Annotated in this window: 115 protein-coding genes and 2 tRNA genes (2 of these 117 only partly in view); 62 read left to right on the top strand and 55 right to left on the bottom strand. The window is 67.8% G+C overall.

Translation table 11 applies throughout. The features are described from left to right. Together ACO05L_RS02765 and ACO05L_RS02760 are read right to left on the bottom strand one after the other, a co-directional pair. Window positions 1–66, bottom strand: the start of a protein-coding gene (locus ACO05L_RS02765; protein WP_421730650.1) for a hypothetical protein. It extends 417 nt beyond the left edge of the window; 66 of the gene's 483 nt are visible here — the first part of the coding sequence; its start codon is at window positions 64–66; the stop codon falls past the left edge of the window. A 237-nt stretch (window positions 67–303) separates the two neighbouring features. Then, complete coding sequence (locus ACO05L_RS02760) at window positions 304–1998, bottom strand: thiamine pyrophosphate-binding protein (protein WP_421730649.1); 1695 nt, start codon at window positions 1996–1998, stop codon at window positions 304–306. Window positions 1999–2091: 93 nt separating this feature from the next. Here ACO05L_RS02760 and ACO05L_RS02755 point away from each other — a divergent pair, with 93 nt between their 5' ends. Then, entirely contained in the window at window positions 2092–2229 is a 138-nt protein-coding gene (locus tag ACO05L_RS02755; RefSeq protein ID WP_421730648.1) for an entericidin EcnA/B family protein, read from the top strand. A 124-nt stretch (window positions 2230–2353) separates the two neighbouring features. Then, window positions 2354–2746: a YidB family protein gene (locus tag ACO05L_RS02750; protein WP_421730647.1), complete on the top strand. Its 393-nt coding sequence runs from the start codon at window positions 2354–2356 to the stop codon at window positions 2744–2746. A gap of 179 nt (window positions 2747–2925) precedes the next feature. Here ACO05L_RS02750 and truA read toward each other — a convergent pair whose 3' ends face one another. Further along, window positions 2926–3666, bottom strand: coding sequence for a tRNA pseudouridine(38-40) synthase TruA (gene truA, locus ACO05L_RS02745; protein ID WP_421730646.1), 741 nt, complete (start codon window positions 3664–3666; stop codon window positions 2926–2928). A gap of 11 nt (window positions 3667–3677) precedes the next feature. On the opposite strand from truA, the gene ACO05L_RS02740 reads away from it, so the two are divergent. Then, on the top strand, window positions 3678–3917 hold the full coding sequence (locus ACO05L_RS02740) for a hypothetical protein (protein WP_421730645.1): 240 nt from the start codon (window positions 3678–3680) through the stop codon (window positions 3915–3917). Here ACO05L_RS02740 and fmt read toward each other — a convergent pair. From fmt to ccmA, 6 genes are all read right to left on the bottom strand, one after another. After that, on the bottom strand, window positions 3910–4824 hold the full coding sequence (gene fmt, locus ACO05L_RS02735) for a methionyl-tRNA formyltransferase (RefSeq protein WP_421730644.1): 915 nt from the start codon (window positions 4822–4824) through the stop codon (window positions 3910–3912). The genes ACO05L_RS02740 and fmt overlap by 8 nt on opposite strands. Window positions 4825–4967: 143 nt before the next feature. Continuing rightward, entirely contained in the window at window positions 4968–5195 is a 228-nt protein-coding gene (locus tag ACO05L_RS02730) for a hypothetical protein (RefSeq protein WP_421730643.1), read from the bottom strand. Further along, entirely contained in the window at window positions 5195–5779 is a 585-nt protein-coding gene (gene def / locus ACO05L_RS02725; RefSeq protein WP_421730642.1) for a peptide deformylase, read from the bottom strand. Before def ends, ACO05L_RS02730 begins: the two co-directional genes overlap by 1 nt. A gap of 66 nt (window positions 5780–5845) precedes the next feature. Next, complete coding sequence (locus ACO05L_RS02720) at window positions 5846–6253, bottom strand: acyl-CoA thioesterase (protein WP_421730641.1); 408 nt, start codon at window positions 6251–6253, stop codon at window positions 5846–5848. 2 nt (window positions 6254–6255) lie between these two features. After that, on the bottom strand, window positions 6256–6924 hold the full coding sequence (gene ccmB, locus ACO05L_RS02715; RefSeq protein WP_421731728.1) for a heme exporter protein CcmB: 669 nt from the start codon (window positions 6922–6924) through the stop codon (window positions 6256–6258). An 83-nt stretch (window positions 6925–7007) separates the two neighbouring features. Further along, window positions 7008–7631 (bottom strand): heme ABC exporter ATP-binding protein CcmA, encoded by a 624-nt coding sequence (gene ccmA, locus ACO05L_RS02710; protein WP_421730640.1) that lies wholly within the window; start codon window positions 7629–7631, stop codon window positions 7008–7010. Between the two features lie 222 nt (window positions 7632–7853). On the opposite strand from ccmA, the gene acnA reads away from it, so the two are divergent. Next, window positions 7854–10592 carry an aconitate hydratase AcnA gene (gene acnA / locus ACO05L_RS02705; RefSeq protein ID WP_421730639.1) on the top strand — a complete coding sequence of 913 codons (2739 nt, stop codon included), beginning with the start codon at window positions 7854–7856 and terminating at the stop codon, window positions 10590–10592. Between the two features lie 287 nt (window positions 10593–10879). Here acnA and polA read toward each other — a convergent pair whose 3' ends face one another. The 3 genes from polA to ACO05L_RS02690 form a co-directional block, all read right to left on the bottom strand. Next, window positions 10880–13804, bottom strand: a complete 2925-nt coding sequence (gene polA / locus ACO05L_RS02700; RefSeq protein ID WP_421730638.1) for a DNA polymerase I — start codon at window positions 13802–13804, stop codon at window positions 10880–10882. A 63-nt stretch (window positions 13805–13867) separates the two neighbouring features. Next, a complete protein-coding gene (locus tag ACO05L_RS02695; protein WP_421730637.1) occupies window positions 13868–14482 on the bottom strand; it encodes a DUF6655 family protein in 615 nt (204 codons plus the stop codon). After that, window positions 14482–14922, bottom strand: a complete 441-nt coding sequence (locus ACO05L_RS02690) for a VOC family protein (protein ID WP_421730636.1) — start codon at window positions 14920–14922, stop codon at window positions 14482–14484. Before ACO05L_RS02690 ends, ACO05L_RS02695 begins: the two co-directional genes overlap by 1 nt. Window positions 14923–15104: 182 nt before the next feature. Between ACO05L_RS02690 and ACO05L_RS02685 the strand changes: the two genes are divergently transcribed. Next, window positions 15105–17096: a CASTOR/POLLUX-related putative ion channel gene (locus tag ACO05L_RS02685; protein ID WP_421730635.1), complete on the top strand. Its 1992-nt coding sequence runs from the start codon at window positions 15105–15107 to the stop codon at window positions 17094–17096. 40 nt (window positions 17097–17136) lie between these two features. On the opposite strand, the gene ACO05L_RS02680 is transcribed toward ACO05L_RS02685, so the two are convergent. Continuing rightward, entirely contained in the window at window positions 17137–17373 is a 237-nt protein-coding gene (locus ACO05L_RS02680) for a zinc-finger domain-containing protein (RefSeq protein WP_421730634.1), read from the bottom strand. Window positions 17374–17478: 105 nt separating this feature from the next. Here ACO05L_RS02680 and ACO05L_RS02675 point away from each other — a divergent pair, with 105 nt between their 5' ends. Continuing rightward, window positions 17479–18453 carry an ABC transporter ATP-binding protein gene (locus ACO05L_RS02675; protein ID WP_421730633.1) on the top strand — a complete coding sequence of 325 codons (975 nt, stop codon included), beginning with the start codon at window positions 17479–17481 and terminating at the stop codon, window positions 18451–18453. Between the two features lie 14 nt (window positions 18454–18467). On the opposite strand, the gene ACO05L_RS02670 is transcribed toward ACO05L_RS02675, so the two are convergent. Then, a complete protein-coding gene (locus ACO05L_RS02670; RefSeq protein ID WP_421730632.1) occupies window positions 18468–18944 on the bottom strand; it encodes an Lrp/AsnC family transcriptional regulator in 477 nt (158 codons plus the stop codon). A 154-nt stretch (window positions 18945–19098) separates the two neighbouring features. Between ACO05L_RS02670 and ald the strand changes: the two genes are divergently transcribed. Next, the gene (gene ald / locus ACO05L_RS02665; RefSeq protein WP_421730631.1) at window positions 19099–20217 is read left to right on the top strand and encodes an alanine dehydrogenase; all 1119 of its coding nucleotides are present in this window, start codon (window positions 19099–19101) and stop codon (window positions 20215–20217) included. Window positions 20218–20224: 7 nt separating this feature from the next. On the opposite strand, the gene ACO05L_RS02660 is transcribed toward ald, so the two are convergent. Beyond that, complete coding sequence (locus ACO05L_RS02660) at window positions 20225–20995, bottom strand: hypothetical protein (RefSeq protein WP_421730630.1); 771 nt, start codon at window positions 20993–20995, stop codon at window positions 20225–20227. A gap of 83 nt (window positions 20996–21078) precedes the next feature. After that, window positions 21079–21867, bottom strand: a complete 789-nt coding sequence (locus ACO05L_RS02655) for a hypothetical protein (protein WP_421730629.1) — start codon at window positions 21865–21867, stop codon at window positions 21079–21081. A gap of 110 nt (window positions 21868–21977) precedes the next feature. Here ACO05L_RS02655 and obgE point away from each other — a divergent pair, with 110 nt between their 5' ends. Continuing rightward, window positions 21978–23030, top strand: coding sequence for a GTPase ObgE (obgE, locus tag ACO05L_RS02650; protein WP_421730628.1), 1053 nt, complete (start codon window positions 21978–21980; stop codon window positions 23028–23030). A 50-nt stretch (window positions 23031–23080) separates the two neighbouring features. Here obgE and ACO05L_RS02645 read toward each other — a convergent pair whose 3' ends face one another. After that, entirely contained in the window at window positions 23081–23341 is a 261-nt protein-coding gene (locus ACO05L_RS02645) for a hypothetical protein (protein ID WP_421730627.1), read from the bottom strand. A 656-nt stretch (window positions 23342–23997) separates the two neighbouring features. Between ACO05L_RS02645 and ACO05L_RS02640 the strand changes: the two genes are divergently transcribed. The 5 genes from ACO05L_RS02640 to ACO05L_RS02620 all read left to right on the top strand — a co-directional run bounded on the left by ACO05L_RS02640 (window position 23998) and on the right by ACO05L_RS02620 (window position 27242). Then, on the top strand, window positions 23998–24216 hold the full coding sequence (locus ACO05L_RS02640; protein ID WP_421730626.1) for a hypothetical protein: 219 nt from the start codon (window positions 23998–24000) through the stop codon (window positions 24214–24216). A gap of 160 nt (window positions 24217–24376) precedes the next feature. Continuing rightward, a complete protein-coding gene (locus ACO05L_RS02635) occupies window positions 24377–24952 on the top strand; it encodes a nicotinate-nucleotide adenylyltransferase (RefSeq protein ID WP_421731727.1) in 576 nt (191 codons plus the stop codon). A gap of 142 nt (window positions 24953–25094) precedes the next feature. After that, the gene (gene rsfS / locus ACO05L_RS02630) at window positions 25095–25523 is read left to right on the top strand and encodes a ribosome silencing factor (RefSeq protein ID WP_421730625.1); all 429 of its coding nucleotides are present in this window, start codon (window positions 25095–25097) and stop codon (window positions 25521–25523) included. A 148-nt stretch (window positions 25524–25671) separates the two neighbouring features. Next, window positions 25672–26136: a 23S rRNA (pseudouridine(1915)-N(3))-methyltransferase RlmH gene (gene rlmH, locus ACO05L_RS02625; RefSeq protein ID WP_421730624.1), complete on the top strand. Its 465-nt coding sequence runs from the start codon at window positions 25672–25674 to the stop codon at window positions 26134–26136. Continuing rightward, window positions 26136–27242 carry a murein hydrolase activator EnvC family protein gene (locus ACO05L_RS02620; protein WP_421730623.1) on the top strand — a complete coding sequence of 369 codons (1107 nt, stop codon included), beginning with the start codon at window positions 26136–26138 and terminating at the stop codon, window positions 27240–27242. The genes rlmH and ACO05L_RS02620 overlap by 1 nt, the downstream gene beginning before the upstream one ends. A 56-nt stretch (window positions 27243–27298) precedes the next feature. Here the strand turns inward: ACO05L_RS02620 and pgsA are convergent, their stop codons facing one another. From pgsA to ACO05L_RS02595, 5 genes are all read right to left on the bottom strand, one after another. After that, on the bottom strand, window positions 27299–27925 hold the full coding sequence (gene pgsA, locus ACO05L_RS02615) for a CDP-diacylglycerol--glycerol-3-phosphate 3-phosphatidyltransferase (RefSeq protein WP_421730622.1): 627 nt from the start codon (window positions 27923–27925) through the stop codon (window positions 27299–27301). Window positions 27926–28008: 83 nt separating this feature from the next. Continuing rightward, a complete protein-coding gene (locus ACO05L_RS02610) occupies window positions 28009–28629 on the bottom strand; it encodes a carbonic anhydrase (protein WP_421730621.1) in 621 nt (206 codons plus the stop codon). A 20-nt stretch (window positions 28630–28649) separates the two neighbouring features. Then, window positions 28650–30554, bottom strand: a complete 1905-nt coding sequence (uvrC, locus tag ACO05L_RS02605; RefSeq protein WP_421730620.1) for an excinuclease ABC subunit UvrC — start codon at window positions 30552–30554, stop codon at window positions 28650–28652. A gap of 16 nt (window positions 30555–30570) precedes the next feature. Continuing rightward, window positions 30571–31017: a DMT family transporter gene (locus ACO05L_RS02600; RefSeq protein ID WP_421730619.1), complete on the bottom strand. Its 447-nt coding sequence runs from the start codon at window positions 31015–31017 to the stop codon at window positions 30571–30573. A gap of 9 nt (window positions 31018–31026) precedes the next feature. Continuing rightward, entirely contained in the window at window positions 31027–31527 is a 501-nt protein-coding gene (locus tag ACO05L_RS02595) for an NUDIX domain-containing protein (protein ID WP_421731726.1), read from the bottom strand. Window positions 31528–31685: 158 nt separating this feature from the next. On the opposite strand from ACO05L_RS02595, the gene ACO05L_RS02590 reads away from it, so the two are divergent. Both ACO05L_RS02590 and folB read left to right on the top strand, forming a co-directional pair. After that, window positions 31686–32468, top strand: a complete 783-nt coding sequence (locus ACO05L_RS02590; protein ID WP_421730618.1) for an SDR family oxidoreductase — start codon at window positions 31686–31688, stop codon at window positions 32466–32468. Between the two features lie 4 nt (window positions 32469–32472). Then, entirely contained in the window at window positions 32473–32868 is a 396-nt protein-coding gene (gene folB, locus ACO05L_RS02585; protein ID WP_421730617.1) for a dihydroneopterin aldolase, read from the top strand. A gap of 46 nt (window positions 32869–32914) precedes the next feature. Here the strand turns inward: folB and ACO05L_RS02580 are convergent, their stop codons facing one another. Both ACO05L_RS02580 and ACO05L_RS02575 read right to left on the bottom strand, forming a co-directional pair. Then, window positions 32915–35770, bottom strand: a complete 2856-nt coding sequence (locus ACO05L_RS02580) for a M16 family metallopeptidase (RefSeq protein ID WP_421730616.1) — start codon at window positions 35768–35770, stop codon at window positions 32915–32917. Window positions 35771–35915: 145 nt separating this feature from the next. Then, window positions 35916–36377: an Lrp/AsnC family transcriptional regulator gene (locus ACO05L_RS02575; RefSeq protein ID WP_421730615.1), complete on the bottom strand. Its 462-nt coding sequence runs from the start codon at window positions 36375–36377 to the stop codon at window positions 35916–35918. A gap of 103 nt (window positions 36378–36480) precedes the next feature. On the opposite strand from ACO05L_RS02575, the gene phhA reads away from it, so the two are divergent. Genes phhA through hppD form a run of 3 tightly spaced genes read left to right on the top strand, consistent with a single transcriptional unit; the run spans window position 36481 to window position 39619 of the window. Continuing rightward, window positions 36481–37359: a phenylalanine 4-monooxygenase gene (gene phhA / locus ACO05L_RS02570; protein ID WP_421730614.1), complete on the top strand. Its 879-nt coding sequence runs from the start codon at window positions 36481–36483 to the stop codon at window positions 37357–37359. Then, window positions 37356–38558, top strand: coding sequence for an amino acid aminotransferase (locus ACO05L_RS02565; protein WP_421730613.1), 1203 nt, complete (start codon window positions 37356–37358; stop codon window positions 38556–38558). Before phhA ends, ACO05L_RS02565 begins: the two co-directional genes overlap by 4 nt. Then, window positions 38555–39619: a 4-hydroxyphenylpyruvate dioxygenase gene (gene hppD, locus ACO05L_RS02560; RefSeq protein ID WP_421730612.1), complete on the top strand. Its 1065-nt coding sequence runs from the start codon at window positions 38555–38557 to the stop codon at window positions 39617–39619. The genes ACO05L_RS02565 and hppD overlap by 4 nt, the downstream gene beginning before the upstream one ends. A 204-nt stretch (window positions 39620–39823) precedes the next feature. Here the strand turns inward: hppD and ACO05L_RS02555 are convergent, their stop codons facing one another. After that, entirely contained in the window at window positions 39824–39946 is a 123-nt protein-coding gene (locus ACO05L_RS02555) for a hypothetical protein (protein ID WP_421731730.1), read from the bottom strand. On the opposite strand from ACO05L_RS02555, the gene ACO05L_RS02550 reads away from it, so the two are divergent. The 4 genes from ACO05L_RS02550 (at window position 39912) to ACO05L_RS02535 (ending at window position 42355) form a co-directional block, all read left to right on the top strand. Continuing rightward, window positions 39912–40208, top strand: a complete 297-nt coding sequence (locus ACO05L_RS02550; RefSeq protein ID WP_421731725.1) for a hypothetical protein — start codon at window positions 39912–39914, stop codon at window positions 40206–40208. The two genes, ACO05L_RS02555 and ACO05L_RS02550, sit on opposite strands and share 35 nt — an antisense overlap. Before the next feature lie 70 nt (window positions 40209–40278). Further along, complete coding sequence (locus ACO05L_RS02545) at window positions 40279–40524, top strand: hypothetical protein (RefSeq protein WP_421730611.1); 246 nt, start codon at window positions 40279–40281, stop codon at window positions 40522–40524. After that, window positions 40521–40967: a GNAT family N-acetyltransferase gene (locus ACO05L_RS02540; RefSeq protein ID WP_421730610.1), complete on the top strand. Its 447-nt coding sequence runs from the start codon at window positions 40521–40523 to the stop codon at window positions 40965–40967. Before ACO05L_RS02545 ends, ACO05L_RS02540 begins: the two co-directional genes overlap by 4 nt. Next, entirely contained in the window at window positions 40967–42355 is a 1389-nt protein-coding gene (locus tag ACO05L_RS02535) for a PepSY-associated TM helix domain-containing protein (protein ID WP_421730609.1), read from the top strand. Before ACO05L_RS02540 ends, ACO05L_RS02535 begins: the two co-directional genes overlap by 1 nt. Before the next feature lie 79 nt (window positions 42356–42434). On the opposite strand, the gene ACO05L_RS02530 is transcribed toward ACO05L_RS02535, so the two are convergent. Both ACO05L_RS02530 and ACO05L_RS02525 read right to left on the bottom strand, forming a co-directional pair. Beyond that, window positions 42435–43649, bottom strand: a complete 1215-nt coding sequence (locus ACO05L_RS02530) for a DUF2254 domain-containing protein (RefSeq protein ID WP_421730608.1) — start codon at window positions 43647–43649, stop codon at window positions 42435–42437. A 79-nt stretch (window positions 43650–43728) separates the two neighbouring features. After that, complete coding sequence (locus tag ACO05L_RS02525; RefSeq protein ID WP_421730607.1) at window positions 43729–44430, bottom strand: hypothetical protein; 702 nt, start codon at window positions 44428–44430, stop codon at window positions 43729–43731. Window positions 44431–44664: 234 nt separating this feature from the next. Between ACO05L_RS02525 and ACO05L_RS02520 the strand changes: the two genes are divergently transcribed. The 3 genes from ACO05L_RS02520 to ACO05L_RS02510 all read left to right on the top strand — a co-directional run bounded on the left by ACO05L_RS02520 (window position 44665) and on the right by ACO05L_RS02510 (window position 48240). Then, the gene (locus tag ACO05L_RS02520; RefSeq protein ID WP_421730606.1) at window positions 44665–46074 is read left to right on the top strand and encodes an SLC13 family permease; all 1410 of its coding nucleotides are present in this window, start codon (window positions 44665–44667) and stop codon (window positions 46072–46074) included. A gap of 252 nt (window positions 46075–46326) precedes the next feature. After that, window positions 46327–47358 (top strand): tRNA dihydrouridine(20/20a) synthase DusA, encoded by a 1032-nt coding sequence (dusA, locus tag ACO05L_RS02515; protein ID WP_421730605.1) that lies wholly within the window; start codon window positions 46327–46329, stop codon window positions 47356–47358. A gap of 57 nt (window positions 47359–47415) precedes the next feature. Beyond that, window positions 47416–48240, top strand: coding sequence for a sulfite exporter TauE/SafE family protein (locus ACO05L_RS02510; protein ID WP_421730604.1), 825 nt, complete (start codon window positions 47416–47418; stop codon window positions 48238–48240). A gap of 10 nt (window positions 48241–48250) precedes the next feature. Here ACO05L_RS02510 and ACO05L_RS02505 read toward each other — a convergent pair whose 3' ends face one another. Together ACO05L_RS02505 and ACO05L_RS02500 are read right to left on the bottom strand one after the other, a co-directional pair. Then, the gene (locus ACO05L_RS02505) at window positions 48251–48793 is read right to left on the bottom strand and encodes a TIGR02281 family clan AA aspartic protease (RefSeq protein WP_421730603.1); all 543 of its coding nucleotides are present in this window, start codon (window positions 48791–48793) and stop codon (window positions 48251–48253) included. A gap of 114 nt (window positions 48794–48907) precedes the next feature. Further along, complete coding sequence (locus ACO05L_RS02500; RefSeq protein WP_421730602.1) at window positions 48908–49126, bottom strand: DUF1289 domain-containing protein; 219 nt, start codon at window positions 49124–49126, stop codon at window positions 48908–48910. Between the two features lie 71 nt (window positions 49127–49197). Here ACO05L_RS02500 and ACO05L_RS02495 point away from each other — a divergent pair, with 71 nt between their 5' ends. Next, on the top strand, window positions 49198–50013 hold the full coding sequence (locus ACO05L_RS02495) for a crotonase/enoyl-CoA hydratase family protein (protein WP_421730601.1): 816 nt from the start codon (window positions 49198–49200) through the stop codon (window positions 50011–50013). On the opposite strand, the gene ACO05L_RS02490 is transcribed toward ACO05L_RS02495, so the two are convergent. Together ACO05L_RS02490 and ACO05L_RS02485 are read right to left on the bottom strand one after the other, a co-directional pair. Next, window positions 50014–50898, bottom strand: coding sequence for an alpha/beta fold hydrolase (locus ACO05L_RS02490; RefSeq protein ID WP_421730600.1), 885 nt, complete (start codon window positions 50896–50898; stop codon window positions 50014–50016). It abuts the gene before it with no gap. Between the two features lie 11 nt (window positions 50899–50909). After that, the gene (locus ACO05L_RS02485) at window positions 50910–51443 is read right to left on the bottom strand and encodes a D-glycero-alpha-D-manno-heptose-1,7-bisphosphate 7-phosphatase (protein WP_421730599.1); all 534 of its coding nucleotides are present in this window, start codon (window positions 51441–51443) and stop codon (window positions 50910–50912) included. Between the two features lie 223 nt (window positions 51444–51666). On the opposite strand from ACO05L_RS02485, the gene ACO05L_RS02480 reads away from it, so the two are divergent. Continuing rightward, window positions 51667–52827 (top strand): DegT/DnrJ/EryC1/StrS family aminotransferase, encoded by a 1161-nt coding sequence (locus ACO05L_RS02480; RefSeq protein ID WP_421730598.1) that lies wholly within the window; start codon window positions 51667–51669, stop codon window positions 52825–52827. A gap of 4 nt (window positions 52828–52831) precedes the next feature. Beyond that, a complete protein-coding gene (locus ACO05L_RS02475) occupies window positions 52832–53773 on the top strand; it encodes a Gfo/Idh/MocA family protein (protein WP_421730597.1) in 942 nt (313 codons plus the stop codon). A gap of 151 nt (window positions 53774–53924) precedes the next feature. Here the strand turns inward: ACO05L_RS02475 and ACO05L_RS02470 are convergent, their stop codons facing one another. Then, window positions 53925–54824, bottom strand: coding sequence for a hydrogen peroxide-inducible genes activator (locus tag ACO05L_RS02470; RefSeq protein ID WP_421731724.1), 900 nt, complete (start codon window positions 54822–54824; stop codon window positions 53925–53927). Between the two features lie 104 nt (window positions 54825–54928). Next, window positions 54929–57139 (bottom strand): catalase/peroxidase HPI, encoded by a 2211-nt coding sequence (gene katG, locus ACO05L_RS02465; RefSeq protein ID WP_421730596.1) that lies wholly within the window; start codon window positions 57137–57139, stop codon window positions 54929–54931. Window positions 57140–57416: 277 nt separating this feature from the next. On the opposite strand from katG, the gene ACO05L_RS02460 reads away from it, so the two are divergent. Then, window positions 57417–57971 carry a peroxiredoxin gene (locus ACO05L_RS02460; protein ID WP_421730595.1) on the top strand — a complete coding sequence of 185 codons (555 nt, stop codon included), beginning with the start codon at window positions 57417–57419 and terminating at the stop codon, window positions 57969–57971. Between the two features lie 212 nt (window positions 57972–58183). Continuing rightward, window positions 58184–58717: a carboxymuconolactone decarboxylase family protein gene (locus ACO05L_RS02455; RefSeq protein WP_421730594.1), complete on the top strand. Its 534-nt coding sequence runs from the start codon at window positions 58184–58186 to the stop codon at window positions 58715–58717. A 65-nt stretch (window positions 58718–58782) separates the two neighbouring features. Here the strand turns inward: ACO05L_RS02455 and ACO05L_RS02450 are convergent, their stop codons facing one another. Both ACO05L_RS02450 and ACO05L_RS02445 read right to left on the bottom strand, forming a co-directional pair. Beyond that, window positions 58783–59343 (bottom strand): phosphoribosyltransferase, encoded by a 561-nt coding sequence (locus tag ACO05L_RS02450; protein ID WP_421730593.1) that lies wholly within the window; start codon window positions 59341–59343, stop codon window positions 58783–58785. Then, window positions 59336–60301 (bottom strand): MJ0042-type zinc finger domain-containing protein, encoded by a 966-nt coding sequence (locus ACO05L_RS02445; RefSeq protein WP_421730592.1) that lies wholly within the window; start codon window positions 60299–60301, stop codon window positions 59336–59338. The genes ACO05L_RS02450 and ACO05L_RS02445 overlap by 8 nt, the downstream gene beginning before the upstream one ends. Window positions 60302–60391: 90 nt before the next feature. Here ACO05L_RS02445 and ACO05L_RS02440 point away from each other — a divergent pair, with 90 nt between their 5' ends. From ACO05L_RS02440 to ACO05L_RS02425, 4 genes are read left to right on the top strand one after another with little or no spacing between them, the layout of a single operon-like run. Then, a complete protein-coding gene (locus tag ACO05L_RS02440) occupies window positions 60392–61099 on the top strand; it encodes a cell division ATP-binding protein FtsE (RefSeq protein ID WP_421730591.1) in 708 nt (235 codons plus the stop codon). Next, the gene (locus ACO05L_RS02435) at window positions 61096–62019 is read left to right on the top strand and encodes a cell division protein FtsX (RefSeq protein ID WP_421730590.1); all 924 of its coding nucleotides are present in this window, start codon (window positions 61096–61098) and stop codon (window positions 62017–62019) included. Before ACO05L_RS02440 ends, ACO05L_RS02435 begins: the two co-directional genes overlap by 4 nt. A 9-nt stretch (window positions 62020–62028) precedes the next feature. Further along, complete coding sequence (locus ACO05L_RS02430) at window positions 62029–62676, top strand: YdcF family protein (protein WP_421730589.1); 648 nt, start codon at window positions 62029–62031, stop codon at window positions 62674–62676. Next, window positions 62673–63380 carry a lysophospholipid acyltransferase family protein gene (locus ACO05L_RS02425; RefSeq protein WP_421730588.1) on the top strand — a complete coding sequence of 236 codons (708 nt, stop codon included), beginning with the start codon at window positions 62673–62675 and terminating at the stop codon, window positions 63378–63380. Before ACO05L_RS02430 ends, ACO05L_RS02425 begins: the two co-directional genes overlap by 4 nt. 102 nt (window positions 63381–63482) lie before the next feature. Here the strand turns inward: ACO05L_RS02425 and ACO05L_RS02420 are convergent. Both ACO05L_RS02420 and ACO05L_RS02415 read right to left on the bottom strand, forming a co-directional pair. Beyond that, window positions 63483–63567 (bottom strand) — tRNA-Leu (locus tag ACO05L_RS02420). A 238-nt stretch (window positions 63568–63805) separates the two neighbouring features. Continuing rightward, window positions 63806–64351: a GcrA family cell cycle regulator gene (locus ACO05L_RS02415; protein ID WP_421730587.1), complete on the bottom strand. Its 546-nt coding sequence runs from the start codon at window positions 64349–64351 to the stop codon at window positions 63806–63808. A 218-nt stretch (window positions 64352–64569) separates the two neighbouring features. On the opposite strand from ACO05L_RS02415, the gene ACO05L_RS02410 reads away from it, so the two are divergent. From ACO05L_RS02410 to argF, 3 genes are all read left to right on the top strand, one after another. Then, entirely contained in the window at window positions 64570–65391 is an 822-nt protein-coding gene (locus ACO05L_RS02410) for an ABC transporter permease (protein ID WP_421730586.1), read from the top strand. A gap of 112 nt (window positions 65392–65503) precedes the next feature. After that, window positions 65504–66697, top strand: a complete 1194-nt coding sequence (locus ACO05L_RS02405) for an aspartate aminotransferase family protein (RefSeq protein ID WP_421730585.1) — start codon at window positions 65504–65506, stop codon at window positions 66695–66697. A 5-nt stretch (window positions 66698–66702) separates the two neighbouring features. Further along, entirely contained in the window at window positions 66703–67617 is a 915-nt protein-coding gene (gene argF / locus ACO05L_RS02400) for an ornithine carbamoyltransferase (RefSeq protein ID WP_421730584.1), read from the top strand. Window positions 67618–67680: 63 nt separating this feature from the next. On the opposite strand, the gene ACO05L_RS02395 is transcribed toward argF, so the two are convergent. Beyond that, the gene (locus tag ACO05L_RS02395) at window positions 67681–68199 is read right to left on the bottom strand and encodes a pyridoxamine 5'-phosphate oxidase family protein (protein WP_421730583.1); all 519 of its coding nucleotides are present in this window, start codon (window positions 68197–68199) and stop codon (window positions 67681–67683) included. A 75-nt stretch (window positions 68200–68274) separates the two neighbouring features. Further along, window positions 68275–68478, bottom strand: a complete 204-nt coding sequence (locus ACO05L_RS02390; RefSeq protein WP_421730582.1) for a hypothetical protein — start codon at window positions 68476–68478, stop codon at window positions 68275–68277. Between the two features lie 298 nt (window positions 68479–68776). Between ACO05L_RS02390 and ACO05L_RS02385 the strand changes: the two genes are divergently transcribed. From ACO05L_RS02385 to ACO05L_RS02375, 3 genes are all read left to right on the top strand, one after another. Beyond that, on the top strand, window positions 68777–71860 hold the full coding sequence (locus ACO05L_RS02385; RefSeq protein ID WP_421730581.1) for a hypothetical protein: 3084 nt from the start codon (window positions 68777–68779) through the stop codon (window positions 71858–71860). A 128-nt stretch (window positions 71861–71988) separates the two neighbouring features. Further along, complete coding sequence (locus ACO05L_RS02380; protein WP_421730580.1) at window positions 71989–72915, top strand: sulfite exporter TauE/SafE family protein; 927 nt, start codon at window positions 71989–71991, stop codon at window positions 72913–72915. After that, a complete protein-coding gene (locus tag ACO05L_RS02375) occupies window positions 72912–73745 on the top strand; it encodes a TIGR02186 family protein (RefSeq protein ID WP_421730579.1) in 834 nt (277 codons plus the stop codon). Before ACO05L_RS02380 ends, ACO05L_RS02375 begins: the two co-directional genes overlap by 4 nt. Before the next feature lie 7 nt (window positions 73746–73752). Here the strand turns inward: ACO05L_RS02375 and ACO05L_RS02370 are convergent, their stop codons facing one another. Further along, on the bottom strand, window positions 73753–74985 hold the full coding sequence (locus tag ACO05L_RS02370; RefSeq protein ID WP_421730578.1) for a PQQ-dependent sugar dehydrogenase: 1233 nt from the start codon (window positions 74983–74985) through the stop codon (window positions 73753–73755). A 220-nt stretch (window positions 74986–75205) separates the two neighbouring features. Between ACO05L_RS02370 and ACO05L_RS02365 the strand changes: the two genes are divergently transcribed. Next, a tRNA-Met gene (locus ACO05L_RS02365) sits at window positions 75206–75282 on the top strand. Window positions 75283–75379: 97 nt separating this feature from the next. Further along, complete coding sequence (locus ACO05L_RS02360) at window positions 75380–75709, top strand: hypothetical protein (protein ID WP_421730577.1); 330 nt, start codon at window positions 75380–75382, stop codon at window positions 75707–75709. A 15-nt stretch (window positions 75710–75724) separates the two neighbouring features. Here the strand turns inward: ACO05L_RS02360 and ACO05L_RS02355 are convergent, their stop codons facing one another. After that, window positions 75725–76348, bottom strand: a complete 624-nt coding sequence (locus tag ACO05L_RS02355; RefSeq protein ID WP_421730576.1) for a redoxin domain-containing protein — start codon at window positions 76346–76348, stop codon at window positions 75725–75727. Between the two features lie 79 nt (window positions 76349–76427). Between ACO05L_RS02355 and argH the strand changes: the two genes are divergently transcribed. The 3 genes from argH to lysA are packed head-to-tail and all read left to right on the top strand — an operon-like array spanning window position 76428 to window position 79365. After that, window positions 76428–77792: an argininosuccinate lyase gene (gene argH, locus ACO05L_RS02350; protein WP_421731723.1), complete on the top strand. Its 1365-nt coding sequence runs from the start codon at window positions 76428–76430 to the stop codon at window positions 77790–77792. Further along, window positions 77789–78034, top strand: coding sequence for a hypothetical protein (locus tag ACO05L_RS02345; protein ID WP_421730575.1), 246 nt, complete (start codon window positions 77789–77791; stop codon window positions 78032–78034). Before argH ends, ACO05L_RS02345 begins: the two co-directional genes overlap by 4 nt. A 29-nt stretch (window positions 78035–78063) precedes the next feature. Further along, window positions 78064–79365: a diaminopimelate decarboxylase gene (gene lysA, locus ACO05L_RS02340; protein WP_421730574.1), complete on the top strand. Its 1302-nt coding sequence runs from the start codon at window positions 78064–78066 to the stop codon at window positions 79363–79365. A 24-nt stretch (window positions 79366–79389) separates the two neighbouring features. Here the strand turns inward: lysA and ACO05L_RS02335 are convergent, their stop codons facing one another. From ACO05L_RS02335 to ACO05L_RS02325, 3 genes are all read right to left on the bottom strand, one after another. After that, on the bottom strand, window positions 79390–80412 hold the full coding sequence (locus ACO05L_RS02335) for an alpha/beta fold hydrolase (RefSeq protein WP_421730573.1): 1023 nt from the start codon (window positions 80410–80412) through the stop codon (window positions 79390–79392). Then, the gene (locus tag ACO05L_RS02330) at window positions 80409–81302 is read right to left on the bottom strand and encodes a class I SAM-dependent methyltransferase (RefSeq protein WP_421731722.1); all 894 of its coding nucleotides are present in this window, start codon (window positions 81300–81302) and stop codon (window positions 80409–80411) included. The genes ACO05L_RS02335 and ACO05L_RS02330 overlap by 4 nt, the downstream gene beginning before the upstream one ends. A gap of 177 nt (window positions 81303–81479) precedes the next feature. Next, window positions 81480–82301, bottom strand: a complete 822-nt coding sequence (locus ACO05L_RS02325) for a class I SAM-dependent methyltransferase (protein ID WP_421730572.1) — start codon at window positions 82299–82301, stop codon at window positions 81480–81482. A 256-nt stretch (window positions 82302–82557) separates the two neighbouring features. On the opposite strand from ACO05L_RS02325, the gene ACO05L_RS02320 reads away from it, so the two are divergent. Beyond that, window positions 82558–83025 carry an Hsp20 family protein gene (locus tag ACO05L_RS02320; protein ID WP_421730571.1) on the top strand — a complete coding sequence of 156 codons (468 nt, stop codon included), beginning with the start codon at window positions 82558–82560 and terminating at the stop codon, window positions 83023–83025. Window positions 83026–83094: 69 nt separating this feature from the next. Here ACO05L_RS02320 and ACO05L_RS02315 read toward each other — a convergent pair whose 3' ends face one another. The 4 genes from ACO05L_RS02315 to gpmA all read right to left on the bottom strand — a co-directional run bounded on the left by ACO05L_RS02315 (window position 83095) and on the right by gpmA (window position 87045). Beyond that, window positions 83095–84351, bottom strand: a complete 1257-nt coding sequence (locus tag ACO05L_RS02315; RefSeq protein WP_421730570.1) for a pentapeptide repeat-containing protein — start codon at window positions 84349–84351, stop codon at window positions 83095–83097. Further along, the gene (locus ACO05L_RS02310) at window positions 84348–85631 is read right to left on the bottom strand and encodes a pentapeptide repeat-containing protein (protein ID WP_421730569.1); all 1284 of its coding nucleotides are present in this window, start codon (window positions 85629–85631) and stop codon (window positions 84348–84350) included. The genes ACO05L_RS02315 and ACO05L_RS02310 overlap by 4 nt, the downstream gene beginning before the upstream one ends. A 71-nt stretch (window positions 85632–85702) precedes the next feature. Next, a complete protein-coding gene (locus ACO05L_RS02305) occupies window positions 85703–86335 on the bottom strand; it encodes a bifunctional diaminohydroxyphosphoribosylaminopyrimidine deaminase/5-amino-6-(5-phosphoribosylamino)uracil reductase RibD (protein WP_421730568.1) in 633 nt (210 codons plus the stop codon). Then, on the bottom strand, window positions 86332–87045 hold the full coding sequence (gene gpmA, locus ACO05L_RS02300) for a 2,3-diphosphoglycerate-dependent phosphoglycerate mutase (RefSeq protein WP_421730567.1): 714 nt from the start codon (window positions 87043–87045) through the stop codon (window positions 86332–86334). Before gpmA ends, ACO05L_RS02305 begins: the two co-directional genes overlap by 4 nt. A 294-nt stretch (window positions 87046–87339) precedes the next feature. Here gpmA and ACO05L_RS02295 point away from each other — a divergent pair, with 294 nt between their 5' ends. Then, window positions 87340–88839 (top strand): phosphomannomutase/phosphoglucomutase, encoded by a 1500-nt coding sequence (locus tag ACO05L_RS02295; protein ID WP_421730566.1) that lies wholly within the window; start codon window positions 87340–87342, stop codon window positions 88837–88839. Between the two features lie 3 nt (window positions 88840–88842). After that, window positions 88843–90159 carry an FAD/NAD(P)-binding protein gene (locus ACO05L_RS02290; RefSeq protein ID WP_421730565.1) on the top strand — a complete coding sequence of 439 codons (1317 nt, stop codon included), beginning with the start codon at window positions 88843–88845 and terminating at the stop codon, window positions 90157–90159. On the opposite strand, the gene ACO05L_RS02285 is transcribed toward ACO05L_RS02290, so the two are convergent. Further along, window positions 90156–90341 carry a hypothetical protein gene (locus tag ACO05L_RS02285; RefSeq protein WP_421730564.1) on the bottom strand — a complete coding sequence of 62 codons (186 nt, stop codon included), beginning with the start codon at window positions 90339–90341 and terminating at the stop codon, window positions 90156–90158. The two genes, ACO05L_RS02290 and ACO05L_RS02285, sit on opposite strands and share 4 nt — an antisense overlap. Further along, window positions 90338–90634: an SRPBCC domain-containing protein gene (locus ACO05L_RS02280; RefSeq protein WP_421730563.1), complete on the bottom strand. Its 297-nt coding sequence runs from the start codon at window positions 90632–90634 to the stop codon at window positions 90338–90340. Before ACO05L_RS02280 ends, ACO05L_RS02285 begins: the two co-directional genes overlap by 4 nt. A gap of 48 nt (window positions 90635–90682) precedes the next feature. Here ACO05L_RS02280 and ACO05L_RS02275 point away from each other — a divergent pair, with 48 nt between their 5' ends. Beyond that, window positions 90683–91006 (top strand): ArsR/SmtB family transcription factor, encoded by a 324-nt coding sequence (locus ACO05L_RS02275; protein ID WP_421730562.1) that lies wholly within the window; start codon window positions 90683–90685, stop codon window positions 91004–91006. 4 nt (window positions 91007–91010) lie between these two features. After that, window positions 91011–91655, top strand: a complete 645-nt coding sequence (locus ACO05L_RS02270) for a DUF805 domain-containing protein (protein ID WP_421730561.1) — start codon at window positions 91011–91013, stop codon at window positions 91653–91655. Here ACO05L_RS02270 and glmM read toward each other — a convergent pair. After that, the gene (glmM, locus tag ACO05L_RS02265) at window positions 91652–93001 is read right to left on the bottom strand and encodes a phosphoglucosamine mutase (RefSeq protein ID WP_421730560.1); all 1350 of its coding nucleotides are present in this window, start codon (window positions 92999–93001) and stop codon (window positions 91652–91654) included. The two genes, ACO05L_RS02270 and glmM, sit on opposite strands and share 4 nt — an antisense overlap. A 151-nt stretch (window positions 93002–93152) precedes the next feature. On the opposite strand from glmM, the gene glmS reads away from it, so the two are divergent. The 6 genes from glmS (at window position 93153) to ACO05L_RS02235 (ending at window position 99228) form a co-directional block, all read left to right on the top strand. Beyond that, window positions 93153–94970, top strand: a complete 1818-nt coding sequence (gene glmS / locus ACO05L_RS02260) for a glutamine--fructose-6-phosphate transaminase (isomerizing) (RefSeq protein ID WP_421730559.1) — start codon at window positions 93153–93155, stop codon at window positions 94968–94970. Window positions 94971–95019: 49 nt separating this feature from the next. Then, window positions 95020–95898, top strand: coding sequence for a UTP--glucose-1-phosphate uridylyltransferase GalU (galU, locus tag ACO05L_RS02255; RefSeq protein WP_421730558.1), 879 nt, complete (start codon window positions 95020–95022; stop codon window positions 95896–95898). 91 nt (window positions 95899–95989) lie between these two features. Continuing rightward, window positions 95990–97231, top strand: coding sequence for an argininosuccinate synthase (locus ACO05L_RS02250; protein ID WP_421730557.1), 1242 nt, complete (start codon window positions 95990–95992; stop codon window positions 97229–97231). A 102-nt stretch (window positions 97232–97333) separates the two neighbouring features. Continuing rightward, a complete protein-coding gene (locus ACO05L_RS02245) occupies window positions 97334–97861 on the top strand; it encodes a hypothetical protein (RefSeq protein ID WP_421730556.1) in 528 nt (175 codons plus the stop codon). 68 nt (window positions 97862–97929) lie between these two features. Next, entirely contained in the window at window positions 97930–98577 is a 648-nt protein-coding gene (locus tag ACO05L_RS02240) for a LysE family translocator (RefSeq protein ID WP_421730555.1), read from the top strand. An 84-nt stretch (window positions 98578–98661) separates the two neighbouring features. Then, window positions 98662–99228, top strand: coding sequence for a CC0125/CC1285 family lipoprotein (locus ACO05L_RS02235; RefSeq protein WP_421730554.1), 567 nt, complete (start codon window positions 98662–98664; stop codon window positions 99226–99228). 70 nt (window positions 99229–99298) lie between these two features. Here ACO05L_RS02235 and ACO05L_RS02230 read toward each other — a convergent pair whose 3' ends face one another. Then, the gene (locus ACO05L_RS02230; RefSeq protein ID WP_421731721.1) at window positions 99299–100039 is read right to left on the bottom strand and encodes a DUF6065 family protein; all 741 of its coding nucleotides are present in this window, start codon (window positions 100037–100039) and stop codon (window positions 99299–99301) included. Between the two features lie 118 nt (window positions 100040–100157). Between ACO05L_RS02230 and ACO05L_RS02225 the strand changes: the two genes are divergently transcribed. Beyond that, entirely contained in the window at window positions 100158–100634 is a 477-nt protein-coding gene (locus ACO05L_RS02225; RefSeq protein ID WP_421731720.1) for a prolyl-tRNA synthetase associated domain-containing protein, read from the top strand. Between the two features lie 61 nt (window positions 100635–100695). On the opposite strand, the gene ACO05L_RS02220 is transcribed toward ACO05L_RS02225, so the two are convergent. The 3 genes from ACO05L_RS02220 to ACO05L_RS02210 form a co-directional block, all read right to left on the bottom strand. Continuing rightward, complete coding sequence (locus ACO05L_RS02220; protein WP_421730553.1) at window positions 100696–102744, bottom strand: OPT family oligopeptide transporter; 2049 nt, start codon at window positions 102742–102744, stop codon at window positions 100696–100698. A 76-nt stretch (window positions 102745–102820) separates the two neighbouring features. Continuing rightward, the gene (locus tag ACO05L_RS02215) at window positions 102821–103759 is read right to left on the bottom strand and encodes a lipid A-modifier LpxR family protein (RefSeq protein ID WP_421730552.1); all 939 of its coding nucleotides are present in this window, start codon (window positions 103757–103759) and stop codon (window positions 102821–102823) included. Between the two features lie 141 nt (window positions 103760–103900). Beyond that, window positions 103901–105796: a ribonucleoside-diphosphate reductase subunit alpha gene (locus ACO05L_RS02210; protein WP_421730551.1), complete on the bottom strand. Its 1896-nt coding sequence runs from the start codon at window positions 105794–105796 to the stop codon at window positions 103901–103903. Between the two features lie 308 nt (window positions 105797–106104). On the opposite strand from ACO05L_RS02210, the gene ACO05L_RS02205 reads away from it, so the two are divergent. The 5 genes from ACO05L_RS02205 to hisC all read left to right on the top strand — a co-directional run. Then, window positions 106105–106905, top strand: coding sequence for a phosphatase PAP2 family protein (locus tag ACO05L_RS02205; protein ID WP_421730550.1), 801 nt, complete (start codon window positions 106105–106107; stop codon window positions 106903–106905). Continuing rightward, complete coding sequence (locus ACO05L_RS02200; RefSeq protein WP_421730549.1) at window positions 106898–107320, top strand: NUDIX domain-containing protein; 423 nt, start codon at window positions 106898–106900, stop codon at window positions 107318–107320. Before ACO05L_RS02205 ends, ACO05L_RS02200 begins: the two co-directional genes overlap by 8 nt. A gap of 70 nt (window positions 107321–107390) precedes the next feature. Then, window positions 107391–108467 carry a DUF2125 domain-containing protein gene (locus ACO05L_RS02195; protein ID WP_421730548.1) on the top strand — a complete coding sequence of 359 codons (1077 nt, stop codon included), beginning with the start codon at window positions 107391–107393 and terminating at the stop codon, window positions 108465–108467. Beyond that, window positions 108467–109153 (top strand): hypothetical protein, encoded by a 687-nt coding sequence (locus ACO05L_RS02190; RefSeq protein WP_421730547.1) that lies wholly within the window; start codon window positions 108467–108469, stop codon window positions 109151–109153. The genes ACO05L_RS02195 and ACO05L_RS02190 overlap by 1 nt, the downstream gene beginning before the upstream one ends. A gap of 9 nt (window positions 109154–109162) precedes the next feature. Further along, window positions 109163–109692, top strand: partial view of a histidinol-phosphate transaminase gene (gene hisC, locus ACO05L_RS02185; protein WP_421730546.1) — the start only. 562 nt of this gene lie beyond the right edge of the window; 530 of the gene's 1092 nt are visible here — the first part of the coding sequence; its start codon is at window positions 109163–109165; the stop codon falls past the right edge of the window.

Genomic DNA, 109692 nt, shown 5'->3' with positions numbered 1-109692 from the left:
TCCGAGCATCGCCGCCGCAATGATCACAGTCGTTGCAAGCAGTGCGCGCCAAGTCACGAAATCCATATTCCCTTGCACTGGCCCAACGTCCAGCCGGCCGCCCAAGATGACGCGGCGCCCGCTGCACTGAGCCTAAGCCTTCATGGAGATGCTGCAATCCTCCCCATTCCTCCCCCGATGGGGGAGGTGGCGCGGCGCGGCTTCGCGGCGTGACGGAGGGGGCTCGACCCGGACGCCGAGCATGAGGTTAGCCCCCTCCACCGCTTCGCGGTCCCCCTCCCCCGATGGGGGAGGACTAAAGACCTATTTCGCGCGCATGGCGGTGATGGTGCGGCCGGGGGCGATGTCCTCGGACGAGGTGATCAGGTGCAGGATGGACGGCCTTGCGTCCTTGCCCGACGCGGCCTTGCGAACGGCGTCGAGGGCGGCGGGGAAGTCGGCGGTCGTCTCGCAGCGCACGGCGAAGGCGCCGAAGGCCTCGGCGTATTTGACGAAGTCGGGGTTCTTCAGGTCCGTGGCGATGACCCGGCCGGGGAAATGCCCCTCCTGGTGCATGCGGATGGTGCCATAGGTGCCGTTGTCGACGATGATGGTCACGGTGTTGATGCCGTACTGGACCGCTGTCGCCAGTTCCTGGCCCGTCATCAGATAGTCTCCGTCGCCGGCGACGCAGATGACCTCGCGGTCGGGATGGACGCTCTTGGCGGCGACGGCGGCGGGATAGCCATAACCCATGGCCCCCGAGGTCGGCGCCAGCTGGGTGCGGCAGGCGCGGTGACGATAGAAGCGGTGCAGCCAGGCGGCGAAATTGCCCGCGCCGTTGGTGAGGATGGCCGTCGGCGGCAGGACCTCGCCGAGGTGCGCCATACACTCGCTCATGTTGACCGCGCCTGTCACCGAAACCGGGGTCGAGAAGGCGCGCCAGGCGTCGTTGCCGGCCTTGGCCTCGTCATGCCAGGTCCGACCCGGCTCGATCGAGGCCAAGGTCAGGGCGGCCAGCGAGTTGTCGGCCGCCGCACTCATCAGCGGCGCCCAGACGCGGCCCAGCTCCTCAGGCCCCGGATGGATGTGGATCAGGGTCTTGGCCGTGCCCTCGCGGGTCAGCAGGGTATAGCCCTGGGTCGGGTTCTCGCCCAGGCGGGCGCCGACGGCGATGATCAGGTCGGCGGCCTTGGCCCGTGCGATCAGGGCGGGATTACAGCCCAGGCCCAGGTCGCCGACATAGTTGGGCCGGTCGTTGGAGAGGATGTCCTTCCGGCGGAACGACAGGGAGACCGGCAGGCCCAGGCGCTCGGCCCAGTCGCCGATGGCGGCGGCGGCCTCGTCGGTCCAGCCCGAGCCGCCGAGCACCAGCAGGGGACGCTCGGCCTTGGCCAGGTGCGAGCCGACCTCGGCGGCGAAGGCCAGGTCCAGACCCGAGCGGGCCGGCGTGATCGGACGGACGGGGGCGGGGCCGCCGTCGGCGTCCAGCACATCCTCGGGCAGGGCGATGACCACCGGCCCCATCCGGCCCTGCAGGGCCGTGGCGAAGGCGCGCTCGACCACCTCCACCGTGCGGTCGGCCTGTTCCAGCTCGGTCGCCCATTTGGCCAGGCCGCCGAAGACCTCGCGGTAGTCGACCTCCTGGAAGGCGCCGCGGCCGCGGTCGCTGCTGGCGATCTGGCCGACGAACAGGATCATCGGCGTCGAATCCTGATGCGCCGTATGCACCCCGATGGAGGCGTGGGTGGCGCCCGGTCCGCGCGTCACCATGCAGACGCCGGGCTTGCCCGTCAGCTTGCCATAGGCCTCGGCCATGTTGGCGGCGCCCGCCTCATGCCGGCAGGCGATGACCTGGATCTGACCGGGCCCGTCGCCGGCGACGTCGGCCAGGGCGTCCAGCACCGACAAATAGCTTTCGCCCGGCACGCAGAAGACCCGGTCGATGCCGTTCATGACCAGGGTTTCGACCAGGCGATGCGAGGCGGTGCGGGCGGATGTGTGTGACGTATTCGACATGGTCGCAGAGATAGCAGATCGACCTTAGTCTTGGCCATGGAACCCGTGGTGAAGCTTGGCGTTCGGTCAGCTTAACCATTGGGATTTCTCATTATGCGCAAGATCATCGCCCTGTCCGTCATCGCCGCTGCCCTGGCCGTATCGGCGTGCAACACCATCGCCGGCGCTGGCCGCGACGTCTCGACCGCCGGCTCGGTCGTCACCGGCGCAGCCAACGACGCCAAGAACTAAGGCTTTCCGCCTTCGGGCGACGCCTCACGATATCGGGAAGAGCCCGCCGGTCTCCGGCGGGCTTTTTTCATGCGCGCGTCGCAGGATGGCGCTAGCTTGGCCGCACATTCAGCGGAGAACGAAGATGGGCCTTCTCGACAATGTGCTTGGCGGACTGGGCGATGACGCGGCGGGCGGGATCGGCGACCTGCTGAAAGGCCAGGGCGGGGTCGCGGGCCTGGCCGAAAAGTTCGGTCAGAAGGGACTGGGCGACGCGGCTGCCTCGTGGATCGGCAAGGGCGGCAACGTCAGCATCAGCGCCGAACAGATCCAGGCCGTAATCGGCCACGGCCCCATCGCCGACTTCGCCCAGAAGATGGGCGTCTCGCCGGAACAGGCGGCGACCACCCTGGCCGGTCTGCTGCCCGAGGCCATCGACCGCCTGACGCCAAACGGCGACGCCCACGAGGCAGGCGGCCTGCTGGATCAACTGCCGGGCGGTCTGGGCGGAATGATCGGCGGGTTTCTGAAGAAGTAAATCAACCCCGTCACCCTCGGGCTCGACCCGAGGGCCGGACGTGGTGCGAAGACAGAAAAGCGAGTGGGCGCAGATCGCGTCCGCGTCCTCTCGCACTACCTGCCGAAAATCCGGCCCTCGGGTCGAGCCCGAGGGTGACGGTCATGTCTGGGCCGCCATTGGGTTGGCGACTTGGCCGGTCAGTCGTAAGCGACGCCGGTCAGATACAGACCATCCGACGGCGCCACGGGGCCGCAAGCCGTGCGGTCGCGCGCGGCCAGGGCGTCGGCGACGTCCTGCGCCGTCCAGCGGCCGAGACCGACCTCGACCAGGGTCCCGGTCATGGAGCGGACCTGGCGGTGCAAAAAGGACCGCGCCTCGAACACCAGATGCACCTCGTCGCCGACGCGCCGGACATGCGCCACATCGAGCGTCTTTTCCGGCGACTTCGACTGGCAGGCCAGGTCGCGGAAGGTGGTGAAGTCGTGGTGGCCGACCAGGCATTGCGCCGCCTCATGCATGGCCTGGGCGTCCAGCGGCTTTCGCATATGCCAGACCTTGCCCCGCTCCAGCGCCGGGCGCCCGGGCCGGTTCAGGATGCGGAACAGATAGCGCCGGCCGGTCGCCGAGAACCGCGCGTGCCAGTCGTCGGCGACAAGCCTGGAATCGAGGACGGCGACGCCTTCCTTCACCAGATGGGCGTTCAACGCATTCATCACCGTCGCGGCGGGCCAGGCCTTTTCGAGATCGACATGCACGACCTGGCCCGTGGCGTGGACGCCGGAATCGGTGCGGCCGGCGGCGGCGATGCGGACCGTCTGACCGGAAAAGCCCTTCACCGCCGTCTCGATAACGCCCTGAACCGTCGGCTGTCCGGCCTGAGCCTGGAAGCCGTTGTAATCTGAACCGTCGTACTCGATGGTCAGGCGATATCTAGGCAAGGGAAGACGTCATGGCTGTTATCACTTCTTTGAGCCCAACGCGGCGCGAACGTGCGCTTGCGCTACATCGTACCCAGGTAACCGGCTTCTACGGGGTATTCGAGAACGACGGCCGAAAGTTCATCCAAATCGACACGCTCGGGTCTTCCGATCGGCAAATGCCAGGGAAACTAAGCCAGACGATTCAGTTGGATCAAACATCAGCACACCAGCTTTGGCGACTTCTCGGCACTCATTTCGATTTCAAGTGAGCACGGCGCCGGCGGTGACGGCGAAGCCTTTCAGGAACTCGGCCGCGTCCTGCACCGCCCTGCCCTCGCGCTGGACGCGGGTCAGGCGGACGCAGCCCTCGCCCGCAGCGATCAGAAGCGCGTCGTCCAGCACCGCGCCGGGTTCGCCCGAACCGGCCTCGACCTTCGACATCAGCACCTTCATGCGGGTTCCATCCGGCGCCTCGCACCAGGCGCCGGGGAAGGGCGACAGGCCGCGGATGTGGGCGTCGATCTGAGCCGCCGGACGGGTCCAGTCGATGCGGGCCTCGGCCGGGGTGATCTTCCTGGCATAGGTGGCCTCGCCCGCCTGGGGCGTCTCGGTGACGCCGCCGCGTTCGATGGCGGCCAGGGCGCGGGTCCACAGGGTGGCGCCGATGACCGACATGCGCTCGGACAGGGTGGCGGCGGTGTCGTCGGGCCGGATCGGCAGGACCTCGGACAGCAGGATGGCGCCCTCGTCCAGACCTTCGGACATGCGCATGATCTGGACGCCGGTCTGGTCGTCGCCGGCCATGATGGCGCGCTGGATGGGCGCCGCGCCACGCCAGCGGGGCAGCAGCGAGCCATGCAGGTTGAAACAGCCCAGGCGGGGCGCCTCGAGCACCTCGGTCTTGAGGATCTGGCCATAGGCGACGACGCAGGCGGCATCCAGATCCAGCGACTGGAAGTCGGCGATGGCCTGGGGCGACTTCATCGATTCCGGGGTGAAGACGGGCAGGCCCATGGCCTCGGCGAAGGCCTGGACCGGCGAGGGCGTCAGCTTCTGGCCCCGCCCCTTGGGACGCGGCGGCTGGGAATAGACGGCGACGATCTCGTGCCCCGAGGCTATCAACTCGGCCAGGGAGGGAACGGCGAATTCGGGCGTGCCCATGAAGGCCAGACGCATCTTTTATTCCTTATGCCGCTGATGCGGCGCGCTACGCTCGGCTCGCGGAGCCTCGCTACTTGAGCGCAAGGGGCTCACGCTGATCTCAACGCCCGCCGATCCTCGCTCAAGCAGCGAATGACCGGGTCACGAGCGTGAGCGCCTTAAAAACTATCCCACCGGGTGCGGACGCCGCCGCCTTCGTCCCACTCGCCGCCCGCGTCGAAGGCGTTGTCGAAATCGAGCAGACGGTCCAGCACCACCCCGGCGACGATGCCGACCACGGCGACGCCCACAAGGGTCGCCAAACTGCCGATGCCGATCTTCTCGGAGCGGGTCAGGCGACGCCGCCCCTCTGTGTCGATGACCCGGGTCCGGCGGTGCGATCGCATCAGGCGTCTTCCCTCATCCGCATGGTCTTCTTGACCTTGGACATGGCGCGGTCCCGCTTGAGCCGCGACAGGTGGTCGGTGAAAAGGACCCCGTTCAGGTGATCCAGTTCGTGCTGGAAACAGACGGCGTAGAGGCCGTCGATCTCTTCCTCGATCCGGGCGCCCGAGCGATCCAGATAGGCGACGCGGACGCGGGCCGGGCGTTCGACCTTGTCGAAATATTCCGGGATGGAGAGACAGCCCTCTTCGTAGCAGAACTGCTCGTCCGAGGCCCACAGGATCTCGGGATTGACGAAGAAGCGCGGGTTGGCGACGCGGTTGGCTTCGGCGTCTTCGCCGGCTTCGTCGACGACTTCGGCGTCGGTCGTCGGCTCGCCGTCGCCCAGGTCCATGACCACCACGCGGCGCGTGTCGCCGATCTGCACGGCGGCCAGGCCGATGCCGGGCGCGGCGTACATGGTCTCCAGCATGTCATCCATCAGGGTCTGGACGTCTGCGTCCACGGCCTCGACCGGGGTCGAAACCTTCTTGAGAACCGCGAGATCGGCGGCGTTGTCGATGGTGAGGATGCGTCTGATAGCCATGGGCTTCAGGTAGGCGCGGACTGGCTCAGGGTCAAGATTTCCGACCTCCCCGCCGGGTCTTTGGGATTAGGCCTGCCCCGGCAGGGGCCGCGGTTTGCGGTCGGCGTCGATGGCGACATAGGTGAAGACGCCCTCGGTCACGCGGCTGACCTCGCTGGCGGCGCGGGCGCGGCGCCAGGCCTCGACATGGACGCGGATGGAGGTGCGGCCGGTGCGGATGACGCGGGCGTAGATCGACACCTCGTCCCCGACCGAGACCGGCTGGTGAAAGACCATGGCGTCGACCGCGATGGTGGCGCAGCGGCCGTGGGCGATGTTGAAGGCCGGGGTCGCCCCCGCCAGGTCCATCTGAGCCAGCAGCCAGCCGCCGAAGATGTCGCCTTCGGGGTTGGTGTCGGCCGGCATGGCGATGACCCTCACCACCGGCTGTTCGTCGGGCGCGTTGAGCGAGGTTTCGGGCTTCACGTCGGTCATATCTATCCCTGGGCGTTGCGGATGGCGGCGGCGCCGGCGAAGGGGGTGATGACCGCCGCGAACAGGACATAGGCGCCCAGCAGGGCCAGGGCTGACAGAGGTGAGACGCCCTGCCCCGCCCGCTCCAGCGCGCCCGATCCGAATACCACCGGCGGGATGAACAGGGGCAGGACGACCACGGCGATCAGCAGGCCGCCGCGCTTGGATCCCAGGGCCAGGGCCGCGCCCAGCGCCCCGGTGAAGGCGAAACCCAGCCCGCCGATCAGGGCGGCCAGGGCGGTCAGGGGCGCAAGCTGGATCGGCTGGCCCAGGGCCAGGGCGGCGACCGGCGCGGTCAAGGCCAGGGGCACGCCCGTCGCCAGCCACTGGCTCAGCGCCTTGATGATGAAGACGGATTCCAGCGGCAGATGGCCGGTCGCCAGAAGGTCGAGCCCGCCATCCTCTAGATCGCGCTCGAACACCCGCTCCAGCGACAGCAGGGACGACAGGGCGAGCGCCAGCCAGGCGACGCCGCCCGCGACCGGTCCCAGGACCTTCAGGTCGCCGCCCGCCGCCAGGGGCAGGATGGCGGTCAGACAGGCGAAGAAGCCGCAGGCCAGCAGCGGCCCGCCGCCGCCGCCCCAGGCCAGGGACAGCTCGCGCTCGAACAGGACGCGTGTGGCGCCGCGCAGGCCGGGCGCGCGGGGTTCGGGCGTGCCGGGTTCCGGCAGACGCGGATCGGGATCGCGCCACTTCGGAAATCTGGGGGACCGGCTCACGACAGACCTCCCAGATCGAGGGGCCGCGTCGGGATCGGCAGGGCGTCGTGGACGGCGGCCAGGATCAGGCCGTCGGCGTCGAGATGGCGCTTCATCACCGCGGCGAAGGCGTCGCGCCATCTGGCGTCCAGCGGCCCCATGGGTTCGTCCAGCAGCCACAGGGCGCGGGGCGACCCGACCAGACGGCCCAGCGCAAGACGCCGCCTCTGGCCCGCCGACAGCTTCCTGACCTCAAGGTCCAGCAGGGGCTTGAGGCCGAACACCTCGACCGCATCGTCGAAACCGTCCTGGGTATGGCCCAGCCAGTCGCACTGGAACCCCAGTTCGTCGCGGGCGGTGCGCGATCCCTTCAGGCCATCGAGGTGGCCCAGCATATGGGTCTCGCGGCCGCGGGCGTCCTCCGGGTCGATCAGGTTCCTGTCGCCGTCACGGAAGTCGATCTGGCCCGCATCGGGGCGCAGCAGTCCGGCGACGGCCCGCATCAGGCTGGTCTTGCCCGCGCCATTGGCCCCGGTCACGGCGACGGCCTCTCCGGCGGTCAGGGTGGCGGACAGGCCGGAAAACAGGACGCGTTCGCCGCGCGACAGGGTCAGGCCGGACAGGGAGAGGGTGTGGATCATGCTGCCTTTCCCAAGGGGCGAAGGACGGGCGCGCACTTGCGAACCCCTCTCAATGTCCCCTCCACGGGTGTGGATACATGGACTGCAACACAGACCGGAGCTATACGCGCGGTCGCCGCAGCAGGCTTTCGCCGCGCGCGCCGGGAACCTGTGTGACCCGGCGTCTGTCGCGCGGAGGCGCAACCGGATTGTCGGGCGGCGTACACCAGAGGAAGACTCTCCATGCCGTCGATTGACAGCCTCAAGACCCGCCAGGATCTCTCCGTCGGGCGCAAGAAATACGCCTATTACAGCCTTCCCGCCGCCGAGGAAGCCGGTCTGGCCGGAATTTCCCGTCTGCCGCGCTCCATGAAGGTGCTCCTTGAGAACCTGCTGCGCAACGAAGACGGCGTTTCGGTCACCGAGGACGACCTGAAGGCCGTCGCCGCCTGGATCGAGAACAAGGGCTCGGTCGAGCACGAGATCGCCTTCCGTCCGGCCCGCGTCCTGATGCAGGACTTCACCGGCGTTCCCGCCGTGGTCGACCTGGCCGCCATGCGCGACGCCATGGACAAGCTCGGCGCCGACGCCAAGAAGATCAACCCGCTGGTCCCCGTCGACCTGGTCATCGACCACTCGGTCATGGTCGACAACTTCGGCACCGCCAAGTCGTTCAACCAGAACGTCGAGCGTGAGTACGAGCGCAACATCGAGCGCTACAACTTCCTGCGCTGGGGTTCGTCGGCCTTCAACAACTTCCGCGTCGTGCCCCCCGGCACCGGCATCTGCCACCAGGTCAACCTCGAGAACCTGGCCCAGACCGTCTGGACCATCGACGAAGGTAAGAAGACCGTCGCCTATCCCGACACCGTCGTCGGCACTGACTCGCACACCACCATGATCAACGGCCTGGCCGTTCTGGGTTGGGGCGTGGGCGGCATCGAGGCCGAGGCCGCCATGCTGGGCCAGCCCATCCCCATGCTGATCCCCGAAGTCATCGGCTTCAAGCTGTCGGGCGCCATGCCCGAGGGCACGACGGCGACCGACCTGGTGCTGACCGTCACCCAGATGCTGCGCAAGAAGGGCGTCGTCGGCAAGTTCGTCGAGTTCTTCGGCCCCGCCCTGCCCAACATGACCATCGAGGACCAGGCGACCATCGCCAACATGGCCCCCGAATACGGCGCCACCTGCGGCTTCTTCCCCGTCTCGGCCGCGACCATCGGCTATCTGGCCGCCACGGGCCGCGACAAGGCCCGCGTCGCCCTGGTCGAAGCCTATGCCAAGGCTCAAGGCCTGTGGATCGACGAGAGCTCGGAAGACCCGATCTTCACCGACGTGCTGGAACTGGACATCTCGACGGTCGTGCCGTCGCTGGCCGGCCCCAAGCGCCCCCAGGACAAGGTCGCGCTCGACGTGGCCGCCCCGTCGTTCGAAACCGCCCTGGGCGAGGTGTTCAACCGCTCGAAAGACACGCCCCGCTATGATGTCGCCGGTCAGAAATTCACTGTCGGCGACGGCGACGTGGTCATCGCCGCGATCACCTCCTGCACCAACACCTCCAACCCGTCGGTCCTGATCGCCGCCGGTCTGGTGGCGCGCAAGGCAAACGCCCTGGGCATGAAGGTCAAACCCTGGGTCAAGACCTCGCTGGCCCCCGGTTCGCAGGTCGTTACCGACTATCTGACCGACGCAGGCCTGCAAAAAGACCTGGACGCCATGGGCTTCAACCTGGTCGGCTATGGCTGCACCACCTGCATCGGCAACTCGGGCCCGCTGGATCCGGCGATCTCGCAGACCATCAACGACAACGGCATCGTCGCCACCAGCGTGCTGTCGGGCAACCGCAACTTCGAAGGTCGCGTGAACCCCGACGTCCAGGCCAACTACCTGGCCTCGCCGCCGCTGGTCGTGGCCTACGCCCTGGCCGGTTCGATGCGGATCGACATCACCAAGGACCCGATCGGTCAGGACAAGAAGGGCAAGGACGTCTTCCTGAAGGACGTCTGGCCGACCGCCGCCGAGATCGCCGTCATCCAGAAGAAGTCGGTCACCCCGGCCATGTTCGCCAAGCGCTATGCCGACGTCTTCAAGGGCGACAAGCACTGGCAGGGCATCAAGGTCGAAGGCGGCCAGACCTATGAGTGGGACGAAACCTCGACCTACGTCGCCAACCCGCCCTATTTCGAGGGCCTGTCGATGGAGCCCAAGCCCGTCACCGACATCGTCGAGGGCCGCGTCCTGGCCATCTTCGGCGACTCGATCACCACCGACCACATCTCGCCGGCTGGTTCGATCAAGAAGACCTCGCCCGCAGGCCAGTACCTGACCGGACGCGGCGTCGATGCGCTGGAGTTCAACTCCTACGGCGCGCGTCGCGGCCACCACGAAGTGATGATGCGCGGCACCTTCGCCAACATCCGCATCCGCAACAAGATCACGCCCGACATCGAAGGCGGCGTGACCAAGCACTTCCCGTCGGGCGACACCATGTCGATCTATGACGCGGCCATGCGCTACCAGTCGGAAGGCCGTCCCCTGGTCGTCTTCGCCGGCAAGGAATACGGCACTGGCTCGTCGCGTGACTGGGCCGCCAAGGGCACCAACCTGCTGGGCGTCCGCGCCGTCATCGCCGAAAGCTATGAGCGTATCCACCGCTCGAACCTGGTCGGAATGGGCGTGGTGCCGCTGCAGTTCAAGGCCGACGGCTGGCTGAAGCTGGGCCTGACGGGCGAAGAGATCGTCACGGTTCGCGGCCTGTCAGACGTGAACATCGGTCGCCTGCGTCCGCGCCAGGACCTGTGGGTCGAGCTGTTCCGCCCGTCGGACGGCAAGATGGCCCGCTTCCCCGTCCGTTGCCGCATCGATAACCAGACCGAGCTGGACTACTTCAAGGCCGGCGGCGTCATGCCCTACGTCCTGCGCAACCTGGCCGGCGGCGCCGTTGCTCCCGCCCCCGAACCGGAAGCGATCGCTGCGGAATAGCGCTCAAGCAGCAGGCGATCGCATCGCCTGCGTTAGCGACCAAAAAGATGAGGGCCGGTGGAGCGATCCACCGGCCCTTTTTTCAAATCTCCTCCCCGTTCGCATCGCGAATGGGGAGGTGGCGCGGCGCGTCTTTGCGCCGTGACGGAGGGGGCGACCGGGCCTCGACGGCGATCAATCGCCAGTCATGCCGCCAACCCTCGTGTCGCCCCCTCCGTCTCCTCGCCAAGGGGCTCGGATCCACCTCCCCATCGCAAGAGCGACAGGGAGGAGACGCGTCCCTACAGCTAGTGCGCCTCGTCCCAGTTCAAGGCGGCGCGGGCGTCGACGACCAGGGGGACGCTGAGCTTCACGGCGGGTTCATCGGCCCGCTCCATCACCGAGCGGATGACGGTCATGGCGCGCTCGGCCAGGGCTTCGGGGGCCTCGAAGACCAGTTCGTCGTGGACCTGGAGCAGCATCTTCACCTCACCGAGACCCGCCTCGGCCAGGGCTGCGGGCATCCGCATCATGGCGCGGCGGATGATGTCGGCGGCGGCGCCCTGGATGGGGGCGTTGATGGCCGCGCGCTCGCCGAACTGGCGCTCGGCGCCCGACTTGGAGTGGATGGCCGGGATGTGGATCTTGCGGCCGAACAGGGTCGAGACATAGCCAGCCTCGCGGACCTCGGCCTTGATGGCGTCCATATAGGTGCGGATGCCGGGGAAGCGTTCGAAATAGGTCTTGATATAGGCCCCGGCCTCGCCCTGATCGATGCCCAGCTGGTTGGCCAGGCCGAAGGCCGAGATGCCGTAGACGATGCCGAAATTGATCGCCTTGGCGCGGCGGCGCGTCTCTGGGTCCATCTGGTCGACAGGGACGCCGAACATCTCCGACGCCGTGGCCGTGTGGATGTCGATCCCGGCCTTGAAGGCGCGCTTCAGCTCGGGGATGTCGCCGATATGGGCCAGCAGGCGCAGCTCGATCTGTGAGTAGTCGGCGCTGATCAGGACATTGCCGGGGGCGGCGATGAAGGCCTGGCGGATCTGGCGGCCGATCTCGTTCCGGACCGGGATGTTCTGCAGGTTGGGATCGCTTGAGGCGAGGCGGCCCGTGGTGGCGGCGGCCAGCTGATAGCTGGTGTGGACGCGGTTGGTGGCGGGGTCCATGGCCGCCGTCAGGGCGTCGGTATAGGTGCCTTTGAGCTTGGAGAGCTGGCGCCAGTCCAGCATGGCGCGCGGCAGGGGGTGGGTCTGGGCCAGGTCTTCCAGCACGCTGGCGTCGGTGCCCCATTGGCCGGATGCGGTCTTCTTGCCGCCGGGCAGGTTCAGCTCTCCGAACAGCAGCTCTCCGATCTGTTTGGGACTGCCCATGTTGAAGGGACGACCCGCCAGTTCGTGGGCCGTGGCCTCCAGCTCGACCATCTTCATGCCGAACTCGTGGCTGAGGCGGCGCAGGCGGTCGGGATCGACGCGGATGCCCGCCCGCTCCATGTCGGCCAGGACGGCAGGCATCCCGCGCTCCAGGGTCTCATAGACGGTGTTCAGATGCTCGGCCGCCAGGCGGGGCTTGAGGATGCGCCACAGCCGAAGCGTCACGTCGGCGTCCTCGGCGGCGTAGCAGGTCGCCGGTTTCAGCTCGACATGCTTGAAGGATTTCTGGGCCTTGCCGGTCCCGGCCACCTGTTTGAACGGGATGGGGTCGTGGCCAAGATGCAGCCGGGCCAGTTCGTCCATGCCGTGGCCGTGCAGGCCGCCTTCGAGGACGTAGGAGATCAGCATGGTGTCGTCGATCGGCGCCACGCGGATGCCGCGACGGGCCATGACGGCGATGTCGTACTTGCCGTTCTGCATCACCTTCAGAACCGACGGGTCTTCCAGCAGGGCCTTGAGGCGGGCCAGGACGGTCGGCTTGTCCAGCTGGACGATGGGCTCGCGCGTGTCGGGGGTGTCGCCGAAGTCCAGACCGCCAGCCCCGGCGGCCGGCTCGTATTCGTGGGTCAGGGGCACATAGCAGGCGTCGTTGGGCCCGATGGCCAGAGAGACGCCGCACAGGCCCGCATGGGTCGCCGACAGGGCGTCGGTCTCGGTGTCGAAGCCGACGACGCCCGCCTCAGTCGCGCGGGCGATGAAGGCGTCCAGGTCTTCCAGCGTCTGGATGCAATGATAGGCGTCGTGATCGACGACCTGTTTCTCGACCTCGGCGTTGACCGCTTGCGGCGCATAGCGGGGCGTGACGACGGGCGCGGTGATGGGCTTGGGCGCAAAGACCTGGCCGCCGTGGTCCTTGGTCTTGCCGTCACCGACGCGGCGCTGAAGGCTGCGGAACTCCATCTGTTCGAGGAAGGCCGACAGGGTGGCCGGGTCGGGATCGCGCACAGCGAAATCCTCGATCTGCTCGGGCGCAGGCGCATCGCAGGTCAGGCGAACCAGCTCGCGGCTGAGCAGGATCTGGTCCTTGAAGTTGATCAGGGTCTCACGGCGTTTCGGCTGTTTGATCTCGCCCGCGCGTTCCAGCAGGGTGTCGAGGTCGCCGTATTCGTCCAGCAGCTGGGCGGCGGTCTTGGGGCCGATGCCGGGGGCGCCGGGGACGTTGTCGACGCTGTCGCCGATCAGGGCCTGGAGATCGACCATCTTGTCCGGCGTGACGCCGAACTTCTCCATCACCGCCTCCTCGGCCAGGACGCGGTCCTTCATCGGGTCGTACATGACGACGCCGTTTCCGATCAGCTGCATCAGGTCCTTGTCGGACGAGACGATGATGGCCTCGCCGCCGGCATCGCGCGCCTTGCAGGCATAGGTGGCGATCAGGTCGTCGGCCTCGTAGCCCGGCAGTTCGACGCAGTGGACGCCGAAGGCGGCGGTCGCCTCGCGCACCAGGGGGAACTGGGGGATCAGGTCCTCGGGCGGGGCCGAGCGGTTGGCCTTGTACTGGTCGTACAGGGTGTTCCTGAACGTCTTCTCCGAATGGTCGAAGATGGCCGCCAGGTGGGTCGGGCCGTCCGCACCCTTCATGTCCTGCAACAGCTTCCACAGCATGTTGCAGTAGCCCTGGACCGCGCCGACCGGCAGACCGTCCGACTTGCGCGTCAGGGGCGGCAGGGCGTGATAGGCGCGAAAGATATAGGCCGAGGCGTCGATCAGATAGAGACGCAGCGGCGGGCCGTCCTGGGTCAGGGGGCGCGCCTCGGCGACTTGGGTTTCGGCGGCGGAATCTGAGGGTGCGTCGGACATGGCCGGAACATAGGCGGGCTTGCGCGCGCCGTCACCGGTTCAAGAGGGCGCCGACCCAAGGCGTCAGAACGAGCGCCAGCTGACGCCGGGATCGCGTTCGCCCGGCTCGGCCTGCTGCTGACCCCAGGCCACCACCATCAGCAGCTTGTGGCTGCGGATCCGGTATTCGCCGATCATCGGGCTGATGGCGCCGATGGGGGCGCCGGTCTGGGCGTCGTAGACGAAGCCCGAGAACTCGGCGACGCCGACCCGGTCTCGGCGGCTGTAGACCGACAGCTCCGGGAAGGAGACGACGTTGAAACTGTCGTTCACGGGTACGGCGATGGCGGGCATTCCGACCACGCGGCGCATCTGTTCCAGCGAAAAGGCGCCGGCGCGCAGTTCCAGAACGGCGTCCGCGTCCTCGCGCCGGGCCGCAAGGGCATAGCCGCCCTGGGACACCGCCTGGCGGATGACGCTGATGGCGTAGTTCGGGTTGTCGGCGTTGAAATAGGTTCCGTCGATGAAGACCTTCTTCCCGGCGGCAAGCGGCAGTTTCAGACCCTCGACGGCGCGATCCGCCGCGCGCGACATCAGCAACTGCTCCGTGGCGGTGCGACCCGTATAGCTTTCGTTGGTCGAGGCGCAGGCCGCCAGCAGCATCAGGCCGGCCGCACTGACCAGGGACAGGCCGCGCATCACCATTCCCCGGTGTTCGGCATAGAGGCCCAGGGCTCGGCGGGCGCCAGGCGCTCGCCCTCCTGCAACAGCTCGATGGAGATGCCGTCCGGCGAACGCACGAAGGCCATGTGGCCGTCGCGGGGCGGGCGGTTGATGACCACGCCGCCGTCGGCCAGCCGTTGACAGGCCGCGTAGATGTCCTCGACCTTGAAGGCCAGGTGGCCGAAGTTGCGGCCGCCGGAATAGACCTCCGGGTCCCAGTTGTAGGTCAGCTCGACCTCGGGCGAACGCTCGACTTGCGCACGCGTCTTGTCCGCCGGGGCGGCGAGATAGATCAGGGTGAAACGACCCTTCTCGCTCTCCATGCGATGCGTCTCCTCCAGGCCCAGATGATCGCACCAGAAGCGCAGGGAGGCGTCCAGATCCGAGACCCGGACCATGGTGTGAAGATACCTCATGTTAGCGTTCCCTCATTGTCATCCTCGCCGTTCTAGCCGATTTCCGCTCTTTCTAAAGGTCCGGTCTTGGGTCTATTCCATGCCGTGTTCGAGGAACCCCGTTGCACGGGTCCGAGATCGCCGGTCAGGGGGGTCGGCGGACAGCGACGCCCGGACACGCGCGCGTCAGGACATCAAGACATATGGGATCGCTTACTCGGGCCAATGCGGCGCGCAACGCCAAGGGCGCCGCCGCCAAACCGACCACGCTCAAGCAACAGCAACTGGGCGATATCGGCCTGGGCGAACGCCTGCGCTACGGCTTCGACAAGTCGATGGCCGCCGGGCCCATCGCCCTGGTCGGCTGGCTGAGCCTGGTGACCCTGGTGGTCATCCTGTTCGCCGCCATCATCCTTGCCCTGACCCACTGGGGATCGGACGAGGGCTGGAGCTTCATCGAGGCCGTCTGGCAGTCGCTGATGCGGACCATGGACGCGGGCACCGTGGCGGGCGACGCCGGCTGGGCCTTCCGGGGCCTGAACCTGTTCGTGACCCTGATGGGCATCCTGGTCTTCTCCGCCCTGATCTCGATCATCTCCGCGGGGCTGGATTCGGCACTGGAAGCGCTGCGCAAGGGCCGCTCGCGCGTGCTGGAGGTCGATCACACGGTGATCCTGAACTGGTCGCCGTCGATCTTCGACATCATCTCCGAACTGGTCGTGGCCAACGAGAGCCGCAAGAAGCCGCGCATCGTCATCATGGCCAATCGCGACAAGGTCGAGATGGAAGACGAGATCGCCGACAAGGTGGGCGATCTGAAGAACACCCAGGTCATCTGCCGCTCGGGCGACCCGACCGATCTGTTCGATCTGAGTCTGGTCAACGCCCAGACCTGCCGCTCCATCATCGTCGTCTCGCCCGAAGGATCCAACGACCCCGACAGCGAGGTCATCAAGACGGTCCTGGCCCTGACCAATGATCCCAAGCGCCGCGACGAACGCTATCGGATCGCGGCTGAACTGCGCGACGCCAAGAACGCCGAGGTCGCCCGCATCGTCGGCGGAGACGAGGTCCAGCTGGTGCTGGCCGACGACCTGATCTCGCGCATCGTGGTCCAGTCCAGCCGACAGGCCGGGGTCAGCGCCGTCTATTCCGAACTGCTCGATTTCGACGGTTGCGAGATCTACACCACCGAGCTGGAGGACCTGGTCGGGGTCACCTATGGCGAGGCCCTGATGGGCTATGAGGACTCGGCCCTGATCGGCTTGCGTTATGGCGACGGCCGGGTGCGGATGAACCCGCCGATGGACTCGGTCATCCCCATGGGCGCCCGCGCCATCATCATCGCCGAAGACGACGCCGCCATCCGCCGCACCCCCCTGCCCGACGACGCCATCGACCTGGCCGCCATCAGAAAGCCCAAGGCGGTCAAACGCGCGGCCGAACGCATACTGATCATCGGCTGGAACCGCCGCGGGCCGATGATCGCCTATGAGCTGTCACGCTATGTGAAGCCCGGCTCGGTTTTGACGGTCGCGGGCGACATCCCCGGGTTCTCCGACGAGATCATGGCCATGACGCTGGGCTCGAAGAACATGAAGGTCCAGGCCAAGGTCATCGACACCAGCCACGCCGCCTCGCTGGAGGCGCTGGAGCCGCTGGGCTACGACTCGATCATGGTGCTGGGCTATTCCGACCACATGGAGCCCCAGTCGGCCGACACCCGCACGCTGATCACCCTGCTGCACCTGAGGAAACTGTCCGAGCGGCTGGGCGAGCATATCAGCGTCGTCTCCGAGATGATCGACATCCGGAACCGCGAGCTGGCCGAGGTCACCCGCGCCGACGACTTCGTGGTGTCCAACAAGCTGGTCAGCCTGATGCTGGCCCAGGCGTCCGAGAACGAATACCTGTCGTCCATCTTCGACGACCTGCTGGATGAGGAAGGCTCGGAAATCTACATGCGCCCGATCGGCGACTATGTGGACCTGGCCCTGCCGCAGAACTTCTACACCATCGCCGAAGCCGCTCGTCAGCGCGGCGAGACCGCCATCGGCTATCGCCGCAAGCGCGAGGGTGAGGGCGCCAAGGACGATGATGGGCGCAACATGGGCGGGGTCGTGGTCAACCCGCCCAAGAGCGAGGCGCTGGAGTACCTGCCCGAAGACAGAGTGATCGTACTGGCGGAGGACTGATCATACAGCTTATCCCCGAAGGCAGGGATGAGCGGATGGGTCAGTGCGCTTCGGGCGGCCGGGCAGCGGGGTCGAGATATTCGCTCTCGCTGTGGCCGTGGGCCGACAGGACGAAGCGCCGGTCGCAGTAGCCGCACTCGATGAAGTCGTCTTCGCCCATGTCCATATAGACCAGGGGGTGGCCCAGGACGCCGCCGCCGTCGCAGGCGACGCGCTTGGTCGAGACAACGATCTCTTCGGGCGGCGGAACGGCGACATCAGCGTGGCGGGGAGGCATTTTCGGTATCCGACCTTGGCGTGGGGAGGTTCGGCGCATACCTAGGCGTGGCGCGCCCCTATCGTCAAACCCACGCCCCTCCTAAAGCGCACAGCGAAAGCCCGCATGACCGAGACCGAAACCCTGCCCGTCAACGCCATCGAGGTGCGTGGGCTGGAGAAGACCTACGCCGGCACCAAGAAGGCGCCGCCCAAGACCGCCCTGCGCGGGGTCGATCTGGTCATTCCGCGCGGCTCGATGTTCGGCCTGCTGGGGCCCAACGGCGCGGGCAAGTCGACCCTGATCAACATCCTGGCGGGGGTGGTCAACAAGACCGGCGGGACCGCCGCCATCTGGGGCCGAGACATCGACGAGCGCCCGCGCGACGCGCGCGCCGCCCTGGGCGTGGTGCCGCAGGAGATCGTCGCCGACGTCTTCTTCACCCCGCGCGAAGCGCTGGAGGTGCAGGCCGGCTTCTATGGCGTGCCGGCCAAGGAGCGCCGCTCCGACGAACTGCTGGCCGCGCTGGGCCTGTCGGACAAGGCCCACGCCTATGTCCGCGCCCTGTCCGGCGGGATGAAGCGCCGCCTGATGGTGGCCAAGGCCCTGGTGCACAATCCGCCCATCCTGATCCTGGACGAGCCCACCGCCGGGGTGGATGTCGAACTGCGTCGCCAGCTGTGGGAATATGTCCGCCGCATCAACGCCGAGGGCGTGACCATCCTCTTGACCACCCACTATCTGGAGGAGGCGCAGGAGCTCTGCGACACCATCGCCATCATGAACCGGGGTCAGGTCGTGGCCTGCGAACCGACGCCGCAACTGCTGCGCCGACTGGATACGAGGAACGTCGTGGTGACGCCCGAGAACGAACTGTCCAGCGTGCCGGTCGTGGCCGGCTTCGACGTCATGGCCCGGGCCAACGGCGCCTTCGCCATCAGCTACAAGAAGGGCCAGTCGTCGGTCGAACAGGTGCTGGCCGCCGTCCGCGCCGCGGGCGTGACCATCGCCGACATCACCACCGAGGACCCGGATCTGGAAGACGTCTTCCTGGCCCTGACCTATGGCGACGCCAACGCGGTCAGTCCGACGAAGGACTGAGCCTGGATCGGCCCCTAGATCGGCATGGCGCCGCGCTTGACCACCGTCCGCATGGCGACGCTGGAAGACACCCGCGTCACGCCGGGCAACCGGGTCAGTTCGCGCGAGTGGATGCGCTCTAGGTCGTCCACGTCGCGCACCACCAGCCGCAGCAGATAGTCGGACCCGCCCGTCATCAGATAGCATTCCACCACCTCGGGCACGCTGGACACCGCAGCCTCGAAGGCGGTCAGGGAGACCTCGGCCTGGGACGACAGGGTGACGGTGACGAAGACGCTGATCGGAAAACCCACCGCCCGCTCGTTGATGATGGCGGCGTAGCGGCTGATGACGCCGGCCGCCTCAAGCGTGCGCAGGCGGCGCAGGCAGGCGCTTTCAGACAGGTTCACCGCCTTGGACAGGTCCGAGTTGGTCATCCGTCCGTCGAGTTGCAGGGCGCGCAACATCTTTCTGTCGGTGGCGTCGAGGACGGCGGCGGATACGGTCTGCATTCAGGCATTCTCACAACAGCTTCTGCAAGTTTACGGCGTTAATGCACGAAAATGAACAGGAACCTGCGTCGCCGCCGTCATTAAAACCGCAGCCAAGCCGCCGTTCGCTCGTTCACTCGGCGTGGGGCCGTCAGATCGAAATCGGAGACATCAGATGCGCGTCGGCGTTCCAAGGGAAATCAAGAAGAACGAACACCGGGTCGGCCTGACCCCCACGGCGGCGCGCGAATACGTCGCCCACGGCCATGCAGTCTCGGTCGAGACGGGCGCGGGCCTCGGCGCAGGCTTCACCGACGACGACTATATCCGGGCGGGCGCGACCATAGTCGCCGACGCGGCCACGGTCTTTGCCGGCAACGACATGATCGTGAAGGTCAAGGAGCCCCAGAAGGCCGAGTGGGAGATGCTGCGCGAGGACCAGATCCTCTACACCTACCTGCACCTGGCCCCCGATCCCGAACAGACCAAGGGCCTGCTGGCGTCGAAATGCGCGGCCATCGCCTATGAGACCGTGACTGACGCGCGCGGCGGCCTGCCGCTCCTGGCGCCCATGTCCGAGGTGGCGGGGCGGATCGCGGTCTTCTCGGCCGCCGAGACCCTGTTGAAGCACAATGGCGGCATGGGGCTGCTGTTCTGCGGCGTGCCGGGCGTGGCGCCGGCCAGGGTGCTGGTGCTGGGCGGCGGCGTCGTCGGCCTGAACGCCGCGCGCATGGCCATGGGCCTGGGCGCCGAGGTCGTGGTGCTGGAACGGTCGATCCCGCGCATGGCCTATATCGACGAGGTCACCAATGGCCGGGTCATCACCCGCTATTCCTCGATCGGCGCGGTGGACGAGGAGGTGGTCAAGGCCGACGTGGTGATCGGCGCGGTCCTGGTGCCCGGCGCCGAGGCCCCCAAGCTGATCAAGAAAGCCCATCTCAAGCAGATGAAGCCCGGCTCGGTCCTGATCGACGTGGCCATCGACCAGGGCGGCTGTTTCGAGACCAGCCACGCCACCACCCACGAGGACCCGACCTATGTCATCGACGGGGTGGTCCACTACTGCGTCGCCAACATGCCGGGCGCCGCGCCCCGCACGTCGTCGGAAGCCCTGAACAACGCCACGCTTCCGTTCGGTCTGGCCCTGGCCGATCACGGCCTGGCGGCGCTGAAGAAGGACCCGCACCTGGCGCGGGGCCTCAACGTGCTGAAGGGCGAGATCACCTATCCGGCGGTCGCCGAGGCCCTGGGCCTGTCGTGGAGTGACCCGTTCGGCGTCTGGGCCAAGGGCTGAGGCCCAATCAGGCGCTGATCGAGACCGGGGCCGACGACGTAGGCTCCGGCGCGCCGGTCGGGGCCATGTCGAGGGTGCGTTCCAGTTCGGCCTGTTCCTTGTCGGCGGCCTTCCAGTCGTCGTCGCTCGGCGGGTTCGGAGAAGACAGGGCGGCGGCCTTGATGTCCTGACGCGCCTTTCGAAGGTCTGCCACGGCCTGTTTCACCTGCCGGAAGAAGCCCTCGTCCGCCATGGCCTCGCCTTCGACAGCCTCCAGCCGCCGGGCCGAGGCGTCACGGGTCTCGGCGGTGTCCACCGCCATCCCATAGGCCTGTTGCGCGCGCTTGATCTCGGCGTTGACGGGCGCGGACACCTCGCCTTCCGCCGCGTCCGGTTGGGCAGGTACGGCGTCGGAGGCGGTCGAGGCCGCGTCGCGGGCCTCGGTCGCGTCCCTACGGATCATGGCCATCTCGCCCTGGGAGACATTGCGCCCACCGGCGGCGACATAGGCCTTCACCGCCGCCTTCAGTTCCTTGGCAAGGTCGCCGGCCAGTTTCAGGGCGCCCTTTGGGTCGATCTTGGTGATCAGCTTCAGCGCCTTCATCCGCTCGCGGATCGCCTCCAGCTTGCGGCTGGCCATGGCCTTTTCCTGGGCCTGGAGCGACTGGCGCGTCTCGGCGGCGGTCGGCAGGACGAGCTTGGGCTTGGCTGCGGCCTCGCGCAGGGTCCGCAGGGCCGTCATGGCAGCCGAGGGCGGTGTCGCGCCGACAGAGGCGGCCGATGTCTGCAACGAGATCATTCTGACCTCTCCTTCGTGTTCGAAAGCGATCCTGAGGGATCATGCTTTCGATGGGCTTAAGCCCCCGAAAGCGCCGCCGGACGCTAGACCTGCAGAGAGACGCCGATCCCGCCCATCGGAGCAGACAGGTCGGCCAGGGCGGCGTCGACATCCGCCATCGCCTTGTCGGCCGTCTGTTCGTCCGAGGAGACCGTCGTGTTTCCCTCGCGTTTGGCCGCCTCGGCCGCCTGGCGCAGGATGGCCTTCAGTTCGGCGGCGAGAGCCTTGGCCTCCGTGGCGAATTTTCGGTCGGCCTCCTTGTCGGCGCTCTCGCGGGCGCGCTCTGCGGCCTGGGCCTGCTGGCGCTCGATCACCTGCCGATAGGGGTCCTTTGGGGTCTGAACGTCGCCGGGAGGCGTCTCGTCATCGCCCTCGGTGGAGGAAAGCGACTGCGGCGACTCGCCGTCGGGCGGGGTCATCGCAGCGCCCTCGGCGCCCGCTCCGGCGGTCTCGCTTCCCGATGCGACGACCGGGGACGCCGCCCCCACGCCGGCGCCGCTCGACGTCCCTCCGCCCGATGTCCCTCCAGCCGCAGCATAGGCCTTCACCGCAGACCCCAGCTCGCGCGCCAGCTGGGCCGCCATCCGGGCGGTGGCCTCGGGATCGCCGCCGCTCATGCGCAGGGCGCGGATGCGGGCCTTGAGGTCCTCGATCTTCTTCTGGGCCGCCGCCTTGCGCTCCTCGGCGGCGTCGGTCTGGGGGCGTTTCAGGGTTTCGAGCGCTGTCAGGGCGCTCTTGATCCGCGCCTCGTGGCGCGCCCGCGTGGCGTCCGAGGGACTGCCGGCCGTCGGCGTCGCCATCGTCGAAAGGCCCGAAATCGGGGCGGAAATCATCGTCTGGCCTCGGTCATTGCGCGCCCGAGGCTTGGCCGCTTCGCTTGATGAGAGGTAAACGACGTCGGCTGCGCCTGTAAATCGCCGCTCTCTTCGACTATAGGCCCGCGATGAAGTTTCTCGACCAGGCCAAAATCTACATCCGTTCCGGCAATGGCGGGGGCGGCTCCGTCTCGTTCCGGCGAGAGAAGTTCATCCCCAACGGCGGGCCGGACGGCGGCGACGGCGGCAATGGCGGCAACGTCTGGATCGAGGCGGTCGAGGGGCTGAACACCCTGATCGACTATCGCTATCGCCAGCATTTCAAGGCCGACACCGGCCACCACGGCCAGGGCCGCCAGATGCATGGCGCCAAGGGCGAGGACGTGGTGCTGAAGGTTCCGGTCGGCACCCAGGTGCTGGGCGAGGACAAGGAAACGGTCGTGCTGGACATGACCGAGGTCGGCCAGCTGGAATGCCTGCTGCGCGGCGGCAACGGCGGCTGGGGCAATGTCCGCTTCAAGGGTCCGCAGAACCAGGCCCCCCGCCACGCCAATCCAGGCCAGGAAGGCCAGGAAATGTGGATCTGGCTGCGGCTGAAGCTGATCGCCGACATCGGCCTGGCCGGCATGCCCAATGCGGGCAAGTCGACCTTCCTGGCGGCGGCCAGCGCCGCGCGGCCCAAGATCGCCGACTATCCCTTCACCACCCTGGCCCCCAACCTGGGGATGGTGGACCTGAGCCCGTCCGAGCGGTTCGTCATCGCCGACATCCCCGGCCTGATCGAGGGCGCCAGCGAAGGCGCAGGCCTCGGCACGCGGTTCCTGGGCCATGTCGAGCGTTCGGCCAGCCTGATCCACCTGATCGACGGCACGCAGGAGGATGTGGTCGAGGCCTATCGCATCATCCGCGGCGAGCTGGACGCCTATGGCGAAGGCCTTGCCGACAAGGCCGAGATCCTGGCCCTGAACAAGATCGACGCCCTGTCGCCCGAACAGCGCGAGGAAAAGGCCGCCGAACTGGAAGCCGCCTCGGGCAAGCGCCCGATGCTGGTCTCGGGCGTCTCGGGCGAGGGTGTGCCCGAACTGCTGCGCGCCGCCTGGGCCGAGGTGCGCAAGACCCGTGGCGAGATTGACGAAGAAGGCGACGAGGTCGTGGTCTTCGCCGAGGGCTGGCAGCCCTGATCCAGCGCGCGTGAAGCTTTGGGGTGTGGGTTAAGGGGGGTATATCGGACCTAGGTCCTGCGTTCTTCACCGGCAGCATAGCGGGGCATGTCTGCTATCGCCGCATTGAAGGCGTCGCGGATTTCCGTCTGGCTAAAACCACCGTCCCAAAGCTCGGTCATGAGATGGTTGATCGCTCGCGGCAGGAGCGGCAGGTCGGGCCAGGGATTGATCATATGAAGGGACCGCAGTTCCTGCCCGATCCGCCAGACAGCGTCTGACGCCTCTGCCTGCCATGCATCGTTTGGGTCGCCGGGATCGAGGTCCGTCATTCTGCGAGTGTAGACCGCAATCCAACGCCCGCAACCCAGGGTCCGCAGCGGGTTCCATCGCCAGCGCCACCGGAGACGCCTAAGGGTCCTGGCTGGTTTGCAGCTCGAGAAATTCGGCCTGACGGCGCCAGTCCCGTGATCGTTTCTCGAAGGATTCTCGATCGCCTTTGAAGGGCGACAGCCTGGCCATTCGGCTGAGAATTTCCATCTGATCATAGCAGTATCTGATTTTATCAGACACGCCGTGAGGGATCGTGTTCAAGCTTTTAGACCTGACCAATGCCAGTCGAAAAAACACATGCCTCGTTTAAAGGCGTTCAAAATATCGCTCAGATAAAATACCTGATGATCGAAATCAGAAGGTTCTAGGTCGGACATTTATGTTTCGCGTCCAATAACGCCGTTCGAATACATAAGTATGATTGCCGACACATGGTTCCTCTGCAGCTCATTTAAAACCGTCTGGCTCTCAACTTGAGATGATCATAGCGGACGAGCGCCAGAACGAGAGCGAGCCGACGATGCGGACGGATGAAGCCGACATCATGCCATTGCCTAGAACCCGGCACCAACCTCTGTCCGCTGTTCTGCGGAAAACGCCATCGTGCGGAACGATTGCCGCCCGTCCGTCGCTCCCTGCTTGAAAGGAGCTTGTGATGACCGACAAACAGACCGAAGGCCGCACGGAGAACGGGGCCCATTCTGCGGGCAAGCCGGACGGCTCGACCTCCGAAGCCGCCGTGAAGCGCACGGGCGAACAGGAGCGGCGCAGCGCAGGCCCTGACGGTCCCGACGCCACGGAGATCGGCGACACGTTCAAACAGACTGGCAAACAGACTGGCAAACAGACGGGTGGCCACAAAGCCGGCGGCTGATCGAAACGCGACAAGGCGCCCGGCCCGTGTTAGCGCACCGCTGAGCATAAGCCTGTCGCGAGCGACCCCGCCCTTGTCCTTCTTCCACGCCGGTCCCGCGCCCAACCCGCCCGGCCCCCGACAGGGCGCGCTGAGGGATGGGCTGAACCTGGTCTCGGGGATGCGGGTCGGCCTGTTCGGCGGCTCGTTCAACCCGGCGCACGACGGCCATGTCCATGTGGCCGAAACGGCGATGAGCCGGCTGGACCTGGACCGCGTCGTCTGGCTGGTCTCGCCCCAGAACCCGCTGAAAAACACTTCCCAGACCGCGCCCCTGGCCGAGCGCATGGCTTCGGCGCGCAGCGTGGCGGCCGGACCGAGCATGATCGTCTCTGACGTCGAGACGCGCATCGGCACGGCCTGGACCGTCGATACCCTGCGCGTGCTGAAGGCGCGCCATCCCGGGGTGCGCTTTGTCTGGCTGATGGGGTCCGACAATCTGGAGACCTTCCACCGCTGGCGCGGCTGGACCGACATCATGCGGATGATGCCGGTGGCGGTCATCGCCCGGCCGGGATCCATGCTGGAAAGCCGCTCTGCGCCCGCCGCGCGTCGCTTCGCCGGAGCCCGCGTGTCGTCGAACGAGGCGCGCATGCTGCCGATGATGCAGGCCCCGGCCTGGACCTATCTGACCGCGCCGCTGAACCTGACCTCCTCGACAGCCCTGCGCGCCGCTGCGGCACGAAAGCCTCGCTGAAGGGCCGCCTCGGACGGTCGCGGGTGACCGCGCGGCCGATCTGTGCTAGAGACCCTTTTTAGATCGACCCTGGAGCTCTCCGCTGACCCCCTCGCCCGCGTACGACACGCAAGACGAAGCCGTTTCGAATACGGCCCACGAAATGGACGGGTTCGCTCCCATCCACTCAGAAGACGGGGACAGCTCCACCGGGTTTGACGGCCCGCGCGCGGCCCTGCCCGCCGGTTCGACTTCGCTCGAAAACGCCATCCTGGCCAAGCTGGACGACGACAAGGCCCAGGACATCGTCCTGATCGACCTGAAGGGCAAGTCGCCCATGGCCGATACCATGATCGTCGCCTCGGGCCGTTCGCATCGCCACGTCGGCGCCCTGGCCGACCACCTGCTGCGCACCCTCAAGGAGAACGGCGAGGGCAAGGCCAAGGTCGAGGGCCTGCCGCACTGCGACTGGGTTCTGATCGACGCCGGCGACGTAATCATCCACCTGTTCCGGCCCGAAGTGCGGATGTTCTACAACATCGAGAAGATCTGGGCCGTCGACAGCGCCCACCGCACGCCGACCTCGGTCTGATTTCGTCCGATCCGCTCATCCCGGCGAAAGCCGGGACCCAGCGCTTTGGGCGATCCGGCTAGACCGTGTCGCTCCGACATTGATCCCACGCAGCCTGCCTTGCGAAAGAACTGGGTCCCGGCTTTCGCCGGGATGAGCGGAGGTAGGATTGAAACTTTCCATCATCGCCATCGGCAAGCCCGGACGCGGGCCTGAGGCGGCGCTGGCGGCCGACTACGCCGCCCGCGCCACCGCCGCCGGGCGGGCCCTGGGGCTTGGCCCATTGGACCTGATCGACCTGGAGCCGCGCAAATCCGGCAAGGCGCCGGAGGCCGAACTGCTGCTGGCGGCGGCCGAGGGCGCGCACCTGATCGCCTGCGACGAGCGCGGCAAGACGTACCCCAGCCGGGCCTTCGCCGACCATGTCGCGACCCTGAGGGACCGAGGCGAGCGGCGGCTGGTCTTCGTCATCGGCGGGGCGGACGGGCTCGACACGTCCGTGCTGGACGCCGCGTCGTCCACCCTGGCCTTCGGACCCCAGACCTGGCCTCATGCCCTGGCCCGCGCCATGCTGGCCGAACAGCTGTATCGGGCCGTGACCATCCTGTCGGGTTCGCCCTATCATCGCGACTGATGAACCGCCTGATTCCCATCTCCCTGCTGGCCCTGCTGGCCGCCGTTCCGGCGGTCGCGGCCCTGTCCCAGGCCCGGAGCGACCAGAACCGAGATGAACTGAAAAGCCTGCAGGCCGAGTACCGTGACGAGACCATCCGCGCCCGTCGGCTGCGCGCCGACGCCGCCGACGCCACGGCCGAGATCGCCAACCTGAACCGCCAGCTGGCCGACCTGCGCCGCGCCCAGGGCGCCGACGACAGCCGCATGGCCTCTCAGCGCGCACGGCTGAACCAGCTAAGCCGACGCGAGGCCGTCTTGGTCACCGCCCTGTCCAAGGAACGGGCGCGGCAGGGGCGGCTGCTGTCGGCCTTGCAGATGATGAGCCGCAGTCCGCCGCCCCCGCTGCTTATCCCCGCTGGAAAGGCGGTCGATACGGTGCGCGCCGCCATCCTGATGCGGGCCATGGCGCCCGAGCTGGAGCGCCGCGCGCGGCTGTTGGTCGCCGACCAGGGCGAGGTCGCCCGCATCCGCCGCCTGGCGGTCCTGTCCAGCGAACAACTGCTGACGACCGAGAGCGCCCAGGACGAACGCCGCAACGAGATAGAGACCCTGAGCACCCGCAAGATCGCCCTGAACGCCGTCCTGCGCGCCGACGCCCAGCGCAGCGAACAGGCGGCGCGCGTGCTGGAAGCCCGCATCCGCAGCCTGGGCGGCGAACTGACCGCACCCGGCGACGACCGCACCGCAGGCGATGACAGAGCCGTCAGCTCCAGCCGCCTACCGGGCGGACGCCAGCACCTGGCATCGCCCGTGCCTGGCCCGCCCGACGTCGATTATTCCGGCTCGGGCGGCCTGCGCTGGAAGGCGTCAGGCGGCGCTGTGGTGGCCCCGGCGGGCGCGACGGTGGACTATGCCGGGCCGCTGAGCGGATGGGGCGAGGTGGTGATCCTGAACCTCGGCCCCGGCTGGCGCGCCGTTATCGCCGGCCTGGACAGCGTCTCGGTCGAGGCCGGGGGCCGGGTCGACGAGGGCGAGGCCCTGGGCCGATCGGGCGCAGAGGGCGAAGTCTATTTCGAACTGCGCCGCGACGAGCGCGCCGTCGATCCCACGCCCTGGCTGGAATAGCAGGGGCTGAACAGCAGGGGCTCACCTGATGGCGAGGGTCGGCGCGATCAGCCGCCTCAGCTCATCTGCTGCTTGGCCTTGTTGAAATACTGCACGCCGGTCCAGACGGTGGCGATGGCGGCGGCCCAGATCAGGGTGTCGGCCAGGATCTGGAACTCGTCCAGATATTCGAAGTCCCAGCCGAAGCCGTCCCAGTTGCGCGCCAGAAGCTGGGCGCCGAGCGCCACCATCTGCAGCGTGGTCTTCCATTTCGCCAGGGTGGTGACGTCCAGCTTGACCGAGCCCGCCGTGGTCTCGCGCAGGGCCGAGACCGCGAACTCGCGGAACAGGATCAGGCCGCAGGGGATGGCGATCTGGGGCACCGAGCCGCTGGTCAGCACGCCCAGGATGGCCCCCGTGACCAGGATCTTGTCGGCGATGGGGTCCAGGATGGCGCCCCAGCGCGTCGTCGCATTCCAGCGCCGCGCCAGATAGCCGTCGACCCAGTCGGTCGAAGCCGCGACGACGAAGATCCAGAAGGCGGTGCGATACAGGGCGAACTGATCGTCCGGGCTCAGATAGGCCGATAGGAAGCCGAACCCGCCCGTCGCCCCGGCCAGGATCAGGAACATCACCACCCCGGCGAACAGGCGGATGCCCGTCAGGATGTTGGGGATGGGATTGACGTGAGGATGGGAGGTCATGAGGCGTCCGCTCGGCTGGTTGATCAGTTTGCCACGCTTTGCCTTCGGAGGCGAACGCCGCGACGACGCAGATCAACCCTAGATCAGCTCAGGGGTTCAAACCTCGGCCCGTCGCCCAGCGCGCGCAGGACGCCGTCGGCGATGCCGAAATGCAGGCCCGTCAGCACCAGCTGCCCCGCCTCTTCCCGCTCGGCGATCCAGGGGAAGGTGCGCAGGTTGCGGATCGACAGGCGAACGATGGCCTCTTCGGCGGCGCCTTCGACTTCTTCCGGCGGGACGGTTTCGGCGACGTGACGAACCACCGGCTCGCCCTGCCCGACCCAGGGGGCCACGAAGTCGCGGCAGCTGTCGGGCGAGCCGTTCAGCATGGCGCTGACACCGCCGCAACCGGCATGGCCCATGACCACGATGCGCGAGACGTTCAGGACCTTGACCCCGAACTCCAGCGCCGCCGAGACGCCGTGCAGGCGACCGTCCGGCTCATAGGGCGGGACCAGGTTTGCGACGTTGCGGACGACGAACAGCTGGCCCGGCGCCGCGTCGAAGATCAGGGCCGGGTCTGCGCGGCTGTCGGAACAGGCGACGATCAGGGTGTGCGGCTTCTGGCCCTTCTCGGCCAGGGCCTCGTACTCGGCGCGAGCCTCGGGCCAGCGCTCGGCGCGGAAACGGTGATAGCCAGCGGTCAGTTCATCATCAGGGCGCATGGCGGCCTTCTAACCCCGGTTCAGGCCTTGTGGAAGAAGCCGTGTATGCGTTCGGCCAGGGGCTGGTTGATGCCCTCGACCTTGACCAGATCCGCGACCGACGCCCGCCCCACCCCCTTGGCCGAGCCGAAGGCGTGCAGCAGGGCCTTCTTCCTGCCCGGCCCGACGCCCTCGATCTCGTCCAGCGGGTTCTTCTTGATGTCCATCGAACGGCGCGTGCGGTGGGCGCCATTGGCGAAGCGGTGGGCCTCGTCGCGCAGCCGCTGGACGTAATAGAGGGCCGGCGATTTCAGCGGCAGCATGAAGGGCGGCTTGCCCGGCACGAAGAACCGCTCCAGCCCCGCGTCCCGGTCCGGCCCCTTGGCCACGCCGACGGCCGTGATGTCGTCCAGACCCAGGTCGGCCAGCACCGCCAGCACCTCGGCCAGTTGCCCGGCGCCCCCGTCGATCAGCAGCAGGTCGGGGCGGACAACGTCCTGTTCGCCCGCCTCCTCGTCCTTGACCAGACGGGCGAAGCGACGACGCATCACCTCGCGCATCATGCCGTAGTCATCGCCCGGCGTGATATCCTGATCGCGGATGTTGAACTTGCGGTACTGGGATTTCTGGAACCCTTCCGGCCCGGCCACGATCATGCCGCCGACCGCATTGGTCCCCTGGATATGGGCGTTGTCATAGACCTCGATCCGCTCGGGCCGCCCCTCCAGACCAAAGGCCTCGCAGACCTCGTCCAGGATCTTCCCTTGCGCCGAACCCTCGGCCATCTTGCGGCCCAGGGCCTCGCGGGCGTTGGTCAGGGCGTGATCGACCAGGCTGAGCTTGTCGCCGCGCATCGGTTTGGCGATCTCGACCTTGCGCCCCCCTTTTTCATTGGCGGATTTCAGGCTGAAGGCCTCTTCCAGCAGTTCCAGTTCGTGCGGCCGGACGTTGGACAGGATCAGGCGCGGGATCGGCTTGTCCTCGTAGAACTGGCCCAGGAAGGCGGCCAGGATCTCTGGGTCCGTGTCGGCCTTGTCCACGCGCGGGAAATAGGCCCGTCCGCCCCAGTTCTGGCCCCCGCGATAGAAGAAGACCTGGACGCAGGCCTGCCCGCCTTCGCTGAACAGGGCGAAGACATCGGCCTCGGCGACGCTGTCGGCGTTGACCGAGTTCTCCATCGAGATGGCCGAAAGCGCCCGGATGCGGTCGCGGACGCGGGCGGCCTGTTCGAAGTCCATGGCCTCGGACGCCGCCGTCATCTCGGCCGACAGACGCCCGATCACCGCGCGCGACTTGCCTTTCAAGAACTGCGACGCCTCGTCGACCAGTTCGCCATAGTCCTCGAGACTGATCAGACCGGTGCAGGGCGCCGAGCAGCGCTTGATCTGGTGCAGCATGCAGGGTCGGGTGCGGGTCTCGTAAACACTGTCCGAGCACGACCTGAGCAGGAACGCCTTCTGCAAGGTGTTCAGCGTCCGGTTCACCGCCCAGGTCGAGGCGAAGGGACCGAAATAGTCGCCGGGCGTGGTGTGCGAGCCGCGATGCTTCCTGACCTGGGGCGCGCGATGATCCTTGCGGATCATCAGTTCGGCGAAGGATTTGTCGTCCCGCAAGACCACGTTGAAGCGGGGCTTGAGCTGCTTGATATAGCTGGATTCCAGCAGCAGGGCCTCGGTCTCGGACGCCGTGACCACCAGCTGCATCGACCGGGTCAGGGACACCATCAAGCCGATGCGCTGGGTGTGGAACCGCCCCTGGGCATACTGCAGGATGCGCTTCTTGATCGACTTGGCCTTGCCCACATAGAGGCAGGCGCCGTCCTCGCCATACATCCGATAGACGCCGGGCTTGTCGGGCGCGCGGCGGGCCTCGTCGCGGATCAGGTCGGCGGCCTTGAGAGCGCTGTCGCCGGCTCCCGAATCAGATGTGAGCGTCTCCTCGGTCATCACCACCGATATAGGCTCAGAACCGGCGCACCAGAAGGACGCCGAGGAAGACCAGGGTCACGCCGGCCAGCCGACCCATGCTCATCGGATGTTTCGGCACGCCAAAGGCGCCCAGATGGTCGATGGCCAGACCCGACAGCAGCTGACCCGCCACCATCAGGGTGATGACCAGGGCCGCGCCCAGCCGGGGCACACCCCAGGCCGCCGCGACCACGAACATGCAGCCATACAGCCCGCCCATCCACGCCCAGGCGGGCAGGGCCTTGACCGAGGCCATGTCGGGCCGGGTGTTGAGCACCGCCGCCAGTAGGCCCAGGGCGGTCGCTCCGACGGCGAACGAGATGAAGGCCGCATTGACCGGCGAGCCGACGCCCGCCGCCAGCCGGGCGTTGGTCGGCGCCTGCATGGCCGTAGCGCCGCCCGCCAGGATCAGCAGCAGCATGGGAAGCCAGGAGAAGTTCATCGGTCTCTGCTACCAGTCGTCGCTGATGGGTGCTGCGCCGAAGATTTCCGCCAGCCGCGCCTGTGTCCCGCGATTGACGTCCTCGGGCAGGGCGGAAGGATGGAACCAGGCGATCTCGGCGATCTCGCCGTGGCTGGTGCGCTCGCCGATCTCATAGGCGTCGATGGCGTAGACCAGGACATGGTCGCCGGGAAAGAAGCGCTCGTTGGAATGGATCGAGATCAGCCGGGGCCGAACGGTGGCGTTCAGTCCCGTCTCCTCGCGCATCTCGCGGACCACGGCGGCCTGGGTGGTCTCGCCCTTGTCGACGCCACCGCCGGGCAACCACCAGCCCTTCAGATAGGTGTGGCGCACCAGCAGCACCCGCCCCTGCGCATCCGTCGCCACGCCGCGCACGCCCAGGGTCATGCCTCTCCGCCACCGCGAGAAGGCGAAGAAAAATGGCCGGGTGAAGGGTTCGACACGCGCCCGCCAGGGCGTTGGCGTCGACCGGGCGGGGTCGATGGTCATCGCGGGACGATAGGCCACGCGGGTTCAGCTTGAACAGGAGGGGCCGTCGCTTTATTGCAGCGCCAACACTCAAGGAGCGTCTCCCATGCTGGCTCTCGGCATCATCCTCGGCTTCGTCGCCCTGCTCGGCCTGATCAACTACCTCGAGTTCGGTTCGGTTGACTGAATCCGGCCTGCCGCGATCCGGTCCCCGCGTCGCCCTCGTCACCGGCGGCGGCAAGCGGATCGGTCGCGCCATCGCGCTGGAACTGGCCCGAGCCGGCTTCGACGTCGCCGTCCACTACCGCTCTTCGCCTGACGCGGCCCAGGCCGTCGCCGATGAAATTCGCGCCCTGGGCCGTCGCGCCGCGACGGTGCAGGCCGACCTGGCCGTCGAGGAGCAGGTTCAGGGCCTGATCCCCGCCGCCGTCGCCGCGCTCGGCCGCCTGTCGGTTCTGATCAACAACGCCTCCACCTTCGAGGAGGACCATGTCGGCGCCCTGTCGCGCCAGACCTGGGACGCCCACCTCGAGACCAATCTGCGCGCGCCCATCGTCCTGGCCGAGGCCTTCGCCGCCCAGGCGCCGGATGGATCGGCGATCGTCAACCTGCTGGACCAGCGGGTGCTGAAACCCGATCCGCGCTTCTTCTCCTACGCCTTGTCCCGGAACGCCCTGTGGTGGGCGACGCGGACCCTGGCCCAGGCCCTGGCGCCGCGCATCCGGGTCAATGGCGTCGGCCCCGGCCCGACCCTGGCCTCGACCCACCAAACCCCAGAACAGTTCGCCGCCGAGGCCGCCGCCACGCCCCTGGCCAAGGCCGGCAGTCCCGAGGCCGTCGCCGCCGCCGTGCGCTGGCTGGTCGAGGCTGACCTGGTGACCGGCCAGATGATCTGCGTCGACGCCGGCCAGCACCTGGCCTGGCTGACCCCCGACATCATCGCTACCGAAGACGAGACCTGAGGCCATGACCGTCCAACCCGTCGCCGCCTTTCCCGACCAGGCCGCCCCGCGTCGCGAGCAGCTGACCGTCTTCGTGCGGGGCCTGCGCGTCGAGGCCGGGATCGGCGTCTATGATCACGAGCAGAACCGGCTTCAGACCCTGGTCATCGACGTGACCCTGGACCTGGGGCCGCACCCGGTCGAGCGGCTGGCCGACACGATCAACTACGAGACCATCGCCGAACATTGCCGCGCCATCGTCGCCGAGGGTCATGTCGGCCTGGTCGAGACCTTCGCCGAACGCCTGGCGCTGGACAGTCTTCAGGATCCGCGCGTGCGCCGGGTCGTGGTGCGGATCGAAAAGCCGGGCGCTCTGGACCAGGCCGACGCCCCCGGCTGCGAGGTCACCTACAGCCGCTGAACGGCGCAGAGGCGGCCGGCGCTGGCCGACCGCCCCCTGCTCGCCGCTATTGCGCCGAACGCACTTCCAGCGGCAGGCCGAGCGCCTCCAGCTGCGGCTTCACCACCGAGGCGTCGCCGACGACCACCCAGACGAACTGGTCGGGATGGATGACCTGGCGGGCCGCTTCGTCCATCTGGGCGGCGGTCAGGGCGCGGGTGCGGCTGGCCAGGGTCGCCTGATAGTCGTCGGGACGGCCATACAGGGCGTTGGAGCGCAGCGCGCCCAGGATCTGGGCCGAGGTCTCGAACCCGCCGGCCAGCGACCGGGTGTTGCCGTTGATCGTGCGCTCAAGTTCCTGCGGGGTGACGCCGTCGGCGTCCAGGAAGCGGTCGTATTGTCCGATCAGGGCCGCGACGGATTCGCCGGTTCGGTTGGCCTGGACCGGCGCGTTGACGATATAGGGCACGCGATGTTCCAGCGGGTTCACATTGCCCCGCACGCCATAGGACCAGCCCTTGGTCTCGCGCAGGTCAGAGTTGATCCGCGACAGGAAGTCCGAGCCCAGGGTGACGTTGGCGGCGTTGAGCGCCAGCAGGTCGTCGGTGCCCGACAGGGGCAGGACAGCCCCGCCATAGATCAGCGACTGGGGCGACTGCGGACGGTCGATCAGGACGATGCGGTTGGCCGGAGCCGGAACCGTCTCGCCGAAGACCTTGGTTCCCTTGGCCACGGAAGGGGCCCGCCAGTCGCCGAACGCGGCTTCCAGTTGCGGGGTGACCTGAGACAGCGGCAAATCCGAGACGACGAAGATGGTCGCATTGTCCGGCCGCACCCAGGCGTCGTGTTCCTGCACCAGATCGGCGCGGGTCAGGGCGGTCACGGTGGCGGCGTCGCCCGTACCGGTGAAGGACCGGCCATAGGGGCTTTCGGGGCCGTACAGCAGCGGCGGCAGGGCGCGCGCGGCGATGGCGCCCGGCTGGGTCGCCTCGCTGGACAGGGCGGCCAGGCGCTGGGCCCGCAGGCGCTCGACCTCGGACGGGGCGAAGGCCGGGTTGCGCAGGACGTCGGACAACAGGGTCAGCGAGGGCGCCAGGTTGGCGGTCACCGCCGTCAGGGTACCCGAGCTGCGGTCCATCGAGGCGCCGACCTGGATGGCGGCGCCCAGCCGCTCCTGTTCCTCGGCCAGTTGGTTGGCGTCGCGCGTCGTCGTGCCGTCGTCCAGCAGGTCCAGCATCAGGCTGTGAGCGCCCAGGCGATCGGCCCGGTCGGCGGCGTAACCGGCGTCGAACTCGACCGCCACGCGGGTCACCGGCACGGTGTCGACGTGGGCGTAGACGACCTTCATGCCATTGGACAGTTCAACGCGTTCGACGGCGGGGAAGTCCAGATCCGGGACCTGGCCGATCTCCGGCATGGGCGGACGGGCCACGCGCTGGATCTCGGCGGCCGGGACCGGGGTCGCGCCCGACGGGGCGGCGGCGGCCTCCTCATAGTCTTCGCGTTCACCCGGCGCGATGGTCATGTCGAACACCGGACGCGTCAGCCAGCGCTGCATGGCCGCGGTGACCTGGGCTGGAGTGACGCTGGCGTACTCGGCCAGCTCCTTTTTGTAGTGGTCGGGATCGCCGGCATAGAGCTGGCCCTGCGCCAGGGCGTTGGCCTTGCCGTTGACCTGTTCCAGGCTTTGGATCCGTTGCGAGACATATTGGGTGGCGACGCGGGCGACCTCTTCCGGGGTCGGCCCCTTGGCGATGTAGTCGGCGATGATGGCGTCCAGGCGGGCGCCGACCTCAGCGGCGTCCTCGCCCGGTTTCACGTCGACCGCGATGTCGAAGATGCCGATGCGGTGGAAGTCGGACAGGGACGAGGTCACCGACACCGCCGTCTGCTCGCCACGCACCAGCTGGTTGTCGAGGCGTGAGGAGGCCAGCCCGCCGAGCACTTGGGCCGCGACCGACAGAGGCACGGAATCCTCGCTCAACATGCCGGGAACGGCCCAGCTGCGGGTCAGGCGGGTGGTGGCCACGCGGTCGGTCATGGTGGCGACGATCGGGGCGGCCAGGGTCGGCACATCGGCCTGGGCCGGGGTGTTCACCGGGCCGCGCGGAATGGCGCCGAAGTAGCGCTGGGTCAGGGTGCGGGCTGTCGCCTCGTCGATATCACCCGACAGGACGACGACGGCGTTGTTCGGGCCGTATTTGTCCCGGAACCAGTTGCGCACGGTCTCCAGGCTGGCGGAGTCCAGATCGGCCATCGAGCCGATGGTCGAGTGGCGATACGGATGGCCTTCGGGGAAGAGGGCCTCAAGCTGGGCGTATTCGAACAGGCCATAGGGCTCGTTGTCGCCCTGGCGCTTCTCGTTCTGGACGACGCCGCGCTGCAGATCGAGCACGGGCTGGCCGATCTCGCCCAGCAGATAACCCATGCGGTCGCTTTCCAGGAACATGGCCTGTTCCAGGGCCGGCGTCGGCACGGTCTGGAAATAGTTGGTGCGGTCGAACCAGGTGGTGCCGTTCAGATTGCTGGGCCCCAGATTGCGCATCCGACCCAGATAGGAACCCGGCGCATTCTCCGAGCCGCCGAACATCAGGTGTTCGAACAGGTGGGCGAAGCCGGTCGACCCCTTGGGTTCATCCTTGGAGCCGACATTGTACCAGACCGACAGGGCCACCACCGGCGCCTTGCGATCCTCGTGCACGATCACGGTCAGGCCGTTGTCGAGGGTGAACCGCTTCCACGGAATATCCACCTCGGACACCAGTTCGGCGACCGGCGCAGCCTGGAGCGCGGCGGCCTGGGCGGCGGTCAAGGCGGCCGGAGAGGTCGCTGCGGCCGGCGCGACCGAGGTCTGCGCCATGACGGGCGCGGCGGGGGCGATCACGGCGAGAAGGGCGGCGAGCGAGACGGATCGAAGGCGCATGAGAGGACAGTCCTGTTCCTGAGGCGAGCGGACATTACCCGACGCCGCCCGTCTGGCAATCGGGCGTTGAGCCCGCGCCCCTGCAAGCAGCCGGGGCCATTCGACACAGGCGGGGCGGCAAATCCGCCGTTGCTCGCCGCCTACCTCACACCGGAATGGCCGTCGTGTATTTCACCTGGCTGAGCGCAAAATGGGAGGCGGAGGTCGCCACATTGGGGTGGTTGAGCAGGTCGCGCATCAAGAACCGCTCGTAGTCCGCGACACCCTCGACCACGATCCGCATCAGATAATCCCACTCGCCTGACATCGAGTAGCATTCGAGGATTTCGGGCCGACCGGCGACGAAGGACTCGAAGTCCTGGGCGGCGGCGCCCGTGTGGCTCTTCATCCGCACCTGAAGCATGACGCTGACCCCGCGTCCGACGCTGTCGGGGGCCACGAGCCGGACCGAGGCGCCCAGCACGCCCGCCTCCTCCAGCGCGCGAATCCGTCGCCAGCACGAAGTCGGCGACACCCCAATCCGCTCCGCCAGGGCGGCGTGGCTCAGACTGGCGTCGGACTGGACGATCCTCAGCAGGCGGCGATCGGTCTCGTCTAGATGGGCCATATGTATCGAAATCCGGCGAGATCTGGATGATCCGCCCATTTGAAAGCCTTATTACGCATTCTTTGGAAAGAAAATCCGGCCGTAACGGTCCAAACCTTGAGACATGACCGACGCCAAATCCCTTCTTGCGGTTCCCCCGGCCGGCGCCGCAGCCGACTGGACGATCCCGCAGGACTGGGCGCGCTACACCCCAGCCGAGCACGCCATGTGGGACACCCTGTTCGAGCGGCAGGCCAGGATGCTGCCGGGCCGGGTCAGTCCCACCTTCCTGGCCGGTCTGGACGTGCTGCGGATGTCCAAGCCCGGCATTCCCGATTTCGAGGAACTGTCCGAACGCCTGCACGCCCTGACCGGCTGGCGGGTCGTCGCCGTGCCCGGTCTGGTGCCCGACGAGGACTTCTTTCGCCACCTGGCCAACCGCACCTTCGTCGCCGGGCGGTTCATCCGAACCCCGGAACAGATCGACTATCTGCAGGAACCGGACGTCTTCCACGACGTCTTCGGCCACGTCCCCCTGCTCGCGAACCCGGTCTTCGCCGACTATATGCAGGCCTATGGCGAGGGGGGTCTGCGCTCGCTGGACCTGAACGCCATGCACCGGCTGGCGCGGCTGTACTGGTACACCGTCGAGTTCGGCCTGATCCGCGAAGACGGCGACCTGCGCCTGTACGGCGCGGGCATCGTCTCCAGCTATGGCGAGTCCCGCTTCGCCCTGGATGATCCCTCGCCTAACCGGATCGCGCTGGATCTGAAGCGGGTCATGCGCACCCGCTACAAGATCGACGACTACCAGCAGACCTATTTCGTCATCGACAGCTACGAAGACCTGCTGCGCCAGACGCTCGAGACCGATTTCGCCCCCCTCTATGCCGAGCTGGAGGGCGAGCCGGATCTGGCCACCGACGCCGTCCTGCCGACCGACACCGTCCTGACGCTGGGCTCGCAGGCCTATGCCCGTTCACAGAAGGAGGCTGTCGCATGACCCGCCTATCGACACATGACGGCGCCTTCGCCGGCCTGCAGCCCCAGGCGCCGGATGCGCTTCTGTCCCTGATCGGCCTGTACCGGGCCGACGCGCGGGCGGACAAGATCGACCTGGGCGTCGGCGTCTATCGCGACGCCGAAGGCCACACCCCGGTCCTGGCGGCGGTCAAGGCCGCCGAGGCCATCCTGCTGCGCGACCAGCAGAGCAAGTCCTACCTCGGCCCCGAAGGCGACCTCGGCTTTCTGGACCGGTTGAAGCCCATCGTGTTCGGCCCTCGCGACGCCGTCGACATCTTCGGCGTCCAGACCCCCGGCGGCACGGGCGCCCTGCGTCTTGCGTCCGAGCTGATCGCCGCAGCCCGGCCGGGCGCACGGATTTTCATGGGCACGCCGACCTGGCCCAACCATCCGCAGATCTTCGAGATCAGCGGCCTGGAGATCGTCAGCTATCGCTATTTCGACAGCCAGACCCAGGCCGTGCGCTTCGACGAGATGATGAGCGCCCTAGCTACGGCGCGTCCCGGCGATGCGATCCTGCTTCAGGCCTGCTGCCACAATCCGACCGGCGCCGATCTGGACGCTGGTCAGTGGGGCCAGATCGCCGACCTGATCGCCGCGCGCGGCCTGACGCCCCTGATCGATCTGGCCTATCAGGGATTGGGGCTGGGTCTGGAGTCGGACGCGGCCGGGATGCGGCGCGTGCTGGACGCGGCGCCCGACGCCCTTCTCGCCTATTCCTGCGACAAGAATTTCGGCCTTTATCGCGAGCGTGTCGGCGCCCTGTTCGCCGTGTCCGACAGCTCGGCGCGGCTGGAACTGGCGGCCTCCAACATAAAGGCCCTGGCGCGGGCCAACTGGTCGATGCCGCCGGATCACGGCGGCGCCGTCGTTCGCATCGTGCTGGAAGACGACGCCCTGACCCGGATGTGGCGCGACGAGTTGGAGACCATGCGCTCGCGCATCGTCGAGGTGCGCAAGGCGTTGGCCGCAGCCGAGCCCCGGCTGAGCGCTCTGGCCCAGCAGCACGGGATGTTCGCCCGGTTGCCGCTCAATCCAGCCCAGGTCGCACAGATGCGCGACCGCCACGCCGTCTATATGGCCGGGTCGGGCCGCATCAATCTCGCGGGCCTGACGCCTGCGACCGTTCCCCTCTTCGCCACGGCCTACGCCGCCTGTCTGCAGGAAGAATTCGCATGACCCAGATGACCGCAGAAAACCCCCTCGGCCTGGACGGCTTCGAGTTCGTCGAGTTCACCAGCCCCGATCCCGCCGCCATGAAGGCCCTGTTCGAACAGTTGGGCTTCGTCGCCGCCCACACCCATCCGACCAAGGCCGTGACCCGCTACAAGCAGGGCCGCATCAACCTGCTGGTCAACGAAGAGCCTGCCGGCCACGCCGCCGCCTTCCGTGACGCCCATGGCCCCTCGGCCAGCGGCATGGGCTTCCGCGTCGCCGATGTTCAGGCCGCCTATGACGAGGCGATCCGGCGCGGGGCCGTTCCCGCCGACGCCGCCACCACCGTGCTGGGCGAGCGGGCCAAGGTGTTGCAGGGCATCGGCGGATCGACGCTGTTCCTGGTCCCGGCGGACGGCGCCCTGTTCGCCGGCTGGACGCCCGTGCCCGGCGCCGAGGCGGCCGAGCTGGAAAACTCCGTCGGCCTGGATCTGCTGGACCACCTGACCCACAACGTCCGGCGCGGCCAGATGCGGACCTGGTCGACCTTCTATCGCGACATCTTCGGCTTCGAGGAGCAGAAGTATTTCGACATCAAGGGCCAGGCGACCGGCCTGTTCTCACAGGCCATGATCGCCCCCGACAAGGCGATCCGCATCCCTCTGAACGAAAGCCAGGACGACAAGAGCCAGATCGAGGAGTTCATCCGCCAGTATAGCGGCGAAGGCATCCAGCACCTGGCCCTGACCACCCCCGACATCTACGACACGGTCGAGAAGCTGCGTGCGCGCGGCGTCAGACTTCAGGACACCATCGAGACCTATTACGAGCTGGTCGACAAGCGCGTTCCGGGTCACGGCGAGGACCTGGAACGGCTGCGCAGGAACCGCATCCTGCTGGACGGCAATGTCGGAGAGGAGGGCCTGCTGCTGCAGATCTTCACAGAGAACCTGTTCGGCCCGATCTTCTTCGAGATCATCCAGCGCAAGGGTAACGAGGGCTTCGGCAACGGCAATTTCCAGGCCCTGTTCGAAAGCATCGAACTGGACCAGATCCGCCGCGGCGTCATCACCGTCGACGCCTGATCCTGGCGCCTTCCGGGGCGGTACGGCGGGCATCTGACACGGGGGCGGAGCGGGTCTTCACTGGCGTCATCGCGTTTGACGTCGGCCTGACCCGCGCCCGCGCGCTCGCTGAGCATGGCTGACAGCTGTGACTTGACCGATGCAGCTGGTCCGCGCCTTCCAACTTCCAGCATCTCGGGCTAAGCGCCCTTTGGTGAACCGCTCTCAGGCCGATTCCTGGTCGATCAGACGCTCGCTGGCCTTCCTCGCCGCGACGTTTGCAATCGTGTTCGCGACCTTCCTCCCGTCGGCGGTGACCGCTTCGGCGGCCACCGGCTCCCCCGTCATGCTGTGTTCCGGAGACCTGATCACGGTCGTCCACGACACAAATGGCACGCCCCGACCCGAGAAACCTTCCGGCATCGACAGCCTGAAGTGCGCCTCCTGCGTGCTGTCCGCCCTGACGATCCTTCCGCCTCCCCCTCCGGTCCACCCTGGGCCGCCTGTCCGCGTCGCCATCGTTCAACCGGCCTTGCAGGACGACGTTGCGCCGATCGCGCTGGCACGTGTCGGTCTTCGGCCGCCTTCGACCGCTCCCCCTATCGCCTGAACAGACGCCTCCATCCGCCCGCCAGTCTCGTGACCAGCGCGCGCATTCCCCTGTTCAGGATCAAACCTCCATGTCTCTCAACACCACGACTGCGCCCGGCGCGCTGCTGATCGCGGCGTTCGCAATGCCGCTTGTCGCCACACAGGCCCTGGCTCAATCGCCTTCCCCCCAGGCCGCGGCGGTCGATCTCGGCACAGGCATCGCGTTCGGCGCCTGGCGCGTCGTTTATTCGATCGGCGCCGAGGATCGCGTGCTGCCGAGCGATCCTCGCACCTTCAGTGTCCGTCTGACCCGAAGCCTTGGAGGGCCGTCGTGACTGCGCCATTGCCGCAAGGCTACAGCCTTCATGCCGAGACGCCGCTCGCTGCAGACTACCTTCGGCTCAGGCTCGAAACCGGCCTGAGCCCCAAGTCCGCTGAAGGCGCCGCTCTGGGCCTTCCGAACACGCGCCATGCGGTCGTGATCCGTCATGACGACGCTGTCATCGGCATGGGACGCGTGATCGGCGACGGCGGTCTGTTCTTTCAGGTCGTCGACATCGCCGTCGATGCGCGCCACCAGGGACGTGGCCTCGGCAAGGCGATCGTCGAGGCTCTTGTCGATCACTTGCACGCCACGGCGCCCAGCGGCGCCTACGTCAGCCTCATGGCCGATGGCGAGGCCCACAAGCTCTACTCACAGTTCGGCTTCGAACACACCGCGCCCCGCTCCGTCGGAATGGCGTTCGTGATCAGGCCCATCGCCAGGGAGGACATCTGATGTCGATCGAAGCGAACCGGATCCCTGGTTCACCGGACGGACAGGACCAGACCTTGCTCTCGGGCGCCTACCGCGCGGTGTGGCGCTGGCATTTCTACGCCGGACTGCTGGTGCTGCCGATCCTGTGCCTGATGGCCCTGACCGGCGGCCTCTACCTCTTCAAGGACGGGATCGACGCCGCCATCTACCGTCCCTTGGCGCATGTCGAGGCCCGCGCCGGGACCGCATCGCCCGACCGCTGGGTCACAGTCACAGAAGCGGCGACCGGCGGCATCGTCTCCAGCGTCATCGTACCCGCCCAACCAGATCAGGCTGCGCGCCTGACCGTTGATTTCGAGGACGGTAGCCGTCGTACGGCCTTTGTCGATCCCCACGACGCCCGACTGATCGGCGTCACGCCTTTCGGCGGCGTCATGGAAACGATCAAGGGACTGCACAGCCTGTCGGTTGTCGGCAAATGGGCCAACTACCTTGTCGAGGTCGTCGCCGGCTGGGCCGTCATCCTGGTCGCCACCGGCGTCTTCCTCTGGTGGCCCCGCAAGCGCGAGGCGGGTGTCATGACGATCAGGGCGACCGATCTCAAACGCCGACCGTTCTGGCGCGACCTGCACGCCATCACAGGTCTCTATGCGGGCGGCGTCATCGCCTTCCTGGCGATCACCGGCATGCCCTGGTCCGCCTTCTGGGGCGATCAGTACATGGCCTACCTCAAGGATCACGGCCTCGGTCGTCCAACGGCTCCTCCCGCCGCCAGCCCGTTCGCCCACGCCACCCACAAGACCATGCCGGTCGGGGTCGGCTGGACGATGGAAGGGATGGTCATGCCCATGCATGAAGGCTCTCACCCTCATGCCATGCCCGCGAGGCTCTCCACGGTCATCGCTGCCGCCGACGCCAATCATCTGGTCCGCCCCTACACCGTGTCCATCCCATCGGATCCGGGCCTGGCCTGGACCGCAGCCCGCGCGGCGCGTCAGGTCGAGGACACGCGCTCGCTCTACATTGATGGGGCGACGGGAGCGGTGAAGGCCGACATCCGCTACGATCAGTTCGGCGTTGGGGCCAAGGCCTTTGAATGGGGCATCGCGGTCCACCAGGGCACCCAATATGGGCGGCTGAACCAGTTCGTCATGCTGGGCGGTTGCATCGCCATATGGTTGCTGTCGATCAGCGCGGTGATGATGTGGTGGAAGCGACGGCCGCCGAACCTCGCCATGGGTCGCCTGGGCGCACCCGTAGCGCCGACAGGACCAAGAGCCCGCGCCGCCGTCCTGGGCATCGTCCTGCCGCTTGCGGCCCTCTATCCGCTGACGGGCCTGAGCTTAGTGATCGCGGTTGTTTTCGATCTTGCCCTGAAGCGCCTGCGTCGGCGTAGGCATGCTGCTTGAGGTCGAGGTTCCAAAATAACGGGGCCCCGGCGTCGCCTAGGCATTTTCGGCCGAGCGACGCCCCTCCGATGGTGTCCGCTCAGCCGAGCTCGGTCTCAAACCGGGCGGCGTCCGGTCCCGGCAGATCCGTGCGCGCCCGGACCGCCACCTCGTTCGCCAGCTTGCGCGCAGCCGGCGCCAGAGCGGACCCATTCTCACCCAGCGATCGCAGCGCCTTGTATAAGCGGATCGCCACCTGCAGATCGCCGAGCCCGAACCGGACGAGGGGACCGAACAGATCGTCGAGCAGATCGCTGCTTTTCAGCTGGGGCTCGATGAGCCTGTCATCCGAATGCTCCTTCTCCACCACATCTGTCGGTCGCGACCAGTCATCGAACAGGCGCACGCCCGTCCCGATCACCGCGATCGCCGTGCCGGGATCATGGATGGCGGGCGACAGCGCCTTGCCGCCGATCTCACCCAGGACGATCAGACCATGGCGGGGATCCTGGGCGAAGGTTCGCGCCCGATCCAGCGAGAACGCCGCAATGATATCCGACAGCGCCCGGTCTGAGAGTCTGTGCGTGTCCAGCCGACACAGCGCCTCGTCGCGACGCACGAAGGCGCCGGTGGTCGCGACAACCTCGATCCTGCAAGCCAGCTTTTCCGCCATCATCCGCAGGGCCTGGCGGTCGATGTTCTGCACATAGCCCGTGACCGGCGAGACCACCGTCGCGCCGGAAAGGCGCTCAGGGCGAACGCCCGAACTCAGCCGGTAGAGCTTCAGCGCCTCGGCGGTCTCGTCCTCGACCTTATCGATCATGTGGCTGAGGCGGGCCAGGCTGGACAATCTGTTGATCCAGGCCAGCAGTCGGAAGGCGACCAGCACGACCACGCCCAGGCTGGTCAAGAACAGCACCGCCCGACCTTCAGGACCGTAGTACCGGGCATTCACGGCCGTGGTCGCCACCACGGCGTAAAGGAAGGCGCCCACGAAGGTCGCCAGCGATTTCTGCGTGGTCTCGTCGGAGGTCACCAGCGCCGCGACCCGGGGCGAGGCGGCCTGGGAGACGGCGGTATAGGCGCTGACCATGGCGCCGAGCGAGAAGGTGGCGACCGCCAGAAGGCTGGAGGCGAGGATGGCCAGGATCGCCTCGACGGATTCGCCCCCCAGTCTGTCCGCCATCTGCGATGGCACCCAGGGGGTCAGCAGGACCGCCGCCAGGGCCGCCGCGCATCCGAACAGGGCGTAGAAACTCGCCCGCACCCAGATCTCGGACTTGAGCTTGCGCCAGGTAAACAGCCAGCGATTCATGTCCGTCCTCCCACGACCATGGAAGACCGCGGGACCCGCGATCGTTCCGGCCCGGCCGCCGGGAAACGCCGAATGGCGCTCAGCCTCCGCGCCATTCGCTGAGCGTGGCGCCGGCGGCGTCCTCGAAGGCGACCCGGTCGAGCTGGACCGCAGCGATACAGACGGGACGCTGATCCGGCCCAGAGCTGCGACAGCGGATCGCGCGACCCTCGGGGAAGGCCGCGATCCGACCCTCCAGCACCAGACGGTATCCCTGAGCCGGCGCGACCGCAGGCTGATTGTCCACGCCACGCACCGTGTGTTCGTAGGCCCGGCCATTGCGTCGCCCCAGGCGTGACCCGTCGGCCGCGAACACTGACGCCAGGCCCATGGTCTGGCGCGATGGAGCGGCAGGCCCGCCCAAGTTGTCGGAGGTCGAAATGCGGGGACAGTCGCCTGACCTCAGCCAGGGCCGAGTGAGCCAGACGCCCTCCACAGCCTCCCAGCTCTGTTCGGCTCCATCGGCGATCAAAGGCGACCCCTTCCAGTCGCCCGGCGTCAGGGCGACCTTCAGACCTTGTCCGTCCGCACTGCGCGACCAGGTCGCCAAACCGTCCTCGACCTTTGTCTCCGGGTCCCGCGATGTCTCGCCAGCGCAGCCGAAAGCCTGTCGGACGACGAACCGCCGGCCGACCAGGGAGTCTTGCCCGCCCTCCATGCCGCCTGCATAGGCGGAGGCCGCTGCGTCCATGGCTGCGATCAGCCCGATGCGGTCGAGAGCCGCCACCGGCGTCGGCGCCACGGGGGGCGGAGTCAGTTTCGCAGGCGCGGAACTCGTCGCTGGCTCGGCCGGGTCCCGCTGGCAACCTCCCAGAACGGAACTGAGCAGGGCCAAGGACGTCGCGAGCGCGACGACCGACGGGCGTGGCGACACGGTCGGTTCAAGCATGGATCAACCCTAGCACAGGCGCGCCAGCGGGGGGCAAGCGCCCGAAAAAGGTTGACGAGGCGAAGCGATGACGGTCTGCAAGGGCGCATGACCTTCGATCAGATTGCGGCGCTCGCCGTGCTCATCGGCGTCGTCGGCGTCCTGATCCATGGTCGGGTTCGCGCCGACGTCGTGGCCCTGACCGGCGCGGCCGTCCTGCTCCTGCTTGGCGTCGTGCGGCCTGTGGAGGTGCAGGGCGCCTTTGCTAGCCCCGCCGTCATCGCCCTGGCCGGCCTGTTCGTGATCGCCTATGCCATCGAACTGTCCGGACTGCTGGGCCTGCTCATCCGCCGGGCGACGGAGTTGGCCGCCCGGATCGGCGCGCGGGGCATCTGGATCGTCATCGGCCTTTGCGGATCCGTCGGCGGCTTCCTCAACAACACCCCCGTGGTCGTGCTTGCCGCGCCCGTCATCCGCGATGTGGCCCAGTCACTGCGGCTGTCGCCCAAACGGTTTCTCATGCCCTTGAGCCACGTCACGGTCCTGGGCGGCCTGCTGACACTGATCGGGACCTCCACCAACCTCCTGGTCAACGACATGGCGCGCAACGCCGGACAGCCGGTGTTCGGCCTATTCGAGATCACTCCGGTCGGTCTGGCCATCGCTCTTGCCGGCGCGCTCTGGCTCTACTTCGTGGGCGCCAGGCAGCTGGGTCGCGCGGTAGCTATGGACGAGGCGGAAGCTTCCCGTCTGGCCCAGATCGAGGAGACCCGCCGACTCCAAGAGGCTGAGGCTTCCAGGCGCCGCCGTCGGCTGCTGCCGTTCGGCCTGCCCCGCCTCGGAGAGTCCCGCAATCAGCCGGACGGGTCAGGCGACGCCCATCTGGGAGACATCGATCTCTACGGGGCGGCGGATCGGCCCTTTCGTCTGCGCCCGGCGATGCTGTCGCTGGCCGTCTTCGTCCTGGTGATCCTCTCTGCTGCGCTTGGCTGGGCGCCGATCGCGGCCTCGGCCTTCGCCGGCGCCGTGGCGCTGATCCTGCTGAAGGTCATTACGCCGGAAGAGGCCTACGCCGGCCTGCGCCCCGAAATCCTGTTGCTGATCGCCGGCATGGTCGTGGTCGGCACGGCCATCGAGGTCACCGGCCTGGCTGCGGCCGGGGCCGAACGGCTGATCGACGTCATCCGACCCATGGGGCCGCTCGGCGCCTTGATCGTGCTCTACGGGGTCACCCTGTTCGCCACCGAGTTGCTGTCGAACGCCACGGTCGCGGTGCTCATCACCCCGATCGCCGTCGCCCTGGCCGAAAGCCTGGGTGTCGATCCCCGCCCCTTCCTGGTCTGCGTCATGATGGCCGCCTCGGCCGCCTTCGCCACCCCCTTCGGCTATCAGACCAATGTCCTCGTCTTCAACATGGGCGGCTACAGCTACATGGACTTCGTCCGGGTCGGCCTGCCGCTCAACCTCGTCACCTGGGTGGCGGCGATGATCGCCATCCCGATCTTCTTCCCGTTTTGACAGGGGTTGCGAAGTTCAGTCTCGCCCCAGCGGACATTTCGAACGTCTGACATCAGTCAGACTCGGTCATCAGGCCTAGCTGACGGCTGAGCACGCCTCTGCAGCTTGCCCCTGAGGCTGCGAACTGCAGCGCAACGGCGGGCGCCGTGCGTTTGATGAAGGTCTCGCCTATATAGGGGCCCTGCCTTGTGGCCTGCACCCCGTCAGAACCCGTGCACGCGCCGCCCTGTCGATTTTGAATATACCGAACCCATGCCTTTGAACCCGCCTCACAGACTGTCCGTCGCCCCCATGATGGACTGGACGGATCGGCATTGCCGGGCCTTCCACCGCACCCTGACGCGGCGCGCGCTGCTGTATACGGAGATGGTCACGGCGCCGGCGGTGATCCATGGGGATCGCGAGCGGCTGCTGGGGTTCGACGGCTGCGAACATCCAGTGGCCCTGCAACTGGGCGGCTCCGATCCGGCGCAACTCGCTGAGGCGGCGCGGATCGGCGCGGCGTTTGGCTATGACGAGATCAACCTGAATGTCGGCTGTCCCTCGGACCGGGTTCAGTCGGGCCGGTTCGGCGCCTGTCTGATGCGCGAGCCGGAACTGGTCGCCGACTGCATGGCGGCGATCAAGGCGGCGGTCGATGTCCCCGCCACGGTCAAATGCCGCATCGGGGTGGACGATCAGGACCCGCTGGTCAGCCTGTTCGCCACGGTGGACGCCTCGGCCGCCGTCGGCGTCACGAGCTTTGTCGTCCATGCGCGAAAGGCCTGGCTGAAAGGCCTGTCGCCCAAGGAAAACCGCGACGTGCCGCCGCTGGACTACGCCCTGGTGCGCCGGCTGAAGCGCGAGCGGCCGCACCTGACCATCTGCATCAACGGCGGCATCGCCAGCCTGGACGAGGCCGAGGCGCATCTGGGCGCGCACGAGGATCTGGGCGATCTGCGGCTGGACGGCGTCATGCTGGGCCGCGCCGCCTATCACGAGCCCGCCATCCTGGGGCAGGTGGACGCCCGCCTGTTCGGCGACGGCGAGACGGTCGATCCGTTTGCGGCAGTCGAGGCCTACAAGCCCTATCTGGCCGCGCGGCTGGCCGAGGGCGTCAACCTGCACGCCATGACGCGGCATATGCTGGGGCTGATGCATGGGCGGCCCGGCGCCCGCGCCTTCCGTCGCATCCTGACGGTCGAAGCCATCGGCGCCGGGGCCGGTCTGGAGGTCGTGGATCGGGCGCTGGAAGCCGTCCGCGAGGCCGAGGCCCGCCGCGAGCGCACGCCCGAGGCGGCCTGATAAACGGCAGAACGCGTCAGTCGGGACAAGCGCCGCCCGGCTCGCTAGTCAGGGTTCATGACCGACCTGCCCCTGAATGAAATCCTGTCTTTGCTGGCCGCCGTCATCGCCGCCGGTCTGATCGGCGGCCTGGTCGCAGGCCTGTTCGGCGTGGGCGGCGGGACGGTGATCGTGCCGGCCCTCTTCTATGCCTTCGAGGTGTTGGGCCTGGGCGGCGAGAGCAATCTGCACGTCGCCATCGGCACCTCCCTGATGACCATCGTCGCCACGTCCTGGCGGTCGCTGGGCGCGCACCGGGCGCATGGGGCGGTGGACGAACAGGTGCTGAAGACCTGGACGCCCTGGGTCGGGTTCGGCGCCCTGGTCGGCGCCGGGATCGCCGGCTTTACCTCCATGGGCGGCCTGGCCATCGTCTATGGCGTCTGCCTGACCCTGGTCGCGGCCCAGATGGGTCTGCTGCCAGAGCGGGTGACTCTGGCCAAGGATCTACCGACAGGTTGGGGGCGCAGGCTGATCGGCACCGTGATCGGCGGGCTGTCCGCCATGATGGGCGTGGGCGGCGGCAGTTTCGGCGGCATGCTGCTGACCCTGTGCGGGCGGCCGATCCATCAGGCGGTGGCCACTGCATCCGGGTTCGGCATCGCCATCGGTGCTGCGGCCATGGTCGGGTTCGCGATCTTCGGCTGGGACGCGCCGGGGCGGCCGCCGCTGTCGCTGGGCTATGTCAACGTCCCGGCGGCGGTGCTGATGGGGCTGCTGACGACCCTTGTCGCCCCCTATGGCGCGCGACTGGCGCACAGGCTGGACAAGCGGATCCTGCGCCGGGCGTTTGCGGTCTATCTGCTGATCACCGCCATATCGGTGATGGTGAAGGCGCTATAGAAACGCGCGGTCAGGGCCGCAGGGTCAGGCCCGCAGGCGTCGCCTCGAACGCCGACAACCGCCCCAGATAGCTCATGCCCAGAAGCGACTGGGCCAGTCCCTCTTCGACCACCAGCGCCTGGACCTGCGGGATTTCGGCGCCGGCGACGGCGACGGATTTCAGGGTGATGGCGGCGGCGCGGGCGGGGCCGGCAGCGGTCTGGACCGTGCTGGAAAAATCCTCAGGCGTCAGCTTCAGCCCCAGACGCAGGGCGTCGTCGCGGGTCAGGGCCACGACGCTGGCGCCCGTATCGACCAACACGCGAACGGCGCGGCCTTCGATCCGGGCCTCGGCCCAGTAGTGTCCATCGGCGGCGCGCAGCACCTGGGCCGAGGTCGAGCGAGGGCTGGCGTGCGGCTCTGCGGCCATGGCGATCGGAGCCACCATTGCGGCCGCCTGAGCCTGGCCTCTCTGGTCGGCGTGATTCAGCCAGAAGGCCGCCGTCAGCGAAGAGGCCGTGGCCATCACCAATACAACTGCAGTCTGGAAATCGAAGCGGACCATCGGGCTCATGCGACTAAAACCGCTTCTGCGGTCCAGACCATCCTGCACGCCCGGTCTTGGGATGCGGTGAACCGATATGGCTGACAGAGTCTTAGCGAGCTTGACCCTGAGGTGGGGGCCTCATCAGAGGCCCAGTTTCACCGGGTCGATCTGGGCCTGACGCGCCGGCAGATCGGCCATGATGCTTGCGCGCTGGGCGTCGGTCAGGCTGCTCCAGTCGGCGATCTCCGACAGGGTGCGATAGCAGCCCAGGCACAGGCTGCTCTCGCCATCGACGATGCAGACCTGGACGCAAGGGGTCGCGATGGACCGGGGGATGGCGGATGACGGGGCGGTGCTCACCCTGTCCTCATAAGGCTTGCCGAAGGGGGCGTCAGTCCCGAAAAGACCGCAACCCCGTCGATGGAGCCGTCATGCCCGCCCTGATCTCGCAACAACGTATCGCCCAGACCGGCGGCGGCAGCGTCGCCGTCCTGACCTTCGAGCGGCCCGAGCGGCTAAACGCCCTGCCCGACCTGACCGACGGCGACGAGGTGGCGGGAATTTGCGAGGCGATCAACGCCGACCTGGACGTGCGCTGCGTCGTCCTGAGCGGGGCCGGGCGCGCCTTTTCCGCCGGGGGCGACCTGAACGCCATGCGCGAGCGCCGCGACCTGTTCCAGGGCTCGGGCGCCGCCATCCGCGAATCCTATCGCCGCGTGGTCCACCGCATCGTGCGCAGCCTCTATGGGCTGGAGGTCCCGCTGATCGCGGCGGTCAACGGACCGGCCATGGGGCTGGGTTGCGACATCGCCGGTCTGGCCGACATCCGCATCGCCTCGGACCGGGCCAGCTTCGGCGTGCCCTTCCTGAAGCTGGGCATCATCCCCGGCGATGGCGGGTCGTGGCTGCTGCCGCGCAATGTCGGATACGCCCGCGCCGCCGAGATGCTGTTCACCGCCCGCTCGATCGACGCCGAAACCGCCGAGCAATGGGGCCTGGTCAATCGCGTGGTCGGCCACGACGCCCTGATGGACGAGGCGATGAAGACGGCGTCCCAGATCGCGGCCCAGCCGCCCCGCGCCCTGCGGATGTCCAAGGCCCTGCTGCGTCAGGGGCGCGACATGAATTTCGACCAGACGCTGGAGCTGTCGGCGGCCATGCAGGCCCTGGCCCACCTGACCGACGACCATCTGGAAGGGGTTCAGGCGGTGCTGGAAAAACGCCCCGGCGTCTTCACCGGCGACTGATCAGGCGACGCCGGCCAGGAATTCGAAGATCGCCGCCTTGGCCTCGGCCTCGTCCAGCATGGGGGCGTGGCCGATGCCGGGGACCTCGGCATAGTCCATGTTCGGCGCGGCCTTCTTCATCTTGGCCACGATGTCGGCGCTCAGCAGGTCCGAGGTCCCGCCTCGCACCAGCAGCACCGGCCGATTTCGCGCCAGACGCCGGAACCAGGGCCACAGATTGGGAACCAGGGCCTTGGCCCCAGCCGCCCGGATCGGCACGGCGATGTCGGGGTCATAGTCCAGCACGGGTGACCCCTCGGTGCCGTCGCGGAAGACGCGGCGCGCGAAGGCCTCCCAGTCGGCGTCGGTATTCTGGGGGAAGGCGACCTCGTTGATGCGCCGGGCATAGGCGGCGGCGTCGGCCCAGGTCGGGGTCTCGACCGGCTGGCCGGAATAGGCGGCGATGCGGGTCAGGCCCTCGGCTGAGACCTCGGGCCCGATGTCGTTCAGGATGGCGGCGGCGACCATGCGCGGCTTGATCGCCGTCAGGGCCATAGTGATCAGCCCCCCCATGGACGTGCCCATGAAGACGGCGCGGGCGATCCCCGCCTGTTCCATCAGGGCGACCACGTCCCTGGCATAGACGTCGGGCGAATAGGTCATGGGATCGGGCGCACGGTCGGACAGGCCGCGTCCGCGCACGTCGATGGCCAGGACGCGGCGGCCGCTCTGGGCGATCAGGGGGGCGATGGCCTCGAAGTCCGCGCTGTTCCTGGTCAGGCCGTGGATGGCGATCACAGGCAGCTTGGCCGGGCCGTCGGCGGCGGGATAGTCGCGCGCGAACAGGCTGAGGCCATCGGGCGAGACGAAGCGGCGTTGGGCGAAGATGGTGGGGTTCTGGCTCATGTCGGGTCTCCTCAGCCGCCCAAAAGGTCGCGCACGAAGGCGTCGAGATCAGGGCCGTCGAACAGGAAGCCCGAGACCCCCGCGCGGCGGGCGGCCTCCATGTCCGAGGGCTTGTCGCCGATCATGAAGGATCTGGCGGGATCGATATTGTGGTCGGCGATGGCGCGCAGCAGCATGCCCGGATTGGGCTTTCGGTCCGGGTGGTCGGGATGGACATATTCGGCCACCGTCCCGTCGCTGTGGAAGGGACAGGCGTAGGTCGCGCCGATGATCCCGCCCTTCGCGCCCAGTTTGCGAACCAGCATCCGGTTGAAGCCCTGCATGGTCTCCAGGCTGAACATGCCGCGCGCGACGCCGGACTGGTTGGTGACGATGACGGCCAGGTATCCGGCGCGGTTCAGCCGCACCACCGCCTCGGCCGCGCCGGGGATCAGCACCAGATGCTCTTCAAGATGCGGATAGCCGCAGTCCTCGATCAGGACGCCGTCGCGGTCGAGGAAGACGGCGGAGATGCCGGAGGTCGGGGTGGGCGCAGTCGTATTCATGCGCCCGATCTAGGCGTGCGCGTTGCAAGCCGCAACGCGAAGTGACCCTGTCGCGTTTGGCGTCGGGAACCGTCATTTGCTACGGACGCCCCATCATCGCCGTGACCGCTCGCCAGCGGACACATCGACAGCCTGCCCCGCGCCTGCGTTATAAGGAAGCGGTCCGCCTCAGCCGCGCCCCTCCGCGAGGGATGCGTCAGGCGAAAAAGGAAGAGTTCTGCCCATGACCATCCCCTTCATCGACCTTCAGGCCCAGCGCCTGCGTCTGGACGGCAAGATCGAGGCGGCGGTCCAGGCCGCGGTCGTCGGCGGCGCCTGGGTCATGGGGCCGCAGGTGCGCCAGTTCGAGGCCGATCTGGCCGCCTTTGGCAGCGCCAGGCACGCCCTGGGCTGCGCCAACGGCACCGACGCCCTGGCCCTGCCTCTGATGGCCTGGGGCGTGGGACGCGGCGACGCGGTGTTCGTGCCCAGCTTCACCTTCGCCGCCACCGCCGAGGTCGTGCCCTGGTTCGACGCCGAGCCGGTCTTCATCGACGTGGACGCCGCCACCTACAACATGGACCCGGCCCATCTTGAGGCCGCCATCGAGGCGACGATCAAGGAAGGCCGCCTGAAGCCCCGCGTCGTCATCGCCGTCGACCTGTTCGGCCAGCCCGCCGACTATCCGGCGATCAAGGCCATCTGCGACAAATACGGCCTCAAGCTGATCTCGGATTCGGCGCAAGGATTCGGCTGCACCGTCGATGGCGAGCGTCCGCTGAAATGGGCCGACATCACCACCACTAGCTTCTTCCCGGCCAAGCCCCTGGGCTGTTACGGCGACGGCGGGGCGGTGCTGACCAATGACGACGATCTGGCCCAGATGATCGATTCCATCCGGGTCCACGGCAAGGCGGTGGCCAACGACCTGAAGGACCGCACCTTCGATCACGACCCCAAATACCTGAACATGAGGATCGGCCTGAACAGCCGTCTCGACACCATCCAGGCCGCCGTCCTGATCGAGAAGCTGAACGTGTTCGGCCAGGAGATCGAATGGCGCAACCGCATCGCCGCCCGCTACAACGACCTTCTGGCGCCCCACGTCGCGCGCGTGCCGCAGACGCCGAAGGGCAATGTCTCCAACTGGGCGCAGTATACGATCGAACACCCGGATCGCGACGGTCTGGCCGCGCATCTGAAGGAACTGGGGGTGCCGACGGCGGTCTATTATCCCATCCCGCTGCACCTGCAGCCGGCCTATGAGATGTATCCGCGCGGGCCGAACGGTCTGCCGGTGACCGAGCGCCTCAAGGACGTCGTCATCAGCCTGCCGATGTATTCCGACCTCGACGAGGCGACGCAGGACAAGATCGTCGCCGCCGTCGCCGCCTACAAGGGCTGATCCGATGAACCCAACGCTTCTTCAAAACCCGCTCCGCGCCGGCGTCGCCGGTGTCGGCGTCATGGGCCGCAACCATGCGCGCGTGATGTCGGAGATGCGCGAGTTCGACCTGTCCCTGGTGTTCGATCCCGACGCCGTGACGGCCGAGGGCGTCGCCGCCGCCTATGGCGCATCGCCCGTCACCACCGCCGCCGACTTCGTGGCGGGTGGGCTTGAGGCCGCCGTGGTCGCCACGCCCAACCGCCATCACGCCGACCTGTCCGTCGCCCTGCTGGAAGCCGGCGTCCATGTGCTGGTCGAAAAGCCCATCGCCGCCACCGTCGCCGACGCCCAGCGCATGATCGACGCCGCCAAGGCCAATGACCGGGTGCTGATGGTCGGCCAGGTCGAGCGCTTCAATCCGGCGGTCGAGGCGGTCAAGCGCGCCATCGAGGGCGAGGAGGTCATCTCCATCCAGATCACCCGCGTCGGCCCCTTCCCGCCGCGCATGGGCGAGGTCGGGGTGGTCATCGACCTGGCCGTCCACGACATCGACATCATCCGTCACCTGACCGGCTCGGAAATCTCCGAGGTCCAGCCCCAGTTGGCCAATACCCATGGCCAGCGCGAGGACACGGCCCTGCTTCAGTTCCGGCTGGAGAACGGCGCCATCGCCCACATCACCACCAACTGGGTGACCCCCTACAAGACCCGCACGCTGCAGGTCGCGACCCACAACAAGTTCGTCGTCGCCGACCTGATGACCCGCCAGGTGACCGAGTATTTCGGCCAGCAGCCGGACGGCTCATATTCCACGCGCGGCGTGATGAGCTGGCCCAACGAGCCGCTGAAGAAGGAACTGGAAGCCTTCGCCCACGCCATCCGCACCGGCGAAACGCCGGCGGTCACCGGCGAGGACGGCCTGCGCAATCTGGAAGTCGCCCTGAGGTGCCTGGGCGAAGGCTAAGACGGCCATCCCAAAACTCCGCTCATCCCGGCGAAGGCCGGGACCCAGTGCTTTTGCTTGGCAGTGCGCTGGATGGTGAGCGCGCCCGATCACACACGCTGATCGTCCAAAGATCTGGGTCCCGGCCTTCGCCGGGATGAGCGGAACTTGATCAGTCCTGCGCCATCGCCTCGGCCAGCAGCTGGGCCTCGGCGGCGCGGCTGGAGCCGCTGCGCCACGCGACGACGATCTCGCGGCTGGGCACGGCGCGGGCGTCCTTGGGCGTGATGTGGCGGGTGACGACCGAGGGGTTGTCGGCCAGCCCCGCCCGCACCGCCATCTCGGGCAGGAAGGATACGCCCAGGCCCGATCCGACCATCTGCACCAGGGTATGCAGGCTGGTGGCGGCGAAGACGTCGTCGCCCTTGGGCGGGTCGATGTCGAAGGCGGCCAGGGCCTGGTCCCTCAGACAATGGCCGTCTTCCAGCAGGATCAGGTCGTCGGCGCTCAGGGACCCGGGGCCGATGGCGCCCGGCGCGGCCAGCCTGTGGCCCACGGGGGCGACGGCCAAAATCTCGTCGTCGCCGATGCGGGCGTGTTCGATGCCCGGCGCGTCATAGGGCAGGGCGATGACGGCGGCGTCCAGCTGGCCCGCCTTCAGGCCGGCGATCAGGCGCGGCGTCAGGTCCTCGCGGATGAACAGCTTCAGCGCCGGATAGGCCAGCCTCAGCCCCGGCAGGGTGGCCGGCAACAGAAACGGCGCCACGGTCGGGATGATGCCCAGACGGAACCGGCCGGACAGGGGACGGCCGGCGCTGCGGGCGGCCTCGACTAGGTCCTCGGCGCGGGCCAGCACATCCTCGGCGCGGCGCACGGCCTCGGCCCCGACGGCGGTCAGTTGCACATTGCCGCGCGTGCGTTCGACCACGGCGGCGCCCAGGATCTTCTCCAGCTCCTGCACGCCGGCCGACAGGGCCGGCTGGGACACATGAGCCGCCTCCGCCGCCCGGCTGAACGAGGCGTGTTCGGCCAGGAGCTTGAGGTACTGAAGCTGTCGCAGGGTGGGGAGCATGGAAGCGGACATAGAGGCTTCCTATGGTGATGGCGAGTTTGATCGGGTGCAGCGATCAGACCTCCTCCCCATCGCCAGGCGGCGACAGGGAGGAGACATCCGGTTTACGCTACGTCGAACCGGTCCAGGTCCATCACCTTGACCCAGGTGTCCACGAAGTCCGTGACGAACTTCTGGCCGGCGTCGTCGGAGGCATAGACCTCGGACAGGGCGCGCAGCTGCGAGTTGGAGCCGAAGGCCAGGTCCGTGCGGGTGGCGGTCCACAGACGTTCGTCGGTCAGGCGGTCGATGCCGACATAGGTCTCGTCGCCTTCGCCATCGACCTGTTTCCAGCCGGTGCGCATGTCGAGCAGGTTGACGAAGAAGTCGTTCGTCAGCACGCCCGGACGGTCGGTGAAGACACCGTGCTTGCTGTCGCCGTGATTGACGCCCAGCACCCGCAGACCGCCGACCAGCACCGTCATCTGCGGCGCCGACAGACCCAGAAGCTGGGCGCGGTCGACGAGCAGTTCCTCGGTCGGGACGTTGTAGCGGACCTGCAGATAGTTGCGGAAACCGTCGGCCTTGGGCTCCAGAACGGCAAAGCCCTCGACATCGGTCTGCTCGGCGCTGGCGTCGGTGCGACCGGGCGTGAAGGGCACGGTGATGTCGTGGCCCGCAGCCTTGGCCGCCTGTTCGATGCCGACCGAGCCGCCCAGAACGATCAGGTCGGCGATCGAGACATTGGTCCCGGACGACGCCTTGATGTCCTCATAGACGGCCAGCACGGGGGCCAGCTTGGCGGGCTCGTTGACGTCCCAGTCCTTTTGCGGGGCAAGCCGCAGGCGTCCGCCATTGGCGCCGCCGCGGTGGTCGGAACCGCGATAGGTCGCCGCCGCCGCCCAGGCCGTCCGCACCAGATCCGCCACCGACAGGCCCGACGCCGCGATCTTGCTCTTGAGTGCAGCGATGTCGGCGTCGCCGATGACCGGGCCGGTCGGGGCCGGGATCGGATCCTGCCACAGCAGGTCTTCGGCCGGCACGTCAGCACCCAGGTAGCGGGCCTTGGGACCCATGTCGCGGTGCGTCAGCTTGAACCAGGCGCGGGCGAACTGATCGGCGAAATAGGCCGGGTCGGCGCGGAAACGCTCCATGATCGGGCGGTAGGCGGGGTCCACCTTGAAGGCCATGTCGGCGGTGGTCATCATCGTCGGGACCTTCTTGCCCGGGATGTGCGCCGAGGGGGCCAGGGTCTCTTCGGGGTTGCCGACCGGTTGCCACTGCTTGGCGCCCGCCGGGCTGCGGACCAGCTCGTACTCGTGGTCCAGCAGCATGTCGAAGTAGGTCATGTCCCAAGTGATGGGCGTGGGGGTCCAGGCGCCTTCGATGCCCGAGGTGATGGTGTGGTCGCCGATGCCGCTTTCGTGGCCAGACTGCCAGCCAAGACCCTGCTGGGCGATGTCGGAGCCTTCGGGCGACTGGCCTACCTTGGAGGCGTCGCCATTGCCGTGGGCCTTGCCGAAGGTGTGGCCGCCGGCCGTCAGGGCCGCCGTCTCGACGTCATCCATGCCCATGCGGGCGAAGGTCTCGCGGATGTCGCGGGCCGACTGCAGGGCCTCGGGCACGCCGCCGGGCCCTTCGGGGTTCACATAGATGAGGCCCATCTGGATGGCCGCGAGCGGGCTTTCCAGCTCGATGCCCTTGTCAGGCTGGATGCGGGTCTCGTTGCCCTCTTCGCCGACCCACTTTTCCTCGGTGCCCCAATAGACGTCCTTTTCAGGCTCCCAGACGTCGGCGCGGCCGCCGCCGAAGCCGAACACGGGCCCGCCCATGGACTCGATGGCCACATTGCCGGTCAGGATGAAGAGGTCGGCCCACGACAGCTTGGCGCCGTATTTCTTCTTGATGGGCCACAGCAGGCGACGCGCCTTGTCGAGGTTGGCGTTGTCGGGCCAGGAGTTCAGCGGGGCGAAGCGTTGCTGGCCTGCGCCAGAGCCGCCACGACCGTCGCCGGTGCGATAGGTCCCGGCCGAGTGCCAGGCCATGCGGATGAAGAAGGGGCCATAGTGACCATAGTCGGCCGGCCACCAGGGCTGGCTGTCGGTCATCAGCGCGGTCAGGTCGCGTTTGACGGCGGCTAGGTCCAGCGTCTTGAACGCCTCGGCATAGTTGAAGCCGTCGCCCATCGGGTCGCCCGACTTGCCCTGCTGATGCAGGATGTCCATCGCCATCTGGTTGGGCCACCAGTCGCGGTTGGTACGGCCCAGCAGGGACCGCAGAGCCGCCGCCTGCTTCTTGGGATCGTTCAGGGGGGTCGCCTGTTTCTCGCCGTCCATGGGATTTTCCTCCGGTTTGTCGTGCAGGTTTCTGGGCCGTTGCGAAGGAGCCTATGCCCGCCCCGAGCTAAGGGACAATCGATAGATTTTGTGCACTGGAACAGGAAAATCTATTGAAGCCGGCATATCGAAAACCTAGATTTTCATAAGATCAATCTATTCGCAGATGCGAAATGATCGATTTGACTTCGCATCTGCGAAGGGCCATCTGACCCGGGCGGCCGGGATCTCCCATCTCAGAGCCGCGCCTCAATCAGACCTCCCAGGAGATACGCGCATGCTCGGCGTTGGCGAAAAGCTTCCGAATTTCAAGATCATGGGTGTTAAGCCCGGCTTCAACAGCCACGAAGAGAACGGCGTGTCGGCCTTTGAGGCCCTCAACGAGTCCTCGTTCGAAGGCAAGTGGAAGGTCATCTTCTTCTATCCGAAGGACTTCACCTTCGTCTGCCCGACCGAAATCGTCGCCTTCGCCAAGCTGGGCAAGGATTTCGAGGACCGCGACACCATCGTCCTGGGCGGTTCGACCGACAACGAACACTCCAAGCTCGGCTGGCGCCGTGAACACGCCGACCTGTCGAAACTGCCGATCTGGCAGTTCGCCGACAACGGCGGCAAGTTCGCCCGCGACCTGGGCATCCTGAACGAAGAAGAAGGCGTCGCCCTGCGCGCGACCTTCGTCGTCGATCCGCACAACGTCGTGCAGCACGTCTATGTCACCAACCTGAACGTCGGCCGCGCCCCCGACGACACGCTTCGCGTCGTCGACGCCCTGCAGACCGACGAACTGTGCGCCTGCAACCGCCCCGCCGGCGGTGAAACCATCGCTGCGTAAAGGCGGCTGATGCGATGAGGGAGGCGGCGGTGTCCGCATCGCCGCCTTCACTCCGCTTTCTTTTTTAAGGGCGCTAACGCTCGCGACGCGGTCGCTCGCTGCTTGAGCGCGAAGCCCTGCGCCCCCATTTCCGACAGAGTGCTTTTCCGGCTCAAGTAGCGAGGCTCCGCGAGCCGCGCGATAGCCGTCCCTTTTTCCGAAGGAAAACAAGAATGTCGATCGACGCCGTCCGCGACCTGATCCCCGCCTACGCCAAGGACATCTCCCTGAACCTGGGCTCCCTGGCGTCCGAGACCGTTCTGACCGACCAGCAGAAGTGGGGAACCTTCCTGGCCTCGGCCCACGCCATCGGCGTCGTGCCGGTCGTGAAGGCCATCGAGGCCGCCGCCGCCGAACACCTGTCGCCCGAGGCCATGAACGCCGCCAAGTCGGCCGCCGCCATCATGGGCATGAACAACATCTACTATCGCTCGCTGCACCTGATGCACAACGCCGAGTACCAGACCCTGCCCGCCCGCCTGCGCATGAACATCCTGGCCAATCCGGGCGTCGAGAAGGTCGATTTCGAGCTCTGGTCGACCGCAGTCAGCGCCATCAACGGCTGCGGCGCCTGCCTGGACGCCCACGAAGGCGAACTGAAGAAACACGCCGTCCCGGCCCAGCAGATCCAGACGGCCCTGCGCATCGCCGCCGTGGTCCACGCCGCCAGCCGGATCGCAGCGTCCGAGGCCGCCCTGGCGCAATAGGCGTCGGGTTTCGCACTGACAGTCGCAAAACGGGGGCTTCGGCCTCCGTTTTCAATTCCGGGCCTTCAGTCCAGGGCGCAGAGATCAGGCAGGCCGCGACTGCCGCCCGCGTTGTCCAGGCCATAGCCGACCAGGAAACGGTTCGGCGCCTCCCAGCCGATGAAGTCCGGCTCGGCCGGGCGCGGCCCAGTCTCCAGCCGCTCGGGCCAGGGCTTGCGCGCGAAGACGCAGGTCAGGACCTCGGCCGCCCCCGCCTCGCGCACGATGCGGACGGCCTCGGCCAGGGACAGGCCGGTGTCGAACACGTCGTCCATGATCAGCACCCGCCGTCCCTCCAGCGAGCGCTGGCAGGGGGCATGGACCCGCACCTGGCCCCGGCTTTCCTTGCCGTCGCCATAGGAGGCCAGCCACAGGGCGTCGAAACGGACCTGACGGCCGACGCGCGACAGGGCCCGCGTCAGGTCGGCGGCGAACCACAGTCCCCCGGTCAGCAGCACCACCGCCACCGTCTCGTCGTCGATCACGGGGGCGATGCGGGCGGCGAGGTCGGCGACGACTGAGGCGATGTCCGCCTCGGGCAACAGGATGTCGGGGGAGGAAACGGTCGGGTCTTCGGGGTCAGCCATGATGCGAGGAGGATACCGCCTCGCCATGATGAGCGTCCACCGCATTGGTCGAGACAGGCGTCGCAATCGGACGGGCGTCCACCGGCGCACCCAGCGACGGAGCCTCGGCCTCATGACTCATAGCCGGGCGCAGACCGCCCTCTTCCTCGGCCTGAGGCGGACGACGAACGGCGGGTGCATGGTCGGGGGCGGCATGGTCATCGGTTGCGTGCGCGTCGGCGGCCTGGGCGTGTCCGCCCTTGAGTTTGGTCGGCGTCACGAAGTCCACGCCCACGCCGGCGGCCTTGGCGCCCGGATCGGGGATCAGGGCGGCGAAGCCCTGGACCCCGCCGGGCAGGACCGGGGCGGCGTCGATCTGGACGATCCTGAAGCCGATCTCGGCGCCGTGGGCGTCCAGCAGGGCCAGGCGCACGGCAGGGGCCACGACCTCGCGGTCGCGCACATTCCTCAGGGCGCCCGAGACCAGAACCAGGGCCGGATCGCTGGGCGAGGGCTTGGCGCCGACCGCCTCGAACTGAAGCCCGACCGGGTTCACCGGCATGCCGACCATGGCATAGGCGGCGGCGGCGCGGGGATAGACCTCGACCACATCCACACGGAACAGCCAGGCCGCGCCCAGGATGGCGACGAACATGCTGGCCAGTCCGGCCCAGACGGCTCCGTGGGTGGCGGCGCGGCGCATCCGGCGCTGCTGCTCGGCGCGGGCGCGGAAGGCCTTGGGCAGTTCGGGGGCGGGGGTTTCGGCAAGGCTTTCGGGCGCGTCGTCGCGTTTTCCGAAACCGGCCTGGGTCTGAAGCGCCGGATCCAGCGTCGATTCCGACAGCTCCAGCGGCTCGTCTGACAGGCTGGCGTGCCAGGTGTGGGTGCAGGCCTTGCAGCGCACGCGGCGGCCCATGGCGCCGATCGCCTCGTCGGGCGTGAAATAGCTGGTGGCGCAGGACGGGCAGGTCAGTATCATGTCGTCTGACTGTGAAGCTCCGAAAAGCCCCCTCCTGTCGCGGCGCTGAGGCCCCGGTCCCTGAAGAAATCCCGGCCCCATAAGAGACCGATGCCATCTACGCCCCGTCGCGCCGTCGAACCCGCCTCGCAAACCGTCCGCCTGGACGGCGTGGGGTTCGGCTATGCCGATTCGCCCGACGTGCTTCGGGACATTAACCTCATACTGCCGCGCGGCTCTTTCCACTTCCTTACCGGGCCGTCGGGAGCAGGAAAGTCTTCACTGCTGCGCCTGCTGACCCTGGCCGAGCGCCCGACCACCGGCCGGATCGCCCTGTTCGGAGACGACGCGACCGATCTCGCCCGAGACCAGGTTCCCCTGTATCGCCGCCGCATGGGGGTGGTGTTCCAGGATTTCCGCCTGCTGGATCACCTCAGCCTGTTCGACAACGCCGCCCTGCCCCTGCGGCTGGCGGGGCGAAAGCGCACCGCCTATGCGCCCGATGTCGAAGAGATGCTGCGCTGGGTCGGGCTGGACGCCCGCCCCTCGGCCCGCCCTCCGGCCCTGTCGGGCGGCGAGAAGCAGCGCCTCGCCATCGCCCGCGCCGTGATGAACAAGCCCGAGCTGATCATCGCCGACGAACCCACCGGCAGCGTCGACCGCGCCATGGCCGACCGGCTTTTGAAACTGTTCCAGTCCCTGAACCGACTGGGCGCCACCGTCCTGATCGCCAGCCATGACGAGGCTCTGGCCGAACGGTCGGGCGCGCGCCGGCTGCGGCTCGAAGGCGGACGTCTGATAGAGGGAGGGCTGCGATGAAGGCCTCCCTCTTGTCGCGCGAGCCCGGCCTCTTGCCCCGCGATGCGGCGGGCGAGACCTGGCTGGCCGCCGTCATCGCCGTGCTGTGTTTCGTCGCCTGTCTGGCGGCGGTGGGATCGGCCGCTGCAGACCGGGCGGCGCATGGCTGGGCGTCCCAGCTCCGCGCCGAGGCCACCGTGCAGGTGCGTCCGCGCGTGGGCGAGACCGGCCCCGCCGCCGCCGCCCGCGCCGCCGAGACCCTAGCTGGCGTGTCCGGGGTTTCCGAAGCGGTGGCCATGGATCGGGCGACGGCCGAGAACCTCTTGCGTCCCTGGCTGGGCGAGGCCGTCCTGCCCGACCTGCCCCTGCCCTTCCTCGTCACCGTGCGGCTGGACCCGGACGGCCCGGCCAGCGCCCTGACCCTGAGCCGCGCCCTGGCCGAGGCGGGGCTGGACGCCAGCGTCGACGACCACGCCCTGTGGCGCGGCGAGGTCGAACGCTCGGCCGCCCTGATCACCGCCCTGGCCGTGGCGGGCTTCCTGCTGCTGGCGGCGGCGACGGCGGCGGTGATCGTCTATGCCACCCGCGCCGGTCTGCAGGCCCAGCGGCCCGTGATCGAGACCCTGAGCCTGTCGGGCGCCTCGGACCAGACCGTGGCCTGGCTGTTCCAACGACGCTTCGCCCTGCTGGCGGCGGGCGCAGGCGCGGCGGGGACCGTGGGCGCGGCCCTGTTGATCGCGATCCTGACGGCCCTGGGGGGTGACAAAGGCGTCACACCTGCCCTGCCATTGGCATGGACGGACCTGCTGCTCATCTCGCCGTGCCCCCTGCTGGCTGCTACGGTGGCGCTGGTCGCCGCCAGATTCGCGGCGCTGCGGACGCTGGGCGGCCGCTCTTCCGGATGGACGTGGACGCTTGGCGGACGCCTCGCTCGCAGATAGGGAGTTCAGATGAAGTTTCTGACGCTTATCGGCATTGTCGCGCTGCTTTGGGTGGTCGGCCTGTTCGCCTTCGCCGAGCGGGTTCGCAGCCTGAGCCCCGCGCCAGAGCCGGCCCGCGCCGACGCCATCGTCGCCCTGACCGGTCCCTCGGCCGAGCGGGTCAATGTCGCCATCCGCCTGTTGGAACAGGACAAGGGCGACCGGGTACTGATCTCGGGCGTCAACCGCGAGGTCCGCCGCCAGGAACTGCGCGCCCTGACGCCCGGCTCGAACAAGCTGTTCAACTGCTGCGTCGACCTGGGGTTCGAGGCCGAAAACACCCTGGGCAATGCCGAGGAGATCGCCGGCTGGGCCCGCGCCAAGGATTACGACAGCCTGATCGTGGTCACCTCGGACTATCATATGCCGCGTTCGCTGCTGGAGATCCGCAGCGTGGCGCCGGACATCAAGCTGACCCCCTATGCCGTATCGACGCCGTCGCTGGACGATTCGCGCTGGTGGCGGGCCGCCGTGACCGCTCGGCGCATGACGCTGGAATACATGAAATATCTGGCCGTCCTGGGCCGCGAAGGCCTGCACAAGCTGACCGGAAACCACCCCGAGCGAGACGCCCCGCCCTCGGCCAGACCGGAACCGACGGAGCCTGAGGCCGCGTGACCACCCTTCGCTCCCTGCTGTTCGTGGCCTGGCTCTACCTGGCCATCGCCCTGTTCGCCGTCCTGCTGTCGCCCACGCTTCTGGGGCCGCACCGTCTGGCCATGGGCGTCATCAAGGCCTGGGCCCGGTTCGTGCTGTTCGGCCTGCGCTGGATCGCCGGGGTCCGGGTCGAGTTCCGGGGGCTGGAGCACCGTCCGGCGGGCGGCGCCCTGGTCGCGTCAAAGCATCAGAGCATGCTCGACATCATCATCCCCTTCGTGGTCCTGCCCGACCCGTGCCTGATCATGAAGAAGGAGCTGATGATCCTGCCCTTCTTCGGCTGGTTTGCCTGGAAGACGAAGATGATCTCGGTGGACCGTTCGGCCCACTCCAAGGCGCTGAAGGATATGGTCAAACAGGCACGCGCCCGCTCCGCCGAGGGCCGCCAGATCGTCATCTTCCCCGAAGGCACCCGCGCACTGCCCGGCGCGGCGCCGGACTACAAGCCGGGCGTCATGGCCCTGTACCGCGACCTGGGCATCCCCTGCTGGCCCGTGGGCACCAACGCCGGCCAGCACTGGCCGGCGCATGGTTTTCGCCGCACGCCCGGCGTCATCGTCTATGAGTTTTTGGAGCCGATCGAGGCGGAGCTGAAACGCCCCGTATTCATGGCCGAACTGGAGCGCCGGATCGAGGCCTCGTCAGACGCCCTTCTGACCGCCTGAGCGATCACGACGCCCGACAGCCGGGAAGCTGCGGGTAGGCTGCCTGGCTTAAGCGGTCTGGCTGGTCGGGTCCGCTTGCGCAGGCTCTCTTCGCCGTAATCCTGGTGCGGGCGGCCGGGGTCGAACCGGCACTCCTTTCGGAACAGGATTTTGAATCCAGCGCGTCTACCAATTCCACCACGCCCGCATCACGGTCGCTATAGCCGCGCCAACCGTGCGCGCCAATGGAAAACCGGAGGCTTTTGCGACGACATCCGCCATCGCGGATCGGGGCGATGGGGCTGCGTCAATCCGATGACAGCAGCCCCGCCCCAGGTCCCGCCGACTGGGGAGCCAGGCGGGGTGGATCGTGAAGGAAAGGAAGCAGGGGTTAAGTCTTGGGGATTAGGTCTTCGCCCTAATCCCTGCCGCCTACTCCCAAACCCCTAGATATAGCGGCGCAGGCTGCGGGCCAGTTCGTTGGCGCCGTCCTTGGCGCCGCGACGGACCTGCGGCTGATACGCCACCTTGGCGTGTTCGATGCAGTAGACGCCTTCCGAGGCGCGGCGGCCGCAGAAGCTGAACTCGCGCGACGACGGATCGCCGATCGGCCATTTGCACATATGGGCGCCCAGGGTCATGACCGTAGCCGTTCCCGCCAGTTCCGGCGCAGCGACGGGGGTGACGACCGGCAGGGCCGGGCGGGGCGCGACGGCCTCGATCCGGGCGCCTTCGATGCGGCGCGGCGTCGAGGGCTGGGCCATCGGCGAGCCGGCCGGGGTGGCGCGCGGACGGGCCGGGCGGAAGGCGGCGGTGCGGGCGGGTTGCGACGGCGTCGCGCGGCCCGACAGGCCCAGGCGGTGCACCTTGCCGATGACGGCGTTGCGGGTCACGCCGCCGCCCAGCTGCTTGGCGATCTGGCTGGCCGACTGACCCTCAAGCCAGAGTTTCTTCAGCGCGCCGACGCGGTCTTCTGTCCAGCCTGCGGTCATGTCGCCCTCTAGCGTTGATTCAACATATGGCGCCTGAACGGTGTTTTCCGCCTGCTCGCCTACCACTAATCGTAAACGAGCTGTTAATGGACGCAAGATGTGCGAATCAGTCGTCCACAGGAACCAGATGTTGAATCTGTGTCTTTCGACGCTTTGCCGACCGAGCCTGGCTGTCCTCCGGCTTGCGCGGGCGGGTTCGAGGGCGCATTTCCCCGGCCATGACCGATCTCGCCTCCACCCGCCCCTCCGGAATGCCGACGCCGCGCCGCTATGACGGCGTCAACTGGGAGGGGGTGAAGACCCTCTATCTGCGCGAGGTCCGCAGGTTCTGGAAGGTGGGCGCCCAGACGGTGGCCGCGCCGGTGGTGACGACCCTGCTCTATATGCTGGTGTTCGTGGTGGCCTTGCAGGGCGCGCGGCCGCCGCTGCACGGCACGCCCTTCGCCGAGTTCGTGGCGCCCGGCCTGATCATGATGGCCATCCTGAACAACGCCTTCGCCAACGCCTCGTCCAGCCTGATCCAGGCCAAGATCATGGGCACAGCCACCGACTTCCTGACCCCGCCGCTCAGCCCGCTGGAGCTGACCATCGGCTTTTCGCTAGGCGCCGCCACCCGCGGCATCAGCGTCGGCCTGGTGACTGCCCTATGCGTCCTGCCGTTCGCACGACTGGGGATCACCAACATCCTGGCCGTGGTCTATTTCAGCCTGATCGCGTCGCTCTTGATGGGAATGGTCGGGGTTCTGGCCGGTCTGTGGTCCGAGAAGTTCGATCAGCTGTCGGCGGTGCAGAACTTTGTCGTCATGCCCATGACCTTCCTGTCGGGCGCCTTTTATCTGGTCGAGAACCTGCCCCAGCCGTTCGCGGCCATCAGCCACTTCAACCCCTTCTTCTATCTGATCGACGGCTTCCGCTACGGCTTCATCGGCCATGCCGAGAGCAATCTGATGGTCGGCGTCATCATGACCGGGGCGATGACCCTGGTCATGGCCGTCTGCTGCTGGCTGGTGTTCCGCTCGGGCTGGCGGCTGAAGAGCTAGGGCCCATCCGTCCGGCCGGTGTTGACTAAGCCTGCGCCGAGTCCGACAAGACAGACCTTCCGATAGTCCCGGCGCCCCGCGCCGGGGCTTCGTTTCTTTTGGAGGCCTGGCCATGTCCGCCAACCATCTGATGGGTGTCTACAATCGCGCGCCGCTGGAAGTGGATCGCGGCCTGGGCGCCCGACTGTGGGCCAAGGACGGCACAGAATACCTCGACTGCGTCTCGGGCATCTCGACCAACGCCCTGGGCCACGCCCACCCGGTGCTGGTCCAGGCGGTCAAGGATCAGGCCGAGAAGCTGTGGCACGTCTCCAACATCTTCAAGATTCCGGGTCAGGAAGAACTGGCCGACGACCTGTGCGCCAAGTCGTTCGCCGACGTGGTCTTCTTCACCAACTCGGGCACCGAGGCGATGGAATGCGCGCTGAAGACGGCGCGTCGCTATCATTTCGCCAATGGCGCGCCTGAGCGGATCGACATCTTCGGCTTCGACGGCTCGTTCCACGGCCGCACCTATGGCGCCATCAACGCCGCCGCCAATCCCAGCTATACCGAGGGTTTCGGCCCGCCGATGCAGGGCTTCCACCAGCTGGTCTGGGGCGACAAGGAAGCCCTTGAGGCCGCCTTCCGCTCGCCGACCACCTGCGCCGTGGTGCTGGAGCCGGTGCAGGGCGAGGGCGGTTGCCGCGTCACCCCAGACGAATACCTGCGCTGGATGCGCCAGATGGCCGACGAGACCGGCGTGCTGCTGATCTTTGACGAGGTCCAGTGCGGCATGGGTCGGACCGGCAAGCTGTGGGCCCACGAATGGGCCGGTATCGAGCCCGACATCATGGCCATCGCCAAGGCCCTGGGCGGCGGCTTCCCCGTCGGCGCCTGCCTGGCCACGACCAAGGCGGCTTCGGGCATGACGGTCGGCGTCCACGGCTCGACCTTCGGCGGCAACCCGCTGGCCATGGCGGTCGGCAAGGCGGCCTTTGGCGAACTGTCCAAGCCCGAGACCATCGCCAACGTCAACGAGATCGCTGGATACCTGAAGCAGCAGCTTCACGGGCTGAAGGAACGCTTCCCCGACATCATCGTCGATGTGCGCGGCAAGGGCCTGTTGATCGGTCTGAAACTGGTCCCCAACAATCGCGAGTTCATGGGTCTGGCGCGTGACGAACAGCAACTGCTGGTCGCCGGCGGCGGTGACAACTGCGTGCGCATCCTGCCGCCTCTGAACCTGTCGCTGGACGAGGCCCAGGAGGCGATCCGCCGCCTGGAAGCCGCCTGCGAGATCGCCCGCACCAAGCTGGCGACCTGACCGGGATGGTTCGGCACTTCCTCGACATCCATCGGCTGGAAGCGGCCGATCTGCGCGCCATCCTGGACGACGCCCATACTCGAAAGGCCGCCCGAAAGGGCTGGCCCCAGGGTCGTGCCGACGCCGATGCTCCGGCCAGGGACCGCGTCCTGGCGATGATCTTCGAGAAGAACTCGACCCGTACCCGCTTCAGCTTCGACGCCGCCATCCGCCAGCTGGGCGGCGCGTCGATCATCGCCAACGCCGGGGATATGCAGCTGGGCCGCGGCGAGCCGGTCGAGGACACGGCCCGCGTCCTGTCGCGCATGGTCGATGCGGTGATGATCCGCGCCAACAGTCATGAGGATGTCGAGCGTTTCGCCCGCGTCTCGACCGTGCCGGTCATCAACGGCCTAACCGACCGCTCGCACCCTTGCCAGATCCTGGCCGACCTGCAGACCATCGAAGAGCACAGGGGCCCGATCGCGGGCAAGACGATCGCCTGGATCGGCGACGGCAACAACGTCTGCCACTCCTTCATGCACGCTGCGCCCAAGTTCGGCTTCCACCTGAACGTGGCCTGCCCGGCGGAATATCACCCCGACCTGCGCGACCTGGCCAAGGGCGGAAACGCCGTGACCCTGACCAGCGACCCGCGCGAGGCTGTGCTGGGCGCCGATGTCGTCGTCACCGACACCTGGGTGTCGATGGGCGATGGCGATTATGAGGACCGTCTGGCCGCCTTCGAAAGCTATGGGGTCGATGAGGCCCTGATGGAGATGGCCGATCCCGACGCCGTCTTCCTTCACTGTCTGCCGGCCCACCGCGGCGAGGAGGTCACCGATGCGGTGATCGACGGGCCCCGGTCATTGGTCTGGGACGAAGCGGAAAACCGCATCCACGCCCAGAAGGCCGTGCTGGCCTGGTGTTTCGCGGGCTGAACAGCCAAACGGCCCGCGCCGTTGCCGACGCGGGCCGCTGGATAGCTTTGTGGCGGGAGGGCCTTAGCCCAGCCGCACGTCCGAAACGCCGCCGGCGTCGGGCAGGGTCTTGGTCAGGTTGGCCTTGAGCACCTGATAGCCGAAGCCCAGCGCGCCCTTGTCCGACACCCAGACGCGGCCATCGTCGCCGTCGAACCGGACCAGGGTCAGGTGCGGGTCGTCCTTGCCGTCCGGATACCAGGCGGCCAGCACCGGGTTCCAGTATTTGTCGATCCGCTCGCGGTCCTGGTCGATCGACAGTTCGCCATGGATGCAGGCCTGAACCTTTTGGTCCTTGGCCTGATAGGTGAACATCCCGGCCTGACCGCCGCTGCCGACGCCCCCTGCGGCCACGTCGCGGGCGAAGTCGGTGTCGTCACGGGTGAAGAACCAGATGGTTCCGGTCTCGGCCTCGCCAAAGCCGGTCATCGGCTGAGCATGATAGCCGGGTCGGTCCAGCCCCAGCATCCCGGTGTTGGACTCCTTCAGGCTCTTCCAGAAATGTTCCTCGGCCTCGGCGGCCGTCAGTTCGTCCTTCGACATGGTGGATGCTCCTCTGCGATGTTCGGCAAGGGAAACAGGCGGCCAAGATTCAGGTTCCGTACGGCAGGGCTTGGATCAGTGCGGGCGAACCATGCCCATCAGCGTGCCCAGGTGGATGAACAGCAGCGAGGCCAGAGCCCCGCTGAGCAGCATCAGGAACCGCCAGGGCGCCATGCGCGGACCCTTCGTCAGATCCGGCGGACGCGACCCGCGCCAGCCCGTGAAGACAGCCGTGCCGATCGAGGCGACCAGCAGGATCAGGGTCAGGTTCAGAGACATCGCGTCGGGGACATTGTTCTGTTGAAGGCTGGGCGCCGAATGGCGTCGCGTGCAGGTGGCCGTAGCGCCCGCAGACCGCAAGGCTGGAGTGCGTATTTCGGAGGGCTTGAGACCGTTAATCCGGCCTTGCCGAGAGGTTAATCTTTACGGCCCATTAACCAGGCTGGAGCCAGAAAAACAGCGAGATGGGCGATTTCCACAGGAAGATACCCAGCCCTCTACATCTTGGGGTTAACGACGCGTTTACACGCTTAATGTGGACGCCTAGCGTGGCCTATATGGGTCGGGAGCCGAATCAGTGAGCGCAGCGGCGCCTTGGAGCGTGAAGGGCATCGATCCCAAGGCGCGTGAAGTGGCCAAGGATCTCGCGCGTCGCTCGGGCATGACCCTGGGCGAGTGGCTCAACACCATGATCATGGACGACGACGATGACGGTGTTCAGCCGTTGCCGCGCCGTCCGCACGCCAGCGACATCTTCGAGCGCCGTGGTCGTTCGCGCCGCCTAGACGACGCCTATGACGCCGGTCCCGGCCTGCTGCACGAACCAGCCGAGGATGACACCCTGCAGCGGGTCGCCGCCTCGGTCGACGCCATCGCCGCGCGTCTGGAGGCCGCCGAGCGCCGCTCGACCCTGGCCATTCAGGGCGTGGATCAGGCCGTCGCCGGTCTGGTGCGCCGTCTCGACGGCCAGGAAACGGTCGGCAAGACCTATGGTCGCCGCATCGACGACATCGCCGAAGAACTGCGCGAGGGCCATCGCCGCCTGCGCCGTTTCGAACAGGACACGGCGCCCGAAGCCGCCGAAATGGTCGGCAAGGTCGAGCAGGGCGTCAACGCCCTGGCCAGCCGCCTGTATGACATCGAGGAGCGCCAGCGCACCGGCGTCAACGAACTCCGCGCGCGTCTCGACGGCGTGGAAAAGGTCGATGTCGCGGGCAAGCTGGACACCGCCCTGTCGGCCCTGACCAGCCGCCTCTACGACATGGAAGAGCGCCAGCGCGTCGGCAACGAGACCCTGCGCCAGCGCATGGAGATGGTCGAGAAGGCCGCCGGCCCCGGCGTCGGAACCGATATGCTGGCCCAGGTCGGCGCCCGTCTGGACGGCGCCCAGTCGGCGACCACCCAGGCGCTCAAGTCTCTGGAACGCTCGTTCGCCGGCCTCGATCAACGGTTGCGCGCCGCCGAGGGCCGGGTCGAACCCGAGGGCGCTCGCGAAGCCGCCCGGTTCGAGAAGCTGGCCGAGACCCTGACCCGTCAGGTCGAGACCAACCGCGCCGAGATGATGCGCAAATTCGAGGTCGCCGAGCACGAGGGCCGCCTGGAGCGCATCGAGCGCGCCGTCGTGGCCATCGGAGATCAGGCCAAGACTTCGGAACAGCGTGGGGTTCAGGCCGTCGAGGCCATGGGCCGCGAGGTCCTGCGGATCGCCCAGAATCTGAACGGCCGGATGCAGTCGGTCGAGACAGGCGCCGCCGACAAGCTGGAAGGGATCAAGCAATCCCTATCCGCCAGCCTGAACGAGAAGCTGGACCGCGACATGGGTCGCTACGCCCAGGCCATCGACCATCGCCTGACCCGCACGGACGACCAGCACGCCATCGCCCTGGAAAAACTGGGCGGCGAGATCACGCGCATCTCGGATCGTCTGGCCGACCGGATCGCCCAGTCCGAGCGTAAATCCGCCCAGGCGCTGGAAGACATCGGCCAGCGCCTGTCCGAAGGTTCGGACCGGATCGCGCAACGGTACGACCGCGCCTCGGGCGAACTGGCCGAGCGGATGCGCCTGAGCGAGGAACGCACCGGCCGACTGCTGGCCGAGGCGCGCGAACTGGTCGAACGCCGCGAAGCCCGTCTGGCGCGCCAAGCGCCGGAGCGCGATCGCATGGATGCGGCGCGCGACAGCCTGATGGACCTGCCGCGGATGCCCGAGGGCGAGCAGCGCCGGCCCGACTGGCGCGCGGCGGCCTTCCCCGGCGAAGGCTTCGACGACGCGGCTCAGGACGGCTGGTCGGCGGACCCTCTGGTCTCGGACGCGGCGCCCGCCCCCTTCCCTAGCGCCTTCGTCAGCGAGCCTGAGATCGGCACGGTCTCGGCCGAGCCCGCCGTCCAGCCCGCGACGCTCGAGACCTCCGCCTTCGGCGTCGCACCGGCCCATGGGGCGCCCGTCGCCGAGGCCATGCCCAGCGCGCGCTCGGCCCCACCGCCCTTCGATGTCGTCGGAGCCCCCTTTGGCGGCCGCCCCCAGGCCGCGCAGGACACGGCGATCTTCGACGAGCCTGCAGTGACGCCAGCGGCCTTCACGGGCTTCGGCGGTGCAGATGTCGAGGATGCGCTTGAGGCGACCGCCCCTGCGGCCTCGCCCTTCGATGCGGCGCAGGACGACTATGCGGCCGAGACCGATTTCGTTGACGTTCGCAACGCCCGCCAGCGCGCACCCGCCGCTGGCGGATCGACCCGCGGCGCCCTGGACGCGGCCCGTGCCGCCATGACGACCGCCGCCGAAACGCCCGCGCCGCGTGGCGGCTTCGGCCTGAAGCGCGGCGGCAAGTCGCGCCTGCAGGAAAGACTGGACAAGCAGGCGGCCAAGGACGGCTCCACGGTCAGGAAGGCCCTTCTGGCCTCGGTGACCTCGGTCGCCGTGATCGGCGGCGTCTATGCGACGGGCCGTCTCAGCGGCGGTGAAGGCTTCGCGGTTCCCGGCCTCGACCAACTGGGTCAGGCCATGGGTCTGGGAATGCCCCAGGGCGCGGCCCCGGTCGATGGCGTGGATGGGGGCGTGGCCCTGGCCGCCGTGGCCCTGGCGCCCGACGCCCTGACGCCCGCCGACGCGGTGCCGACCGAGACCTCCGAAGCCCAGGGCCTGTACGATCGCGCGCTGGAACAACTGGACGGCGGCGAGACCGGCGGGGTCGAGACCCTGACGCGCGCCGCCAACCTGGGCAGCGCCCCGGCCCAGTTGAAGCTGGCGGGCCTGTATGAAGCCGGCGAGTCCGGCGTGGCCCGCAACCTGACCGAAGCCCGCACCTGGGCGCGTCGTGCGGCCGAGGGCGGCGATCCCAAGGGAATGCACGCGTTCGGCATGTATCTGTTCGAAGGCGCCGGCGGCGTCCGCAATCGGCCCGAGGCGCTGAACTGGCTGCTGAAGGCGGCGGACCTGGGCCTGGTCGACAGCCAGTACAATGTCGCCCGCATCTACGAGAAGGGTGACGAGGGCATCGCACCGAACCCGACCGAAGCCTTCAAATGGTATCTGATCGCGGCGCGCACGGGCGACCAGCAGGCTCAGGCCTCGGTCGACCGGCTGACGCCCGAGGTCTCTTCCGCCGGACGCAGCACCGCGCGCGCCGCCGCCGCCGCCTTCCAGGTCGCCCCGCTGGCGTAAAGCCAGCCTGGCGCGCGCAACGGGTGGCGACGCGCCGTCCTGCTCGCTAAGACCGGCCCAGTCGTCCCCGCAGCGCTATCCGGCGCCTGTTTGTCCCGTCCGCCCTTCGTTCCAGTAGGCCGCGTCCTTTGGATATCTATCTGCCGATCGCCGAGGTTTCGGTGAACTGGCCCCTTCTGGTTCTGCTGGGGGCGCTGGTCGGATTCGTGTCCGGGCTGTTCGGCATCGGCGGCGGCTTCCTGATGGCGCCCGTCCTGGTCTTCATGGGCATTCCCCCGACCGTGGCCGTGGCCAGCCAGGCCAGCCATGTCGTGGCCTCCTCGACCTCCGGCGTGATCCGTTATTCGGGCCAGGGGGCGGTCGATTATCGCATGGGCGGCATCATGGCGGCGGGCGGAGCCCTGGGCGCCGTCCTGGGCGTGGAGCTGTTCCGCTATCTGCGCCTGCTGGGCCAGGCCGATCTGGTGGTGGCGGTCTCCTATCTGGTCTTCCTCGGCGCCATCGGCACATTGATGTTGAAGGAAAGCCTGACCGAGATCCTGCGTCGTCGCCGAGGCGAGACCGCGCCGCGCAAGGAACGTCGCCGGCCGCTGTTCCTCTATGGCCTGCCGTTCCGGATGCGGTTCCCCCGCTCGGGCCTCTATATCAGCCTGATTCCGCCCCTGGCCCTGGGCGTGTTCGCCGGCGTGCTGTCGGCCATCATGGGGGTGGGCGGCGGCTTCATCCTGGTGCCCGCCATGCTCTATGTGCTGCGGATGCGGGCCGGGGTCGTGGTCGGCACCAGCCTGTTCCAGATCATCATCACCACGGCCATCACCACCATCCTCCAGGCCGGGCGCAACCAGACGGTGGACATCGTCCTGTCCATGCTGCTGCTGACCGGCGGGGTCGTCGGCGCCCAGCTGGGCGCGCGGTTCTCGGGCCGGTTCCGGGGCGAGGAGCTGCGGGCCGTGCTGGGGCTGATCGTGCTTCTGGTCGGGATCCAGATGGGGCTTGATCTGTTCGTGCGGCCCGACGACATCTTCCTGCTGGCGCCCGGAATCTCGGACAGATGATCCAGGCCCTTCCCCCCGAGCCCGCCCCCTATATCGCGCCCGATGTCGCGCCCGATGTCGCTCCGGCGCCGGCTGCTTCGGCCGCCACCGACGGCTCGCTGCGGATCGCGGCGGCCCTGACCGATGCGCGGGTGCAGGTCGACTCCAGTTTCCGCGGCGCCTCGATCGTCCTCTATGGCGCGGTGTTCAATCCGACGGACCAGCCGACCGATGTCGTGGTCGTCGTGCGTGGGCCGGAGCAGCCCCTGCGCCTGGTCAAGAAGACCCGCAACCTGGGCGTCTGGCTGAACAGCCGTCCCGTCCTGTTCGAGGGCGCGCCGGGCTTCTACATGACCGCCTCGACCCGCCCCCTGTCCGAGGTCGCCGACTTCGGCCAGTTGCGTCGCCTGGGCGTGGGCGTGAACCACCTGCGCATCGCTGCGCCCGAGGAGGCCCGTTCGGTGACCCGCTATGGCGTGCGCGACGTGGTCGTCAGCCGGTTGGGCGAGGACTACCTGGACTGGCGCCGCGCCGTGATCCGGCTGAAAGAGGCGGGCGCGCTCTATAATACCGATCCCGATGGGGTGCGGTTCGTCGACAAGGGCCTGTTCCGCGCCGAGGTCGAACTGCCCGCAACCGCCCCCACCGGCCAGTATTCCGCCGAGGTCTGGCTGTTCCAGGACGGCGCGCCCAAATCCGTCTCCAACCTGACCATGACGGTCGAGAAGGTCGGGTTCGAGCGCGACGTCTATGAGTTCGCCCATAGCCGCCCGTGGAGCTATGGCGTGCTGTGCGTCCTGCTGGCCGCCGCCATGGGCTATGGGGCGTCCAGGCTGTTCCGCAGGGTGTGACCGGGGCTCAGTCGGCCTTGGCCAGCCGGACCAGCTTGCCGTCTTCCTCGTCGGTGATGGCCCAGACGGCGCCGTCCGGGCCGACCGCGACCTGGCGGACACGCTCGCCGATGCCGACCATCAGTCTTTCTTCGCCGACCACCCGGCCGTTCTGGATCACCAGGCGGGCGATGTGCTTCTGGCCCAGGCTGGCGACCAGAAGGCTGCCCTTCCAGTCGGGGAACATGGCGCCGTCATAGAAGGCGGCCCCGCCCGGCGCGATCACCGGATCCCAGTAATAGACCGGCTGTTCCGTGTCGGGCCGTGTGGTCTGGGCGCTGTCGATGGGGTCGCCGGAATACTCGATGCCATAGGCCGCATTGGGCCAGCCGTAGTTGGCGCCCGCCCGGTCCAGGTTCAACTCGTCGCCCCCGCGCGTGCCGTGTTCGATGGTCCAGACCGTACCGTCCGGCTGGATGGCGAGGCCCTGCATGTTGCGGTGGCCCAAAGACCAGATCTCGGGCAGGGCGCCGGCCCGGCCGACGAAGGGATTGTCCTGCGGCACAGTGCCATCGGCATTGATGCGGATGGTCTTGCCCATGTGCGAGCCCAGATCCTGGGCCTGGACCCGCATGGGCCGGTCAGACCGCTCGCCCAGGGTGATGAACAGCTTGCCGTCGGGCGCAAAGGCCAGGCGCGAACCATAATGCAGCGTGCCCTCATAGGCGGGCAGAGCGCGGAAGATGACCTGGACATTATCGACCCGGCGACCGTCCGCCGACAGAACGCCACGCGCGACTGAGGTGGCGTTGCCTCCAGTGCGGGGCTCGGCGTAGCTCCAGTAGATCATCCGGTCCTGGGCGAAGTTCGGGCCGACCTTGACGTCCAGCAGGCCGCCTTGGCCGCGCGCATCGACGGCAGGCAATCCGGCGATGGGTTCGCCCTTCTGGCCGTCTGCCGTGATGATCCGCAGGCGACCCGGCTTTTCGGTCACCAGCCAGCGACCGTCGGGCAGCAGGGCCAGCCCCCAGGGGTTCTCCAGTCCCGAGGCGATGGTGGACACGAGCATGCGGGTGTCGGTGCTCAGCCCCGGCGCACGGGTCTGGCCTGCAAAGGCGGGGGGTTGGTCAGGCGCGTTGGCCGCCTGGGTCTCTACGGGTGCGCCGGATGCGACGGCCTGGGCCTCGGCGCCGTCGCCCGCGCCGCATCCGGTGAGCGCCAGAACGGCGGAAAGTGCGGTGACTGACAGGATGTCGCGCATGGGAAAGCCCCTTGGAAGGCGGTGAACGGAACAGCGTTGCCGGACAAGACGACAGTCTTGCCCGACGCCGCCTGTTCTCGCCAGAGGCCCTGCCGCGACCGATCGTCAGGGGTCCATTTGTCGTTAGTCGCTCAGGCAGCTTGAACCCCGGCCCCGCCGCCTATATAGGCACGCCTCTTCCCGCGCGCGGCCGTCTGCGCCGTGGGGGACCGATGCGCTTGGCTGGGTAGCTCAGCTGGTTAGAGCGGTGGATTCATAACCCACAGGTCGGCGGTTCGAGCCCGCCTCCAGCCACCATCGGTCCCCGCGCGGGAATTGCCGCGTCAATACGGCCCGCAACCCCCTCATTCCCCCCGCGTTTACCGCCAAGGTTCAAACCGCTGGAGGAAATCCCATGTCCATTCGCACACCCTCGCGCGCGCCCTCGCTCTTGGCCGCCGTCGCCGTCCTGTCGCTGGGCGCCGCCGCCTGCACCCAGGCCGAGCAGGACAGGGCCGAGGTCAAGGCTGACGCCGCCGCCGAAAAGACCGGCGACGTGGCGGCTAGGGCCGGCGAAGTGCTGGAATCGGGCGCCATGAAGGCCGCTCAGGCGGTCGAGAGCGGCGCAGGGACCGTCGCCGACAAGCTGGAAGCCAACCAGGCCGAGGCCGCCGCCGAGGGCAAGCCGGGAGCCGTCAATCCCAACACCGACCGGCGCGTTCCGGTCGACGCGCCCGCGCAATAGGCGACCGCGCTTAGGCTAGGCCGGTTCGGCGAGCAGGGCGTCCACCAGGGCGCGCGCTTCCGCGCCGGCCCAGTCCGCCTCGCCAGCGAAGGTCGCCCTGATCCGCCCCTGCCGGTCCAGCAGGATGGTCTGGGGCATCTTGCCCTTGCCCGGAAACTCGAACGGCAGTTGGAATTTCGGGTCGTTGTAGAGCGGCAGCGGCTCGTGCACGTCGATGAAGCTGGTGGCGTCGGCCAGGGCGTCGGGCGTGTTGTCGACATTGATCGGCAGGACGACCATGTCGCTGTCCTTGTACGCCTCGGACAGGGTCGCCAGGGTCGGCATCTCGGTGCGGCAGGGCGCGCACCACATGGCCCACAGATTGACCACCACCACCTTGCCGCGGAAGTCGGCGAACCGAACGTCGGCGCCGTCGCGTGACTTGAACACATAGTCGGGCGCGACCGGGGTGTCGGCCGGGGTCTCCAGCCGAGCGAGAGGGCCGACAGCGAAGCGGGCCAGGGCGCTTTTCGTCGCGACGGGCTCGGAAGCTTTGGCGGGCGAGCCCGGGTTGGCGTATAGCCACGCCGCACCCCCGCCGATCGCGCCGACCAGCACGATCGCGGCCACCACGATAATCGCCGTCTTCGAGCCGCCCATGTCAGACCGTTCCGCCGCCACACCGGACCCGACCGTCCAGACCGCGACTAAGGCCGCCCAAAAGCCTGCGGGTCAAGACATGTGGGGCGGGCGCTTTTCGTCGCGCCCCGCCGACATCATGCAGGCCATCAACGTCTCCATCGGCGTGGACCAGCGTCTGTGGGCCCAGGATCTGGCCGGATCGCGCGCCCACTGCCGCATGCTGATCAAACAGGGGATCGTCACCGCAGAGGACGGTCAGGCCATTCTGGGCGGGCTGGACGCCATCCAGGCCGAGATCGAGGGCGGGACCTTCCCCTTCCGCGACGCCTTCGAGGACATCCACATGAATGTGGAGGCGCGCCTCAACGAGCTGATCGGCGAGCCCTCGGGCCGACTGCACACCGCGCGCAGCCGCAATGACCAGGTCGCCACCGATTTCCGCCTCTGGGTCCGTGACGCCTGTGACCGCACCGGCCATCAGCTGGCGGCCCTGCAATCGGCCCTGCTCGCGCGCGCCGAACAGCATGCGGGCGACCTGATGCCCGGCTTCACCCATCTGCAGACGGCCCAGCCGGTGACCCTGGGTCATCACCTGATGGCCTATGTCGAGATGTTCGGCCGTGACGCCTCTCGCTTCGCCGATGCGCGCAGGCGGATGAACGAGAACCCCCTTGGCGCCGCGGCGCTCGCCGGTTCGCCCTTCCCCATCGACCGCCACGCCACCGCCGCTGATCTGGGTTTCGACCGTCCCATGGCCAACAGTCTCGACGCCGTGTCCGACCGCGACTTTGCGCTGGAAAGCCTGTCCGCCGCCTCGATCACCGCCGGCCACCTGTCGCGCCTGGCCGAGGAGATCGTCATCTGGATGACGCCGATGTTCGGCTTCGCCTCCCTGCCCGACGACCTGACGACCGGCTCGTCGATCATGCCGCAGAAACGCAACCCCGACGCCGCCGAACTGGTGCGCGCCAAGACCGGGCGGATCATCGGCTCGTTCGTGGCCCTGTCGACGGTGATGAAAGGCCTGCCGCTCGCCTATTCCAAGGATATGCAGGAGGACAAGCCGCCGGTGTTCGAGGCGTTCGATGCGCTGGACCTGGCGCTGACCGCCATGACGGCCATGGTTTCAGCCCTGATCCCCAACACCGAGCGGATGGCGGCGGCGGCCGGCGCCGGCTTCTCGACCGCCACCGATCTGGCCGACTGGCTGGTGCGTGAGCTCAACCTGCCGTTCAGGAAGGCGCACCATGTGACGGGCGCGGCGGTCAAGATGGCGGAGGCGAAAGGCGTGGGTCTGGCGCAACTGTCGCTGGCCGATTTGCAATCGCTTGAACCGGGCGTCAACGAAGCGGTTTACAAGGTGCTCTCTCCCGAGGCTTCCTGCGCCAGCCGCCAGAGCTTTGGGGGGACGGCGCCGGAACAGGTCCGCGCGCGCATCGCCGATTGGAAGACGCGCCTATGAAAACCCTTCTCCTCGCCAAGCTGATGGTCGGCGGCGCCCTCGCCCTGACCGCCGCCGCCTGTGGCCGCATGGCCGATCTGGAAGCTCCGGCTCCGCGCGAGACGGAGCGGGCCATGCGCGACAAATACGCACCCGACCTGCCTGATCCCGCGACCCTGAACCGCCCGTCCAGCCAGATGCCCATCGACGGCGGCCCGGCCAATCCCTTCGGCGGTACGGCTGCGGGCGCAGGCCCTCAGTAAGACCGCATCTCCTCCCCGGACCTATCGTTTTGCATCATTTCGAACTGAAGTCCGGCGCCCTGCACGCAGAGGCCGTCTCTCTGGAGGCCCTGGCTCAGGACGTCGGCACGCCGGCCTATGTCTATTCGTCGGCCACCCTGACGCGGCACTACGCCGTCCTGCGCGAGGCGGTGGACGCCCATACCGCGGCTCTGGGCGGACCGAATGGGGGCGAGGCCCTGATCGCCTATGCGGTCAAGGCCAACTCCAACCTGTCGGTGCTGGCGACCCTGGCGCGGCTGGGCTGCGGCGCCGACACCGTGTCCGAGGGCGAGATCCGACGCGCCCTGAAGGCGGGCGTGCCGGCCTCCAAGATCATCTTCTCGGGCGTGGGCAAGACCGACGCCGAACTGGGCTTCGCCATCGACACGGGCGTTCGCCAGATCAACATCGAGAGCGCCGCCGAACTGGATCGGCTGATCGCCATCGCTCAGGACAGGGGCGCGTCGCCCGCCATCGCCATCCGCGTCAATCCCAAGATCGGCGCGGGCGGTCACGCCAAGATCACCACGGGCGGCGAGGGCGACAAGTTCGGCGTACCCGTCGACGAGGCCATGGCGCTTTATGCCCGCGCCTCGGCCTCCCCCCATGTGACGCCCGTGGGCCTGGCCTGCCATATCGGCAGCCAGATCACCGACCTGACGCCGCTGGAAGCCGCGTTCCGCCTGCTGCGCTCCATGACCGAGGAGCTGCGCGCCGAGGGGCTCAGCGTCGAGCGGCTCGACCTCGGCGGCGGCCTGGGCGTGCCCTATGTCGGGGCCGATCATGCCTCAAGCATCGCCGCCTCTCCGGCCGAGTATGTGGCCATGGCCGCAGGCGTGTTGGATGGACTGAATGTCGAGGCGGCGTTCGAGCCGGGCCGGCTGCTGGCGGCCAACGCCGGCATCCTGGTGTCGCGGGTCATCCAGGTCACCGAGCGCGCTGATGGACGGCGTTTCCTGGTGCTGGATGCGGCCATGAACGACCTGATCCGCCCGGCCATGTACGACGCCTTCCACGAGGTCCTGCCGGTCCGCCCCCGCGCCGGAGCGCCCGTCGCCTACGACATCGTCGGCCCGGTCTGCGAGACCGGCGACACCTTCGCCCGCGGCCGGCCCATGCTGCCGGTCGAGGCGGGCGATCTGGTGATCTTCGCCGGCGCCGGGGCTTACGGCGCGGTCATGGCCAGTGAATACAACTCGCGGCCCATGGTCCCCGAGGTGCTGGTGGACGGCGAACGCTACGCCGTCATCCGCCCTCGACCGACGCTTGAGGAGATGCTGGCCCGCGAACCGATGGCGGACTGGCTCTAGCCGGCCGCGCCGCCATCGAACGCGTCAGGCGACGGCTTCGGCCTGCTTGATCGGACGCAGGTCCTCGATCGGCGCGACATAGTCGGCCATGGCGTCGAACTCAGAGAGGAAATGCGCTCTCAGTTCGTCGGTCTCCATGATGACCTCGTGCTTGGAGCCCGGAACCTCGACATAGCGGCCGCGGCCCAGCCGCTTGGCGGCCCAGCGATTGGTCTGCTTCCAGACGCGGTCGTCCTCGGCCGCCTGGACGATTGTGCAGGGGATGTTCACCGATTTCAGCGCCTTGGGCTTCAGCGCCCGCTCGCCGGCGTCCAACCCGAAGGCCAGCCAGCCCCAGGTCACCCCGCCCACGGCCAGGTGAGGGCAGGCGTAGAGCTGCTGACGCCACAGTTCGTAACGGGTCTCGTCCGAGGTCAGGGCGTCGTGTTCGAAGGTGTGGTCGAACGGATCGTCGGCGTCGTCCAGCACATAGTCGCCCGCCTTGCCGTGACGCAGGTTCCACCGAACCGCCAGCTTGACCGACCACATCGACCGCTTGCCGGTCTTGATCCGCAGCATGGGCGCCGAGAGGACCGCGCCCGAGAACCGGCTTTCGCCGTTTTCGAGCGTCAGCAGGTTCAGCGCCGCACCCATGGAATGGCCGACCATGATCCACGGCTTGGGCGCGCGAGTCTCGTAATCGGCCAGCAGACGGTCATAGTCGTCGAGGAATTCCTCGACCGCGCGGGCGTGGCCCTTTAGCCGATCGGGCAGCAGCCGGGCCGACAGCCCCTGGCCGCGCCAGTCGTGGGCCAGGACGCAGAAGCCGCGCGCCAGGAAATTGCCGATGACCTCGAAATACTTCTCGATCGGTTCGGTGCGGCCCGGCGACAGGACCACGGTGCCACGCGGCTTGGCGGCGACCAGTTGCGACGGCGTCCACAGGGCGGCGCGCAGGCGCAGGCCGCCGGCTCCACGGAACCAGTCGCCTTGTCCGCCGGGGGGCGAGGCGGCGCCGGGCACCCCCATCAAGGGGGCATGGGCGGCAAGGGCGGCGGCGCGGTTCACTCAGGCTTCCTGAACTTCAAGGTCATGCGGTCGCTCTCGCCGATCGCATCATATTTGGCCCGGTCGAACTTCGGGTCGGGGGGAGAGCCCCTTGGCGCGGTGAGACGATTGGGAGCAAGGGTCTCGACGCCGAACGGATGATCCTTTGTATCCGTTTCATTCGCGTTGATTTCGGCCGCGGCGACGAAGATAAATCCGGCCTCGGCGGCCAGCTGGCGCACAAAGCCTTCCTGGACATAGCCGTTGGTCGCGGCCGGATCCTGATCCTCGTCGGGCGCGAGGCGGTGCTGTTCGACGCCCAGAACGCCGCCGGGGCGCAAGGCCTCATAAGCGTCGGCGAAGGCCTTCTCGGCGATACCGGCAGCCATCCACTGGTGAATCTGACGCATGAACAGGGCAAGGTCAGCCGTTCCCGCCGGGGCCACAGGGCCGGGCGCCGCGCCGAAGGACGAGAACCGCACCTCGCCGTACAGTTTCTTGTCGGCGGTGAAGCGCTGTTCGTAGTTGGCCATCAGGGCGGCCTGGGCCGGGTCGGCGCCGGGGCCGGTGGCGAAGCCCGCCGCGTAATAGGTCCCCCCGCCGCGCGACAGATAGGGGGCCAGGATCTCGGTGTACCAGCCGCTGCCGGGCCAGAAATCGACCACCGTCATATTGGGCTGAAGTCCGAAGAACCGCAGCGTCTCCATCGGGTGACGCCATTCGTCGCGCGGCCTGTCCGCCGCCCGCCAGGGGCCTTCGACCGCCCATTCCAGCGAGCCTTCGGGCGGGCCTTGCGGCGCAGGCGGGGCTTCGGGCTCGGCTGGCTTCTTCTTGCCGAAGCGGTCGCATGCGGCCAGTCCGGCCGTCAGCGCGCTGGCCATGGCGCCAGCCAGCAGGGATCGTCGCCCCATCAGGTTATGGCGCGACGCGATCAGCGGTGCCGCCGGTCGGAATGGTGCCGGCTTGCCATCGTCCATGCAGATCTCCCCCCGGAACTCCCGAACCTTGCGGTCCTGTCCGGGCGAAACGGGATTAAAGAGGTTCGTCCGCGCGGTCAAAAGCCGTCGCGCACCCGATTGCGGTTGCGATCAGCCGGGCTTGCGGAATCTCAGGGTCATGCGGTCGCTTTCGCCGATGGCGTCATACGCCGCGCGCTGTTCCGGCGTCAGGGCATTGGTCCCGTCATCCTCGGCCGAGGTCCGCACGGGCTTCAGCGTCCAGACGCCGAACGGGTGCTGATGGTCGTCGGCGGGATTGGCGTTCAGCTCGCTGCGGGCCTCCAGCACGAAGCCGGCGGCCTGGGCCGCACGGATCACATAGGATTCAGGCACATAGCCGGTCGGGGCGGTGGTCGCGACGTTCAGGCCGTCCTCACTGCGGTGCTGTTCCACCGCCAGGATGCCGCCGGGCTTCAAGGCCTTGAAGAAGGCCGCCAGATAGGGCTCGGTCCGGCCATCCTGAGCCCAGTTGTGGAAGGCCCGCGCCACCAGGACCATGTCGGCCGCGCCATCCGCCACACCCATGGTCTCCACAGGCTTGGGCGCGCCGATCCAGGTCCCGCCGGTCGCCGCGGCATAGGGTTTGAGGATATTGCTCCACCAGCCGGCCCGGCCGGGTTCGACCTCGACCACCGTCATGCCGGGCGTCAGGCCCCAGAAGGTCAGGCTTTCGTAGGGGTGGCGATAGACATCGCGGGCGATGTCGGCGGCGGGACGGGCGTCGGAGCCGATGGCGGCCTGAAGTTGTTCGTCCTCTTGCAGCACTGGCGGCGTCATGGCGGCGCGGCGAGCTTCGCGCTGGGCCGGGCTTTCACCCAGATTGGGCAGTGACGCCTCCTGGGCGAAGGCGGCCGTCGGCAGGGCGAGAGCCGCCAGGGCGAGGGCCAGGGCGGAACGAGGGGTCAGGCGCATGGGAGGCTCCGGGTGCGACGAGGTCGCCTATCCATAGGCGGATGAGGTCGGCGAACAAGTGACGCGTTGTCGCCGCTTCCTGAGGGGCCAGGGTCTTGAACCGGAAAAACTGTCGCCCACATCGTAATCGAAGGCGCCGATTTCGGGCCTTCTCGGACCAGCGGGGCCCAACCGGGACTGCCGATCCGAACACCCACCGCCGTTCCGGGCATCAAACGCGGAGCGGCTCCATCTTGCTGATGATCAGGAGATCGACATGCGTACCATCGACTTCACCCCCCTCTATCGTTCGGCCGTGGGCTTTGACCGCCTGGCCCGGCAGCTGGAAAGCGCCGCTGCGACGCACGAGGCCAATGGCTGGCCGCCCTATAATATCGAGACGACGGGAGAAAACGCCTATCGCGTTGAAATCGCCGTCGCCGGCTTCAAGCCCGAGGAACTGACCATCGAGGTCAAGGAAAACCTGCTGACCGTCACCGGCCGCAAGACCGCCAACGACGACACGGCGCCACAGAAGACCTATCTGCACCGCGGCCTGGCCGAGCGTGACTTCGAGCGCCGGTTCCAGCTGGCCGACTTCGTCATTGTCGAGGACGCCAACCTGGCCGATGGGCTTCTGTCCATCAGCCTGAAACGCGAACTGCCCGAGGCGCTCAAGCCGCGCCGTATCCAGATCGGTTCGGCCAAGTCGCCCCTGATCGAAGGTGAAGTCGCCGCCGCTTGATTTCGGCCTTCGTGTCCATGTGAGAGGAAGGGCGGCGCTCGCGTCGCCCTTTTTCACATCTGCCGGTGGTCAGGCCGCCTGGGACGTCGTCAGCGGCGCGCCTGTGCTGCGATCCAGGATGCAGCCCTCAAGAGAAGCCCCCGTCAGATCGGCACGGGTCAGGTTCGCACCTGTAAGGTCGGCTTGGTCGAGCATGGCTTGCGAAAGATCGGCATCGACCAGACCGGCGTAGCACAGTCGGGCGCCGGTCAGGGTCGATGGCATGGACCGCGCGCCGCCCAATGGCAGCGGCCCCAGCAGCACCCCCGTCATGTCGGCCTTGTTAAGCCGGGCGCCGGCCATCCTGGCTCCGCGCAGGTCCGCCCCCGTCAGGTTGGAGCCGCGCAGGTCGGCGCCTTCCAGATTGGCGCCCTGAAGGGGGACGCCAGACAGGTCCAGCCCGACCATGCAGGCGTTCTTCGCGCTCAGAGCCGGAAGCCTCAGGCCCTTCAGCCGGCCGGCCAGAGGCCGCAGATCCTCGCCGTCGAACACAGCCGGCGCGCCCAGCACCCCGCCGCTCTCGGCCCAGGCATTGGCGTCCAGGGCCATCTCGATCAGGGCCGCGGCGCGATTCACCGCCTCGGCGCCCGGCGCCCGCAACACGCCGGTCATGTCGGTGCGGTCAAGTTTGGCGGTCTCGACCGCGACGCCAGACAGGTCGGCGCCGATGAAACGCGCGCCGGTCAGGTTGGCGCCGACGACATTGGCGCCTTCCAGCATGGCCCCCGACAGGTCGGCGTCCTTAAGATTGGCCCCGGTCAGGGTGGCGCCCCGCATCGAACAGTCGGTGAAGTCGGCCTTGGACGCGCTGACGCCGTCGAAACGCGATCCGTCCAGGGTCGCGCCGGCGAAAAGCGCGCCGTCGGCGATGCCGTTGCGGTTGACCTGCCGAGCCTCGGCGAATCCCCTGGTTTCGTGAGGCACAGCCACAGCGCCCTCCCGGAAATCCGCCTGGGTCAGGTCGGCCAGGGTCAGGTTGGCGCCCTGCAGACAGGCGCCCCGCAGATCCGACCGGCGAAGGTTGGCGCCGCTCATGTCCGTGCCGCGTAGATCGCAACCGAACAGCACCGCGCGTGCCAGTTGCGCATTCATCAGCCGCGCGCCATCCAGGGTCGAGCCGGTGAAGTCGGCGTCGTCCAGAACCAGTCCGGCCATGTTCAACCCCGAAAGGTCGACGAACTTGAGCACCAGCCGACGTCCGCCCGCCCGCCCCTCGACCAGGCGCGCGTGAGCAGAGGCGAACATATCGAAATCGCCCTGCCCCAGTCGGCGTCTGGCGCCGCTCATGCCGCATCCTCTTCAAGAATCAGGCCCTTCACCCCGGTCAGGACCGCACCCGTGAAGTCGGCGTGTCTGGCCTGAGCGCCGTGCAGACTGGCGCGGGTCAGATCGGCGTCGGTGAAGTTGGCGCGACGCAGGTCGGCTCCCGCAAGGTCGGTCCCACGCAGCGAGGCGCCGGTCAGGTCGGAGCCCAGCAGTCGGTCCGGTCCGATCATCAGCGGCCCCAGTTGCGCTTCGCGCAGGTCCGCGCCGCCCAGCTTTGCGCCCACCAGCCGCGCCCCGCGCAGGTCGGCGCGCCGCATCCGGGTCGAACGCAGGTCCGCCCCCTCCAGCCGCGCGCCCTGAAGCTGCACCCCTTCCATGTCGAGGCCATAGAAGACGGCCTTCTTGGCCGACAGGGCGGTCAGGTTCAGCCCGTTGATGGCCTTCAGGGGCCTGAGGTCGACCCCGTCGAAGACCGAGGGCTGCCCCTCCGCCCCGCCGGTCTCGCACCAGACCGCGTGTTCATGCAGCATGTCGGCGGCGGGCATCCGCGCGAGCGAGGCGCCGGCAGGTCTGTCGTCGGTCAGGGCGCCGTCAAGATTGGCTCCGTCGGTCCGCCACATCGCCGCCTTGACCCCGACCAGGACCGCATCCCTGAGGTCGGCGCCCGACAGATCCGCGCCCGACAGGTCGGCCCCGGCCAGGTCGGCGCCGCGGAAATTGGCCTGTTTGAGATTGGCCCGGACCAGCTTGCAGTCCTTCATGATGGCGTCCGAGAAGTCGGCGGCCTGGGCCACGATGCCGGACAGGCGCGAGCGTTGCAGGTTGGCCCCAGCCAGACAGGCGCCCTGGGCCTGGGTGTCACGCCCCCAGCTTTCGCGGCTCTGGGCCTGAACCACCTTGTATCCGCCCCCGGCCACGGCTGTGGCTAGGGTGCCTTCGCGCAGGTCGGCCTCGAACAGATCGGCGCCCGAGAGATCGGCCCCGCGCAGACAGGCGCCGCGCAGGTCGGCACGCCTCAGGCTGGCGTCCGTCAGGGTCGCGTTCTGCATATCCGCGCCGAAGAACGAGGCGTTGTCGAGCGTGGCCCCCGTCAAGTCGCAGTCGGCCAGGCAGGCGGCGGAGAAGTCGGCGTCGGCCAGGTTGCGTCCAGCCAGGCTCAGCCCCGACAGGTCCATCCAGGCGAAGACGGCGCGCGCCCCGCCCGGCCGGGCCTGCCACAGCCGGTCGTGCCGCGCACAGACCGCGTTCAGCTCATCCTGGCTGAGCCGCCGCCTGACCTGTTCTTCGACAATCGCCCCCATGACGGGACCATGCGCCGAACACGCTTAATGAAGCTTTTCGGAAACCCCGGTTTCCGCTGTTCTCGCTGGACTTATTCGGTCAACAGGCCCTGCGCCGAAAGCGCGTCGGCGAGTTCGCCCGGACTGGTCCAGACCCGCGTATATCCGGCCTCGCCCAGACGCTGCAGCTCCGTGGCCAGATCGGCGCGCGGAGATGCGGCGAAGCGGGCGTCGAAGCCCTTTCCGTCCTCGCTGACGCGGACCATGGGCCGGCCCGTGCCCAGACGGTGCAGATAGCCTTCGTAGAGAACCGCCGCCTCGTCGGCCAAAAGTCCGGTCTCGACCGTCAATCCGGCCTGGCGCAGGCGCTCGACGCCCCGGCCCGAAGCGAAGGGCGAGGGATCGACCGAGGCCACGACCACGCGGGCGACGCCGGCCTCGGCCAGGAATTGCGAACAGGACGATCGGCCCGACGACCGGGCGCCGCAGGGCTCCATGGTCACATAGGCGGTCGATCCCCGCGCCCTGTCCCCAGCGGCGGGAACGGCCTGTTCCTCGGCATGGGGACGGCCGCCGGACGCGGTCGCGGCCTCGGCGACGACCTCGCCATCCTTGACCAGGACGCAACCGACCGCCGGATTGGGCCAGGTCGTGCCCATGGCCTCCAGCGCCAGGGCAAGCGCCCGACGCATATGGCCTTCGTCTGTCTTCAGGTCCGCGCTCATGCGACGCCTGGCAGGGGGGTGGCCCGCGTCGCGTCGAGATAACGCGCCGTCGTCGGCTTCAGGTCTGCGTCCAGGTCGATCTCCAGGGGGTTGCCGGTCGGGATCTCGACATCGACGATCTTGTCGTCCGGCACTGAGAACAGGTGTTTGACGATGGCCCGCAGCGAGTTGCCGTGAGCGGCGATCAGCACATCCTCTCCGGCCTTCAGGCGCGGCGCGATGGCGTCGTTCCAATAGGGCAGGACCCGGTCCAGCGTGGTCTTCAGGCTTTCGGTGTCGGGAATGGCCTGTCCGGCATAGCGGGGGTCGGCGTTGAAGTCCCATTCGCTCCCCGCCTCCAGCGGCGGCGGCGGGATGTCATAGCTGCGGCGCCAGACCTTGACCTGGTCATCGCCGTGCTTCTTGGCCGTCTCGGCCTTGTCCAGGCCGGTCAGGCCGCCGTAGTGGCGCTCGTTCAGGCGCCAGTCCTCGATGACCGGCACATCCGACAGCTTGGCGGCGCTCAGGGCCAAGGCGCCTGTGCGCTTGGCCCGCGTCAGGACCGAGGTGAACATCACCGCCGGCTTGAACCCGGCCTCGGCGATCAGCTCGCCGCCATGCCGGGCCTGGGCCTCGCCCTCGGCGGTCAGATCGACATCGACCCAGCCGGTGAAGCGGTTTTCGAGGTTCCACTGGCTCTGGCCATGGCGCAACAGGATCAGACGAGGCATAGGCGTCTCCGCAGACCGGCGTTACCCGTGGGAGTCGGGCAGGGTCCGCCCTCGCCTAGGGGGGCGTCACCAAAGGGTCAAGGTTTGCCGTACCGACGAGGCTTCGATTGAGGGCTGGGAGCGTTAGCCAAGACGGCGCGTTGTTGTCGGCCTTGGAAGGCGCGGCTATACCGCCGTCATGTCGGACCGCGTGTTCTTCGCCCTGTCAGCCGGGATCGCCGCGGGCCTCGTCGCCCTCGCGCTCGTCTGGCCCTGACCTGCTCTGACCTGAGCCCTTATTAGACGGATACCCGTATGCAGAAGCCCCGCCAGGACCTGGTCCCGAACACCGCAGACTTCGAGACCATCGCCCTGGTCAAGCCGACGGGGTTCCGCGAATACGACGCGCGCTGGATCCTGGACAAGGAAATCAACCTTCTGGGCATCCAGGCCCTGGGCCTGGGCCTGGCCACCTATGTCCACGAGATCGGCGTCCAGCCCCGCATCGTCGTCGGCCACGACTACCGGTCCTATTCGCTGACGGTGAAACAGGCCCTGATCCTGGGTCTGCTGGAAGGCGGGATGGAGGTGCTGGACATCGGCCTGGCCCTGTCGCCCATGGCCTATTTCGGCCAGTTCGAGCTGAACGCCCCTTGCGTCGCCATGGTCACCGCCTCGCACAACGAGAACGGCTGGACCGGGGTCAAGATGGGCTCCAATCCGCCCGTCACCTTCGGCCCCGAGGAGATCGGCCGCCTGAAGGAGATCGTCCTGGGCGGGACCGGCGTGTCGCGTCCCGGCGGTCGGCTGGAGCGGGTCGAGGGCTTCCGCGAGAAATATTTGAAAGAGGTCGTCGGCGACATCAAGCTGAGCCGTCCGCTCAAGGTGGTCGCCGCCTGCGGCAACGGCACGGCGGGCAATTTCGCCCCTGACGCCCTGCGCATGCTGGGCGCCGAGGTGATCGAGATGGACACCGAGCTCGACTACACCTTCCCCAAATACAACCCCAACCCCGAAGACCACGCCATGCTGGTGCAGATGGCGGCCAAGGTTCGCGAGACGGGCGCCGACCTGGCCCTGGGCTTCGACGGCGACGGCGACCGCTGCGGCGTGGTGGACGACACGGGCGAGGAGATCTTCGCCGACAAGATCGGCCTGCTGCTGGCGCGCGACCTGTCGGCCCTGCACAAGGACGCCACCTTCGTCGTCGACGTGAAATCGACCGGCCTGTACAAGACCGATGAGGTGCTGAAGGCCAATGGCGCCAACACCGTCTATTGGAAGACGGGCCACTCCTACATCAAGCGCAAGACCGCCGAACTGGGCGCCCTGGCCGGGTTCGAGAAGTCGGGCCACTTCTTCCTGGCAGACCCCATCGGGCGGGGCTACGACGACGGCCTGGTCGCCGCCGCCGCCGTCCTGCAGATGATGGACCGCAATCCGGGCAAGACCCTCAGCCAGCTGAAGACCGCCCTGCCGGACGCCTGGACCAGCCTGACCATGTCGCCCCACTGCGACGACGAGCTGAAGTACGAGGTGCTGGAGCGCATCGTCGCCGAATACGTCAAGCTGGGCGAGGAAGGCGGCTCCATCCAGGGCCGCAAGATCGTCGAGGTCATCACCGTGAACGGCGCCCGCGTGCATCTGGAAGACGGCTCCTGGGTGCTGGTCCGCGCCTCGTCGAACAAGCCCGAACTGGTCGTGGTGGTCGAATCCATGCGGTCCGAGGACGACATGCGCGCCCTGTTCCACAACGAGGTGAAGCCCCGCCTCGCCGCCTATCCCGAGGTCGGCGCCTATAATCAGGAAATCTGAGCCATGACCCCGTCCCCCCGCGGTCCCGTCGCGATCGTGGGGGGCGGCTATTCCGGCGCCATGCTGGCCGCGCGTCTGGCTGAACGGGGCGTCGCTTCTGCGGTGATCGACCGAACGGGCGGCTTCGGCCTGGGCGTGGCCTATTCCACCGATTTCGACGGCCATCTGCTGAATGTGCGCAGTCGCGCAATGAGCGCCCTGGCCGCCGATCCCGATGATTTCGTCCGCTGGCTGGCCCAGGACCATCCCCGCTGGGCCGATCCAGACGGCTTTGCGCCGCGCCGCCTTTTCGGCCTCTATGTCCAGGACCGGCTGGCCCGGGTCGAGGCCGCCCATCCGGGCCTGATCCGCCGGGTCACGGGCCGGGCGGCCGCGATCGAACCTGACGGCGTTCGGCTGGCCAGCGGCGAGACCATTGTCGCCTCTGCGGTAGTCCTCGCGACCGGCAATCCCGCGCCCAAGACCGCGCCCGCCAGTGCGGGACCAAGCGCCGTCATTCCCGATCCCTGGGCGCCGGAGGCGTTGGCGCGCATCGGCGCGGACGACGACATCGTCATCGTCGGCACCGGCCTGACCATGGTCGACATGCTGCTTGTGCTCGACGCCGGAGGCTGGCGAGGCCGCGCCTTCGCCCTGTCGCGTCGCGGCCTGATGCCTCGCGCCCACAAGGCCGCGCCCGACGCTCCCGCCGCGCCGGTGGAGGCCATGACCACCGGCCGCCTGTCAGAGCGCGTCCATGCCGCCCGCCGCCTGGCCGACCAGCGCGGCTGGCGCAGCATGATGGAGGGGCTGCGCCCTGTGACCGCCGATCTGTGGGCGGGCGCCGACACCGCGACCCGCGGTCGGATCGTGCGGCACCTGCGGCCCTGGTGGGACGTGCATCGGCACCGCATCGCCCCCGATGTGGCCGCCGTCATCTATCGCCTGCTGGCCGACCACCGCCTGACCCTGACGGCGGGCCGGGTGCGGGCCATCAGGGATGAGGGCGAGCGGGTCCGCCTGGATTGGACGCCGCGTCACGGGGCCACCCAACCGCCCCGGACCGCCCGCTGGCTGATCGACTGCACCGGCCCGGGGCATGACCCGGCCGGCGATCCCCTGACCGGGCCGCTGCTGGCTTCGGGCCGTGCGCGGCTCGACCCTTTGCGGCTGGGCCTGGACCTCGACGCCCTTGGCAGGGTGCTGAACGCCTCGGGCGCCGCCGATCCGACCCTGTTCGTGCTTGGCCCCCCGGCCCGCGCGGCCTTCTGGGAAACGATTGCGGTGCCGGATATCAAGAAGCGGATCGAGGATGTCGTCGGCGCCCTGACCGACGCCTAGCGATACATGCCTTCGCGCAGGTTGACGCCATGCTCGACCCAGGCCTTGAGCGCGCACAGCATCTGCGACCAGCCCATGCAGTTGCCGTAGGAGGCCTTCAGCCCCGTCTCGGTCTGTTTCCAGCCCTCTTCGGCGATGGTGACCAGTGTCCGCTTGTCGTCGTCCAGAGAGGCGAAGGTCATGGTGACGGTGGTCCAGTAGCCCGCGTCGACGACCGGCGCATCGCCATCGGGCACGCCCTGTTGGCCTCCCAGCTCAGCACGATCCTCTCGTTGGCCACGACCTCGACCACCTGGACCGGAAAGGCGCCGGGAAAGTCGGCGAACTCCCAATGCACCGTCTTGCCGGCCTCCAGACGCCCGACCGCGCCGCCGGTGGTGAAATAGCGGGACAATTTCGCGGGATCGGCCACGGCCTCGAAGGTTTCGGCGACCGGCCTGGCGATGCGGGCGCTGACCTGGAATTTGAAGTTCATCGGATCCTCCTTCTTGTTGGCGTCAGGAATATGTTATAGTTCTATAACATGTCAACCGAATCGGAAATGGACGCCGTGTTCAAGGCTCTGGCGTCGCCTCTGCGTCGCCGGTTGCTGGATGATCTGAAGGATGCGCCGCGCACGACGGGCGACCTGTGCGCCCGGCACGCCGACCTGGACCGCTGCACCGTCATGCAGCATCTGAAAGTGCTGGAGGCGTCCGGCCTGATCGTCGTCCGCCGCGAGGGCCGCGAACGCTGGAACCATCTCGACGCCCTGCCCATCAAGCGTGTCCACGACCGCTGGATCGAACCCTATGCGCGCCAGTCGGTGGCCATGCTGGAGGATCTGAAGACGCGACTGGAGACCTGACGAGTTGGCGCGCCGCAATCAATACGGCTACGCTGGAGAGCAGATGGAGACAGTGATGACCAACCCTGTGCTGCGTGGCTTCAAGAGCCTCGCTCGGTTCTCGGGCCGCGACACCATCGGCCAGTTCTGGCCCTATGCGGGCGTGGTCTTCGTCGGCGTGCTCGCCCTTGGCGGAGCGGCCATGGCGTGGGCGATGCAGGGCATGATCGCTGCGATGCAGACGTTCGCCGCCGAGCACCCGGAAGCCGCCACAACACAGTCATCGCCCGGCAGCTATTCGATCTCGATCGACGCCTCACACCCGGATGCGCCGACCCTCGACTTTTCAGCTTTTTTTGGCGTGCTCGCCATTGTGGTCGTGGTGGCTGTCGTCCTGCTGGCGGCGGCGGTGTGCCGGCGACTGCATGATTGCAATCGGCCTGGCTTCCTCGGATTGGCGCCGGTCGTCTTCCTCGTCGGAGGCCTGAGCCTGTTCCCGATGATGATGGCGGACATGGCGGGCGAGACCGAGCCGAACATGGGCCTGTTCTTCGGTCTGTTCCTGAACAACATCGCCTATCTTGGCGCCTTGCTGGCGCTGATCATCCAATGCACCCGCAAGGGCACATCTGGAGCCAATCGCTATGGCGCCGATCCGCTGGAGACCTAGCCCGCCGCCTTCACCGCGCCGACGACGTCCGAAACCACGGCCTTGACCAGGGTCTCGTCGTCGCCCTCAGCCATGACGCGGATCAGTTTTTCGGTTCCTGACGGGCGGACCAGCAGACGGCCCGAGCCGTTCAGCCGGGCCTCGCCATCGGCGATGGCGGCGATGACCTGGGCGTCATCCAGCGGCTTGCCGCCGGAATAGCGCACGTTCTGCAGCAGTTGCGGCACGGGCTCGAACTGGCGCGCCAGCTCGCTCATCGGCCGGCCGCTCTCGACCAGAACGGCCAGGACCTGCAGCGCCGCCATCAGGCCGTCGCCGGTGGTGGCGTAGTCGTGCAGGATCAGGTGGCCCGACTGCTCGCCGCCCAGGTTGAACCCGCCCGAACGCATCCGCTCCATGACGTAACGGTCGCCGACCTTGGTCCGCTCCAGCGTCAGGCCCTCGGCCAACATGGCGCGTTCCAGTCCCAGGTTGGACATGACGGTGGCGACCACGCCGCCGCCCTTCAGAATGCCGCGCTGGGCCCAGTCCTTGCCAATCATGGCCATGATCTGATCGCCGTCGACCACCTGGCCCTTTTCGTCGCAGACGATCAGCCGGTCGGCGTCCCCGTCCAGGGCGATGCCGATGTCGGCGCGATATTCCTTTACCGCCGCCGCCAGGGTTCCGGGATGGGTCGAGCCGCATTCGGCGTTGATATTGGTCCCGTTCGGCGACACTCCAACGGGGCAGACCTCCGCGCCCAGCTCATACAGGGTGGTCGGGGCGACCTTGTAGCCGGCGCCATTGGCGCAATCGATGGCGATGCGCAGACCTTGCAGGCTCAGCGCCTTGGGGAAGGCGGCCTTGGCGATCTCGATATAGCGGGCGGGCGCCTCGTCGATCCGCTTGACCCGGCCCAGGGCGTCCGCCGCAGCCAGACCCTGGTCCAGCGGCGCGTCCATCATGGCCTCGATCTTCAGCTCCATCTCGTCCGACAGCTTGTAGCCGTCGGGGCCGAACAGCTTGATGCCATTGTCGTGGAAACTGTTGTGCGAGGCCGAGATCATGACCCCCAGGTCGGCCCGCATCGACCGGGTCATCATGGCCACGCCCGGGGTCGGGATCGGCCCCAAGGTGCGCACATCCATGCCGACCGAGGCGAAACCCGCCACCAGCGCCGGCTCGATCATATAGCCCGACAGCCGCGTATCCTTGCCGATCACCACCAGATGCCGGCGGTCGTCGCCCGACATGAACAGCTTGCCCGCCGCCAGTCCGACACGCAGGGCGACCTCGGCGGTCATCGGGCTGGTGTTGGCGCGGCCCCGGATGCCGTCGGTGCCGAAATATTTCCTGTCGCCCAAGGCGGGTCTCCTTATCGTGGCGGCTAACCTAGAGCCGGAAATCTTGCGAAACCCCTTTTTAGGTGTCGGCGGCCTACAGTGGTCCTAGAGCAGACCACCCATCCCGTCATCCCCGGCCTGATGTCGTGGACCGAAGCGAGAAGACCAATCCATGTGCGGCATCATCGGCATCGTCGGAACGAAACCTGTCGCGGAACGGCTGGTCGAAAGCCTCAAACGGCTCGAGTACCGTGGCTATGACTCGGCTGGCGTCGCCGCACAGGTCAACGGCGTACTGGAGCGTCGTCGCGCCCCGGGCAAGCTGAAGGAGCTGGAAAAGGTGCTGGCCAGCGATCCGCTGTCGGCGACCACCGGCATCGGCCACACCCGCTGGGCCACTCACGGCGCCCCGACCGAGCGCAACGCCCACCCGCACATCGCCGGTCGCGTCGCCGTCGTCCACAACGGCATCATCGAGAATTTCGCCGAACTGAAGGCCGAGCTGATCGCCGCCGGCCGGACCTTCTCGTCGGACACGGACACCGAGGTCGTCGCCCATCTGCTGGATTCCAACCTGGAGACCGGGCTGGCGCCGCTGGACGCCTTCAAGGCTACGCTGGACCGGCTGTCGGGCGCATTCGCCCTTTGCGTGCTGATCTCGGGCGAGGACGAGGTCATCCTGGCGGCGCGCAACGGCCCGCCCCTGGCCGTGGGTCACGGCGACGGCGAGACCTTCATCGGCTCGGACGGCCTGGCGCTGGGCCCCTTCACCAACCGCGTCACCTATCTGGAAGACGGCGACTATGTCCTGGCCACCCACGCGGGCGCCCGGATTTTCGAGGCCTCGGGCAAGGAGGTCGCGCGTCCGATCAAGACCGTGCCCGCCTCGGCCGTGCTGATGGAAAAGGGCAACTATCGGCACTTCATGGAAAAGGAGATCCATGATCAGCCCGAGGGCTGCCAGCACACCATCGCCGCCTATGTCGACGCCCTGACCGACCGCACGACCGTAGACGGCGTGGATTTCGCGTCCCTGGAGCGGATCCAGATCGTGGCCTGCGGCACCTCGTGGATCGCCGGGATGATCGGCCGCTACCTGATCGAACAACTGGCCGACCTGCCGGTGGACGTCGAGATCGCGTCCGAGTTCCGCTATCGCCAGCCCGCCCTGCGCCCCAACGCCCTGGCCATCGCCATGTCCCAGTCGGGCGAGACCGCCGACACCCTGGCCGCCTTCCGCCACTGCGCCCAGGCCGGCATGAAGACCGCCGCCATCGTCAACGCCACTGAGAGCACCATCGCCCGCGAGGCGGACGTGGTCTGGCCCATCTATTGCGGCCCCGAAATCGGCGTCGCCTCGACCAAGGCCTTCACCGCCCAGGTCAGCGTGATGATCGCCATCGCCATCGCCGCCGCCAAGGCTAGGGGCCGAATCGACACAGCCGAGGAACAACGTCTGGTCCGGGTGCTGCTGGAAGCGCCCCGCCTGATCGCCGAAGCCATCGGGCTGGAAGACGCCATCAAAGCCGTCGCCGTCGATATCGCCAAGGCCCGTGATGTCCTCTACCTGGGCCGTGGTCCGATGTCGGCTCTGGCTCTGGAAGGCGCCCTGAAGCTGAAGGAGATCAGTTACATCCACGCCGAGGGCTATGCCGCCGGCGAGCTGAAGCACGGCCCCATCGCCCTGGTCGACGAGGCGACGCCGATCATCATCCTGGCCCCCTATGATTCCTGGTTCGAGAAGTCAGCCTCGAACATGAGCGAGGTCATGGCGCGCGGTGGACAGGTGGTCTTCATCACCGACCCACAGGGCGCCCAGCACGCCCCCGCCGGAGCCAAGGTCATCGTCACCGCCCCGGCCAGCGACCCGCTGATCTCGGCCCTGGTGATGTCGGCCCCGATTCAGTTGCTGGCCTATCACGTGGCCGTGCTGAAGGGCGCGGACGTCGATCAGCCGCGCAATCTGGCGAAATCCGTTACGGTGGAGTGACGGAACGGCTCGAGACGACTAGCGTTTGCGCGCTGTTACAGGACCCTCAATGACCCTTACGCCTCTCCGCCTTCGCAAGGCCGTGCTTCCCGTCGCCGGTCTCGGCACCCGCGTCCTGCCGGGCACCAAGACCACGCCCAAGGAGCTGCTGAACGTCGTCGACCGGCCGATCCTCAGCTATATCGTCGAGGAGGCGCGCGAGGCCGGCATCGAGCATATCGTCTTCGTCACCGGCCGTTCCAAAGGCGCCATCGAGGACTACTTCGACCATCAGGTCGAGCTGGAAGCCCAGCTGGAAGCCAAGGGCAAGACCGAGCTTCTCGACCAGTTGCTGGCCGAGCTGCCCCAGGCGGGCGAGATGAGCTTCACCCGCCAGATGCAGCCCAAGGGCCTAGGTCACGCCGTCTGGTGCGCCCGCGACATCATCGGCCGCGAGCCCTTCGCCGTCATGCTGCCCGACGTGATCGTCGACGGCAGGCCTGGCGCGCTGAAGCAACTGGTCCAGGCCTATGAAGAGACCGGCGGCAATGTCATCGGCGTCGAGGCGGTGCCGGACAGCGAGACCCACAAATACGGCATCGTCGACCCCATCAGCCGTAACGGTCGCCGGGTTTCCATGAAGGGGATGGTCGAAAAGCCGGCCCAGGGCACATCGCCGTCCAACCTGTCGATCTCGGGCCGATACATACTGCAGCCGGAAATCTTCGACCTTCTGGCCACGCAGGAACGCGGCGCGGGCAATGAGATCCAGTTGACCGACGCCATGGCTCGCCTGATGGGCGAACAGGCCTTCACCGCCATCGAATATGAAGGCGTGACCCACGACTGCGGCGACAAGATCGGCCTGCTGCGCGCCAATGTCGCCCTGGCCCTGAAACGCCCCGACCTGGGCGCAGCGGCGCGCGAGGCGATTGCAGCCCTGCTTTAAGCCCCTGCCACAATCCGACCCTTGCATCCCGGCTTGCGAGGCCGTTTAAGCGCGCCCATACGCCCGCCACGCTTCTCGAAAGTCCCGCGCCATGTCCAAAGCTTCCGACAAACCCGTCAAAAAGGTCGTCCTGGCCTATTCGGGCGGCCTCGACACCTCGATCATCCTGAAGTGGCTGCAGACCGAATATAACGCCGAGGTCGTGACCTTCACCGCCGACCTGGGCCAGGGCGAGGAACTGGCGCCGGCGCGCGAGAAGGCCCTGAAGATGGGCATCAAGCCCGAGAACATCTTCATCGACGACCTGCGCGAGGAGTTCGTGCGCGACTTCGTCTTCCCGATGTTCCGCGCCAACGCCCTGTACGAAGGCCAGTATCTGCTGGGCACCTCCATCGCCCGGCCGCTGATCGCCAAGCGCCAGATCGAGATCGCTCGCATGGTCGGCGCCGACGCGGTCTGTCACGGCGCGACCGGCAAGGGCAACGACCAGGTCCGCTTCGAGCTGGGTTACTATGCGCTGGCGCCCGACATCCGCGTCATCGCCCCCTGGCGCGAGTGGGAATACCGCAGCCGCGAGGCCCTGCTGGAGTTCGCCGAGCAGAACCAGATTCCCATCGCCAAGGACAAGCGCGGCGAGGCTCCGTTCAGCGTCGACGCCAACCTTCTGCACTCGTCCAGTGAGGGCAAGGTTCTGGAAGACCCGAACGTCGAGGCGCCCGAGTTCGTCCACCAGCGGACCATCAGCCCCGAAGACGCGCCGGATACCCCGCACATCTTCACCATGACCTTCGAAAAGGGCGATGCCGTCGCCATCGACGGCGTGGCCATGTCGCCCGCCACCATCCTGACCAAGCTGAACGAACTGGGTCACGACAATGGCGTCGGCCGTCTGGACCTGGTCGAGAACCGCTATGTCGGCATGAAGTCGCGCGGCGTCTATGAGACCCCCGGCGGCACCATCCTGCTGGCCGCCCACCGCGGCATCGAGTCGATCACCCTGGATCGCGGCGCCATGCACCTGAAGGACGAGCTGGCCGTCAAATACGCCCAGATGATCTACAACGGCTTCTGGTTCGCGCCCGAGCGCGAGATGCTGCAGGCCGCCATCGACTATTCGCAGCAGAAGGTGTCGGGCACGGTGCGGGTCAAGCTTTACAAGGGCAACACCACCATCATCGGCCGCGAGAGCCCCAACAGCCTGTACGATCAGGACCTGGTGACCTTCGAGGAGGGCGTCCAGGCCTATGACCACAACGACGCCGCCGGCTTCATCAAGCTGAACGCTCTGCGTCTGCGCGTGCTGGCCAAGCGCGACGGTCGCATCAGCGGTTGATCGTGGCGCAGGTGGGCGGCCCAGCGCCGCCTTACCGCGATTTCACTTGAGGGTCGGCCGCGTTGCGCCGACCCTGAGGCGTCATCTGAAAGGCGCCGTTCCATGATCCGTATTCTGAGCCTTGCAGCCGCCCTGGCGGTTCTGCCGCTGTCCGCCGCCCTGGCCCAGGACGCGGATGAGCCGTCTTCCGCCTCGCAAGCCGCCGTCGAAGCGGCCGCAGAGGCTTTCGAGGCCCGCATGGAAGCCTTTGGCGAGCGCGCCGAGGCGATCGATGAAGACGAAGGTCTGAGCAAGACCGACCGCGCCCAACGCATCGCCGCCCTTTGGGCCGAGTACCAGCCCGAGGTGGCGGTGTTCACCGCCGCGATCAGCCAGCACGCCGCGGTCATCGCCCAGCAGGCCTTGGCCAATATCGACATGGAGGCCCTGGTCGCCGAAAGCCTGAACAGCCCCGAGGTCCAGCAGGGTATCGCCCAAGGCGCCGCGGCGGGTGCGGGCATCGCCACCAATAGCGCCTGGTCCCAGACCGACCCCGAATCCCTCGTCACCTATGAGCTGATGGCCCAGTACGCGCTGGATCAGACCCTGGACGACGAGGATGAGTCCAAAACGCCGAACGCCGGCGACTGACCGCGGGCCAATGACCGCTGGATCTCAGGTCGCTTGACCTCAGCGCCCGCGCGTCCGAAAGCCGCGTCATGTTGTCATCCCTGCCCGTCGATCCGCATCTCTATGTCGCCTTTCTGGGGGTGATGGCGGTGCTGGCGGTGACGCCTGGCCCGGCCAACCTGTTCGCCGTCGCCACGGGCATGGAACGCGGGCGGGGCCAGGCTCTGCTGGGAGTTGTGGGCATGAACCTGGCCACCCTGGTGTGGTTCGTCGCCGCCGCCCTGGGTCTGGGCGCCCTGGTTCTGGCCTTCCCGCAGGTGTTCCGCATCGTCGCCTGGGTCGGTGCGGCCTATGTCGCCTGGCTCGGGATCAAGAGCCTGATCGCCGCCTTCCGGCCCCGCGGCACGGCGCCGGACATCGCCGCCGCGCCCGTTGTCCATCGTCGCCGCAGCGCCCTGATCGACGGCTTCATGGTCCAGTTCGCCAATCCCAAGGTGGTGCTGTTCTTCTCCGCCGTCCTGCCGCCCTTTCTTGACGCCGCGCGGCCGATGGCGCCCCAGATGGCCCTGTTCGCGCTCGCCGGGATCGGCATGGACGCCCTGTCGATGAGCGCCTACGGTCTAGGTGGCGCAGCCATGGCGCGTGCGATGTCGAGGCCCGGCTTCCAGCGGGGATTCAGCCTTGTCGTTGGCGGGTTGCTGCTGCTGGCCTCTGTCTTGATTGTGTCGCGTTTATAACGGGTTGCTTGGTGCGGGAACGGAGCCGTTCATGCGCCGTTCAGATCGTGGAGCGCCTTCTGGGCTCTCCCAGGAGTTCATCAGATGAAATCACCTTTCAAAACCGCCTCGATCAGGTTCGGCCTGGTCGCTGCCGCCGCCCTGACGCTGGCGGCCTGTGCGACGGCGACCCCTTACCAGCCCGCAGGCGCAGGCGGCGTCCGCGGCGGTTACGCCGAACAGAGGCTGGAGAACAATCGTTTCCGCGTCACCTTCGCCGGCAACTCGGTCACCTCGCGAGAGCAGGTCGAGATGGGCCTGCTGCTGCGCGCCGCCGAACTGACGACCGAGAACGGCTTTGACTGGTTCTCGACCGTCAATCGCGCCACGGATCGCGACACCCGGATCGTGTCCTCGCCCGAGCCCTTCTATGACCGCTTCTACAGCCCCTACTGGGGTCCGTCGTGGCGCTATTCCCGCGGTGGATACTGGAGCCGCTGGAATGACCCCTTCTGGGGCCGCCAAGGCTTCGACACCCGTCAGATCGACCGTTTCGAGGCGACGTCCGAAGTCATCATGGGGCGGGGCCAAAAGCCGGCCAATGATCCCAACGCCTTCGACGCCCGCGAAGTGATCCAGAACCTGGGCTCGCGCGTCACCCGCCCGATGTAATCGGCGGCTGCGGAAGAAAGACGAAGGGGGCGATCGGCGCAGGCCGGTCGCCCCCTTTTTCGATGTCGGCCTATCCCACCCGGGGCGATTTCAGCCGGCGCTTGTTGGCGTGCGACGCCGGCGCCGTGCCCAGATCCTCGGGGATCTCGCCCTTGAAGTAGAAGCGCTGCCAGGCCTCCTTGGCCGCGTCAGGATCGCCTGAGGACAGCCGCTTGTTGAAGTCGGTGCGCTGGCGGTTCCAGGCCTCGAACTGGCCATGCATCACCGGGTTGGATTCCAGGGTGCGGATGATGGGCTGGAAGCTCTCGACCTTCTTGTGCTCGATCAGGTTGATGAAACAGAAGGGCTCGCCCTTGTCGAAGCGGATCTTGCCCGGGCGGGTGAAGATCCAGTTCATCGTGAAGGGGAAGGGCAGCCAGTCGGTCTCGATCAGGCCGACGAGGGCCTGGATGCCGTCCTTTACATGGTTGGGCGAACCCGAGCAGGTCATGCCCCAGCCGGGCGGGGTGCGGAACAGATATTGCGGATGCATGGTCAGGACCCCGCGCGAGAAGTGCGAGGTGACGAAATGCTTCATGTCATGCTGGGGCCGGTCGGGCGTGATGACGATGTCGTCCTGGCTCGGCCCGCCGTTCCACGTCGCCGAAAAGCCGAACGGGCACAACAGCTCCCACCCCGTGGTGTTGGCCATGGTCAGCGGCAGGCAGCGATAGGGATGCCGGCTGGCGAAGGCGTCCATCCAGTTGCGCGACTGGCGGCCGGGGATCATGTCCGGCGGCGTCGCCGTCATCGGATAGCATTCCAGTTCCAAGGCAGGGCTCCAGTCTGTAAGCGAGGCGCTGCTCATCCCTAGCCCGGCCAGCCCCAGGTTCTCAACCGTGTCCGATGTTCCCGCACCTGCATACGACCGCGAACGCCTTGTCGGCTGGATGGCGGAACACGGCGTCGATCAGGTCACGCACGACCACCCGGCCGTGTTTCGCGTCGAGGAGGGGTTTGAACTCAAGGCGGCCCTGCCCGGCCTGCACACCAAGAACCTGTTTCTGAAGGACAAGAAGAACTGCATCTGGCTGATCTCGGCGGCCCAGGACACCGTCATCGACCTGAACCGCGTTCCGGCCCTGATCAGCGCCCCTGCGGGCACGGGGCGGTTCTCCTTCGCCAGCCCTGAGCGGATGTATGAGCTTTTGGGCGTGCGGCCCGGGTCGGTAACGGCTCTGGGCCTGATCAACGACACTGACCATCAGGTGCGGTTCGTACTGGACCGGCGCCTGTGGGAGGCCGACATCGTCAACTTTCACCCCCTGATCAATACGGCGACCACGGCCCTGGATCAGGCGGCGTTCCGGCGGTTCCTGACCCTGCTGGACCGCCAACCGATCGTGGCCGACTTCATGGCGGGCTGAGGCAGGGTGAGGCGGGAGCCTCCTCCCCATTCGCCACGCGGCGAACGGGGAGGAGCCGAAATCAGCCCGCGACCTTGGCCGAGACCCGACGGACCCAGGTGTAGAGCAGCCCCGTCAGCACGATGAAGGCGACCGCGCCGACCAGCATCGCCGGCCAGCCGGAGGCTTCTGGCACCAGGCCGAACGGCGCTTCCTGCTGGGTCGAGACGATGGTCGCGGCATGGAAGACGCCGAACAGGCTCTCGCCGACGATCAGACCGGACGCCAGCAGCACGCCCATGCGCCGCCCGATGTCGGCGAAGCGGGTGCCCTTGATGCCCTTTTCATAGACCCAGCCGATGACGCCGCCCACGACCAGCATCGTGGTGATGGCGGCGGGCAAATAGAAGCCGATGCCGACCGCCAGGGGGGGCAGCTTGATCCTGCCCTTGGTGGTCCGCGCCAGGACCGCGTCCAGGACGATGACGAAGACGCCGATCAGGGCGCCGACGCCGATCAGGTCCCAGCGCAGGTCGCCGGCGATGACGCCCCTGGCGAGGGCCGAGATCAGGGTGGCCTGAGGTGCGGCCAGGGGTTGGTCGGCGATCCCCTTGGGGCCGCCTTCAAAGCCGAAGGCGGCGTTCAGCTGGCTCAGCACGAAGGGGATGATCAGGGCGCCGGCGACGACCCCGACGATCAGGGCCAGCTGCTGGCGCCACGGCGTGGCCTCGACCAGCTGGCCGGTCTTGAGGTCCTGAAGGTTGTCGTTGGCGATGACCGCCACGGCGAAGACGATCGCCGTGACCATCAGGGCGAAAGCGACGAAGGACGGGTCGGCGGGCACGCCGCTGACGCCCATGACCACCAGCATCAGCAGGGAGGCGACCACGATGGCGATGATGCCGACGCCCGAGACCGGGCTGTTGGACGAGCCGATCAGCCCGGCCATGTAACCGCAGATCGCGGCCACGGCGAAACCGATAACGACGACATAGATCAGGCCGCCAATGACCAAGGCGGGAGCCGCCTGGGCCAGGGCCGTGCCCTGGGTGAAGAGCGCCAGCAGGACCGCGATGCCCGCCAGGCAGACGATGGAGGTGATGCCGACGATGGTGATGGGGATGTCCTGCTCGGTCCGTTCCAGCACCTCGCCCGACTTGCGGCGCGCCTGGGCGGCCAGGGCCGATGTCAGCCCGCCGATCAGCGGACCGATCAGCTTGATCAGGGTCCAGATGGCCGCGACGCCGATGACGCCCGCGCCCATGAAGCGGACCTCCTTGCTCCACACCAGGCCGGCCAGATCCTCGGCTCCTGCGCCTGCGGGCAGGGTGGTGGCGATGGACGGAATGCCGTTGGCGGTCAGCCAGGCGATGGTGTCGGGCGAGGTCAGGATCGGCACGATGATCATCCAGGCCAGGACGAGGCCGAACAGCTGCGCCAGGCAGACGGTCAGGCCGATCAGGTGGCCGGCGCCCAGAAGGGCGAACTGCATCCCGAAGCCGAAGCCCGTGGCGCCTCCGCCGAGGACTGCGGGCAGTTTGAAGAAGCGGGCGGCCTCGCCGGCGAACCCGCGCGCGGCGATCAGGAAGGCATAGGCCGCGGAGACCACGGCGCCGACGACGACGACGCCCAGGCCCGCCTTGTTCTCGCGCACGGCCTCGGCGGTCTGTTCCTGTCCGGGGGAGCCGACCTTCAGCACCTCGGCGGCGGCGACGCCCTCGGGGTAGGGCAGGCCGGCGTTGACGACCAGGGCGCGACGCAGCGGAATCGAGAAGGTGACCCCCAGGACGCCGCCCAGGATACAGATGGTCACCGATTCCCAGAACGGAAAGTCCAGCCACCAGCCGACCATGACCAGGCCGGGCAGGACGAAGATGATCGAGCTCATGGCCCCGCCCACCGAGGCGACGGTCTGAACGGTCATGTTCTCCCAGATGGACGAGCCCTTGAAGGCCCGCAGCACCGCCATCGAGATGACGGCGGCCGGGATGGCCGAGGCGAAGGTCAGGCCGACCTTGAGGCCCAGATAGGTGTTGGCGGCGGTAAAGATGACGGCCAGCAGACAGCCCAGTATCAGGGCCCGGATCGTCAGTTCGACGCGCTTGAGCGCAGTCGGGGGTGTGTCGGTCATCGAGGGGTGTCTCCGTTGCCGGCGAGGTAAACGGAGAACGGCCCCGCTGGCTAGTCCCCAGCGTTAATCGCGCAGCCTACCACTCAGGCTTGAGCGACAGCTGGAAGGCGATCAGGCCTTCGGACACATCCTTGTCGACATTGGCGTTGCGGGGCAGGCCCTCGGCCTCGATCTGGCGATAGACGACGCCGAACGAGCCCTGCATCGCCCCCTTGCGGTAGGCCACCCCGATCGAGGCGTCGCCGAGGAAGGAGCCGGAATCATGCGTGTAGCCCGACCGCGCATAGTCGCCATCGCGGGTGCGGGCGAAGTTGTAGCCGACTGCGCGGCCCGATCCGGCGGCGTACAGATACCAGCGCGCGCGCTCTCCGAACGCCTCCGTGCCCTCGCGGACCATCCTGTCCAATCCCTGACCGATCCGCAGGGTGGCGCCCGCCTCGGCCGAGCCGCCCCGGTCGCCGACGCCGATGCCGGCGTGGGGCGTCAGGGTCACTTCCAGCCCGGAGGGCGTATAGCCCCGCGCAACAGGCCAGCCGCGCGTGTAGCGCAGGTCATAGCCCTCGACATCGAAGCCGGCGACGTCCTGCAGGCCCGGAGGAACCGGCGTCCCGTCGGCCCGGCGCAGGGTCCCACGCGTCGTGACACGCAGCCGGTCGCTGAACCCGTCGCCTTCGACCCAGATGTCCTGGTTGCTGGTCGCTGCGAACCCGGCCACGCCTGTCGAGGTCAGGCTGGCCCCAAAGGCATTCTGTGTCGGTTCCCGAAATTCAACGGCGGGACCGAAGTCGCGACCGGTGTCGGCTGTGAAGGCGGTCTGGCTGTTCAGCTGCGCCGTCGTCTGGCCGTGCAGCAGGCCCAACTCCTGGTCGCGCGCCCAGGCCGAATCCAGGGCGGGAGCAGGTGTGGCCAGATTGGTGGTGTTCAGGCTGGCGGTGCTGAGAGTCGATTGCGCCTGGGCCGCGACCGCAGGGGCCGACAGCATCGCCAGGACACAGATAACTCTAGACAAACGCACCAACGGTCCCCTCACCGCCTGTAACGACGCCTACCCTGACTCGAAAGCGGGCCGTCGCCAACAGACTTCTTTGCAACACAATCCTGACACGCCAACGCGCGTCAGGATTGTGAAGTTCCGAAACCGGGGGTCAGTGACGGCCTATTGGCAGGCCAGGCACTCGTCGTAGTCGGTGCGGGCAGCTGAGAAGAGGTCTGGCTGGTTGGGGTCGATTTCCGCGACCACCTTGTCCTCGGCGCCGGCGAAGGCAGCGCGTTGAACGGACTTGGAGCGCAGGTAATACAGCGACTTAACGCCGGTCTCCCAGGCACGCCAGTGGAGCATATGCAGGTCCCACTTGTTGACGTCGCCGGGGATGAACAGGTTGATCGACTGGGCCTGGCAGATTTCCGGCGAGCGGTCGGCCGACAGTTCGACGATCCAGCGCTGGTCCAGTTCGAAGGCCGTCTTGAAGATGCCCTTCTCGTCCTCGTTCAGGATGTCGAGATGCTGGACCGAGCCTTCGTGTTCCAGAATCGAGTTCCAGATCGCGTCGGTATTGGCGCCCTTACCCTCGAGCAGCTGCTCCAGGTAGGGGTTCTTGACCGCGAACGAGCCCGACAGGGTCTTGTGCGTATAGATGTTGGCCGGGATCGGCTCGATACCGGCCGAGGTGCCGCCGCAGATGATCGAGATCGAGGCGGTCGGGGCGATGGCCAGCTTGTGGCTGAACCGTTCCATCACGCCGCGCTCGGCCGCGTCTTCGCAAGGACCCTTTTCCTCGGCCAGCTTGACGCTGGCCTTGTCGGCCTCGCGACGCAGGTGTTTGAACAGGCGCATGTTCCACGACTTGGCCATGGCGGATTCGAACGCCACGCCCTGAGCCTGCAGGAAGGAGTGGAAGCCCATCAGGCCCAGACCGACCGAACGCTCGCGCTTGGCCGAATAGACGGCGGCCTTCATTTCCGGCGGCGCGCGCTGGATGAAGTCTTCCAGCACATTGTCGAGGAAACGCATGATGTCCTCGATGAAGCGGGGCTCTTCGCGCCACTCCAGGAACATCTCGGCGTTTACCGAAGACAGGCAGCAGACGGCCGTGCGGTCGATGCCCAGGTGATCGACGCCGGTGTGCAGCATGATTTCCGAGCACAGGTTCGACTGTTTGACCTTCAGCCCCAGCTCGCGCTGGTGCTTGGGCATCTGGCGGTTCACCGTGTCGGAGAAGATCAGATAAGGCTCGCCGGTCTGCAGGCGGATTTCCAGGATCTTCTGCCACAGCGAACGGGCGTCGACGGTCTTGAGCACTTCGTCGTTCTTGGGCGAGCGCAGGCCGAACGGCAGGCCGGCCTTCACGGCCTCCATGAACTCGTCGGTGATGTTGATGCCGTGGTGCAGGTTCAGGGACTTGCGGTTGAAGTCGCCCGAGGGTTTGCGGATCTCGAGGAACTCCTCGATCTCGGGGTGGTGCACGTCCAGATAGACGGCGGCCGAACCCCGGCGCAGCGAGCCTTGGCTGATCGCCAGGGTCAGGGAGTCCATCACGCGGATGAAGGGGATGATGCCCGAGGTCTGGCCCGCGCCCTTGACCTTCTCGCCGATGGAGCGGACGCCGCCCCAATAGGTGCCGATGCCGCCGCCGTTCGAGGCCAGCGAGACGTTCTCGTTCCAGACGTTCTGGATGCCGTCCAGCGAGTCGGCGACCGAGTTCAGGAAGCAGGAGATCGGCAGGCCGCGGTTGGCGCCGCCGTTCGACAGCACCGGCGTCGAAGGCATGAACCACAGCTTGGACATATAGTCATAGACGCGCTGGGCGTGGCCGGGGTTGGTCGCCTCGTCGTCGGCGAAGGCCGTGGCGACGCGCGCGAACATGTCCTGATAGCTTTCGCCCGCCAGCAGGTAGCGGTCTTCCAGAGTGCGTTTGCCGAACTCGGTCAGCAGGTCGTCGCGAGACCGATCCAGTTCCAGGCTGCGGACCACGGACAGCTGCGGCTTTCCGGCCTCGCGATCACCCTGAAGGTCCGCGAATTCCGTGGTCTTGAGCGCCTCGAGGCCAGCCATGATCGTCTTCGTCCTGAACAAATACAGAGTGAAACCGCTCCGGTTCCGACCACATCATCTAGTGGCTAAAACCATCCCCGAGCCCACATATAGGGCGCAGATGGCTAACGAGGCGTCAACGGGCTTGACGATCACTTTCCTCGCGAATCGCACGAAAGATAGGGGATGGCTCTGTGGGAAACCGCATAACGCGGGCGTGACAGGGGATAGGCGTCGGAATCACGAACGCGTGAATCGCCCGGGGCCGTCCGTGAACCGGAACGGGCGGTCAGCTTGACCGTTGACGAGCGATGCCGACACCTGAGCCCATGATCCCGCCCCCCGCATCCACGTCACCCAACGCCCTGGCCTCGTTCGCCCGGCGGGCCCTGGCCCTGGCGCGGACGGAGATCGCCGCCCTGGGCGCGCTTCTGGTCATCGCCTTCGGCGTGATGACCTTCGTCGAGGTCGCCGACGATATGACCGAGGCCGACGGCCAGGCCTTCGACCACTCGGTGCTGATGGCCATGCGGCCCTATGCCGACGATCCCGGCCGACCTTGGGGGCCCTGGTGGCTGAAGGAGGCCGCAGACGACATCACCTCCCTGGGCGGCATATCGGTGCTGGGCCTGTTCGCGACCATCGCCGTGGTCTTTCTGGTGATCCAGCGAAAGCGGCTGTCGGCGCTGCTGCTGGTCGCGGGCCTGGGTGTCGGCGTCATGCTCAGCGAGGGGCTTAAGTCGGTGTTCGAGCGCGAGCGCCCGCCCGTCGCCTATCAGGCGGTGGAGACAATCAACGCCAGCTTTCCTTCGGGCCATGCCCTGCTGTCGGCGGTCTTCTACCTCAGCCTTGGCGTCATGCTGACGCGCGCCTTTCCGCAGCGGCGGTTCAAGGCCTTCGTCCTGGGCGTCGCCATCCTGATGACCCTGCTGGTGGGGATCACCCGCATTTATCTGGCGGCGCACTGGGCGTCGGACGTGTTCGCAGGATGGAGCGTCGGCGCCGCCTGGGCCATGGCTCTGTGGCTGATCTCCTACGCCATCGACCGCCACCAGCGCCGCCACCACGCGGGGCTCAGAGACCGTCCCGCCCCGACCGAGGTGGATAGGGTCGAAAACGATCATGGCTGAGAAATCGCACTGCTACGACTGGCCGCGTCCGGCGGTGACGACGGACATCGTCGTGCTGCGAGAGGCGCAGGTGCTGCTTATCCGCCGCGCTCATCCGCCGTTCGCGGGAAGCTGGGCCCTGCCGGGCGGGTTCCTCGACGAGGACGAGACGCTGGAGGTCTGCGCCGCGCGCGAACTGCTGGAGGAGACTGGCGTGGCCGCCGACACGCTGCGGCTGGTCGGGACCTACAGCGAACCCAAGCGCGATCCGCGCCACCGCACAGTGACGGTCGCCTTCCTCACGCGCGCCCCCGCCGGGACCGAGGCCAAGGCCGGCGACGACGCGGCGGAGGCGGCATGGTTCGCGCTCGACGCCCTGCCGCCTCTGGCATTCGACCACGCCGACATCCTTCAGGACGCCCTGAAGATGGCATGATCGCGCAGGCCCATGCCTTCCACCGAGGAAACGGGAGCGCTCGCCGTTCCGATATTGTATCAGGCCAGCCATGACCCCAGACACCACCGACGTCGCCAAACGCCATAGCCGCACCGGCCTGTACCTGCCCTTCATACTCGTCGCGATCGTCGTGGCGGTCTGGAGCGGCTGGTGGTTCTATCTGGCCCAGCAGGTGCAGCAGCGGCTGGACCTCCAGGCCGCCTCTTTGCGCCAGGCCGGCTGGACCGTGGCCTATACCCACGGCGGCATCGGCGGCTGGCCGTTCCGCACCCGGCTGGAGGCGGACCATGTCTCCATCGCCGCCCCGTCCGGCCACGCCCTGGCGGCGCCCAAACTGGTGCTTCAGGCCAATGCCTGGAACCCCGACAAATGGATGCTGCTGGCTGCCGACGGCGTGACCCTGACCCGCGCGGACAAGGGCAAGGTCGCCGTACGCGGCGCGGCGATCCGCGCCAGCGTCCACGGCCTGACCCAGCGCTGGCCCAATGTGGCGATCGAACTGGCCGAGCCGGTCTTCACCCCCCTGCCCGGCGCCGAGGCCTTCCCGATCTCCAAGGCCGGGTCGATCCAGTTCTATCTGCGCCCCCATATCGGCCCAGCCAATGCGCCCGCCGACGCTCCGGGCGCGGGCTCGAACAGCGTCGACGTCCTGTTCCGCCTGCTGGACGCCGAAGGTCGGGCCGGGGGGCCGGTCGAGGGCATGGCTCAGAACGGCAAACTGACGGCCCAGGTCGAGACGGTGATCGAAAAGGCCGACACCCTGGCTGGCCCCGACGCGGCAGGCGTGTTCGCCGCCTGGACGCGCGCGGGCGGACGGTTCGTGCGGGTGCGCGGCGAGGTCTCGGCGGGCGAAAGCCGCGCCACCCTGTCCAGCGACGCCCTGTCGGCCCAGCCCGACGGCCGCATCCAGGGTCAGTTGACGCTGAAGGCCGCCAAGCCTCTGCCTGCCATCGCCGGCCTGGCCCGGTCGGGGTCGGGCATCAACCCGGTGGGCGCCGCCGGCGCCGCAGCGGCTACGGCGGTCCAGGGCGGCGGCGAAGGAGACATCGATCTGGTGCTGGTGTTCCGCGGCGGCCGCACCTTCCTGGGGCCCTTCGCCCTGGCCCCAGCGCCCAAGCTGTTCTGATGCTCGTCGAGCCCGAGATGGACGAGGCTGTCGCTGCGCTCGACCGGGCACTGGCCCAGGCCCTGATCGCGCGGATGGCGGCGGGAGGACGGTCGGGACCCGACGCCGAGGCCCTGGCGCTGCGCGACCTGCTGGCCGCGACCACCGACCATCGCTCGGCGCAGATGCTGCACGCGGTCTGGGGGCGAATGGCCGCGGCGACGGGCCCGGTGGTCTTCGCCTGCGGGGCGACCGCCCTGGTGCTGGCGGCGGACCGCCATGGTCTGCCGATCCGTCCCGCCGCCGATCCCGACGCCGCCCTGGCCGAGGCTGAGCGCAGCGCTCGCGTCGTCATCGACCTGGATGGCCCGCGCCCCTGGTGGGGCAAGCTTCTGGCACGGCCCGACCTGAAGATCGTCGCCGCCCTGCCAGACGACCGTTTCGGCCGCCCCCGCGCCCTGACGGTATCGCGCGAGACGCCCGGCCCGACAGGCGAGGACCGCACCTTCTGGGTCACGGACAGCCGGCAGCCAGACGCCGCCATCCTGAACGCCCTGGGCCAGTGCGGCTTCCAGGGTCAGGCCCTGGTTTCGGCCGGCGGGTTGAAGCTCTTCATGCTGGCGGGCTATGTGCAGGCCGAGGACGGGCGGCTGGCGACGGCCCCCGGTTCGCTCAAGGGCGTGATCGGCGCCGCTCCCGTTTACTGAGATTCGTCCATGACCGAAGCGCCGCAGCCCAAGCCGGGCATCCTCGAGATCGCCCCCTATGTCGGCGGCAAGTCCAGCATCGCGGGCGTCGCCGAGCCGATGAAGCTGTCGTCGAACGAGAACGCCCTGGGCGCCGGCGAGAAGGCGCGTGAGGCCTATGCAGCCGCCATCAGGAACATCCATGTCTATCCCGACGGCCGGGCGAACAAGCTGCGCGCCGCCGTCGCCGAAAAACACGGCCTGGAGCCCGAACGGCTGATCTTCGGCAATGGCTCGGACGAGGTCTTCGCCCTGCTGAACCAGACCTATCTGACGGCGGGCGACAATATCGTCTGCGGCCAGTACGGCTTTTTGGCCTATCGGATCAGCGCCCTGGGCTGCGAGGCGCAGGTCAAGCTGGCGCCCGAGCCGGGCTACAAGGCCGAGGTCGACGCCCTGCTGGCCCAGGTCGATGAGCGGACCAGGATCGTCTACGTCTCCAACCCGTCCAACCCAACCGGCAGCTATAATACGGGCGAGGAAATCCGCCGGCTGCACGA

Source organism: Brevundimonas sp., from assembly GCF_965227765.1.
Taxonomy (GTDB): Bacteria; Pseudomonadota; Alphaproteobacteria; order Caulobacterales; family Caulobacteraceae; genus Brevundimonas.
This window is presented reverse-complemented; position numbering and strand designations above follow the sequence as displayed.

Coding starts and splice junctions, on each gene's coding strand:
- ACO05L_RS02760 (WP_421730649.1), bottom strand. CDS start 1,998: ATGTCGAATACGTCACACACATCCGCCCGCACCGCCTCGCATCGCCTG.
- ACO05L_RS02755 (WP_421730648.1), top strand. CDS start 2,092: ATGCGCAAGATCATCGCCCTGTCCGTCATCGCCGCTGCCCTGGCCGTA.
- ACO05L_RS02750 (WP_421730647.1), top strand. CDS start 2,354: ATGGGCCTTCTCGACAATGTGCTTGGCGGACTGGGCGATGACGCGGCG.
- ACO05L_RS02740 (WP_421730645.1), top strand. CDS start 3,678: ATGGCTGTTATCACTTCTTTGAGCCCAACGCGGCGCGAACGTGCGCTT.
- fmt (WP_421730644.1), bottom strand. CDS start 4,824: ATGCGTCTGGCCTTCATGGGCACGCCCGAATTCGCCGTTCCCTCCCTG.
- ACO05L_RS02730 (WP_421730643.1), bottom strand. CDS start 5,195: ATGCGATCGCACCGCCGGACCCGGGTCATCGACACAGAGGGGCGGCGT.
- def (WP_421730642.1), bottom strand. CDS start 5,779: ATGGCTATCAGACGCATCCTCACCATCGACAACGCCGCCGATCTCGCG.
- ACO05L_RS02720 (WP_421730641.1), bottom strand. CDS start 6,253: ATGACCGACGTGAAGCCCGAAACCTCGCTCAACGCGCCCGACGAACAG.
- ccmA (WP_421730640.1), bottom strand. CDS start 7,631: ATGATCCACACCCTCTCCCTGTCCGGCCTGACCCTGTCGCGCGGCGAA.
- acnA (WP_421730639.1), top strand. CDS start 7,854: ATGCCGTCGATTGACAGCCTCAAGACCCGCCAGGATCTCTCCGTCGGG.
- polA (WP_421730638.1), bottom strand. CDS start 13,804: ATGTCCGACGCACCCTCAGATTCCGCCGCCGAAACCCAAGTCGCCGAG.
- ACO05L_RS02695 (WP_421730637.1), bottom strand. CDS start 14,482: ATGCGCGGCCTGTCCCTGGTCAGTGCGGCCGGCCTGATGCTGCTGGCG.
- ACO05L_RS02690 (WP_421730636.1), bottom strand. CDS start 14,922: ATGAGGTATCTTCACACCATGGTCCGGGTCTCGGATCTGGACGCCTCC.
- ACO05L_RS02685 (WP_421730635.1), top strand. CDS start 15,105: ATGGGATCGCTTACTCGGGCCAATGCGGCGCGCAACGCCAAGGGCGCC.
- ACO05L_RS02680 (WP_421730634.1), bottom strand. CDS start 17,373: ATGCCTCCCCGCCACGCTGATGTCGCCGTTCCGCCGCCCGAAGAGATC.
- ACO05L_RS02675 (WP_421730633.1), top strand. CDS start 17,479: ATGACCGAGACCGAAACCCTGCCCGTCAACGCCATCGAGGTGCGTGGG.
- ACO05L_RS02670 (WP_421730632.1), bottom strand. CDS start 18,944: ATGCAGACCGTATCCGCCGCCGTCCTCGACGCCACCGACAGAAAGATG.
- ald (WP_421730631.1), top strand. CDS start 19,099: ATGCGCGTCGGCGTTCCAAGGGAAATCAAGAAGAACGAACACCGGGTC.
- ACO05L_RS02660 (WP_421730630.1), bottom strand. CDS start 20,995: ATGATCTCGTTGCAGACATCGGCCGCCTCTGTCGGCGCGACACCGCCC.
- ACO05L_RS02655 (WP_421730629.1), bottom strand. CDS start 21,867: ATGATTTCCGCCCCGATTTCGGGCCTTTCGACGATGGCGACGCCGACG.
- obgE (WP_421730628.1), top strand. CDS start 21,978: ATGAAGTTTCTCGACCAGGCCAAAATCTACATCCGTTCCGGCAATGGC.
- ACO05L_RS02645 (WP_421730627.1), bottom strand. CDS start 23,341: ATGACGGACCTCGATCCCGGCGACCCAAACGATGCATGGCAGGCAGAG.
- ACO05L_RS02640 (WP_421730626.1), top strand. CDS start 23,998: ATGACCGACAAACAGACCGAAGGCCGCACGGAGAACGGGGCCCATTCT.
- ACO05L_RS02635 (WP_421731727.1), top strand. CDS start 24,377: ATGCGGGTCGGCCTGTTCGGCGGCTCGTTCAACCCGGCGCACGACGGC.
- rsfS (WP_421730625.1), top strand. CDS start 25,095: ATGGACGGGTTCGCTCCCATCCACTCAGAAGACGGGGACAGCTCCACC.
- ACO05L_RS02620 (WP_421730623.1), top strand. CDS start 26,136: ATGAACCGCCTGATTCCCATCTCCCTGCTGGCCCTGCTGGCCGCCGTT.
- pgsA (WP_421730622.1), bottom strand. CDS start 27,925: ATGACCTCCCATCCTCACGTCAATCCCATCCCCAACATCCTGACGGGC.
- ACO05L_RS02610 (WP_421730621.1), bottom strand. CDS start 28,629: ATGCGCCCTGATGATGAACTGACCGCTGGCTATCACCGTTTCCGCGCC.
- uvrC (WP_421730620.1), bottom strand. CDS start 30,554: ATGACCGAGGAGACGCTCACATCTGATTCGGGAGCCGGCGACAGCGCT.
- ACO05L_RS02600 (WP_421730619.1), bottom strand. CDS start 31,017: ATGAACTTCTCCTGGCTTCCCATGCTGCTGCTGATCCTGGCGGGCGGC.
- ACO05L_RS02595 (WP_421731726.1), bottom strand. CDS start 31,527: ATGACCATCGACCCCGCCCGGTCGACGCCAACGCCCTGGCGGGCGCGT.
- folB (WP_421730617.1), top strand. CDS start 32,473: ATGACCGTCCAACCCGTCGCCGCCTTTCCCGACCAGGCCGCCCCGCGT.
- ACO05L_RS02580 (WP_421730616.1), bottom strand. CDS start 35,770: ATGCGCCTTCGATCCGTCTCGCTCGCCGCCCTTCTCGCCGTGATCGCC.
- ACO05L_RS02575 (WP_421730615.1), bottom strand. CDS start 36,377: ATGGCCCATCTAGACGAGACCGATCGCCGCCTGCTGAGGATCGTCCAG.
- phhA (WP_421730614.1), top strand. CDS start 36,481: ATGACCGACGCCAAATCCCTTCTTGCGGTTCCCCCGGCCGGCGCCGCA.
- ACO05L_RS02565 (WP_421730613.1), top strand. CDS start 37,356: ATGACCCGCCTATCGACACATGACGGCGCCTTCGCCGGCCTGCAGCCC.
- hppD (WP_421730612.1), top strand. CDS start 38,555: ATGACCCAGATGACCGCAGAAAACCCCCTCGGCCTGGACGGCTTCGAG.
- ACO05L_RS02555 (WP_421731730.1), bottom strand. CDS start 39,946: ATGACGGGGGAGCCGGTGGCCGCCGAAGCGGTCACCGCCGACGGGAGG.
- ACO05L_RS02545 (WP_421730611.1), top strand. CDS start 40,279: ATGTCTCTCAACACCACGACTGCGCCCGGCGCGCTGCTGATCGCGGCG.
- ACO05L_RS02535 (WP_421730609.1), top strand. CDS start 40,967: ATGTCGATCGAAGCGAACCGGATCCCTGGTTCACCGGACGGACAGGAC.
- ACO05L_RS02530 (WP_421730608.1), bottom strand. CDS start 43,649: ATGAATCGCTGGCTGTTTACCTGGCGCAAGCTCAAGTCCGAGATCTGG.
- ACO05L_RS02520 (WP_421730606.1), top strand. CDS start 44,665: ATGACCTTCGATCAGATTGCGGCGCTCGCCGTGCTCATCGGCGTCGTC.
- dusA (WP_421730605.1), top strand. CDS start 46,327: ATGCCTTTGAACCCGCCTCACAGACTGTCCGTCGCCCCCATGATGGAC.
- ACO05L_RS02510 (WP_421730604.1), top strand. CDS start 47,416: ATGACCGACCTGCCCCTGAATGAAATCCTGTCTTTGCTGGCCGCCGTC.
- ACO05L_RS02505 (WP_421730603.1), bottom strand. CDS start 48,793: ATGAGCCCGATGGTCCGCTTCGATTTCCAGACTGCAGTTGTATTGGTG.
- ACO05L_RS02495 (WP_421730601.1), top strand. CDS start 49,198: ATGCCCGCCCTGATCTCGCAACAACGTATCGCCCAGACCGGCGGCGGC.
- ACO05L_RS02490 (WP_421730600.1), bottom strand. CDS start 50,898: ATGAGCCAGAACCCCACCATCTTCGCCCAACGCCGCTTCGTCTCGCCC.
- ACO05L_RS02485 (WP_421730599.1), bottom strand. CDS start 51,443: ATGAATACGACTGCGCCCACCCCGACCTCCGGCATCTCCGCCGTCTTC.
- ACO05L_RS02480 (WP_421730598.1), top strand. CDS start 51,667: ATGACCATCCCCTTCATCGACCTTCAGGCCCAGCGCCTGCGTCTGGAC.
- ACO05L_RS02475 (WP_421730597.1), top strand. CDS start 52,832: ATGAACCCAACGCTTCTTCAAAACCCGCTCCGCGCCGGCGTCGCCGGT.
- ACO05L_RS02470 (WP_421731724.1), bottom strand. CDS start 54,824: ATGCTCCCCACCCTGCGACAGCTTCAGTACCTCAAGCTCCTGGCCGAA.
- katG (WP_421730596.1), bottom strand. CDS start 57,139: ATGGACGGCGAGAAACAGGCGACCCCCCTGAACGATCCCAAGAAGCAG.
- ACO05L_RS02460 (WP_421730595.1), top strand. CDS start 57,417: ATGCTCGGCGTTGGCGAAAAGCTTCCGAATTTCAAGATCATGGGTGTT.
- ACO05L_RS02455 (WP_421730594.1), top strand. CDS start 58,184: ATGTCGATCGACGCCGTCCGCGACCTGATCCCCGCCTACGCCAAGGAC.
- ACO05L_RS02450 (WP_421730593.1), bottom strand. CDS start 59,343: ATGGCTGACCCCGAAGACCCGACCGTTTCCTCCCCCGACATCCTGTTG.
- ACO05L_RS02445 (WP_421730592.1), bottom strand. CDS start 60,301: ATGATACTGACCTGCCCGTCCTGCGCCACCAGCTATTTCACGCCCGAC.
- ACO05L_RS02440 (WP_421730591.1), top strand. CDS start 60,392: ATGCCATCTACGCCCCGTCGCGCCGTCGAACCCGCCTCGCAAACCGTC.
- ACO05L_RS02435 (WP_421730590.1), top strand. CDS start 61,096: ATGAAGGCCTCCCTCTTGTCGCGCGAGCCCGGCCTCTTGCCCCGCGAT.
- ACO05L_RS02430 (WP_421730589.1), top strand. CDS start 62,029: ATGAAGTTTCTGACGCTTATCGGCATTGTCGCGCTGCTTTGGGTGGTC.
- ACO05L_RS02415 (WP_421730587.1), bottom strand. CDS start 64,351: ATGACCGCAGGCTGGACAGAAGACCGCGTCGGCGCGCTGAAGAAACTC.
- ACO05L_RS02410 (WP_421730586.1), top strand. CDS start 64,570: ATGACCGATCTCGCCTCCACCCGCCCCTCCGGAATGCCGACGCCGCGC.
- ACO05L_RS02405 (WP_421730585.1), top strand. CDS start 65,504: ATGTCCGCCAACCATCTGATGGGTGTCTACAATCGCGCGCCGCTGGAA.
- argF (WP_421730584.1), top strand. CDS start 66,703: ATGGTTCGGCACTTCCTCGACATCCATCGGCTGGAAGCGGCCGATCTG.
- ACO05L_RS02395 (WP_421730583.1), bottom strand. CDS start 68,199: ATGTCGAAGGACGAACTGACGGCCGCCGAGGCCGAGGAACATTTCTGG.
- ACO05L_RS02390 (WP_421730582.1), bottom strand. CDS start 68,478: ATGTCTCTGAACCTGACCCTGATCCTGCTGGTCGCCTCGATCGGCACG.
- ACO05L_RS02375 (WP_421730579.1), top strand. CDS start 72,912: ATGATCCAGGCCCTTCCCCCCGAGCCCGCCCCCTATATCGCGCCCGAT.
- ACO05L_RS02370 (WP_421730578.1), bottom strand. CDS start 74,985: ATGCGCGACATCCTGTCAGTCACCGCACTTTCCGCCGTTCTGGCGCTC.
- ACO05L_RS02360 (WP_421730577.1), top strand. CDS start 75,380: ATGTCCATTCGCACACCCTCGCGCGCGCCCTCGCTCTTGGCCGCCGTC.
- ACO05L_RS02355 (WP_421730576.1), bottom strand. CDS start 76,348: ATGGGCGGCTCGAAGACGGCGATTATCGTGGTGGCCGCGATCGTGCTG.
- argH (WP_421731723.1), top strand. CDS start 76,428: ATGTGGGGCGGGCGCTTTTCGTCGCGCCCCGCCGACATCATGCAGGCC.
- ACO05L_RS02345 (WP_421730575.1), top strand. CDS start 77,789: ATGAAAACCCTTCTCCTCGCCAAGCTGATGGTCGGCGGCGCCCTCGCC.
- ACO05L_RS02330 (WP_421731722.1), bottom strand. CDS start 81,302: ATGGGGCGACGATCCCTGCTGGCTGGCGCCATGGCCAGCGCGCTGACG.
- ACO05L_RS02325 (WP_421730572.1), bottom strand. CDS start 82,301: ATGCGCCTGACCCCTCGTTCCGCCCTGGCCCTCGCCCTGGCGGCTCTC.
- ACO05L_RS02320 (WP_421730571.1), top strand. CDS start 82,558: ATGCGTACCATCGACTTCACCCCCCTCTATCGTTCGGCCGTGGGCTTT.
- ACO05L_RS02315 (WP_421730570.1), bottom strand. CDS start 84,351: ATGAGCGGCGCCAGACGCCGACTGGGGCAGGGCGATTTCGATATGTTC.
- ACO05L_RS02310 (WP_421730569.1), bottom strand. CDS start 85,631: ATGGGGGCGATTGTCGAAGAACAGGTCAGGCGGCGGCTCAGCCAGGAT.
- ACO05L_RS02305 (WP_421730568.1), bottom strand. CDS start 86,335: ATGAGCGCGGACCTGAAGACAGACGAAGGCCATATGCGTCGGGCGCTT.
- gpmA (WP_421730567.1), bottom strand. CDS start 87,045: ATGCCTCGTCTGATCCTGTTGCGCCATGGCCAGAGCCAGTGGAACCTC.
- ACO05L_RS02295 (WP_421730566.1), top strand. CDS start 87,340: ATGCAGAAGCCCCGCCAGGACCTGGTCCCGAACACCGCAGACTTCGAG.
- ACO05L_RS02290 (WP_421730565.1), top strand. CDS start 88,843: ATGACCCCGTCCCCCCGCGGTCCCGTCGCGATCGTGGGGGGCGGCTAT.
- ACO05L_RS02285 (WP_421730564.1), bottom strand. CDS start 90,341: ATGACCTTCGCCTCTCTGGACGACGACAAGCGGACACTGGTCACCATC.
- ACO05L_RS02280 (WP_421730563.1), bottom strand. CDS start 90,634: ATGAACTTCAAATTCCAGGTCAGCGCCCGCATCGCCAGGCCGGTCGCC.
- ACO05L_RS02275 (WP_421730562.1), top strand. CDS start 90,683: ATGTCAACCGAATCGGAAATGGACGCCGTGTTCAAGGCTCTGGCGTCG.
- glmS (WP_421730559.1), top strand. CDS start 93,153: ATGTGCGGCATCATCGGCATCGTCGGAACGAAACCTGTCGCGGAACGG.
- galU (WP_421730558.1), top strand. CDS start 95,020: ATGACCCTTACGCCTCTCCGCCTTCGCAAGGCCGTGCTTCCCGTCGCC.
- ACO05L_RS02250 (WP_421730557.1), top strand. CDS start 95,990: ATGTCCAAAGCTTCCGACAAACCCGTCAAAAAGGTCGTCCTGGCCTAT.
- ACO05L_RS02245 (WP_421730556.1), top strand. CDS start 97,334: ATGATCCGTATTCTGAGCCTTGCAGCCGCCCTGGCGGTTCTGCCGCTG.
- ACO05L_RS02240 (WP_421730555.1), top strand. CDS start 97,930: ATGTTGTCATCCCTGCCCGTCGATCCGCATCTCTATGTCGCCTTTCTG.
- ACO05L_RS02235 (WP_421730554.1), top strand. CDS start 98,662: ATGAAATCACCTTTCAAAACCGCCTCGATCAGGTTCGGCCTGGTCGCT.
- ACO05L_RS02225 (WP_421731720.1), top strand. CDS start 100,158: ATGGCGGAACACGGCGTCGATCAGGTCACGCACGACCACCCGGCCGTG.
- ACO05L_RS02220 (WP_421730553.1), bottom strand. CDS start 102,744: ATGACCGACACACCCCCGACTGCGCTCAAGCGCGTCGAACTGACGATC.
- ACO05L_RS02210 (WP_421730551.1), bottom strand. CDS start 105,796: ATGGCTGGCCTCGAGGCGCTCAAGACCACGGAATTCGCGGACCTTCAG.
- ACO05L_RS02205 (WP_421730550.1), top strand. CDS start 106,105: ATGATCCCGCCCCCCGCATCCACGTCACCCAACGCCCTGGCCTCGTTC.
- ACO05L_RS02200 (WP_421730549.1), top strand. CDS start 106,898: ATGGCTGAGAAATCGCACTGCTACGACTGGCCGCGTCCGGCGGTGACG.
- ACO05L_RS02195 (WP_421730548.1), top strand. CDS start 107,391: ATGACCCCAGACACCACCGACGTCGCCAAACGCCATAGCCGCACCGGC.
- ACO05L_RS02190 (WP_421730547.1), top strand. CDS start 108,467: ATGCTCGTCGAGCCCGAGATGGACGAGGCTGTCGCTGCGCTCGACCGG.